Origin of the sequence: Mesorhizobium sp. IMUNJ 23232, from assembly GCF_044326205.1 — a bacterium.
Taxonomy (GTDB): Bacteria; Pseudomonadota; Alphaproteobacteria; order Rhizobiales; family Rhizobiaceae; genus Kumtagia.
The window spans coordinates 113,723-226,336 of the sequence record NZ_JBIRCY010000004.1 but is presented as its reverse complement, the minus strand read 5'-3'; the positions used below and the strand labels follow the sequence as shown (position 1 = coordinate 226,336).

The window sequence follows — 112,614 nt, the reverse complement described above, 5'->3', positions numbered from 1 at the left end:
CCGCCAGCGGCAAATTCCGTGCCGTGAGTTCCAACGCCGCGCTCGACCGGCCGGAAGTCATCATCGTGCCGAACCTCGTGCGCATGGCCGAGCTTGGCATCTCGACGGCCGCCCTTTCCGAGACGCTGCGCGTCGCCACCATCGGCGATATCGACGCCAATCTGGCGAAGTTCACGGTTGGCGACCGCCAGATTCCGATCCGCGTACAGTTGAACGAGCGGGCCAAGGACGATTTGTCGGTGGTCAGCACGCTGCCGGTGCCGACGCCGGGCGGCGCCACGGTGCCGCTGTCGTCCGTCGCTAGCGTCAAGTTCGGCCAGGGCCCGTCGTCGATCAACCGCTTCAACCGCGAGCGCCGCGTGGTCATCGGCGCCGACATGGCGCAGGGCGCCGAGCTCAGCGAAGGACTTGGCACCGTCTGGGCGCTGCCGGAGGTGAAAAACATGCCGGCCGGCGTGCGCATCCAGGAGACCGGCGACGCGGAAGTCATGGGCGAGGTGTTTTCCGGCTTCGCCACCGCCATGACGACTGGCCTGATGCTGGTGCTGGTGGTGCTGATCCTGCTGTTCGGCTCGGTGTTCCACTCCTTCACCATCCTCGGCTCGCTGCCCCTGGCGATCGGCGGCGTGGTGGCCGCCCTTTGGGCGACCAATTCGGCCGTCTCCATGCCGGTAGTCATCGGTATCCTCATGCTGATGGGCATCGTCACCAAGAACGCCATCATGCTGGTCGATTTCGCGGTCGAGGAGGTCAAGCACGGCATCTCGCGCAAGGAGGCGATCATCGACGCCGGCCGCAAGCGGGCGCGGCCGATCGTTATGACCACCATCGCCATGTCGGCGGGCATGGTGCCTGCGGCGATGGGGCTGGGCGACGGCGGCGAGTTCCGCGCGCCGATGGCGATCGCGGTGATCGGCGGCCTGCTGGTGTCGACGCTGCTGTCGCTGGTGTTCGTGCCGTCCTTCTACACGATCATGGACGACGCGGCGATCTGGACGGCGAAGGCGTTCCGCTGGATTGTGCGGCCGAATTCGGCCGACGAGCCGGATGCGGCGCCGGCTCACGGGCACGGGCTGCATGTCGTGCCGAAGCCGAGCGAGGTTTATCCGGTGGCGGCGGAGTAAGGTGCGGGCCGTCCATTTGGCGCTCCGTCCAACACCCCTCATCCGACCTCGCTTCGCTCGGCCACCTTCTCCCACAAGGGGAGAAGGGAGAGCGTTGCGCTGGCCCCATTGCCAATCACAAACGTTGGAGATTTGCGGAGACGAAAATGCAATGCTCCGACCTTCTCCCCTTGTGGGAGAAGGTGGCCGAGCGAAGCGAGGTCGGATGAGGGGTGTTCCAGCTTGGCGACCGTCTCAGCGATATTCAAGCAGATTTTCCCGTCACACGAATCCCACGCAGCCGTGCCATTCCTGCGTAAGCGTCACGAAAATTTGCCGTGTGGCAAGGATTTCTGCGCTATAGGGAATGCGGCAGCGCCTGCCGGCCGGCGAGCGCACCCTTAACGTTGCGGAGACCGTGCGTTTGACCAGGCACGAATCCCGAAAGATGCCGACCGAGCCGCGCCTGATGGGTCCGGCGACGCCGACGCGCATCGCCGTGGTGCCGCCCCTGTCTGCGGCGCGCTGGCTGCTGCTTCTGGTGATCGCCGCCGGCATCTATTTCTTCCATGGTTTTGTCGTGCCTGTGCTGGCCGCATTGGTGATCGCCTTCGCCAGTTGGCCGCTCTACCGCCGCCTGCTTGTTCTGGTGGACGGCAGCCGAACCGTGGCGGCGGCGATTGCCATCATGGCGATCCTGATCTTCCTGGTGGTTCCGATCGCCATTGCCGGCAGCTATGCCGTACACGAGGTGCGGGAATGGATCGGCTGGGCCTTCGAGACCAACCGCAACGGCGCGCCGACGCCGGAATGGATTGCCGCGCTGCCCTGGGTCGGCGAGTGGCTGAACGAGCGCTGGGCGCAATATGTCGGGCATCCCGGCGCCATCGGCGAGCTGATCCAGATCACCAGCGGCGCCAATATCGGCAATATCTACCGCGCCGTGCTGGCGGCCGGCGGCGGCGCCTTCAGCCTGCTTCTGACGCTGCTGTTCATGCTGATCGCGCTGTTCTTTGTCTATCGCGACGGCGAGCATTTTGCCGCCCAGGTCGATCGTGTCGGCGAACGCATCGTGCCGACCCGCTGGGAGCGCATCTCGCGCGTCGTGCCGGCGACGATCAGCTCGACCGTCACCGGCATGACGCTGATCGCCATCGGCGAGGGCGTGGTTCTCGGCGTCGCCTACTGGATCGCCGGTGTGCCGTCGCCGGTGACGCTGGGCGTGCTGACCGGCATCATGGCGCTGATCCCCGGCGGCGCGCCGCTGTCCTTCACGCTGGTCTCCATCTATCTCGTCTCCAGCGGCTCGCACATTGCCGGGCTGGCACTGTTCATCTGGGGCTCGGTGGAACTCTTCATCGTCGACAAGACGCTGAGGCCCAAACTGGTCGGCGGGCCGATAAAGCTGCCGTTCCTGCCGACCTTCTTCGGGCTGATCGGCGGCGTGAAGACCATGGGATTCCTCGGCCTGTTCATTGGCCCGGTGCTGATGGCGCTGCTGGTGGCGATCTGGCGCGAATGGCTGCGCGAGGTGGAACTGACCGACGAGGCGGCCAAAGCCGTGCCGGTCGAGCCGCCGCAGCTTCCGCTGGCGCTGGACCAGGACGCCGGAAAGCGGCAGGCGGGGTAAAACCTCAGATCGGCAGCACGGCGCTGCGCTTGTGCTGGCGAAGCGCGAAGTTGGACGAGGCGGTGGCGACGCCTGGGTGGCCGAGTACCTCGCGCATCAGAAAACTCTCGAATTCCTCCACCGAGCGGGTGCGCACGATCAGCGTGTAGTCATGCGCGCCGGTGACCGAATAGCAGTCGACGATTTCCGGCGCGTTCTGCGCGAAAGCCTCGAAGGCGCCGCGGATTTCGGTGCTGTGGGCGACCATGTTGACATGCACGAACACGCACACGCTCAAGCCGACCGCCAGCGGGTCGACCAGCGTGGCGCGGCCGAGGATGACGCCGGACTGCTCCATCTCCTGGATACGCCGCCAGATGGTCGATTGCGACATGGCAAGCCGGTCCGACAACTGCTTGAGCGTCAGCGTCGCGTCGCGCTGCAATTCACGCAGGATTTTGCGGTCGTTTTCTTCCGTTCTCATCAGATGAAAAATCCTTTCGGAACTTTGGCTCGATTGGAGGATATCACCACAATTGGCCTGTCGTCACGCAAGATAGGCAAGATTTTTCAGCGCATCGGGTTCACAATCTCCTCATCGAACCGGCGGGCCATGCCGATCGGGCGAAAGGCCCGCTCCGTCATATCGAGGCAATGCCTCGAGCCGAGGAGGAAGACATGGCGACGAATGCTGCCGTACGGGCCGACGAGCCCGCGAAGAACCGCTACGAAAACGCCCCGAAGAATCCCGACTTCACCATCGACCAGGACTGGAATTCCTATTCGCCCGACGAGCACGGCCGCTGGGACCGGCTGTTCGCGCGCTCGCAAAAAGTGCTGCAAGGGCGCGCCTGCAACGACTTTCTGGAGGCAGTCAAGGCGTTAAGACTGTCGGAAAGCGGCGTGCCCGACATGCGGCGCTTGAGCGACCGGCTGGAAAAAATCACCGGCTGGCGCGTCGTGCCGGTGGCCGGCCTGGTGCCAGACGACGTGTTCTTCGACCACCTCGCCAACAAGCGCTTTCCCACCGGCGCGTTCATCCGCTCCGAGAAGGAGATGGAGTACCTGGAGCAACCGGACATTTTCCACGACATATTCGGCCATGTGCCGTTGCTGGCCAATCCGGTCTATTCCGATTTTATCCAGGCCTACGGCCAGGGCGGCCAGCGCGCGCTGAAGCTCGGGCGGCTGGCGAATCTGGCGCGGCTCTACTGGTACACGGTGGAGTTCGGCCTGATCCGCGAGGCGGGAAGCGTGCGCATCTTCGGCGCCGGCATCATGTCGTCGACCGCCGAGAGCCTGTTCGCGCTCGACGATCATTCGCCGCACCGCGTCGCCTTCGATTTGGAGCGGGTGATGCGCACCAGCTACATCATCGACGATTTTCAAAAAATCTATTTCGTCATCGACAGTTTCGAGCAATTGCTGAAGGATTGCTACGAGGATTTCGGCCCGCTCTACGAACGGCTGGCTGATGCCTCGACCATCGAGCCGCACGAACTTGTCGCCGGCGACGAGGTTTTGCATCGCGGCACGCTGGAATATTTCAGGCGCAAGCAACCGAAGGCGGCAAACAATGGCTGAAAAAATCGTCCTGATCACCGGCGCCACCGGCAATCTCGGCAAGGCAACGGCAGCCGCCTTCGAAGCAGAAGGCGCGCGTCTGGTGCTGATCGGTTCGCGGCCCGAAAGCCTTGAGCGCGCCTATCCGGACATCGCCCCGCACCATCTGAAACTCGCCGCCGACCTGACGGATGCCGAGGCCGCCGCTGGTGCGGTAGCCGAGGCCGAGCGCGTATGCGGGCGCATCGACGCTGTCTGCGCGATTGCCGGTGCCTTCGACATGGGTGGCGCGGTTTACGAGGCACCGCCGGAACTTGCCGAGCGCATGATGCGGCTCAACGTCGCCACCATGGTCAACGTGGTGCGGGCAGCCGTGCCCGGCATGATCGCGCGGAAGTCTGGAAAAATAGTCACGATAGGTTCCACCGCCGCGCTGAAGGGCGCTGCCGGCATGGGCGCCTACACGGCGTCGAAAAGCGCGGTGATGCGGCTGACCGAATCGATGGCCGCCGAACTGCGCGGCCATGGCATCAACGTCAACTGCGTGCTGCCCTCCGTCATCGACACCCCTGAAAACCGCGCCGCCATGCCCAAGGCCGATTTTTCGAAATGGGTGAAGCCGGCCGAGCTCGCCGCCGTCATCGCCTTCCTGTGCTCGGACGGCGCTTCGGCCATGCATGGCGCGCTGGTGCCGGTGGTGGGGCTGGTGTAGCGGCCCGGCGGTTGCCGGGCGACGGGGTTGGCCAGGGCTGTCCTTCCGGAAGCCATCACACCTGGTGGACGGCGCTCGTCACGCGCCTTCGCCCATAGGTGAGCTGCCACAGCGAATGCGCCACGAGCGCGCCGATCAGGATCGTGCCGCCGATCAGACTGTTGCGGGTTGGCGCCTCGGCAAAGATCACCCATACCCAGATCGGCGCCAGCACGGTCTCGAGCAGATAGAACATCGCGACCTCGGGGCCGGACAGGTATTTCGGGCCGTTGGCGAGGCAGAAGAAGGCGACGGGCATGATCACCGCGCCGTTGAAGATGATCCACCAGGGCGCTTCGGCGCGGAAGCCGGTTTGCCGCACCATGACGACGGCGATGATGAGCGGCACCACGACCGCGATCAGCGCCGTAAACCCCATGTCCTTGCCGCTGGCACGGCTGACCGTGATCGCCGAGGCGATAAGCAGCGCCGTGGTCAGCGCCATCAGGTCGCCGAAGAGATGGCCGCTGCCGATGGAGTCGCCGACGATGATGAACACACCTCCGGCCATGCAGAACATGGCGAGCAGCGTCGAGAGCGCAGGCCGCTCGCCGAGGAACAGCCAGGAGAGCAGGGCGGCGAACATGGTGTTGAAAGCGAGGATGAACACCAGATTGGCCGTCGACGTGTAGAAGACGCCGGTGATGAAGGTCACGGACGACAGGCCGTAGAGCACGGCGACCAGCAGCCCGCTGCGGCCCGGCACCAGTTGCGGCGCTTGCGGCCGCAAGGCGCGCCAGGCAAGCCAGATCGCCAGCGTCGCAACCAGCGTCGTGCTGCTGCGCAGCAGCAGGATCGACCAGTGGTCGCCGTCGGCAAGCCGGATCAGCGGCACGTCGACCGTCAGCGTCAGGCCGCCGATGCCGGTGATGAGCAGGCCCTTGCGGTGATTGATGTCAGGGGTGGCCAAGGCGGATCCGTGCGGATGGACGGAGCGGGCCGGCCGGTCGTCAACTGTCTTTTGGAAACCGCTCCCAGCCGCGCGGGCCGAGATGTTCCTGTGGCGTGAAGCGCACCTTATAGTTCATCTTGCGCGAGCCGTTGACCCAATAGCCGAGATAGACATGGGGCAGGCCCTCGGCGCGGGCTCGGGCGATGTGGTCGAGGATCATGAAGGTGCCGAGCGAGCGGTCCTCATGCGCCGGGTTGAAGTAGGAATAGACCATGGACAGGCCGTCGGCCATCTTGTCGGACAGCGCGACCGCGATCAGCTCGCCTTCGCCGCGCCCGGTGATGAAACTGTCCCGCCCGCGCCGGCGGTATTCGATCACCTTGGTGTCGACATGCGTGTCCTCCACCATCATCGCGTAGTCGAGCACGGTCATTTCCGACATGCCGCCCTTGCGGTGGCGCGCGTCGAGATAGGTGCGGAACAGCGAATATTGCTCGGTGGAGGGCTCGGCGTCGTGCATGGCGCCGATCAGGTCGGCATTGCGGGCGATGACGCGGCGCATATTGCGGGTGGGCTGGAACTCGCCGGCGAGGATGCGCACCGACACGCAGGATCGGCAGGACTCGCAGGCCGGGCGGTAGGCGATGTTCTGCGACCGGCGGAACCCGCCTTGCGTCAGCAGGTCGTTCATCTCCGGCGCCTTGTCGCCCACCAGGTGCGTAAACACCTTCCGCTCGAACTGGCCGTCAATATAGGGGCAGGGGGACGGCGCGGTCAGGAAGAACTGGGGCGACTGGGTCGGATGGTGAGTCATCAGAGTCCGAAGGAGTCCATGAATCGCTCTACCTTGGCTGCAATGGCGAAAAATTCAACAGGAGAATGACGGTGGAGTTATAGCGCATGATCACAATGGTGCGCGAGAGCTTTGGCCGGGCGATCTACCCGAGTGTCCGAGCCACGACCAGAACGGCGAAATAGGCCAGCCCGAGAGCGCAGCCAAGGTTGAGAATGATCCACGTGCGCGGGCCGATAAACTGTCGCGTCCATGCTATTACCCCGGCGCAGAAAAAGCACCACAGGACCGAGGACGCCATAAAGCCCGCAAGGAACACCGTGAACGCCGTCCAGCCGGGATCGGCGACGCCAAGCGCCGTGACCGTTCCACCGAGACCAGCCCAATAGGTGATGTTCTGCGGATTTGAGAGCGACAGTGCGCCCCCTGCTTTCATCGCGGAGCGCCCGACATCGGCATTCGCAGCGGGATCGTAGGTCGGCATGGGCGACAAGCCGTCGCGCAGCGCCTGCCACGCAGTCCAGGCCAACAGGAAGGCACCGGCTATCGCGAGCGGCGTTTCGATATATGGGAGCGTGAAAAGCGCAGCCGCGCCCAGTAGCCCGAGAACGGCCCAGGCGAAATCGCCTGAAAGCGAACCTATCTGGACGGCAAGGGCGGGATTGAAACCGCCGCGCAGTCCCCGGCGAAGGCTCTCCGCCAGAATAGCGCCCGGCGTCGCGTTGAAGAGAAGCCCAAGAACAAAGGCATAGGCGAAGAGGTCGGACATTCTGGCGCTCGATGGAACCGGTCGAGCACCTAGCCAATTTATCCGGCCGGTTGCGAGCGCAAACGGCTAGGCCAGCCTTGGTTTAAGGATACCTCACCGGTCCGAGCGCGTTACCACCGTGCCGAGCAGCAGGTCGTGCAGCGTGCGCTTGCGGTCGGAAAACAGCGTCACCAGCAGGATCAGCGGCGTCAGGATGACATTGCCAGCCCAGAACAGCACGGAGTGCACGACCGCCAGCAGCCCGTCGACCGGCTTTCCGTCGAGGCGGTCGAGGCGGATGCCGAAGGCCCGCATGCCGAGCGTCGCCTGGTTGCGGCCGCCCAGCGTGTTCCAGACATAGATGATGGCGACCAGCGGCGCGAGAACGCCGAACAGGCCCCATCCAAGCCCGAAGGTGAGCAGGCCGAGCATGAAGACGACGATGCCGAAAGGAATGAGCAGCAGCAATACGATCACGTAATCGAGCAGGAACGCAAAGATGCGGCGCGTTCGCACGCCGTCATAAGCGCGCACATCGTCCAGCCGCGACCCAAGAATCTCGCCGTGAAGCACCTGTTCGTTCATTTCGCCTTCGCCTCGCCACGGGCCGGGATTTGTCATCGGCCGGCTCTCTGACTCAAATGGTGCGTGGCATGTGGGATTCAAGTTTTCCGGCAGTCCACGAGTGACGCTGCTGGCAAGCCGAACCACCGTTTTCTCGCAGTTAAAACGATTTGAGTTGCGCCTGAAATTGTCGTTTATTTGCAGTGCAGCAATGATAGGTCGCGTTAGTTTGACCGGATTGGCGCCACCCATCTGCGGGGACACTCGATGGACACCTACGACATGATTGTCATCGGAAGTGGGCCGTCGGGCCGGCGCGCGGCGGTCCAGGCGGCAAAACTCGGGCGCTCGGTGCTGGTGGTCGACAAGGGCAGGCGGCTGGGCGGCGTGTCCGTCCACACCGGCACCATCCCGTCGAAGACTCTTCGCGAGACAGTGCTCAACCTGTCGGGCTGGCGCGAGCGCGGTTTTTACGGCCGCGGCTACCGGGTCAAGCAGGACATCGTCATGGCCGACCTGATCGCCCGGCTGCACAAGACGCTCGACCACGAGGTCGAGGTGCTGCAGCACCAGTTCATGCGCAATGCGGTGCGCTCGACCAAGGCGACGGCGAAATTCGTCGATGCCAATACGGTGGCGCTGACCACCGACGCCGGCGTCCACAGCGAGGTCGGCTTCACCAATGCGCTGGTATCGGTGGGCACGCGGCCGTTCCGCCCCAACACCGTGCCGTTCGACGGCAAGCGCGTGTTCGATAGCGATGACATCCTCGAGCTGACGACGCTGCCGCGCACTCTGACCGTGGTTGGCGGCGGGGTGATCGGCGTCGAATATGCCACCATCTTTTCCGCCCTCGACGTGCCGGTGACGCTGATCGAATCCCGCCAGACCATTCTGGATTTCGTCGATCGCGAACTGGTCGACGATTTCATGCACCAGTTGCGCGACCGCGGCGTCACGCTGCGGCTCGGCGCGGCGGTGAAAGAAGTAAAGGTTGGGCCGACCGGCGTCGAGACGTTGCTGGCCGACGGCCGCGTGGTGCGCACCGACATTCTTCTCTACGCAGCGGGCCGCAGCGGCAATGTCGGCAGTCTCGGGCTCGACGCCATCGGCATCAAGGCGGATTCGCGCGGCCGCATCGAGGTCGACCCGCAGACGTTTCAGACCTCCATCCCGAATATCTATGCCACCGGCGACGTCATCGGCTTCCCCAGCCTCGCCTCGACCTCGATGGAACAGGGCAGGGTGGCCGCCTGCCACGCCTTCGGCGTGCCGCTTCCCCCGCCGCCCGCCACCTTTCCCTACGGCATCTACGCCGTGCCGGAGATTTCTACCGTCGGCCAGTCGGAGGAAGAAGTGCGCAAGAGTGGAGAGCCCTACGAATGCGGCGTAGCGCGCTTCCGCGAGACCTCGCGCGGCCACATCATGGGCGTCGATTCCGGCTTCCTGAAGCTGATCTTCTCGCTGGACACCCGCCGCCTGCTTGGGGCGCATATCGTCGGCGAGGGCGCCACCGAACTGATCCACATCGGTCAGGCGGTGATCAACCTCGGCGGCACGGTGGATTTTTTCGTCAACAACACGTTCAACTATCCGACGCTGGCCGAAGCCTACAAGATCGCCGGGCTCGATGCGTGGAACAGGATGGGTGTGGGTTAGGCGGGCGGCGCGGTCTCCCGTTCAAGGGGAGTCAGGTCTGCATTACGCCGTTTCCTGCCACACCCAAACCGCAAGCGTTCCGGCACGGCCGCGCAGGGCGGTGCGCGTCGGACCGCTGAGCCGGCCATTGGTAAACGGCGCCCGGCCGGATGATTTCAGCAGCGCGTCGCTGACCGCCACCGGTTTCCGGCTGCTCGCAGCCACCTCCATCAGGCGGTTGGCGACATTGACGGTGTCGCCCGTCACCGCGATCTGCTGGCTGTCGCCGCGACCCAGCCGCGAGGCGACGACCACGCCGAAATGCGCGCCGATCTTGAAGCCGAGCCGCGAGGCGACCGGAGCCGGCAGGGTGGCGATCCACCTGCCCACGCGGCGCGACAGGGATACGCAGCAGCGGGCGGCATTGGCCGCGTCCACCGGTTCCGGTTGCGGCAGGCCGAACAGAATCATCGCGCCGTCGCCCATGAAGCTGGTGACCACGCCGCTGCTGGCCGCCGCCTCGTCGGCGACCATGTCGTAGAACACGTCGAGCAGTTCGCGCGTGGCGCCAGGGCCGAGTGTTTCGCTCAACCCGGTGAAGCCGGAAAGGTCGACGAACACCACGGCGGCGTCCTGGCGCACCGGCTCGGCGAGGAAATCCGGGTCGCGCGCGAGCCATTGCCCCATGCCCGGCGCCTGGATGCGCTGCAGCAGCGCGCTCTGCGTAGCGAAATGCTGGGCGCGCCGCCGCCCCAGCCAGATCTGCGCGCCGCCGAACAGCAGCGCCGGCGGCGCGGCGGCGGCGACCGGCAGCGCCGCGTTCAGCCAAATGCCTTGCCGGAACAGAAGCATGTTGACGGCAAGCACCAGCGCCAGCACGGCGGCGGCGGCGATCAGGCCGGCTGCATTGCGGCGCCAGGCAAGCAGTCCGATCATGACAATGGGCAGCACCACCGCGATGCCTGCATCGGCGAGGCGGGTGGTTCGGTCGCGCACCAGGCTGTCGCCCGTGATCAGATGCGAAATGGCGGTGGCGACGACCTCGACGCCGGGCAGCACCGGATCGAAAGGCGTCGGAAACACGTCGCCGCCACCGGTGACGGTCGCGCCGATGACCACGATCCGGCCTTCGACTAGGCCGCGGTCGATCTGGCCGGCCAGCACATCGGCTGCGCTGACGGTGTGGATCGTGCCGCGCGGGCCGTAGAAGGAAAGCGGCAGCGCCTGGCCGATATCGGTGCGAATATTCTTGTCGCCGACCTGGATACGTCCGGGCTCGATCACTGGATCGGTCCCGGTTGCGATCGAGGCGGCACGCAGCGGCAGCGACGTCTCCACCCGGCCGCCGCTGCGGAAAAGCATCGGCACGAAGCGCGGCGTGCCGGTCTGGTCGGTTGCGACGTTGACGACGCCGATGGCGGCTGCGTCCGAAAACATCTTCTGCGGCAGCAGCAGGCGTTCGGCCATCGGCACGCCCTCGATCGGCCCGCTGCCCGGCGCGGCCTGCCGGTCCTCGGGGAAGACGGCGGCCGCCGCGATTGCCGAGGGTGCGACCTTCAGCGCCTCGGCCAGCAGCGCGTCACCGTCCCCCGGCCCCGGATCGACGAGCAACAGGTCGATAGCGATCGCTTTCGGCTGCATCCGGGCGATCTCGCCGACGAGGCGGGCGAGGACGGCGCGCGGCAGCGGATAGCCGCCGGCCTGCTGCGCCGTCTCGTCGTCGATCGCCACGATGGTGACGAGGCCGGGCGCCGGCTTTGGCCCGCGCAGGGTCAGGCGCAGATCCGCCATCGTCGCCTCGACCCGGTCGAGGAACCAGATGCCGCCGTTGAGATGCGCGAAGCCTAGTGCCGCACCCCACAGGCCGGCCAGCACGACCGCGATCAGCACCGGCAGGATCTTTGGGTGCATGCGAAAACTATTGACCGAAGCGCGCCATCATCGCCGCGACGCGAGCCGCTGGCCATTGGCGCACCGTCAGCGGTCCCGAGCCGGCCCCGACATCGACGCCGTCGCCCGGCGCAAGCGTCACACCTTGCTCGCCGTCGGTGCGGGTAACGGCGACGCTGCCGCGCCGGACGAAGACCGAGGTCTGCCCGGCCTCGGCGTCCACCATCCATATGGTGCCGCGCACCGCGGCGATGGCTTGCGGCGTGATCACCTCGAAACCGGCCGGGGCGCCGCCGTCCGGAAATTCCAACATCAGCGCCTTGCCGTCGAGCTTTACGGCGTCCGTCTGGCCGTTGCTGTCGCGGTCGAGCAAATTGTATTGCGCGCCGGCCTCGGCGATGATCGACAGGCCGCTATCACAGCGCACGATGTGGCGCTCCGTGCCGCCGACCTGCTCCAGCGCGCAGCCGCCGGTGTTCGACTGGGCAGAAGCTGGCATCGCTGCTGGCCAAACCGCGCCGGCCACGAAAAATCCGGCGGCAGCCGTCCGATACATCGATCTCATCGCCGAACACTCCCGTTTGAGCAGGCGCTGAACAAGGGGTCGTCTTCTACCTAGCACGAAGCGGTAAGGGAATGGGATGCCATCGTAAAAGCATCACGGAATTGACCGGCGTCGCAGAAATCGCGGTTTCGATATCCGCTTCTCAGCCCGGCGGCGCCGTCGAGCCGCGCGCCAGAAACTCGATATCGAGCACTTCGCGCCGGATCGTGCCATCGAAGCCGAGGATGGTCTGCACAGCCCGCCGACCCATCTCGACCATCGGCTGCGCGATGGTGGTGAGCGGCGGGTCGGACACAAGACCTTCCGGCACGCCGTCGAAGCCGACGATCGACACGTCGCGCGGCACAGCGATGCCGCGCGCCTTGAACCAGTCCAGCGCATGCAGCGCCACCTTGTCGGACATCGCTAGGATCGCCGTCGGCGGCTCGGGCCGCGCGAAGATGTGATCGAGCCCGGCGGCGGTGGTCGCCCAGTCATTGTCGGTCTCGTAGAGCGGCACATCCTCTATGGCGATGCCGGCGGCCGCAAATTCCTCGGCATAACCGCGCAGCCGGTCGCGCGTCCCCGCATAGAGCGCGGTTTCCGCCTGGTCCCACGAAATGGCGCCGGCAGTGGTGTCGGCCAGCGCCAGCGACAGCACCGCGAAGCGCCGGTGGCCGAGCCCGATCAGGTGCCGCGCCGCCATCCGGGCGCCCTCGACGTCGTCGACCCCGATGGTGGAGATCGATTCGTCGTCAATACCGTAGTCGAGCGCCACGAATGGAAGCCGGCGCTCGCGCGCGAGATCGACCAGCCGCGAGCCGCCCTCGAGGCAGAAGACGATGAAACCGTCGACCACGGCGCTCTGGATGTTCCAGGCGAGTTGCTCCTGGTTGACGGCCGAGACCAGGGAGATGCCGGCGCCCGTGGCGTCGCAGGCCTCCGTGATGCCCGACATGACGGCGCGGGCAAACGGATCGGCGAAGAAATAGGCGAGGGGTTCGGCGGTGGCGACGCCGATGGCGTTGACTTTTCCGGCGCGCAGCAGCCGACCGCGTGGATCGGGGCCGGCATAGCCGAGTTTTTGTGCCGCGGCGAACACCCGCTCGCGCACCTCGTCGCGCACGATTTCGGGGCGGCTGAACACGTTGGAGGCGGTGCCACGCGAAACCCCGGCTTCCTCGGCTACATCGGCCAGTCTGATCGGTCTCTTCGGCAAGTTGTCTCCTTTTCGCCGAGGCATCATACACCCCGATTTGTCAGGAGACATATAGCACGCGCCTTGGATCGATTCAAATTTCCTTGACATCGGCACCGGAATGCCTATCTTTGAATCGATCCAAGAGAAATTCCGACTTCTGGATTGGATCGATGCAAATTCTTAAGGAGGCCGCTATGCATCCGCTTAGCTACGTGTTCGAGGACATTTACCGTAACCATTGGGGCATCCCGCGCAGCGACCGCGACGCCGCCCGTAAGGAGATCATCGGCTGGCGCCGGAGGTCCGCTTCGCGGGCAGGGGGCCTTTTAACGGATCTGTCTTTGGATCGATTCAAGAACTAGGATTATGATCATGCACCCCGTAAAATTCTTGTTCGAGGAAATCTATCGCGAGCACTGGGGCATTCCGCGGTCCCGCAAGGAGCGTGTCCGCAGGGCCGGCGAGGCGCCGGGCTGGCTGCGGTCGCGGTTCGTGCGTCGCGACAAGGATCGCGACTGAGATTCACGCCGCGTTGATTCTGAGGCTCCCCTCGGCCACAAGACATGCCGGAGGGGAGCCGGACGTCGCGAGTACCGGTCGTCAGCGGCGGTAGCTCCCAGGTGGCCCGATGCTGACATATGGCGACCACTCGAGCGGGGCTTCGTTCGAAAATCACCGCTATAACAGAATTGCTTTCCGGCGAAGTAAGTCCAGCGGCTGCGCCTGTCCTACAGCCAAGAGCTCGTATCGAATTTAGCCGCCTGTGCCCCGCTGTGCACAGGTGCATTTCACGGTTTCGCCCGCGCCCCCGCATGCTCCCCGAAGTACTTCGCGAATCTCCTTTCATTCCAGATCATCAAACCGTTAAGAAGTCGTCATCCGGGCAGTTCACGAACGCTTGATCCGCCGTGAGTGATCGCCTGTAATCCCTTAGGAAACACACCCTTAGCCTTGGGAGGCGCTCCCGGACACTTTAAGTTTACGCCCGTTTCTTAGGCGGCTTCAGACATTTCGGTTTGAAAAACGCCAAAAAGTGTTACGATTCCAAAAAAAAGGGCATGGGGTGGAATCCTTGATTCGGACGTGGGTCCTAGGACCTGCGCCACGTCTGTTCCGCACGTGGCGCAAAGACAAGGCTCAGCCGCCGCCGCTGACGCCGGTTTCAGGTATGCGCGGCTTTTGGGGCCTGATGCGGGCCTATTGGCTCTCCGAGCGGTGGCGGGAGGCCTGGCTCCTGACGGTGGCCATAGCTTTGCTGACCGCGGCGGGCAGCAAGGTCGGCGTCTGGATCACCGAGTCGACCGGCGGCCTTCTGGGTTCGATAGCGCTGTTCCACTGGGAGGGCAACGAAGCGCCGGCTTCGTCTATTCTGACCGCCGCGGCCTCCCTGGTTCTTTGCGTCGTCCTCGTGGAAGCCCTGATGGGTGTGCGCAATCTGGTGTCGACGACATTGCACCGGAAATGGCGCGGCTGGCTGAACGGCCGCTTCAACGACGCGCTGCTCGACGCCAACCACACGCATTTCCATGTTCAGCACGGCGGCAGTGAAGAGAAGAGTTCTTCATTGCCGGCGCCGGACAATATCGACCAGCGCGTGCAGGAATCGATCAAGGACATGGCCGGCGGCGCAATTGGCCTGGCCATGGGGGTCATGAGCGTCCTCACCGCCGTGTTCTTTTACGGCCAGAAGCTGATCGAGAATTCGACGGAAGTGAGGGGCCTCGAGTTCCTGGGCGGCTATGGCACCGCCTTTCTCGCCTTCGCCGCTGTCGCCCTCTACGTGCCGCTGAACACCTGGCTTGCGCTCAAGCTCGGACGCGTGCTGGAGCGGCTGACCGTGGCGATCCAGAAGACGGAAGGCAGCTATCGCGCGGAACTGACCACTTTCCTGCGCCGCAGCTTCCACGTTGCCGCCTCGCGCAGCGAGGCCGTGCAGAAGGAGACGAACCTCCGCCTCTATGACGACATCGACCGCGTCTGGTCGCAGCAGAACTGGTTCAATTCGGGCTACGTCGCCTATCAGAAAATCTATGATTTCTTCGCTTTCCGCATTGTCTCCTACGCCCCGGGCCTGATGTCCTATGTGGACAACAAGATCAGCTTCCAGGGTTATGTCACCGGCTCCGAGCAGGTGAACCGGCTTATCCAGGAATGCTCGTGGTTCATCCACGTCATGCCGGCGATCGCCTCCCTGAAGGCCAATGCCCGAAGGGTGACCGAACTCGCCGACGCGATCGAGCGTGTGCAAAATCCGGACGATTTCTATCGCTCGACCGGACGCAGCGACTTCCATTTCGCTCGTCAGCACGCGGTGTTCGGTCTGACCGTGCGCGATCTCGAACTCATGCATGCCGGCGAGGACGCGGTGCCGTTCGTCTCCGCGCCGCTGCTGCTCTTCCGGCGCGGCGAATGGACCTTCATCCAGGGTGAATCCGGCAGCGGCAAGTCGAGCCTGATCAAGGCGATCAACGGCCTTTGGGCGCATGGCGGCGGTTCGGTAACCTTCCCGGAAGGTGTCGCGACCTTCTACGCGGCGCAGGACGTGCGGTTGCCGCCGGTGTCGCTTAAGCAATTGATCTGCCTGCCTCACGACGAGCGCGACCACGCCGACCCGGCCGTTGCAGCCGCCATGCACAGGGCGGGGCTCGGCGAATTCATCGAATGGCTGGCGGACGCCAGCCGCGACGGCAAGGGGTGGGACGAGACGCTGTCTGGTGGCCAGAAACAGAAGCTGGTGCTGGCCCGCATCCTCTTGCACAAGCCCGGCCTGCTTTTCCTTGACGAGGCGACCGGCGCGCTGGACGTCCAGGCCAAGGTCGCCTTCCACCAGGCGATCAAGGACAATTGCCCGGTCATCACCGTGATCAGCGTCATGCACGAGGCCAAGCCACCAAAATCGGCGGAGGGTGTCGATTTCTACGACAGCGTGTTGACGATCGCCGACGGCATGGCCGTCAAGTCGCCGCTACGCGACCGGCGGCCGGCCGAGGTCCCGGAACTCACCAGGATCCTCACGCGTCCGCTGAGGGAAGCCCGCCTCAAGCCGGTGCAGGCGCGTCAGAGGCAGAGGCAGGAATAGCCTCCAGCACGGATGGTGCTCGCAGGTCCGGCTTGTCGGCTCGAAATCCCATCCTCAGTCTCGTCAACACGGCGTTTCGCGGACGATATGTCATGCTTCCGAAGGGGTGTGGTCATGCTTATGGCGCCGGAATCGTCTTGCGGGCCGGCTATCTCGTTGATCTATTTGTGTTTCCCAAGCATGATCTGAATGTGTTCGCTAGCCCACAGGGTCGCGGCTAGAGCTATAACCTTTTGATTTCGCTTTACATTGTGTTGGTTAGGCACTTCGCCGCTGCGTCGAACACCAGGCCCGCTGAAATCCCGGCATTTGAGCGCTTATTCAGAAGACAGGCTTCCGGCCGTTTTCGTTTTCGTCTAAAAGCTCCGAAAACGAAACCGGGAGGAAGAGCAATGTATCTGTCGCCGCGCCATTCCGAGATCATGCAGATGGCGAAGGATCACGGCCGCGTCCTGGTTGACGACCTCGCTGCCCATTTCAGTGTGACTCCGCAGACGATCCGCAAGGATCTCAATGACTTGTGCGACCAGCGGTTGCTTTCGCGCATCCATGGCGGCGCGCTTTTCCCCTCCGGCATCGCCAATGTCGAATACGAGGCGCGACGCAAGATCGCGGCATCCGAGAAGGAAGCGATCGGCCGCGCGGCGGCGCGGATCATCCCGGACAACGCCTCGCTGTTCATCAATATCGGCACCACCACCGAGGAGGTCAGCAAGGCGCTGCTGGACCATGCAGGCTTGATGGTTATCACCAATAACATCAATGTTGCCAACAGGATGCGGGTCTATCCCGGCATCGAGGTGGTGATTGCCGGCGGCGTCGTGCGTGGCTCCGACGGAGGAGTCGTCGGCGAAGCGGCGGTGGACTTCATAAAGCAGTTCAAGGTCGACTACGCCGTCATCGGCGCCTCGGCGATCGACCATGACGGCGCGCTGCTCGACTACGACTTTCGCGAGGTGAAGGTCGCGCAAGCCATCATCGCCAATGCCCGCCACGTGATTCTGGTTTCGGACGCGACCAAATTCGAACGCACCGCGCCGGTTCGCATCGGCCATCTGTCTCAGGTCAACACCTTCATCACCGACACTTGCGACCTGCCGGCGATTCGCCGCATCTGCGAGGAAAACGAGGTGGAACTGGTCGAGACCGACCGGCTGCCGGCCGACGCTTGAGAGACAAAAAGCACTGTCTGTCGTTTTCGTTTGACATTCGTTATATTTTCGAAATAATCCCTCCGAGCTTTCGATAAGGGCAAAAATGCTGCACTGCGAAAGCAAACGGGGAGGTATTTTTGGACGCAAGTGCGATCCATGACGTGTTCGTCATTGGCGGCGGCATCAACGGATGCGGTATCGCACGTGACGCCGTCGGCCGCGGCTATTCGGTTTTTCTCTGCGAAATGAACGACTTGGCGAGCGGCACGTCGTCCGGCTCGACAAAACTGATCCATGGCGGCTTGCGTTATCTCGAGCACTACGAGTTCCGCCTCGTTCGCGAGGCATTGATGGAGCGCGAGGTGCTATGGAAGATGGCGCCGCACATCATCTGGCCGATGCGTTTCGTGCTGCCCTACGCCGAGGGGCTGCGTCCGGCCTGGCTGCTACGCCTCGGCCTTTTCCTTTACGACCATATCGGCGGGCGCAAGCTGCTGCCGGCGACGAAAACGCTCGACATGGTCAGCGATCCCGCCGGCAAACCTTTGAAACCACTATTTAAAAAGGCGTTCGAATATTCCGACGGCTGGGTCAACGACGCGCGCCTCGTCGTACTCAACGCGCGCGACGCCGCCGACCGCGGCGCCGTCATCCGCACCCGCACCAGGGTCGTCGAGGCGCGGCGGGACAACGGGCTCTGGTCGATCACCATCGAGGACATGCAGAGCCGTGTGACCGAATTGGTCAAGGCGAAGCTCATCGTCAATGCCGCCGGCCCTTGGGTCGACCGCGTGCTCGCTGGCGCCGTCGGCCAGAACGACGTGCACAATGTTCGCCTCGTCGGCGGCAGCCACATCGTCATCCGAAAGAAATTCGAAGATCCGCGCGCCTATTTCTTCCAGAACCGCGACGGCCGCATCATCTTCGCCATCCCCTACGAGGAAGATTTTACCCTCATCGGCACCACCGACCAGGATTTCACAGGCGATCCGAAGGACGCGCGCATCAGCGAAATCGAAACCGATTATCTCTGCGCCGCGGCAAGCGAATATTTTACCGAACCGGTGCGCCGCGCCGACATCGTCTGGACTTATTCCGCGGTGCGCCCGCTCTACGACGACGGCGCCTCCAAGGCGCAGGAGGCGACGCGCGACTATGTGCTGAAGGCCGAAGGCGGCAACGGCCAGGCTGCGATCGTCAATGTTTTCGGCGGAAAAATAACCACTTACCGGCGTCTTGCTGAATCGATGCTTGAGAAGATCGAGGAGCATCTTGGCAAGCGCGGCAAGCCGTGGACGGCGGGCGCGACGCTGCCGGGCGGCGATTTTCCGGTCAACGGCTTCGACGCGGAGGCTGCGAAACTGAAGGCTTCCTATGCCTTCCTCGACCTGCCTCACGCCCGCCGCCTGACTCGTTTGTACGGCACCCGCGCCCGTACTTTGCTGGGGCTGGCGCGCTCGCAGGCCGATCTCGGCCGCAATTTCGGCGCCGACCTTTTCGAGGCCGAAGTGCGCTACCTCATGCAGCACGAATGGGCGGTGACGGCCGAGGACGTGCTGTGGCGCAGGACCAAGCGCGGCCTGCGGCTGAGCAAGGATCAGGCTGCAGCGCTCGACCAGTATATGAGCGCAGCACTTGGGGATCGGGCCGCGGCCGAATAGTCCGGAAGTAAATGGCCTGGGAGGAGGCGGAATGCTCGAACTGAGAAACGTGACGAAGACGGTAGCGGGCGCGGATCACATCCGCGACGTTTCGCTGGCGCTTCGCCACGGCTCGCTGAACGTCCTGCTCGGCCCGACGCTGTCCGGCAAGACCAGCCTGATGCGGCTGATGGCCGGCCTCGACCGTCCGACCACAGGCAGCATCTGGTTCGACGGCAAGGACGTCACCGGCGTCGCCGTGCAAAAGCGAAACGTCGCAATGGTTTACCAGCAATTCATCAACTACCCGGCGATGACGGTCTACGAGAATATCGCCTCGCCGCTGCGTGTCGCCGGCGCCGAGAGCGGCAAGATCGACCGCGAGGTGAAGCGCGCGGCGGAGTTGATGAAGCTGACGCCCTATCTTGATCGCACACCACTTAATCTTTCCGGCGGCCAGCAGCAGCGCACGGCACTTGCCCGCGCCATCGTCAAGAATGCCAGCCTCGTGCTGCTCGACGAGCCGCTCGCCAATCTCGACTACAAGCTGCGCGAGGAACTGCGCGCCGAACTGCCGAAACTGTTCGCCGAGGCCGGCACCATCTTCGTCTATGCCACCACCGAGCCGCACGAGGCGCTGCTGCTCGGCGGCAACACGGCGACGCTGTCGGAAGGCCGCGTCACTCAGTTCGGGCCGACCATCGACGTCTTCCGCCAGCCCGTTGATCTGATTACCGCCAAAACCTTTTCCGACCCGCCGCTGAATACCATCGTCATGCGCAAGCAGGGCGCGAGTTTCATGCTGGACGGTGGCGTCAGCCTGCCTGTGCCGGCCGGTCTCGCCGGGATCGCCGACGGCGCCTACACGGTCGGCTTCCAGCCGCATCATCTCGCGCTGTCGAAGCCGGCCGAAGGCGCGGTTTCCGTGCCGGCGAAAGTCACGGTCACTGAAATCACCGGTTCGGAAAGTTTTGTGCACCTGCAATTCGCGGATGCGAAATGGGTGATGCTGGCACCCGGCATAAAGGTGTTCCAGGCCGATGAGACCGTCGATGTCTTCATCGACCCGCGCCACATCATGGCCTTCGACGCCGCCGGCCGCTCGGCCGCGCCGCGCCAGAAGCTCGCAGCTTGAGGAGGGCGAGATGGCGCGCATCGAACTCGACCATATCGGCCATTCCTACCTGCCGCACCCCAAGGCGCCGAAGGACTATGCGCTGAAGCAGGTCGACCACATTTTCGAGGATGGCGGCGCCTATGCGCTGCTTGGCCCCTCCGGTTGCGGCAAGACCACGCTGCTCAACATCATTTCGGGCCTGCTGCACGCCTCGCACGGGCGCTTGCTGTTCAACGGCCGCGACGTCAGCCACGCGTCCACGCAGGAGCGCAACATCGCGCAGGTGTTCCAGTTCCCGGTCATCTACGACACCATGACGGTCTACGACAATCTGGCCTTCCCGCTGCGCAACCGCGGCGTGCCGGAACAGGAAGTCGACCGCAAGGTGCGCGAGACGCTCGACATGATCGATCTCGCCGACTGGGCAAAGCGCCGGGCGAGGGGGCTGACCGCCGACCAGAAGCAGAAGATTTCGCTTGGGCGCGGCTTGGTGCGCTCCGACGTCAACGCCATCCTCTTCGACGAGCCGCTGACCGTCATCGACCCGCACATGAAATGGGTGCTGCGCTCGCAGTTGAAGCAGCTTCACAAGCGCTTCCGCTACACCATGGTTTACGTCACCCACGACCAGACCGAGGCGCTGACCTTCGCCGAGAAGGTGGTGGTGATGTATGACGGCGAGATCGTGCAGATCGGCACGCCGGCCGAACTGTTCGAGCGGCCCAGACACACTTTCGTCGGCTATTTCATCGGCTCGCCGGGCATGAACGTCATGCCGGTGGAAATCGCTGGAAACAACGCCCGGCTAGGTGGCCACACGATCGAGCTGCCCGGCGCGCCGGCGGGTGCGAGCGGCACGGTCGAGCTCGGCATACGCCCGGAATATGTGCGGCTGGGCCGCGCCGGCATGCCGGTTGCGATCACCAAGGTCGAGGACATCGGACGTCACAAGGTGGTGCGCGCCACGCTGGAGGGGCGCGAGATTGCCGCGATCCTCGGCGAGGACGAGGAGGTGCCGGCCGAGCCGCACATCGCCTTCGATCCTGCCGGCATCAACCTCTACGCCGATTCCTGGCGGGTCGAGACGGGAGGCGCGCGATGAACAAGACCTGGAACAACCGGGCCTGGTTCATGGTCCTGCCGGTGCTGCTCCTGGTGGCATTCTCGGCGGTCATCCCGCTGATGACGGTGGTCAACTATTCGGTGCAGGACACGTTCGGTAACAACGAGTTCTTCTGGGCCGGAACCGAATGGTTCCAGGAGATGCTGGGTTCCGACCGCTTCTGGGAAGCGATGGGCCGAAACCTGATCTTCTCCTTCGTCATCCTGGCGATCCAGATCCCGCTCGGCATCTTCATCGCGCTCAACATGCCGAAATCCGGCTGGGGCGTACCGGTGTGCCTGGTGCTGATGGCGCTGCCGCTGCTGATCCCGTGGAACGTGGTCGGCACCATCTGGCAGGTGTTCGGCCGCGTCGACATCGGCCTGCTCGGCCATTCGCTGGCAGCGATCGGCATCGATTACAATTACGTCAACGATCCGTTCGATGCCTGGGTGACGGTGATCGTCATGGACGTCTGGCACTGGACCAGCCTGGTCGTGCTGCTCTGCTATGCCGGCCTCGTGTCGATCCCCGACGCCTACTACCAGGCCGCCAAGATCGACGGGGCGTCGCGCTGGTCGATCTTCCGCTACATCCAGCTTCCGAAGATGAACCGCGTGCTTTTGATCGCCGTGCTGCTGCGCTTCATGGACAGTTTCATGATCTACACCGAGCCCTTCGTGGTCACCGGCGGCGGGCCGGGAAACTCGACGACCTTCCTGTCGATCGACTTGGTCAAGATGGCGGTCGGGCAGTTCGACCTCGGCCCGGCGGCGGCGATGTCGATCATCTACTTCCTGATCATCCTGCTCCTGTCATGGGTGTTCTACACCGTCATGACCAACTACGACGCGGAGCGCTGAGATGGCGGATGTGAAAACCACCGCAGCATCCGCCCGCGCCGGAGATCTCGGCGCCGCGCCGCCCGCGTCCGTCGCGGCAGGGCAGGATGCGGTTTCCCGCGCCATGCGCCGGCGCGGCGACGAGAGCCGGTTCTGGTGGCTGGTGCCGACGCTCTACATCATCTTCCTGATGCTGCCGATCTACTGGCTGGTCAACATGAGCTTCAAGACCAACCAGGAGATCCTCGGCGGCTTCTCGCTCTGGCCGCAAAACCCGACGATCGCCAACTACATGGTGATCTTCACCGACCCCTCTTGGTACAAGGGCTACATCAACTCCATCATCTATGTGGTGATGAACACGGTGATTTCGGTCGTCGTAGCGCTGCCCGCCGCCTACGCCTTCTCGCGCTATCGCTTCCTCGGCGACAAGCACCTGTTCTTCTGGCTCTTGACCAACCGCATGGCGCCGCCCGCCGTGTTCGCGCTGCCGTTTTTCCAGCTCTATTCGGCCTTCGGCCTGATCGACACCCATATCGCCGTGGCGCTGGCGCACTGCCTGTTCAACGTGCCGCTGGCGGTTTGGATTCTCGAAGGTTTCATGTCGGGCGTGCCGAAGGAAATCGACGAGACCGCCTATATCGACGGCTACTCGTTCCCGAAATTCTTCGTGAAAATCTTCATGCCGCTGATCGCGTCTGGCGTCGGCGTCGCGGCCTTCTTCTGCTTCATGTTCTCCTGGGTGGAACTGCTGATCGCCCGCACGCTGACGACGACGGATGCAAAGCCGATCGCTGCGATCATGACCCGCACCGTCTCGGCCTCCGGCCTCGACTGGGGCGTCTTGGCGGCCGCCGGCGTGCTCACCATCATCCCGGGCGCGCTCGTCATCTGGTTCGTGCGTAATTACATCGCCAAGGGCTTTGCCCTGGGGAGGGTGTGATGAGCACTGAACGGATATCAATTCGCGAAATCAGCCGATTGGCGCAAGGCGTCTTCGAGTCTCTGGAGCAGGCTGGGATCGAAGAAGTCGATGTCGATGGCGATCGGTATTGGTGTGTTTTCCCGACAGACTCGCTTGCGTCCCAAACACCTGATTTGATGGTTGGCGAGGTAGCAGACGACCTCAAGGACCTCAGGTCGGAGGTCGATGACCCCGAGAGCCCGCTCAAAATGGGTTTGCCGTGGCACGCGCTGCATCATCTGCATGGAATTGTTGGCTATCTCGCTGCCAAGGCAATTGCATATGAACTGCCCGACCAGAGGAGCACGGGATGAAGCGCATAGCCTCCCTGCTCGCCGTCCCCCTCATCTTCGCTGCGGGACAGGCTGTCGCCGATCAAGGCGCAATTGAGAGATCTTGCGGCGCTGAATGGGGGACATCAGCGCCGCTCGTTGAAAGCTGCATCGGATCGCAACAGGCGGCTGCACAGCAATTGGATAGGCTGCTTTCCGACGCCACTGCCCTTGGTTGGCGTGAAGAAGTCGAACGCCAGTGTGGGTTTGGACAAGACACGGACTACGTGGAGGCAGGACAATGCGTGGCCGCCGCGATCAAAGGGCGCATGTGGGAGCAGCGCGATCAGGAATTGGCCCGTGCCGATGCGTGGCAAAGGCCGAGCGGGGTCCCTCAGCAGGTCTCTCTTCGGATTGAGGCGCAATGCGTCGATGATTTCGGCCTCAAATACAGCAATGTCGAGATTTGCATCGACCACAGTTCTCGCGAGTTCAGACAATGATGAGGGCGGCTGAACTCTTGGCGGTCATCATGCCGTTCGGCGCTATCCTCGCCGGCCTCACCGCACCCGCCATGGCGGACTATGTCGGCGACAACCATACGTGGATTCTGACCTGCAACGCCTCAGGCTACGAACTCACGTCAAAATATCCGGTATCCCGCTTCATCGAGGGTGGCGCGAATTCAAGTTCCACCGAGGAAATCGAAAAACTCTACCTCGGGCGAAGCTGCGACGCCGAGCACAAGGTTTTCGGCAAGGGCAAGTGGTGCTGGGCCAATGGCGGGTTCAAAGCCGAGTTCGAGAATGGCGCATCGATCGGCTTCCCCCGCCAGGAATTGTCCTGTCCCGACGCGAAGAACGAAATAGACGAATGCGAGTGCTGACATGAGTTTTTCGCGTTCTCGATCGATCCGGCCTGATGGCACCCTTAGCGGACGGTGCGAGGTCGTGCGGCGCGGCACCTCAAATTGCGTCGGGAGGACGGCACAATGACTGCATCCCGAAACTGGGTTGTGCCGCTTGTCGCCGTGCTTCTCGCTTATCTCGCCGCCGCCGGGCTTCTGATAGCGACGCTGCCAAGGGAAGACGGCGCAATCGACTGGTTCGCGCCGCTGGTGCCCGGCGGCTGGATGGCTTGGTCGTTCCCCAGCGCCCTGTTCTTCCTGACCATCCTTTTGCTGCTTTGCCTGATGGCGGTGTGGGAATACGCCTCGCCGGGCGGCAATCCGCGGGTCGGCATTTTGCGTTTCGAGACGACGCGCGGCGACCGTCTCTTCGTTTCGCTGCTTGGCAGCGCCTTCATCCATCTCGCTTGGCTGGGTCTGATCGGACCCAACCTGTGGTGGGCTCTCGCTCTCTCCGTGGTCTACGCCATCGGCGTATTTCGCTACGTATAGAGGGGGAAACTAGTTGAGGCGGCCGCGTGCCGGCGACCGCCTCGATCGCACTTTAACCTTAAAGGGAGGAATCTCATGCGACGGCATATTTTAGCATCTACCAGCGTCATTGCACTCATACTGGGCAGCAGCCACGCCTTTGCCGGCATGGATGAAGCCAAGGCGTTCCTGGACGCCGAGATCAAGGACCTGTCGACGCTCGACCGCGCCGGCCAGGAAGCCGAGATGCAGTGGTTCATCGACGCGGCGAAGCCGTTCGCCGGCATGGACATCAAGGTCGTGTCGGAAACCATCACCACGCATGAATATGAATCGAAGGTGCTGGCGCCGGCCTTCACGGCGATCACCGGCATCAAGATCACCCACGACCTGATCGGCGAAGGCGACGTGATCGAGAAGCTGCAGACGCAGATGCAGTCGAAGGAGAACATCTACGACGCCTACGTCAACGACTCCGACCTGATCGGTACCCACTGGCGCTACCAGCAGGCGCGCAGCCTGACCGACTGGATGGCCAACGAGGGCAAGGACGTCACCAACCCTGGCCTCGATCTGGCCGACTTCATCGGCACGTCGTTCACAACCGCTCCGGACGGCAAGCTCTACCAGCTTCCCGACCAGCAGTTCGCCAACCTCTACTGGTTCCGCTACGACTGGTTCAACGACGAGAAGAACAAGGCCGATTTCAAGGCGAAGTACGGCTACGATCTCGGCGTGCCGGTCAACTGGTCGGCCTATGAGGACATCGCCGAGTTCTTCACCGGCCGCGAGATCGACGGCAAGAAGGTCTACGGCCACATGGACTACGGCAAGAAGGACCCGTCGCTCGGCTGGCGCTTCACCGACGCATGGCTGTCGATGGCCGGCAACGGCGACAAGGGCATCCCGAACGGCAAGCCGGTCGACGAATGGGGCATCAAGGTTGACGAGAACTCCCGTCCGGTCGGCTCGTGCGTCGCCCGTGGCGGCGACACCAACGGCCCGGCTTCCGTCTATTCGATCGAGAAGTACCTGCAGTGGCTGAAGGCCTACGCGCCGGCCGCCGCGCAGGGCATGACCTTCTCCGAGTCCGGCCCGGTTCCGTCGCAGGGCGAGGTCGCCCAGCAGATGTTTACCTACACTGCCTTCACCGCCGACTTCGTGAAACCGGGCCTGCCGGTAGTGAATGAGGACGGCACGCCGAAGTGGCGCTTTGCTCCGTCGCCGCACGGCGTCTACTGGAAGGACGGCATGAAGCTCGGCTACCAGGACGTGGGTTCCTGGACGATCCTGAAGTCGACGCCGGACGACCGCGCCAAGGCCGCCTGGCTCTATGCGCAGTTTGTCACCTCCAAGACCGTGGACGTCAAGAAGAGCCATGTCGGCCTGACGCTCATCCGCGAAAGCTCGATCCAGCACAAGTCCTTTACTGAGCGCGCGCCCAAGCTCGGCGGCCTGATCGAGTTCTACCGCTCGCCGGCCCGCGTGCAGTGGTCGCCGACTGGCACGAACATCCCGGACTATCCGAAGCTGGCCCAGCTCTGGTGGCAGGCGATCGGCGATGCCTCGTCGGGCGCAAAGACCGCGCAGGAGGCAATGGACTCGCTCTGCGCCGAGCAGGAGAAGGTGCTGGAACGCCTCGAGCGCGCCGGCGTGCAGGGCGACATCGGACCGAAGCTGGCCGAGGAGCACGACCTCGCCTACTGGAACGCCGATGCGGTCAAGAAGGGCAATCTCGCGCCGCAGCTGAAGATCGAGCCCGAGAAGGACAAGCCGATTACCATCAACTACGACGAACTGGTGAAGAGCTGGCAGAAGTAGGCTTGCTGCATTCAGGTTGCCGGGGCATCTTGCCCCGGCAATTTTTGCGGGTGCCGGCGTGAGGCTCTGGGGCTGGTGGAAAGACGATCATTGGAAGCCCGCGACCAGAGACGGCGAAGGGCGTGAGCTTTTCACGGAACGGGTGGTTATCCAGCTTTGCTTGGCACAGCTAGCGGAGCTTGGTCACGAATGTGTCACCGAAAAGCGTGACCTCGCTCTGGAGAACGTGCGCGAGATTATGGGCATGCCGGACTTGCGGCTTGGATATGAGCTGGTGGCGGAGATCGTTGCCGAGCGCCTGCTGACCAGCATTTCGGCTCCCAAGGCTCATAAGTACTTCCTTTCCGATATGAAGGGACACACCCATTCGTTCGATCTTGCAGAGCATCCTGTCTACGCGCCCGTTCACGCGATTATCGAACATGGGATGATTTCTGGGAACGCAATACGCGAACTCGGACGTTCGGCCGCCTATACCGACGTAGTTTCGAAAGCGCTGAATGCGGGCGAGAAGCTGGACAATCTAACGATTTATTGCGCCCCGGTCGGGCTCATCATCAACAGCGGCAAACTCGAGATCAAACCGGGTTGTGAAATTGAATAAGAACATCCTCGCCATCGACCAGGGCACTACCTCCTCGCGCGCCATCGTCTTCGACGGCGCGATGAAACCGGTCGGCAGCGGCCAGAAGGAATTCACCCAGATCTATCCCGCCTCGGGCTGGGTCGAGCACGATCCGGAGGAGATCTGGCACTCGGTTCTGTGGTCGGTGAAGGAAGCGCTGAAGAAGGCGGATGTGGCCGCCGCGGAAATCGCTGCGATCGGCATCACCAACCAGCGCGAGACGGTGGTGATCTGGGACAAGGCGACGGGAAAGCCGATCCACAACGCCATCGTCTGGCAGGACCGCCGCACCGCGCCGCTTTGCGCAAAACTGCGCAAGCAGGGACTTGAGCAGATATTCTCGAGGAAGACCGGCCTGCTGCTCGATCCCTATTTCTCCGGCACCAAGATCGCTTGGCTGCTGGACAAGGTCAAAGGCGCGCGCAGGCGGGCCGAGAAGGGCGAACTGCTCGCAGGCACCATTGACACGTTCCTGATCTGGCGGCTCACACGCGGCAAGGTTCATGCCACCGACGCGACCAACGCCTCGCGCACGCTGGTCTACAACATCGAGAAGAACATTTGGGACGAGGAGTTGCTGGACATTCTCGGCATCCCGGCTGCCTTGTTGCCCGAAGTGAAGGACTGCGCCGACGATTTTGGAATCACGGAGAAATCCCTGTTTGGAGCCGAGATAAAAATCCTCGGCGTTGCCGGCGACCAGCATGCCGCGACCATCGGCCAGGCCTGTTTCGAACCGGGCATGATGAAGTCGACCTACGGCACCGGCTGCTTCGCCGTGCTTAATACGGGTAGCGACCTCGTACGGTCAAAAAACCGGCTGCTGACCACCATCGCCTACCGGTTGAACGGCAGGACCACATACGCCTTGGAGGGCTCGATCTTCATCGCCGGCGCCGCCGTGCAATGGTTGCGCGACGGGGCGAAGATGATTTCGAAAGCCGCCGACAGTGGCGATCTGGCGGCCAAAGCCGATCCAGCACAGGAGGTCTACCTCGTGCCGGCCTTCGTCGGTCTCGGCGCGCCGCACTGGGACGCCGAGGCGCGCGGTGCGATCTTCGGCCTGACCCGCAATTCCGGGCCAGCGGAGTTTGCCCGCGCCGCGCTGGAATCCGTCGCGTTCCAGACCCGCGATCTGCTGGACGCGATGAAGAAAGACTGGAAGGGCGGCGCGTCCAGCACGGTGCTCAGGGTCGACGGCGGCATGGTGGCGTCCGACTGGACGATGCAGCGTCTGGCCGACATTCTGGACGCTCCCGTCGACCGGCCGACCGTGCTGGAGACGACGGCGCTCGGCGCTGCCTGGCTTGCCGGGTCGAAAGCAGGGGTCTGGCCTGACGCGCGCGCCTTCGCGAAATCCTGGGCGCTCGACCAGCGCTTCGACCCGGCGATGGACGACGCTACCCGCACGGCGAAGCTGAAAGGCTGGCGCGACGCGGTGCGCCGCACGCTCAGTTCCACATAAAAAACCCGCGCCAAGGTTGGCGCGGGTCGGGATTTGGTAGTTCAGCCGCCTGTCAATAGGGCGAGATGCACTCGCGGCGCGGGCCGTAGTTCGGCTGGAAAGTGTTGTCGTAAGCGCGATACGACCGGTAGCGGTTGTAGCACCACTGGGTGTGGGAGTTGCCCTCGTTAACCACGACACCCGGTTGCGAGGCGATTGCGCTGCCGATGATCGCGCCGGCTACGAAAGCGCCCGCCGGATACCAGAAGCCATCATCATAACGGCGGTATCCTGGACGGTAGTAGTCGTAGCCGCGATATCCGCGATAGTAGCCGCGGCGGTGATCCCGGCGCGCCTCACGCCGCCATTCGCGGCGGTCCCAACGGTCGCGGCGGTTGTCGCGGCGCCATTCCCGTCGATCCCGGCGGTTGTCGCGCCGCCATTCCCTGCGATCCCGACGCCCCTCGCGACGCCACTTGCGCCGTTCGCTGTTCGACTGGACCTGGATCACGTCGCCCTGGGCCTTCGCGACGGTCTGCGGGACGTAGACGGGAGCCGCTTCCGCCGGCACCAGGCCGACCACGGTGACCGAGAAGGCCAACGCCGTAGCGCACAGGCCTGACAAGAATTTCTTCATCGCAATTTCCTCTTGGCGGATTTCTGTCCCTATGCGGCGGCAAACGAGCGGAAAGATGGTTTTGTTCCCGCATTACAGAAGTTTAACATTTGTAGTGAAATGCGCTCGGATTTTTTTCCGTCCGTTTCGACGCCGGGTGAGGCCAGGAATCGGTTTTTATCGAAGCGGCCAGGCCGCTCCAACAAGCAGACTTGATACGATCACTGCGATCATCAATGCAAGCGGTTGAACGGCGGCACGTTCCCGCGTATCCGCGCATCTGAAAAGCTGGAGATTTCCGTGCAGGATCGCATTCGGATCAATTCGGTCGTTGTGTTGTCGGACAATTGGGGTGTCTTGAAAAAGACGACGTTCGACTACCGGAATTCGAAGGGCGTGTGGGAGCCGCAGATCCGCGAGACCTACGATCGCGGCCACGGCGCGACCGTGCTGCCCTTCGATCCCGAACGCGGCACGGTGCTGCTGGTGCGCCAGTTCCGCTACCCCGCCTATGTCGAGGGACACGAGGAGCCGCTGCTGGAGGCCTGTGCCGGGCTGCTCGATGCCGACGATCCCGAGACCTGCGCGCGCCGCGAGGCGGAGGAGGAACTGGGGTACCGCCTGCGCGACCTGAAGCTTGTCATGATGCCGTTCATGAGCCCCGGCAGCGTCACCGAAAAGCTCGCTTTCTTCACCGCGCATTATTCCGCGGCCGATCGTGTGTCCGACGGCGGCGGCCATGTCGACGAGGGCGAGGACATCGAGGTGGTCGAGATGCTGCTGAGGCACGCCTACGACGCCTGCCTCGACGGACGCATCATCGACGCCAAGACGATCATTCTCGTGCAGCACCTCATGCTGACGGAAGCCTCCGTCCGGAAGTAGCCACGATTTCGGCGGGATCGGATGGTCACTGCGCAGCCGGCGAACCCGGCGTGAGGAAAAGAGGGCTGTGAATTTCGGCGCGAAGGCGGGTCTGGCGGCCCGCATCCTGCTCTCCGGTTTTGGCCTGTTCGCCCTCAGCGACACGGCGGATGCCGACCTGATCGAACGGGCGGAATTGGTCCGCTCAGCGGGCGCCGCCACGGGCGATGTACCTGCTGTCGCTGCGCTGCCTCGCGTCTATCTCGACGGTGACAGCCGCGCCGATCTCGCCTCGAACACGGGACGCACCACGACCCAGGGCTGGCTGTGGTGGCTGCAATTGATGACCGGCGCGCGTTTCGATTTCCAGCCCGGCTACAATTTCGCCAAGAGCGGAATGGACAGCGAGGAGGTTCGCGACGGCGCGGCCGACTTGCGTGGCAAGCCGCCAGGTTATGTCGTCGCGGTCGTCGACACCAATGACAGGACCGCCGGCTGGCGGGCTTCGCGCACCATCGAGGCGCTGGCCGACTATCAGGCCGGGATCTTGTCTTACGGCCATAAATTGATCTGGATCGCCGGCAGCCCACGCGGCGACACCACGCCGGACGGCATCCGCCGCACGCTTTCGGACGTCGAACTGGCTGATGCGCTGCAGGTCCGATCCTGGTTCCTGGCGCAGGCCGCCGTCAGGAACGTCTATGTCGCCGATCCGTGGCCGCTGATGCTCGATCCCGCCAGTCCGGAAGGCCGCGCCCGCGACGGTATCCTGCGCGACGGCATACATTGGGGGCCGGCCGGCGCGCGGCTGGTGGCGCAGGCGCTGGCGCCGATCTTCGACACGCTGTTCTTGCCGCGCCAGCGCCTCGTCACCTCCAACGACGACCTCTACTCGGAGACCGATCCCGGCGGTTCGCTCAACTACAACCCCTTGCTCGAAGGCACTGGCGGCGTGCTCGGGGACGGCTGTACCGGCGACCTGGCGGAGGGCTGGTCGGCTGAAGCCGGGCAGGGGCTGTCCGCCAGTTTCAGCAAGGTGATGGTCGACGGCGAGGAGTGGCAGCAGGTCGTCGTCTCCGGTGTTCCCGCTGGCGTGAACGTCGGAGCAAACCCTGTCGACCCGACGCCGATGTCGGTGGTGATATCAGCCGATATCGACCCGTCTGATCTCGTAGCAGGCGAGCATTTCGAGGCGCTGGGAGCCATCGACATCGGGGCGGGCTCTTCGGGACTGCGCGGCGTCGCCCTTTACACCTCCTACACCACGCCCGAGGGAACGGTGACGCAAGCGGCCGGCGAGCCCATGCTTGCCCGCTCCCAGCCCAATCTCGAATTGCCGCCGGATGCCGTTTCCGGTGTCGCGGTGGTGCCGCGCACGGCCCCTCTTCCGGAAGGCATCAGCGACGCCTCGGTCAGCATCGTCATCACCGGCGTGCCGCACAATGCAAAGCTGCCCGACGTGCCGATCTCAGCCACCATTCGTTTCCGCGCCGTCAGTGCGCACAAGACAATCCGGATGCAGGTCCGATAGCTGACCGGATGTTTGATTCGCCAGGCCGATCGTCGTGATCCTGGGGTAAGACGCGGCAAACTGACATGCAGCACCGCGAATCTGCGGCTTCCGGGCGTCGTCCGAATGGTACTTTAGGATGAATTTTCCCTGTACCATCGGATTTTGAGAAGAGGATTATTGGAATCCCAACCAATATACCCCCATATATGATGCATCATCCGGCGGTTCTCCTCCCATTGTCGCCGGGTGGTGTTCCCCTCTGGAGGTTTTGAACCTTCAATTTGGCCGGGCCGTTTTCGAGCCCGGCCTTTTTTCTAGTGACTCGTTGATTGCCCTCGTGCCGCTCCGTGCGCGGCTGCCAAGCGGGGAGAGCCGGCCGTGCGCTATCAGGTCGAATGGCTTGTCGGTGGCCTTCTCGTTACTGTCCCGGCAGGGCCAAACACCTGGCTTCCATATGGACCACTCCGCTTTCGCCCTCTGTCCAGTAGACGTCCGCTTCCGTATTCGCGCCGCGCCTGACAAAAATGTCGGTTCCGGCAATCGCCGGCGACAGACCACGATACTCGAATTTTGGCGGCGCCGCGCCGATCTCCGACGCTGCCATGTTGAACAGCAGCGTCGCCTGGATCGGGCCGTGGACGACAAGGCCGGGATAGCCCTCGACCCCGGTCGCGTAGGGCAGGTCGTAGTGGATGCGGTGGCCGTTGAAGGTGATCGCGGAGTAGCGGAGCAGCAGCACCGGGGAGGTGGCCACGGCGACCGACCGTTGGAACGCCCGTCCGGCCGGCTGGCTCTGCGGTCCCGCCGGCTTGGCCGTGGCCGGCCTAGCGGCCTCGCGATAGACGATGTTGTGCCGTTCCTTGATCGCGGTGGCGCGCTCGGTCGAATAGACATGGTCGACCGCCACGAACCAGAGTTCTCCAGACTTGCCTTCTTTTCGCGTCACGTCGGCGATGGTGGAAACCCGGCGGACGCGGTCGCCGATCCGCAATTCCTCAAAAGTCTCGATCGAGCCGCCAGCCCACATGCGGCGCGGCTGTGGCACCGGCGGCAGGTCGCGGTTCTTGGCCGGGTGGCCGTCAGGCCCGAGTTCAGCCATTCCGGCGATCGACGGCGACAGGCACCAGTGGATGCCGAGCGGCGCCGCACCTGCGGCGACCGGCGCCAGATTCGGCTCGAAGATGGCGCGAAAACTGGCGGCCAGCCGTTCGGTTACGACGTCCTCATTTTCGGACGTCCTGCCGATCCAGTCGACGAATGGTTTTTCGCTGGCGTCCGCCATGACAGGCTCCCTGGTTGTCGTCCATCCGCTCCCTGTCGCAGCTCAATAAGAGCGCGGCATGCCGAGCACGTGTTCGGAAAGGTATGACAGGATGAGATTGGTCGAGATCGGCGCCACCTGATAGAGCCGCGTCTCCCGGAATTTTCGCTCCACGTCATATTCCTCGGCGAAGCCGAAGCCGCCATGCGTCTGGATGCAGGCGTTGGCGGCGTCGTTGGAAGCATCGGCTGCAAGCATCTTCGCCATGTTGGCCTCCGCGCCGCAGTCGCGCCCGGCTTCGTAAAGGCGCGCAGCTTCCTTCACCATCAGTTCGGCGGCGCGCATGTTGGCGTAGGCCCGCGCGATCGGAAACTGCACGCCCTGGTTGGCCCCGATCGGCCGGCCGAAGACGTTGCGGTCCTTGGCATAGCTGGTTGCCTTCTCGATCAGCCACTTGGCGTCGCCGACGCATTCGGCCGCGATCAGGATACGCTCGGCATTCATGCCCGACAGGATGTAGCGAAAGCCTTTGCCCTCCTCGCCGACGAGGTTTTCGGCGGGTACCCGGACGTTGTCGAAGAACACCTCCGTGGTCGAGTGGTTCATCATCGTGCGGATCGGCCGGATGCTGAGGCCGTTTCCAAGCGCCTGGCGCATGTCGAGGATGAAAACCGAAAGCCCGTCCGTCCGTTTGGCGACTTCGTCACGCGGCGCGGTGCGGGCGAGCAGCAGCATGAGGTCGGAATGTTCCGCCCGGCTGGTCCAGATCTTCTGGCCGTTGACGACATAATAGTCGCCGTCGCGGCGGGCGAAGGTGCGGATGGAGGTCGTGTCCGTGCCGCTGGTCGGTTCGGTGACGCCGAAGGCCTGTAGCCGCAATTCTCCCGTGGCGATGCGCGGCAGGTAGCGTGCCTTCTGCTTGGCATTGCCGTGGCGCAGCACTGTGCCCATGATGTACATCTGCGCGTGGCAGGCAGCGCCGTTGCAGCCGGCGCGCTGGATTTCCTCCAGCACCGCCGCGGCTGCCGACAGCGTCAGACCGGCGCCGCCATACTCTTCCGGAATGAGCGTCGCCAGGTATCCGGCCTCGGTCAGCGCCAAGACGAATTCGGCGGGGTAGGCGCGGGCCGCGTCGAGCTTGCGCCAGTATTCGCCGGGAAACCGCTCGCACAGTTTTCGCACGGCCTCGCGGATCTCCGGATGGTCTTCTGCTTCGAACGCCATGCCAACTACCTTGCATTTTCGGATACGGTTTCGCGGGGCGCGAATTCCGCGCGCAGCATCGCATCGTGCTCGCCCAGCGCCGGCACGGGACGCAGCGCCGGCCGCTGGCCGTCGACGATGTTCGGCGGGGCGAGCAAAGTTACCTTGCCCTCTGGAGTCTCGACCTCGGCGAAAGCCGCACTCCGATGCCGCATCAGGTCGTCGACTGTGGAAAGCCGGCCATAGGCGATGCGCACCGCGTCGAGGAGTTTGCAGACCTCGTCGATGGACATGCCTCCAATCGCCTGCTGCACTTTGGCATCCAGGCTGGCACGGTTCTTCACGCGGTCGGTGTTGCGGCTGTAGAGCGGATCGGCGGCAATCGCGGCATCACGCAGCACTCCCTCGCAAAAAATCTTCCACTCGCGCTCGTTCTGGATCGAGATCAGGATTTCGGCGTCGCTGGTGCGGAACACGCCGTAGGGCGCGATCGACGGATGCGCGAGGCCGGGACGGCGCGGCTCCTTGCCGCCGTAGCGCCGCGTCAGATAGGGCACGTTCATGAACTCGGCGATCGTGTCGAACAGCGAAAGCTGGATGTGGCTGCCCTGGCCGGTGCGCTCGCGCCTGAACAGCGCCTCCAATATGGCGGCATAGGCGGCCTGGCCGGTGGCGATGTCGCAGATCGAGATGCCGACGCGGCTCGGACCCGATTCGTCCGAGCCGGTGATCCCGGCGAGGCCGGCCTCGGCCTGCACCAGCAGGTCGTAGGCCTTGCGCTGATGGTCGGGCGTGCCTTCGGCGTAGCCGCCAATGTCGCAGACGATCAGCCTCGGAAACCGGGCGCGCAGGGAGGCGCTGCCGATGCCCAGCCGGTCGGTGGCGCCTGCCGCCAGATTCTGGACGAACACGTCGGCCCGCTCGAGCATCGACAGCAGCAGTTCGAGATCCTCGGCCGTCTTCAGGTCGACCGTGCAGGATTCCTTGCCGCGGTTGTTCCAGACGAAGTAGCTCGACTGGCCGAGCACATAATCGTCATAGCCACGTGCAAAATCGCCCTCGGGCCTTTCCAGCTTGATGACGCGGGCGCCGGCATCCGCCAGCCGCGAGGTCGCGAGCGGGGCGGCCACCGCCTGCTCCAGTGCGACGACGATCAGTCCTTCCAGTCCGCCGGTCATGTATGGCCCTGTTGTGTGACGGGCCAGACCTTGTGCCGTAGCGACGCCAAGTCAAATAGGATTTAGCAATGAGGGGTATATCGAAATACGTAGGCCAAGCGTGGCATCCAGAACGATTTTATATAGGCCCGACTGTCGGTGACGCGCCCCATGCCTGATTGAAGGATGGGCCGAGCGCTCAGGAGAACAGATTGGGGTTCTGGCTTTCGTCGGAGAGGTCGGCCGTCCAGGCGGCATCGCGAACCAGTTGCCGCAAGATGTCCCACGCCAACTGGCCGACGGCGCGCGGCGCGTTGAGCAGCGGGCGTTCGGTCGAATAGGCAAGATAGACTTTTCGCGTGATCTTCGGCTCCTCGATCCGCCAGACCCGGAAGATCCCGGCCTCGGCCTCGCGCTGGACGGCCATGCGCGGAAGGATGCCGTAGCCTAGTCCGCGCTGCGCCAACTTCTTGATCTGGCTGTAGGAATCGATCTCGACCGCCGGCGTGATGGGGACGCGAACGGTCTGCGCCGCTTCCTCGATCAGTTCGCGCAGCCCATGTCCCGGGCCGGGCACCAGCAGGGGCAGGAGCGCGGCCTCTTCCAGCCGCACCGCGGCGCCCTCGATGTCGTCCTTGCCGCCGAAGGAAGGGCGGGCGAACAGGCAAATCTCCTCGGACAACCCGTGATGGACCGCGAGGCCCCTCGGGCTCGATGTATTGTAGATCATCGCCAGATCCACGTCGCCGCGCCTCAGCCACTCCAATATGTAGCCGCTCATCGCCTCGACCACGCGGATGCGCACTTCCGGATAGCGGTCACGCGCCGCCTCGATCAGGGGTGCTGCCAGCAATTCGCTGACCGTGCCGGGCAGACCGAAGCGGACCTCGCCGCGCGGTGCGATCGCCTCGCCGCGCACACTGTCCGGAATCTCGGCGAATTCCGCCAGGATGCGCTTGGCGTGGCGCAAGAGCCGGTCGCCGGCCTCGGTCGGCGACACGCCATGCGTGCCACGATGCAGCAGCGACACGCCCAGTTCTTCTTCCATATGGCGGACATGCTGGCTCAATGCCGGCTGGGCGACATGCAGATGCGTGGCAGCCTTCGAAAACGACCCGCTTTCCACAACCTGCGCGAAATAACGCAGTTGCCGCATGTCCATCACGTCGCCTCTCCCCCGCGTCGCAACGCGCTGCCGGACCGGGCAGCGCGATGGCATACCGACAAATTATGCGGACTAGTATGAATTTATCTTAGGCAACCTAACCCATGCCATGCCTGGGACATAGTGCGATTTCCCATTTGGTCGGGAGAATTCGCGGTGGCCGCACGTTGCCTTGGTCAGGAAGTTGCTGCCTGGGTTCGCCTGAACCCTGTTGGGATAATTCCGTCGACAATGGTTGCTAGTCGTGCGACAATTGCCGTGTCACATCGTTCAAAAGCGCGAAGATCGTGCCTTCAGCGAGGACAATAACCATGAAAATGTTTCCAAGGATATTGACCGCGACAGGTCTCGCGATGGCTGTTTCGGTGGCCGGGTTGCTTCAGTCACACGCCGCTGCGCCGTTCCCGGTTGAAAAGACCAGCAATGTTCAATCGAACGTTGTTTACGTTCGCGATGGCGTCAGATGGCGCAACGGCGGTTATCGTGGATACAGACACTATGGACGTGGATATCGCTACGGTGGCTACAGAGGCTACGGCGGCTACTACGGGCCGGGATACCGTTACAACAACTACTGGGCGGCCCCAGCAGGTGCATTCATAGCCGGCGCTCTCATTGGTGGCGCAATCGCAAACGGCGGCTATTACGGCGGAGGCTACTACGGCGGAAGCTACTACGGTGACGGGTACTACGGCGGGTACTACCCGAGTGGCTACTATGCCGGTGATGCCTATCGACGCCGGGTTTACTATGCCCCCAGGCCATCCTATCGGCGGGGTTATTCCGACGGCTATCGAGCCGGGTACAATGACCGCATCTACGGCGGTGGTCTCTCCTGCACGCCGAGGCTGGCAGACGCCGGCAGGTGCTAAGCGAGTAGGAAGTTTGCGGCTATGCTTCCGCGGCCTTACGCCTGGCCCGCCGCCATTATCGGAATGAGATCGACGCCGGCCGCCACAAGGGGCGGCGGATTCAGTCAAATCGGCAGATGGCTTGGGCCGGGTCCAGCGCGATGCAGACGGCCGCGGGCCGCAAAACACATCGAGGCTGCGATGGCGGCGAGATAGTCACTCACTCACCGGCGTCACCATGTCATCAATGGCGTTTCCCGGCCGGTGGCTTCGTTGAAAGCCAGCGCCGCGCCGCCATTGGTTCCTCCGATTCCCGCTGCGACAATTCCACGGACCTCCGAAAAGTGAAAGCCGCGCATTCCCGGAACCCTATCGGAACCCAGGGGCGCATTCAGCGCAGAACGGAAAGGAGGCTGGCCAAAAAGACGTTGATCTCATTGAGGTTTTTGGTGAGCGCAATGGGATTCGAACCCATGACCTACTGATTAAAAGTCAGTTGCTCTACCGGCTGAGCTATGCGCTCCCGCGAGGCGGCGTCACCGCCTCCGAAGTGCGGCGGACCATAGGGATAGCGCCCTCGCGGGTCAATCGCAAAAAAACACTTGGGTTCGATGCCGCAGGGTCCGGCATGCGCGGCTTGCGGGATCATCGGCGGATCGATGGGGTGATACGAGCGCCGTGCGTCGATGCGACTGGCCGGCCAAACCCTTCGGCAGGCTCAACTGGGCTGCGTACCGCAGCCCACGGTGGGCGGTGCAGCCGCGCATATCAACCGGCGGGCCGCTGACCCGAGAGGGCAAATGCCGCCGGTCTAATTGCTCGATCTCAACCGTCACACGATGCTGACGAGGTTGGGCGTCCGCCCCTTGAGTTCGCCGTCGACCACCAGATCGACGATCCTGTCCTCGTAGACGTCGTAGATCAGCTTCAGATGTTCCGGACGCCAGTCGGCGTCGAGCCACAGCTTGCCGTGGCTTTTCTGGACTTTTCCCGCAGGCAGGCTGGGCATCGCCAGAACCTTCTTGAAAACGTCGGGCAGGCCGGTCGCATATTCCTTCACCGCCCGGCCGGCCAGATCATGCAGGCCGTCACCCTTCTGCATCGAGGCGGCGGTCTGATGGATGATGCCGCCGCCGTCGAGGTCGACGGTGGTCTCGTGCAGCGTCATGCCGGTCATCTGCGGCTCGAGGCAGTAGCTCGGCCAGAAATGCGTCGCGACACCCCGGTATTGCGGCGAGAGGCCGCCATGCGTGTTCCAGAACGTCGTCCCCGAGGTGGTGATCGTCTCGTCGGACAGCTTGTTGCAGCCATAGGAAAGCGCGACACGCGGCGCGCGCGCCCGGATGAAGTCGCGGGTGGCCGCGTCGTTCAGCGTCTCGGCGGTCACCTGCAGGATCGGAACGCCGAATGCGTCGAGGTCGGTCGGCTCGCCGAAGAACCGGTGTTCGGCCTCGGCGCGCCTGTCGAAATGCAGCACGAACAGTTCGCGCAGGCGCCCGGTGCAGTCGGCGGGCGGTGCCGGAACGAACGCCTTGCGCCTCTGCACGATCCAGCCGGCGAGGATGTCGGCCTCAGCCAGTTGGCTGACCAGGAAATAATGCCGAGGGTGATCTCCGGTGATGGCGACGATCGACATCAGGCGCGCGCTCCGCGTTGCACGAGGTCATGGGATTCAAGCTGCAGGGCCACCGGAACGAGCTGCGTCACCGGCGCCTTGACGATCTCGGCAATGCCGCGCAGGTCGCGGTTGCCGTCCGAATAGGACAGGATCTGCAGGATCTGGTTGAGCGTCTGGCGCGCGTCGAACACGGTGTCGCTGGAAAGCCGCCAGGTCAGCGGGCTGTTGGTGCTGGGGTAGAGGCCGCGCTTGCCGAGGTTGGGCTCGCCGTTCGGCGACAAATTGTGCAGGGTCTGGCCCTCGAAATCGAACGCCATGAAGAACTGATTGATCCTCACGGCCGCGTCCTCGACGCGCTCGATCCTCATGAATTCCTTGGTGTCGAGCGAGGTGTGATACTCGTCGTACTGGCCGTAGACGGTACGCGCGATCTGCACCATCGGCAGGTTGAAGCCGGGCGAACAGAACTGCCGCTCGTCCGATCCCGATGTCGGCGTGAACTGCCGCACCTTCCACCCCTGCGGATCGACGTCGGCGAGGTGGCGGGCGAGATGATCGACGGAATAGGGCTGGTCGAGCACGTCGGCGCGGGTCAGCTTGAAGTTCAGGATCTTGCTGTGGCCGCCGAGGCAGGTCAGCACCGCGCCGCCCTTGAGCCGCTGGCGCAATTCCTCGCCATGCGCGGCGAGATAGCAGATCGAGCCGATCGTTTCCGGAATGAGCAGGAACCGGTAGGTATACCGGCGCTTCGGCCACTGCGCGATCTTGTGGTAGAGCGAAAGCAGGCCGAGCGGGCCGGAAAGCTCGTTGTTGGCCAGGCTGGGATGGCAGACATAGCTGGTGATCAGCACCAGTTCGTCGGTCTCGCCCTTCAGTTCGGCGACACCGTAGGTCAGGTGCCCCTTGAATTTTCTGGAATCGATCTTGGCGTGGTAGGTGCCGGGCTTCAGCGTCTTGCGCTGGCGGTCGGTCAGGCAAAACCCCCATTTCGGCGCATAATAGGACGTGACATAGGGTATCGCGTCGGGCATCGCCGGCAGGGAATGCAGGTGCTTCTGCAATTCTCCCAATTCGATCTTTTCATCGACCGGCTCGGAATAGTTCAGCACATGCAGGTTGTGATCGGCGAAATCGACCACGGTCTTGCCGTCCGGGCCGGTCAAGGTGGCGCTTTCGATCTCCCATTGGGGAGGCACGGTCCAGTCGAATACCTGCGTGCCGCTTTCCACCTCGACGATTTCGAGGGGCATGTGACGGCCGATGATTTCCAGGGAACGTCTCGTGCCGGACCCAGTTATACTGCGGCAGAGCGGGTACAATTCGTCAAATATAGCCGACAAATCTAGGGTGTCACTCACGTTTGCCCGGCTATCCATTCTTTGCTCCAGCTAATAACATTCTTGATCGAACCCAGAAATAGGGTTGCCCCTATATCCGAACGGCCCGGCGAGAGCAAACCCATTTCAGTCTCCGGTTCGCCCTGACACCTTCAGTTGCGCGAAAAGTCGCGTTTGTTCAATCGACTATCACTGAGGCCGATCGAGTGCCTTTTGCGGAAGGCACGCGCCTCCCGTCGCTTGTCCTCCGGGTTGGATGATGCCTGCGGCCGTCACGCCGTCGCGGAGCGACGATCGGCCACGGCAAGGTGATTGGAGATGGCCGGCCGCGCGGTCTATATGCGGCCGGTTCGCAAACGGATTCACAGCAGGCACGATGGCGATCGAGGTAGGATATCTGACGGCGGTCGGGGCGGGAGCGTTGTCGTTCCTGTCGCCCTGCGTGCTGCCGCTGGTGCCGCCCTACCTCTGCTACATGGCCGGCGTCACGGTCGATGATTTTCGCGGCGGCCAGGCGGTCGCCGCGCCGGTGCCGGCGCGGCGCCTGCTGGCGATCACCTCGTTGGCTTTCGTGCTCGGTTTCACCACCGTCTTCGTGGCGCTCGGCGCCGGAGCCTCCACAGTCGGCCGGGTGCTGAGAGCCTGGGAAGAGCCGCTGGGGTTCGCCGCCGGCATCGTCATCATCCTGATGGGGCTCAATTTTCTCGGCATCGTGAAAATCCCCTTCCTGTCGCGCGAGGCCCGCTTCCAGGCGCGTGGCGAGCCGGCGAGCGTGCTTGCCGCCTACGTCATGGGCCTGGCTTTCGCCTTCGGCTGGACGCCTTGCATTGGCCCCGTGCTCGGACCGATCCTGACGCTGGCCGGCGGCAGCGCCACGGTGGGCGAGGGGGCCTTGCTGCTCGCCGCCTATTCGCTGGGCCTCGGCATTCCCTTCCTCGTCGCCGCGCTGTTCTCCGGCGCGTTCATGCGGTTCCTGTCGCGCTTCCGGGTTCATCTCGGCCGCGTCGAGAAGGTTATCGGCGCATTGCTGGTTGCCGCCGGCGTGCTGTTCATGACCGGCGGCCTGCAATCGAGCGCCTATTGGTTGCAGGAAATGTTTCCGATCCTCACGCGCCTCGGCTGATTCGCGTCCGACACGGTTGCCGGCTTATGCCGGCCCGAAATCCGGGGACGGTTTGCTCAATTCCGGGTAGTGGGTCGGTTTGAAATCTGCGGCCATAGGTAGCAAGCGCACTAGGCCGCAAACCGGGGCGCTTCTAACCGTTGGGTCCGGTCGGCATTTGCTCGCTCACCTGCGCTCATTCGCTACCTGCATCCGTCAGGTAATCAGCGTATGGTGGACGGATAGGATTAAGGGAGAGCCCAATGAACCGCCTTCTCCAATCGGCCGTCATCCTGGCGCTTGTCAGCTTGTGCGCCCCGGCGCTTGCCCAAACACTGCATGGCACGCTCTACAAGGATCAGAATTGCCCGTGCTGCGAAGGCCACGCGAAATATCTCATGCGTAGAGGGATCGACGTGGAAATTAAGCCGGTCGAGGACATCGCCGCAATCAGCAAAGGCGCCGGCATTCCGGGCGACTACCAAGGGTGCCATACGCTCATGTTGGAGGGCTACGCGATTGAGGGACATGTCACCGTTGAAATCATTCATAAGCTTTTGAAGGAACGGCCCGCCGACGTTGTAGGGATTTCGCTTCCCGGTATGCCGACCGGTGTTCCCGGCATGAGCGGGCCGTATCAAGGCCCGTACGAGGTATACGCCATCAAGAAAGATGGAACAGCAAGCGTCTTTGCCTCTCAATAGATTTCAAATCTGACCCACTACCCAATTCCGGGGTCAAGCCCTGCCGCGACGGCAGCGTGGCAACCGGAATTGAGCAAACTGTCCGCCGGGATTTCCATGATCGTCCCGATCGCCGCCTTGTCGGCCTTGCCGGCCCCTTGGTCATGCTTGTGATGCAGCAGTCCACGCAGCTTGCCTCCAACCATCTGTTTCTGCTTGGCTTTATAAGCATGACATTGTTTTCGAACGGCGTCGCACCCAGGCCGGGAAGGCCCTGATGCAGGCCGCCGAATTCCGAAAGATCAAGCCTTTTCAATGTGTTGCGTGAGCGGTGTGAAGCCAGCCTCGCGGTGTCGCCATTGTCAAGGATTGTTTTCCCAAGACTATTGTAATTGTTCCCTATATGTTCCATATTGCATGCCGGCCTTGTCCAGAGGAGGCGGCTGTGGAGGTAATGGACGGGAGTTTGGCGATCGAGAAGAACCGGGAGGCGCTGAAGCGTATCCTCCTGATGCTCGTCGGCATGGCCGAGATGGCGTTTGGTGCAGGGGGACAGTTTACTTTGTTTCCGCAGAAGGGCGCGGCGTTACAGAAAGAGGCGCTGGCGGAAAAAAGTAAACTGTCCCCGGCACTTACCCTCCCTCGCCACCTCTACCGCGCCATATTGCGGCTGTTGCGCCCGGCCGAATCCGCCGCGCGGCGGCTGATCATCGCCTCGGCGCGCGGCATCGTGGTCAACCTGCCACCGCTGCGCCCGCGAAAACCCAAGCCCGTGGACACGGCTGCCGCCATGCGCCGCCTCGGCCTCGCCGTCACCGTATCGAATGACGATCTCAGGCGCGCCGCCGCGGCGAAGAAAGCCGCAGCGCTGCGCGCCGCCAGGCCCCGCACCATCAGCCTGCCGCTGTTCGATCCCCAAAAGTATCCGTTCCGCGTCCGCCGCCGCCATGTGCCGGGGCGCGGCGTGCCGCGCATCTGGGTTCCCGGCTTCAGCGAGCGAGTTCCGCTGCCGCCGCCGCCATCGCTCGACGACCCGATCGATGCGGCGCGGCTCGGCTTACGGCTTCAGGCGCTGGGCGCAGCGCTGGACGACCTGCCAAAACAGGCAAGGCGCTTCGCCCGCTGGAAGGCGCGCTGCGACGCGGCGGTTGCGGAAATGAGGCAAATCGGCAGCGCCGTGGTCGTGCGCGGCAGGACGGCGCGCGGCACGGTGCGGTTCCAGCGGACACGGCCGCTGTGGCTTGGCCGGCCGCCGGGCGGCCGGCTGTCGCCCTACGACCCGGACCCCTGGCGCCGCAAGAACATCCGCGAGGTCGACGAGATTCTGGCGCATGCCCATGCTCTGGCCTTGGACGCGCTGAACCCGCCGCGCCCCGACACGTCATGACGGCGGCGCGCCTGGGACGCCACAGAGCGGAAGATCGGGGTCAGCGCGGATTGTTCCGCAGCCAGGCGGCGATGGATGCTGTCTTCGAGGAACCGTTGCTAAATCTGTTGGCGAAGCCGGCCATACCCGGTTAGAAGGGCGCCGATTCAAGGCGGTTATCCGGAAAGCGAACATGAGAACCTGTCTGTCGATCATTCTCGCGGCCGGCGAAGGCACGCGCATGAAAAGCGCGCTGCCGAAGGTGCTGCACAAGATAGCGGGTCTTCCGATGGTGGCGCATGTCGCGCGTTCGGCGGAGGCGGCTGGCGCCGGCGATCTGGCCCTGGTCATCGGCCATGGCGCGGACGAGATGCGCAAGGCGGCCACAAAATTCGCCCCCCGCGCCGAATTCTTCGTCCAGAACAAGCGGCTCGGCACTGCGCACGCCGTGCTGGCCGCGCGCGAGGCCATTGCAAAGGGTTATGACGATGTCCTCGTGCTGTTCGGCGACACGCCGCTGATCCAGGCGCAGGCCCTGGTAGCAGCCCGCGAAAAGCTGGCGCAAGGCGCCGCGGTCGCCGTGCTCGGTTTCCGCACGCCGAACCCGACCGGTTACGGGCGGCTGATCGAGGCGGACGGCAGGCTGGTGGCTATCCGCGAGGAGAAGGACTGCTCGGAAACCGAGCGGCGGATCGATTTCTGCAATTCCGGGCTGATGGCGATCGACGGCAAGCATGCACTGCGGCTGCTCGATGCTGTCGGCAACCAGAACGCCAAGGGTGAATTTTATCTTACCGACATCGTCGGCATCGCCGCAGCCGAGGGTCTCGACGCGGTCGCGACCGAGGCGAGCTTCGACAATGCGCTCGGCATCAACAACCGCGCCGAACTCGCCGACGGCGAGGCGATCTGGCAAAAACGCCGCCGCCGTGAAGCCATGCTGGCCGGGGTCACTCTGGTGGCGCCGGAGACGGTGTTTTTCGCCTATGACACGGAACTCGCGCCGGACGTTTTTGTCGAGCCGAATGTGTTTTTCGGTCCGGGCGTCAAGGTCGAGGCTGGCGCCGTCATCCACGCCTTCAGCCACATCGAGGGCGCGCATGTCGGACCGCGCGCCGAAGTCGGCCCGTTCGCGCGGCTGCGGCCCGGCGCCGATCTCGCAGAGCGCGCCAAGGTCGGCAATTTCTGCGAGATCAAGCAGGCGAAGGTCGAGGCGGGCGCCAAGATCAACCACTTGTCCTATGTCGGCGACGCCCGCGTCGGGGCGAATGCCAATGTCGGGGCGGGCGTGATCACCGTCAACTATGATGGTTTCCGAAAATTCCAGACCGATATCGGCCAGGGCGCATTCGTCGGGTCGAATTCGGCTCTGGTGGCGCCGGTCAAGGTGGGCGACGGCAGCACGGTCGCGGCGGGCAGCGTCATCACCGAGGACGTGCCGGCCGATGCGCTGGCCTTCGGGCGGGCGCGGCAGAAGACCTTGCCGGAGCGTGGCCGGATGCTGCGCGAGCGTCTCGCTTCCGCCAAAAAGGCCGCAGAATAGACGCTAACGGATTAGAAGGTCTCGCCCGATAGAATTATACGGACGAGTGCTTGTCATGGACTGACACCGAAATTGATTATCGCCAGCCCGATAGCTTCTTCTACAAAGCTGCCGGATTCTTTGCAGAATGAGATGAGGGATTTGCTTTATGTGTGGCATTGTCGGGATCGTGGGCCAGTCGCCGGTAGCGCCGCTCATTGTCGATGCGCTGAAGCGGCTTGAATACCGCGGTTATGATTCGGCCGGCGTCGCCACCATCGCGGCCGGAACGCTCGACCGCCGCCGCTCGCAGGGCAAGCTGATCAATCTCGAGCGCCGGCTCGGCGAGGAGCCGCTGGGCGGCACGATCGGCATCGGCCATACCCGCTGGGCGACACACGGCGTGCCGAACGAGACCAACGCGCATCCGCATTTCTCCAACGACGTGGCCATCGTCCACAACGGCATCATCGAGAATTTCGCCGAACTGCGCGACGAGCTGAAGGCCGACGGCTATGAATTCGCCTCGCAGACCGACACGGAAGTCGTGGCGCACCTGATTGCGCGCGAGATCAAGCGAGGAGCGCGCCCGGTGGATGCCGCGCACCGTGCGCTGAAGCGTCTCGAAGGGGCGTTCGCGCTTGCCATCATGTTCCGCGGCGACGAAGATCTGATCATCGGCGCCCGCAATGGCCCACCGCTCGCGGTCGGCCATGGCGACGGCGAGATGTATCTCGGCTCCGACGCCATTGCGCTGGCGCCCTTCACCAGCTCGATAACCTATCTCGAGGACGGCGACTGGGCTGTGGTGCGCCGCAGCCATGCGCAGATTTACGACATGGCCGGCGAACCGGTCGAGCGCAAACGCCAGCAGTCGGTCGGCACCAGCTTCCTGGTGGACAAGGGCAACCACCGGCATTTCATGGAAAAGGAAATCCATGAGCAGCCGGAGGTCATCTCCCACACGCTGGCGCATTATGTCGACTTCGTCTCGGGCACGACCCGCAAGCTCGACCTGCCGTTCGACTTCAAGTCGCTCGACCGCCTCGCCATCTCGGCCTGCGGCACGGCTTATCTCAGCGGTCTTGTCGGCAAATACTGGTTCGAGCGGTTTGCACGCCTGCCGGTCGACATCGATATCGCGTCGGAATTCCGCTACCGCGAGATGCCGCTGTCGAAGAACAGCGCGGCGCTGTTCATCTCGCAGTCGGGCGAGACCGCCGACACGCTGGCCTCGCTGCGGTATTGCCGGCAGGAAGGCATTCCGATCGGCGCGGTCGTCAACGTGCGCGGCTCGACCATCGCGCGCGAATCGGATGTGACCTTGCCGACGCTGGCCGGACCGGAGATCGGTGTCGCCTCGACCAAAGCCTTCACCTGCCAGCTATCCGTGCTGGCTTCGCTGGCGGTGCGCGCCGGCGTGGAGCGCGGCACGATCTCGCCGGAAAAAGAGAAGGCGCTGGTGCGCGAACTCGCGGAAGCGCCGCGCTTCGCCAGCCAGGTGCTGAAGCTCGACCGCCAGATCGACAGGGTGGCGCACGAACTCGCACACTACCGCCATGTCCTCTATCTCGGCCGCGACACCAGCTACCCGCTCGCCATGGAAGGCGCGCTGAAGCTCAAGGAGATCTCCTATATCCACGCCGAGGGTTATGCCGCCGGCGAATTGAAGCATGGGCCGATCGCGCTGATCGACGAGAAGATGCCGGTGATCGTGATCGCACCGCACGACCGCATCTTCGACAAGACGGTGTCCAACATGCAGGAAGTGGCGGCGCGCGGCGGCAAGATCATCCTGATCACCGACCGCAAGGGCGCCGAGCGCGCCGGCATCGCCACGCTGGAGACGATCGTGCTGCCTGATGTGCCGGAGATCATCGCGCCGATCATCTACGCGCTGCCCATCCAGATGCTCGCCTATTTCACCGCCGTTGTGATGGGCACCGACGTCGACCAGCCGCGCAACCTCGCCAAGTCCGTCACCGTCGAATAGCCGGCGCGACGCTTCGGAACCGTCCGCCGCGTTTGTGGATTGTGTCTGCGTATGAGGAATGGTCTATTCCGGCGTGCGGCGCACAATAATTCTGGCGGGCGATGAGCGACCTTCCTATCAAGATGTCGGGCATGACACGGCTGAGGAATTATTTCCTCACCGGTGTTGTCGTCATAGCGCCGCTGGCCATCACCGCCTATATCGCCTGGACCTTCATCCACTGGGTCGATTCCTGGGTAAAACCGTACATCCCGTCGGCCTACAATCCCGACAACTACCTGCCTTTCGCCGTGCCCGGTTTCGGCCTGCTGGTGGCGCTGTTCATGATCACCATGATCGGCTTCCTGACGGCCAATTTCATCGGCCGTTCGATCGTCCGCTTCGGCGAGGGGCTGCTCGGCCGCATGCCGCTGGTGCGCGGCGTCTACAAGGCATTGAAGCAGATTTTCGAGACGGTGCTTTCCCACAAGAGCGACATGTTCAGCACCGTCGGGATGGTGGAGTATCCCCGCAAAGGAGTCTGGTCGCTGGTCTTCGTTGCCGGCGAAAAGGACACCGAGATCAACGCCAGGCTGGACAAGCCCGGCGATCCGCTCATCGCGGTGTTCATGCCCTGCACGCCCAACCCGACCACCGGCTTCCTGATGTATGTCTATCGCTCCGAGATCGTGCTGCTCGACATGAGCATCGAGGACGGCGCCAAGCTGATCGTCTCGGCCGGTCTCGTCGCGCCGCAATACAAGCGCACGGCGCTTCCCGGGCAGGGTGAGCCGATAGACATCTCGCTCGCCGAGCAACTGGTGGCCGACCGCCGGCGCGGGGTCAACTGAGGCAGTTCCGACGGGCGCGTAGACGGCTGACCGGTGCCGCCTCGCGCTGCGCTCCGATCCGTCACCCGGCGCGCAGCAAGCGCACCGCCTCGTCTCGCCCGAACAGATAGAGTAACACGCGGATCGCTTCGCCGCGTTCGGATTCCAGGGCGGGATCTCGCGTGAGCAGCAGCCTCGCGTCGCTGCGCGCGATTTCGAGCAGGTCGGCATGGAACTCCAGCCGCGCGATCTGAAAACCGGGCGTTCCCGACTGGCGCGTGCCGAGCAACTCGCCTTCGCCGCGCAGCTTCAGATCTTCCTCAGCGATGCGGAACCCGTCTTCGCTTTCGCGCAGCACCGAAAGCCGCGCCGTGGCCGTCTCGCCGAGCGGCGGCTTGTAGAGCAGCACGCAGGTCGACGCCTTCGAGCCGCGCCCGACGCGGCCGCGCAACTGGTGGAGTTGCGCCAGGCCGAAGCGTTCGGCATGTTCGATGACGATGATGGTTGCGTCCGGCACGTCGACGCCGACCTCGACGACGGTCGTGGCGACCAGCACGCGCGTCTTGCCTTCCTTGAAGGCGCGCATTGCCTCGTCCTTGTCGCGGCCCGACATACGGCCATGCACCAGCCCGACCCGCAATCCGAATTCCTGCCGCAAGGCTGCGTGCCGTTCCTCCGCAGAGGTCAGCTTGACCTCCTCGGATTCTTCGACCAACGGACAGATCCAGTAGATCTTCTGGCCTTCGGCCAGCGCGTCGGAAATCCGCCCCACCAACTCATCATAGCGCTCGAAGGGCAAGGTGACCGTGCGGATCGGCTGGCGCCCGGCCGGCTTCTCGGTCAGCCGCGACACGTCCATGTCGCCGAAGGCCGTCAGCACCAGCGTGCGCGGGATCGGCGTCGCCGTCATCACCAGCATGTCCGGCGCCTCACCCTTGGCGGTGATCGCCAGGCGCTGGTGCACGCCGAAGCGGTGCTGCTCGTCGACGACGGCGAAAGCCAGGTCGCGAAAACGTACCGCCTCCTGGAACAGGGCGTGGGTGCCGATGACGATATCGATCGAGCCGTTTTCCAACCCGTCGAGGATGCCGGTCCGTTCTCGGCCCTTTTCGCGGCCGGTAAGCACGGCGACGTTAAGTCCGGCCTTCTGTGCCAGCGGGCCGATGGTCGAAAAATGCTGCCGCGCCAGGATTTCCGTCGGTGCCATCAGCGCGGCCTGGCCACCGGCTTCGACGGCGCGCGCCATGGCGAGCAGCGCCACCACGGTCTTGCCCGAGCCGACATCGCCTTGCAGCAGCCTCAGCATCCGGTCGGGCTTTGCCATGTCTGCATCGATCTCGGTGAGAGCCTGCTCCTGCGAACTGGTCAATCTGTAGGGCAGGGTGTCACGCAGCGCCTTGATGCGGACGCCGTCCCCTTGCAGCGCTCGGCCAACGTGCTTGCGGACATTGGCGCGCACCAGGGCGAGCGACACCTGCCCCGCAAGAATCTCGTCATAGGCGAGCCGCCGCCAAGCCGCCGACTCCGGCGAGACATCGATCGGATCGGCCGGATTGTGGATGCGTCGCAGCGCGTCGGCGAAGCTTGGAAACGTCTGGCGGCGCATCAGTTCCGCGTCTTGCCATTCCGGCAGCCCCGGCAGGCGGGCCAGCGCCTGGCCGATGGCGCGGCGCAGCACTTTTGCATGCAGCCCGGCGGTTAGCGGATAGACCGGCTCGACCAGCGGCAGCCCCTCGGCCTTGTCGGCGAACGCGATATGGTCGGGATGGACCATGGAGGGCCGGCCGTTGAACCACTCCATGCGGCCGCTGACCACGACATGCTCGCCGATCGGCAGGGTGCGCTCCAGCCAGGTTGCATTGGCATGGAAGAAAGTCAGCGCCATCTCGCCGGTGTCGTCGTGCACGAACACCCGGTAGGGCACGGAGCGGTTGCCGCGCGGCGGCGGCTGGTGGCGGTCGACGCGCACGTCGAGCGTCACGATCGCGCCTTCGGCCGAAAGCGCGATCCCCGGCCGGTTGCGGCGATCGATGATGCTGCTGGGCAGCGTGAACAACAGGTCGCCGGCGCGCGCCTCACGCGCCGTGAGGTCGGCCGGCACCACTTTTTCGATGAGCGTCGCGACTTTCGGGCCGACGCCGTCGAGCGAGGTGACCGGTACGAACAGCGGATCGAGAAGGGAAGGGCGCATTTTACCCTCCCCCTTGTGGGGAGGGTCGATCCGCAAAGCGGATCGAGGTGGGGGTGTGAGCAGCAGGTTCCTGTCGACCCCCACCCCGGACCTGCGGTCCGACCTTCCCCACAAGGGGCAGGGTAACGCAGTGGCGGCGTTGCGGCCAATCTCCCCCTTCGCGAGGGAAATGTTCGCCAGGACAAAGGGGGGTGCGGAGGGGCGATGCGATCACCCCACCGATGCTAGTCATCACTGCTGACAGCGCAAGGCTGACACCCGCCTCTATCCACGCTATATGCGCCGCGCGGTGAGAGAGGCCCCATGACCGGAACCACACGATCGAGCGAAGGGCTGGATATCAGGCGGCGAAAACTGCTGTTCCGCTCCTGGCATCGCGGCATGCGCGAAATGGACCTGATCCTCGGCTCCTTCGCCGATGCCCGAATCGCCGACTTGACCCACGCCGAACTAGACCAATATGAGAGGCTTCTCGACATTTCCGACACGGTGCTCCTGCCCTGGGCGACCGGCGAACAGCCGATCCCGGAAGGAAACGGCAGCGAAATCCTCAATAAAATCGCCGCCTTCCGGCAGGCGATGACTTTCCAAAGCTGATTCCATGCCCCTGATCAAATCCCTCGGCCTGCGCAAACAGAGCACGGGCGCCGTCCTTGTCGATGGTGTCGCCGAAGGTTTCGAGGCCTTCGCGCTTGCCGCGCTGTCGGCCGAGGCGGCCCCCGAAGGGCCGATCGTGTTCGTGGCGCGCGGCGGCGAGCGCCTGCCGGCGATTGCCGATGCATTGGCTTTCGCCGCGCCAGACCTGCCAGTGCTGGAATTCCCGGCCTGGGACTGTTTGCCCTACGACCGCGTCTCGCCGGGAGCAGACGCCACCGCGCGGCGTGTCGAGGCAATGACCGCCATGGCCGCGCTGGCCAGGAAGCCGCATCGAGCAGTGGTGCTCACCACCGCCAATGCCCTGGTGCAGCGCCTGCCGCCGCGCGCGGCCGTGGAGGCGCAGACGTTCCGGGCAAAAACCGGCAACCAAGTCGACATGAAGGCGCTGATTTCGCGGTTGGAGAATTCCGGCTTCGACCGGGTGGCGACCGTGCGCGAGGTCGGCGAGTTCGCGGTGCGCGGCGGCATTCTGGACCTGTTCGCGCCCGGCGCTGCCGAGGCGCTGCGGCTCGATTTCTTCGGCGACACGCTGGATTCGATCCGCGCCTTCGACGTCGCCAGCCAGCGCACCACCGGCCAGCGCACCGAGATCGTGTTGCAGGCGATGAGCGAAGTGGCGCTGACGGCGGAAACCATAAGCCGCTTCCGCCGCAGTTACATCGAAGCCTTCGGCGCGCCGAATCGGGACGACGCGCTCTATGCCGCGGTCAGTGAAGGCCGGCGCTTTGCCGGCATGGAGCACTGGCTGCCCTTCTTCTACGATGGGCTGGAGACGCTGTTCGATTACCTGCCGGACGCACCTTTCGTCTTCGACCATCTGGCGCGCGAGGCGATCGGCGAGCGCTACAAGCTGATCGAGGATTATTACCAGGCGCGCCGCCAGCAGATTGATGGCGCCATGAAGGATGCCGTGCCGTATCGCCCGGTGCCGCCCGGAAAAATGTATCTGTCGCCGGACGATGTCTCGGCGGCGCTGCCGGACCTTCTGTCGGCGGAGTTCACGCCCTTCGCTGCGCCCGACGCCGGCGGCAGAAAAGTGTTGCATGCCGGTTCGCGCCAGGGCCGCAGTTTCGAGCGTGAGCGGGCCGATCCCAACGCCAATGTTTTCCAGGCCGCGGTCGATCACATCTCGGAATTGCGGGCGCAGAAACGCAAGGTCGTGGTCGCCGGCTGGACCGACGGTTCGCTCGACCGCCTCGGTCAGATTCTGGGCGAGCACGGTTTGGGCAATCTGAAGCCGGTCTCGACGCTCGCCGATGTCGAAAAGATGTCCTCCGGTCAGGCGGCCCTGACCGTGCTGCCGCTGGAATCCGGCTTCGAGACCGATGCCTTCGTCGTTGTCGCCGAACAGGACATTCTGGGCGACCGCCTGGTGCGCCGCTCCAAGCGCCGCAAGGCGGCGGACTTCATCGCCGAGGCGTCCTCGCTGTCGGCTGGCGATATCGTCGTCCACACCGATCACGGCATCGGCCGCTTCATCGGCCTGAAGACCATCGAGGCGCTCGGCGCCCCGCATGACTGCCTGGAAATCCACTATGCCGGTGACGATCGGCTGTTCCTGCCAGTCGAGAACATCGAGTTGCTATCACGCTACGGCTCGGACTCGGCCGAGGCGACACTCGACAAGCTCGGCGGCGGTTCCTGGCAGGCGCGCAAGGCCCGGCTGAAGAAACGCCTGCTCGACATGGCCGGCGGCCTGATCCGGCTTGCGGCCGAGCGGCAGATGCGCGGCGCGCCGGTCTTCAGCCCGCCGGAAGGCGTCTATGGTGAGTTCGCCGCGCGGTTCCCCTATGAGGAGACCGACGACCAGCAGCGCGCAATCGATTCGGTCATGGACGATCTTTCCGCCGGCAAGCCGATGGACCGACTGATCTGCGGCGATGTCGGCTTCGGCAAGACCGAGGTGGCGCTGCGCGCCGCTTTCCTCGCTGCGATGGAAGGGTTCCAGGTCGCGGTCGTCGTGCCGACCACGCTGCTCTCGCGCCAGCACTACAAGACCTTCACCCAGCGCTTCTCCGGCCTGCCGCTGATCGTGCGCCAGGCGTCGCGTATGGTGCCGGCCAAGGAACTGGCCGAGACCAGGAAGAACATAGCCGAAGGCAAGGTCGACATCGTTGTCGGCACCCACGCGCTTCTCGGCGCGTCGATCTCCTTCAAGCGGCTCGGCCTGCTGATCATCGACGAGGAGCAGCACTTTGGCGTCAAGCATAAGGAACGGCTGAAGGAGCTGAAGAGCGACGTGCATGTGCTGACGCTGTCGGCCACGCCGATCCCGCGCACCTTGCAACTGGCGCTCACCGGCGTGCGCGAGCTGTCGCTGATCGCCACGCCGCCGGTCGACCGGCTGGCGGTGCGCACCTTCATCTCGCCGCACGATCCGCTGGTGATCCGCGAGACGCTGCTGCGCGAGCGCTATCGCGGCGGCCAGAGCTTTTATGTCGTCCCGCGCATCTCCGACCTCGCCGAGGTTCGGGAATTCCTGCACGCCTCGGTGCCGGAGCTGAAGGTCGGCACGGCCCACGGCCAGATGCCGCCGGGCGAGCTCGACGACATCATGAACGCCTTCTACGACGGCCAGTATGACGTGCTGCTGTCGACCACCATCGTTGAATCCGGCCTCGACATCCCGACGGCGAACACGCTGATCGTGCACCGCGCCGACATGTTCGGCCTCGCGCAGCTCTACCAGTTGCGCGGCCGCGTGGGTCGCTCGAAGACCCGCGCCTACGCGCTGTTCACGCTGCCGGCAAATCGGAAACTCACCGACACCGCCGACCGCCGGCTGAAAGTGCTGCAGTCGCTCGATACACTCGGCGCCGGATTCCAGTTGGCCAGCCACGACCTCGACATACGCGGCGCCGGCAATCTCTTGGGCGAGGAACAGTCCGGCCATATCAAGGAGGTCGGCTTCGAACTCTACCAGCAGATGCTGGAGGAAGCGGTGGCCGAGATCCGCGGTTCCGGCGAAGTCCTGGACGGCGACTGGTCGCCGCAGATCGCCATTGGCACGGCAGTGATGATCCCGGAGACTTACGTTCCCGACTTGCAACTGCGGCTCGCGCTCTACCGCCGGCTGGCCGATCTCGACACGCCGGAGGAGATCGACGCCTTCGCCGCCGAACTGATCGACCGCTTTGGTCCGCTGCCGCAGGAGGTCGAGCATCTCTTGAAGATTGTGTTCATCAAGGGCCTGTGCCGAAGGGCCAATGTCGAGAAGCTGGATGCCGGGCCGAAGGGTGTGGTCATCCACTTCCGCAAGCGCGAATTCGCCGACCCCGCCGGGCTGGTGCGCTATATCGGCGAACAGGGCTCGATGGCGAAGATCCGGCCGGACCAGAGTGTAGTGTTCATCCGCGACTGGCCGAACCCGGAGAAGCGGTTGTCGGGTTCGGCCGTGGTGATGACGCAACTGGCGCGGCTGGCGACGAAGGCGGCTTGACGCCAACTTCCTTCCCACACTCGTGGGAAATGAAGGTAGCTGCCGTTCAGAGCCCGTACTTTGCCCAGATGGCGCGTACTTCCGCGTCGCTGGCGAACTCACGCCGATCGGCTTGAGCCAGCGACTCGGCAAAGGATTCTTCTTCTTCGTCTGCGAGCTGAACCGCCGGCTGCTCGTCGCCGGCAAGTTCGAGAACAAGGCGAGCGATCTCGTCCTGCACTGATGCAGGAAGGTTGCGGGCTGCCTCCACTGCGCGGTCGAAAAGCTGTGTCATGGATGCATTATGACGCGACGGATTGGTTGGGGGAAGCCTTCGCCTTCTCCGCCGCCACCTGGCGGATCGCGTCAGCCAGCGTTTCGGTATCTTGCGCGCCCATCACCGCGTAACGGTTTTCCAAGAGGAAGCAGGGGACGCCGGTGATGCCCATCCGTGAGGCGGTCGCCACCTCGGTTTCGACGGCCTCACGGTCGGCGTCGGTCGCCAGCATGGTTTCGACCACGGCGGCGTCCATGCCGGCGTCGCGCGCGGCGGAGGTTAGCACCGCGGGGTCGCCGATGTTCCGGCCTTCCTCGAAATAGAGCGAAAACAGCCGCTTCACCACGGCATTCTGCACGCCAGGCTCGGCACTGGCAGCCCAACGGATGACGCGGTGCGCGTCGATCGTGTTGGGCGAGACTTTTATGGCGTCGAAGGCGAAGTCGATGCCTTCGGCCTCGCCCAGCGGCTCGATGCGGGCATGGATCTCGCGGATGCGTTCTTCGCTGCCGAACTTCGCCATCATGTATTGCTTGCGGTCGCGGCCGCCGGGCGGGATCGTCGGATCGAGCTGGAACGGGCGCCAACTTATCATGACATCTATGTCGGACAGGCTCGCGGCAGCCTTCTCCAGCCGCTTCTGGCCGAGATAACACCAGGGGCAGACGACATCCGATACCACGTCGACACTGGCCGTCTGCCTTTCGTTCATCGAAATCTCCTGCATCAGGCTCGGGACATCTCAGCGCCCTTCGTCATATGGCGCGCAACCCACGCCTTAGTTAGGTTTGCGCCACCACACCGGCAACTGGTAGCCGTAAAGCGAGGTCTCGGCAGGGTGGTCCAGATAGGTCCAGTAGGCAAGATACTGCTTAGGATTGTACTGCATAGGCACCATGTAGGCGCCGGCGATCAGCAGCCGGTCCAGCGCTCGCACGGCGGCGACGAAATCGTCCTTGTCGCGGGCGTTCAGCATCGCCTCGATGACGGTGTCGATCGCCGGGCTGGCGACACCGGCGAGATTGAACGAACCCTCGACATTCGCCGATTCCGATCCCCACCGGAACGTCTGCTCGATGCCCGGGGACAGGGTGCCGGTGAAGCCGGTGACGCCGATCAGAGCTTCGAAATCGAAACGCTGCTTGCGCGACTGGATCTGGTCCGCCTCCAGCGCGCGGATGCTCACGCCGATGCCGATCTTGGCCAGCGTCCGCTGGTAGACGGCCGCCAGCCGCTGCTCGCTGTCCGACGCCGTCAGGATTTCGAACGAAAACGGCAGGCCGTTGGGATCGAGCAGCGCTCCGCCGTTGAGCGAATAGCCGGCCGATTTGAGCAGGTCGAGCGCGGCCTTCAACGCGGCACGGTCGCGGCCCGAGCCATCCGTGACAGGGGGCCGCCAGGTGCCGTCCATGATGTCGGCCCGCACGGCGTCGGGGAAGGGCGCGAGCAGCGCCTTCTCCTTGTCGCTGGCCGGATGGCCGAGCGCCGACAGTTCCGAATCCTGCCAGTAGCTGGCGGTCCTCTCGAACTGCCCGTCGAACATGTTCCGGTTGACCCATTCGAAATCGTAGAGCATGCCGAGTGCTCGGCGCACGCGAGCGTCGGAGAATTTCGGCAGCCTCGTATTGAACAGGAAGCCGGTGACAACGGGCGGGATGCCCATCTTGAACTCGCCGATGGACACGCGCCCGTCCTTCAGCGCGGGAAAGTCGAAGTCGCGCTTGAGTTTGACCGGGTCGGCCTCGGCATAGACCGAGCAGATGCCCTTCTTGAAGGCCTCGAACTGGGCGTTGTCGTTCAGGAAATACTCGATGTCGACGCGGTCGAAATTGTCGAAGCCGCGCTTGGACGGCAGGTCGCGCGCCCAATAATCCGGGTTGCGCTTGTAGATGATGCGCTCGCCCGGCACGACCTTGTCGATCGTGTAGGGGCCGCTGCCGATCAGCGGCTTCAGCGTGGTCTGGTCGAACGTGTCCTTGTTGAAGGCGTGTTTCGGCAGGATCGGCGTCATCGCGATGATCAGCGGAAACTCGCGGTCGGCCTTGTCGTTGAAGGTGAAGCGTACGGACAGCGGCCCGGTCTTCTCCAGCTTCTCGATCCGCTTCATGCGATCGCTGTAGGGCGGCCGGCCCTTGTCCGTATAGACCTCGTATGTGAACAGCACGTCTTCGGGCGTCACCGGCTGGCCATCCGACCATTTCGCCTTGGGATTGAGATTGAAGGTGGCGACGCGTCTGTCCTCGCTGATGTCGATCGATTCCGCCAGCAGCCCGTAGAGCGAAAACGGCTCGGCGGCGTTGCGCTGCATCAGCGGTTCGAACACCAGATTGCCGTAGATCGTGTCGATGATGCCTCGCGCCGTGGTGCGCAGGCTCTTGATGATGAACGGGTTGAGATTGTCGAAGCTGCCGATGACGCAGTAGGTGACGTCGCCGCCCTTCGGCGCTTCGGGATTCGCATAGGGGAAATGCGTGAAATCGGCCGGCAGCGCCGGCTCGCCCTGCATGGCGATGGCGTGCCGGGGCTCGGCCATTGCGGCTTCAGGCGCGACAATTGCGGCAAGGGCGCAGAGCGCGAGGATTGTGCGGCGCATGTGCGGGGTTCCGGCGGGATCGCTATGATTCGTCTTTCACCCTATCATGATGTCGCCAATATGGGCGTGCCGCGCGTCGACAGTTTCCCGCGGACGGGCTGGATTTACGGCCGCGACCGATGTAACACGCGTGCCCGAGTCATGCTGTTGCCGTATTTGGGCAACAGGTAGCGGCAATACACGGCGAAAACTGCCGTTTTCCGGATTGTTTGAGAGGAAAAGGACAAGATGACGAGCTCGAAGACCGACCGCTTCCGTCTTTCGGTGCTGTCAGCAGGCGTCGCCGGTATGCTCGCCGCGGGCCTCGCGCCCGCCTCGGCGCAGCAGCAGCAGGTTCCGCAGGGCTGGTTCAAGGCATGCACGAAGCAGGAGGAGGTCGATATCTGCAACGTGCAGAACATGGTGACCGCTTCCAATGGCCAACTGGTGACTGGCCTGAGCCTCATCGAGATCAAGGGCAAGGTTAACCGCAAGGTCTTCCAGGTAACGGTGCCGACCGGACGCCTTGTGCCTCCGGGCATCGGCTTGCAGGTCAATGGCGGCAAGGCGCAGAAGCTCGACTATGTCATCTGTTTCCCCGATCGCTGCGTCGCCGAAATCCAGCTTTCGGACGGGCTGGTCAATTCCTTCAAGAAGGGCAACGACCTGACGCTGACCTCCATCAATTTCCAGAACCAGCCGAACCCCGTGAAGGTTTCGCTCCAGGGGTTCACCGGCGCCTATGACGGCCCGCCGATGCAGCAGTCGGACCTTGCCGACCGCCAGAAGAAGCTTCAGGACTTCGTTTCCAAGAACAACGAGGATTTCGCCAAGAAGCTCAAGGAAGAGCAGGAAAAGGCCAAGGCCGCGAACTGATTGTCGCTTCGGCGGACCGGGTGGGCGCAAATCCATTCGGCCGAGAGCGAAGCTTGATGCCGATTTTTGTCGATCCAGGCCCGCTGTGCCCCCGGCGGGCCTTTTCATTTCCGGCTTGTGCCAAAGCAGGGCAGGATATGCCGCAAAGAGTGTAGCGGTCGGCGTTCGACTATAGTAATTGGCCGCACATCCTTACCGTCTTTCGCGCTGCCGCGCCCTTCGAGGATTTGCCCATCATGGCCACCGCCTCCGCCGCCTCAAACCACCTCGACACCTTCTTCTCGACATCGCTCGCCGACGCCGATCCGGAAATCTTCGGGTCGATCCGCTCGGAGCTTGGCCGCCAGCGCCACGAGATCGAGCTGATCGCCTCGGAAAATATCGTGTCGCGCGCCGTTCTCGAGGCGCAGGGCTCGATCATGACCAACAAATACGCCGAGGGTTATCCGGGCAAGCGCTACTACGGTGGCTGCCAGTTCGTCGACGTCGCCGAGCAACTGGCGATCGACCGCGCCAAAAAACTTTTCGGCTGCAATTTCGCCAACGTCCAGCCGAATTCCGGCAGCCAGATGAACCAGGCGGTGTTTTTGGCGCTGCTGCAGCCTGGCGATACCTTCATGGGCCTCGATTTGAATTCGGGCGGGCACCTGACCCACGGCTCGCCGGTCAACATGAGCGGAAAATGGTTCAAGGTCGTGTCCTACGGCGTGCGCAAGGACGACCACCTGCTCGACATGGACGAGATCGAGAGACAAGCGCACGAAACCAAGCCAAAACTGATCCTGGCCGGCGGCACCGCCTATTCGCGCGTCTGGGACTGGAAGCGGTTCCGCGAGATCACGGATGCGGTCGGCGCGTATCTGATGGTCGATATGGCGCATATCGCTGGCCTCGTCGCCGGCGGCGCGCATCCCTCGCCGCTGCCGCACGCCCATGTCGTGACGACCACCACGCACAAGTCCCTGCGCGGCCCCCGTGGCGGCATGATCCTCTGCAACGACGAGGAGATTGCCAAGAAGATGAATTCGGCGGTGTTCCCTGGCCTGCAAGGCGGTCCGCTGATGCACGTCATCGCCGCCAAGGCGGTGGCTTTCGGCGAGGCGCTCAAGCCCGAATTCAAGACCTATGCCCACAATGTCGTGGCCAATGCCAGGGCGCTGGCCGACAGCCTGAAGTCCTCCGGACTGGACATCGTCTCGAACGGCACGGACAACCATTTGATGCTGGTCGATCTCCGGCCGAAGAACGCGACCGGCAAGCGCGCCGAGGCAGCACTCGGCCGCGCCAACATCACCTGCAACAAGAACGGCATCCCCTTCGATCCCGAAAAACCCTTTGTCACCTCCGGCGTGCGCCTCGGCACCCCTGCCGGCACGACGCGCGGCTTCGGTCCGGCCGAGTTCCGCGAGATCGGCAATCTGATCACCGAGGTGCTCGACGGGCTGAAGGTCGCCAATTCGGACGAGGGCAACGCCGGTGTCGAGGCGGCGGTGAAGCAGAAGGTCGTGGCGCTGACCGAGCGGTTTCCGCTTTATCCGTATCTGGGGTGAAGAACCGGGCTTGGCGATATTGATTTTGGCGCAGGCCGGGGTCACATCATCGGTCGGCGCGGCAGGCTTTGCTTTGGTTGGCGAAAGCTTCTAAGCGTCCGATTGACGCAATCAAATCGCCAGGTCCCTTATGCGCTGCCCCTATTGCCAGTCCGAAGACACGCAGGTGAAGGATTCGCGGCCGGCCGAGGACGGCGCGGCGATCCGGCGCCGGCGTGTCTGCCCGGATTGCGGCGGCCGCTTCACGACGTTCGAGCGCGTGCAGCTTCGCGACCTGGTCGTCGTCAAGAAGTCCGGCCGCAAGGTGCCGTTCAGCCGTGACAAGCTGCTGCGTTCCGTTGAGATCGCGCTGCGCAAGCGCAATGTCGATCCCGACCGCATCGACCGGGCGGTGACGGGCATCGTCCGACAGCTTGAAAGCAGCGGCGAGACGGAAATTCCCTCCGGCGAGATCGGCCGCCTCGTCATGGAGGCGCTGAAGTCGCTCGACGACGTCGCTTACGTTCGTTTCGCTTCGGTCTACCGCAATTTCCGCGAGGCCAAGGATTTTCACGACGTGCTCGGCGAACTCAAGGCCGATGAGGACGCCGGCTGAACGATGCCCGCCTTTGCCGAATCCGCTTCACCGGCTGCGGAAGCCGATCGCCGTTTCATGGCCGCGGCAATCCGGCTGTCGCTCTGGCATCAGGGGCTGACGGGTGAAAACCCGTCCGTCGGTGCGCTGGTGGTGCGGCCGCAGGCGGAAGGCGGTGCCATCGTCGGCCGCGGCGTCACGGCGCTGGGGGGGCGGCCGCATGCCGAGTTGCAGGCGCTGCACGAGGCAGGCGACGCGGCACGCGGCGCGACCGTCTACGCGACGCTGGAGCCGTGTTCGCATATCGGCAAGGCGCCGCCTTGCGCCGATGCGCTGGTCGCAGCCGGCGTGGCGCGTGTCGTCATCGCGACGCTCGATCCCGACAAGCGCGTCGCGGGTCGCGGCGTTTCGATCCTGGAAAAGGCCGGCATAGAGGTGGTGACCGGCTGCCTGGAGGCCGAGGCGCGCCGGGCGATGGCGGGTTTCCTGTCGCTGAAGGGCAGGGGACGGCCGTATCTTACGCTGAAGCTCGCGGTTTCCGCGGACGGCATGATCGGCCGAAGGGGCGCGGGCCAGGTTTCGATCACCGGCGACATCGCGCGGCGCGCCGTGCAGATGATGCGGGTCGAGCATGAGGCGATCATGGTTGGCGTCAACACGGTCGTCGAGGACGATCCGCTTCTGACGGTGCGTCTCGCCGGCCTGGAGCAGCGCTCGCCGGCGCGCATCGTCCTCGACCCGTTCGCGCGGACGCCCCCCAGGGCTCGGTTGTTTGCGGAAGCCGCTCGCCGTCCCGTGCTCATCCTTGCAAGCGAGAAGGCGCAGCGCCGTCGGGCCGATGCGCTGCGCGATAGCGGCGCTGTCGTTCAGACGGTGGCATCCGACTATCGTGGCCGGTTCGACCCACGCGAGATTCTCCGCGTGCTTGGCATCATCGGACTGAAGAGCGTGTTACTTGAAGGCGGGGCGGAAACCGCCCGGCGTTTCGTCGATGCCGGGCTGGTCGATCGCATTTCGCTTTTTATCGGCGCGTCCGCCGTCGGAGAGAACGGCGTCGCGTCTCCGGTCACTGAAACCGCCGTTCCGGCCGGCTTCGAGATCGTCGGAACCGGCCGATACGGCGACGACCGGCTGATCGAATATGAAAGGATCGACTGATGTTCACCGGCATCGTCACCGACATCGGCACCATCGAGGCTGCAAGGCCGTTGCCCAAGGGCGTGCGCCTGCGTGTGCGCACCGACTACGATCCCGCGACGATCGCCATCGGCGCATCGATCTCGACCGGCGGGGTGTGCCTCAGTGTGGTCGAACTGCCGGAGCAGGGCGCGAACGGTCGCTGGTTCGAGGTCGAGGCCTGGGAGGAGGCGCTGCGGCTGACGACAGCGTCGGCCTGGAAGGAAGGCACGCGGGTCAACCTGGAGCGCGCGCTGAAGATCGGCGACGAACTCGGTGGCCATATCGTTTCCGGCCATGTCGACGGCATGGCCGAGATCGTTGTGCGCGAGGATGAAGGCGATGCGGTGCGTTTCACGCTGGAAGCGCCGGCGGAACTGGCGAAGTTCATCGCGCCGAAGGGATCGGTCGCGCTGGACGGCACCTCGCTGACTGTCAACAAGGTGGAGGGGCGCCGTTTCGACGTGCTATTGATCCATCATTCGCTTGCGGTCACGACATGGGGCGAACGCAAGGCCGGCGACCGCGTCAACCTGGAGGTCGACACCATGGCGCGTTATGCGGCGCGGTTGGCGGAGGCCGCGAAGGAAGGACTCTGACACCCGTTTACCGGGAGATGGGATAGCCCGCCATCTCGACAAACCGGGGGGATTTCGCGCTATCGTTGCCGCATTGTCTGCGGAGCCGATCACGATGCCAATGCGCATCATCTCGCTGAATGCATGGGGCGGCCGGCTTCACGGGCCGCTGATGCGCTTTCTCGCCGATGCCGACCCGGATGTGCTTTGCCTGCAGGAAGTCATGCGGACGCATGGGGCGCAGTCGGAATGGCTGATTTACCGGGACGGTACGCTCGAACTTCCGCAAAGGGCCAATCTGTTCGACGAGATATGTGAGGCACTGCCTGGGCATGAGGCCATCTTCTGCCCTGTCGCGGGAGGCGATCTCTTCGACGGCGACACGGCGGTCCCGTCGGAGTTCGGTCTCGCCACCTTCGTCCGCAAATCGTTTCCGGTTATCGGCCAGGCCCAGGATTTCGTTCATCGCGACTTCTCTGCCGACGGCTGGGGCGAGCATCCGCGGGCGCGCAATGCCCATTGCGTCCGTCTCTTCGATCCCGATCATCGGTCGGCCTTGACCGTGGCTCACATGCATGGGCTGCGCGATCTGGCAGGGAAGGCCGACACGCCGGAACGTGAAAAACAGGCGAAGGCGCTGGCGCGGCTGATTGGCCGAATTGCGCGGGCGGGCGAACGCCTGATCGTCTGCGGCGACTTCAACGTGCTGCCCGGAAGTTCGACATTCGAAATTCTCGGCGGCCTAGGGCTGGTCGATCTGGTCGTGACGCAGGGCCATACCGACACCAGGACCTCCTATTACGACAAGGCCGTCCGCTTCGCCGACTACATGCTGGTGACGCCGGACATGGAGGTGCTGGAATTCGACGTGGTCGATGAACCGGAAGTCTCGGATCACCGGGCGCTGCTGCTGGAGATCGCCTGACTGCGTCTCGTCCTAACGGTCAAGCGGAAATCGCCTCGTGGCTGCTTGCGGCGAACTGCCGTTCGGCCTAAGTCAGCCGCGACTTGGAGACCGACATGGCTGGCATTTCTGAACACGGCAAGGCTTTCATCCAACCGGAGAAAGCCCACGTCCTGATCATCGAGGCGCGATATCACGATGCGCTGGCCGACGCGCTGCTCGACGGAGCGAAGGCTGCCCTCGATGAAGCCGGCGCGACCTATGACGTCGTGACGGTGCCCGGCGCGCTGGAGATTCCGGCGATCGTCTCCTTCGCGCTCGACGGCGCCGACGAGGGCGGCACCGCCTATGACGGTTATGTCGCGCTGGGCGTGATCATCCGCGGCGACACCTATCATTTCGACGTCGTCGCCAACGAGTCCTCACGTGCCCTCATGGACCTCTCGGTCGATGAATCGCTGGCCATCGGCAACGGCATCCTCACCACCGAGAATGAGGAGCAGGCCTGGGTTCGCGCCCGCCGCAGCGAGGGCGACAAGGGTGGTTTCGCGGCGCGTGCGGCGCTGACCATGATCGCATTGCGCGAACGGCTGGGAGCCCGCTGAATCGTGTCCAATCCTGCAGAACGCGACGCCCCTCCCGCCCGCCAGGCCAACAAGCGTGGTGCAGCGAGGCTCGCCGCCGTGCAGGCGCTGTACCAGATGGATGTCGCTGGCGCAGGCTTGCTTGAAATCGCAGCCGAATACGAGGCCTTCCGGCTCGGCAAGGAGGTCGACGGCGCAACCTACCGCGAGGCTGACGCGCAGTGGTTCCGGGCGATCCTGTCGGGCGTCGTAGAGAACCAGAAGACCATCGACCCGGTCATCCGCCAGGCGCTGACCGAGGACTGGCCGCTGTCGCGGCTCGACTCGACGTTGCGTGCCATCCTGCGCGCCGGCGTGTTTGAACTGATGGAACGCAAGGACGTGCCGGTCGCCGTCATCGTCTCCGAATATGTCGACATCGCCAAGGCCTTCTACGAGGAAGAAGAGCCCAAGCTGGTCAATGCCGTGCTCGATCGCGTGGCGCGCCGGGTGCGCGGCGAGGGCCGGGGGAGGGACGCCTAGTGAGTGAAGCGACTCGCCAGCGCGAGGCGCGGCGCACGGCGATCATCTTCGCATCGGCCCAGGCGATTGTCGGCTCGGCAGCGCCCATTGCGATCTCGCTGGGAGGTTTGGCCGGCCTGTATCTGCTCGGCACGGACAAGTCGCTCGCCACCGCACCAATCACCGGCTTCAATGTCGGCGTGGCGCTGGGCGCGCTGCCGGCAGCCGCATTGATCAAGGCGGTCGGCCAGAAGAACGGTTTTCAGCTCGGCACGGTCATTACTGCGCTCGGCGGCCTGGTGGCGACCTTCGCGCTGTTCCAGGCCTCCTTCTGGCTGTTCGCCATCGGACTGCTGATCATCGGGCTCGGCGGTGCCTTCGTGCAGCAGTTCCGCTTTGCCGCGGCCGACGACGCACCGCCCGAGTTCAAGGCACGCGCTATTTCCTTCGTTCTGGCCGGCGGCATCATCACTGCCATACTCGGGCCACAGATCGTCATTTTTACGCATGATCTGTTCGCGCCTGTGATGTTCGCAGGATCCTTCGCGACGATCCTCATCCTCGCTGCGGTCGGTGCGGTCATCCTGTCCTTCCTGCGTGTCAGGCCGCACGCAACTGCCGCCGTCGGCACGAGCGAGGCTCCGGCGCGTCCGCTGACCGAGATCGTCGGCCAGCCGCGCTTTATCGTTGGCCTGGGCTGCGCCGTCGGCTCCTATGCGCTGATGAGCTTCGTGATGACCGGCGCACCGCTGGCGATGGTCGGCTGCGGCTTTTCGCCGGACGACGCGACGCTCGGCATCTCCTGGCATGTCATGGCGATGTTCGGGCCGAGCTTCTTCACCGGTCGCCTCATCCATCGTTTCGGCGTCGAGCGCATCGTCGCCTTCGGCTTGCTGCTGCTGATCCTCTGCGGCGTCGTCGCGCTGTCCGGCATCGCGCTCTGGCAGTTCTGGTCGGCGCTGATCCTGCTCGGGCTGGGCTGGAATTTCGGTTTCATCGGCGCCACCGCCATGGTTGCGGGAACCTACAGGCCGTCGGAAAAGGGCAAGGTGCAGGGCCTCCACGATTTCATTCTGTTCGGCTCGGTCGCCCTCGCTTCGCTGATGTCCGGCGCGGTCTACAATGCGTGGGGCTGGGAGGTGCTGAACTGGGTGATATTTCCTGTCGCCGGGTTCTGCATGCTTGCCCTGATCTCGCATCGTATCCTGGCTTCCCGCACAGCAAGCTGCTAATGCGGAACCTCACACGGAGGCTGGTTGCTCGTGCTCGGGGCAATTGGCGTCGATCCACCCGGCGATCTCCGCTATTTGCTCATCCGACATGAACGGACCACCGGCTGGCATCCGTCGAAACCGGCCTCCCGCGGCAAAGATGCCTTCCCCCTTGAGCGAATGGATCAGTTGTGATTGCGACGCGTCGCCCACAATCAGAATCTTGACCGGCTGTCCGCCAATGCCCGGCACGTTGCCGTTGATGAACTCGTCGTAGCTTAGGTTGGACCAGAATTCCTCGTGTGGCGCGAACTCCGCGTCTGCTCCAAGGTCGGTCATTACCTGCGCGATGAAAGCCTTCAACTGGTCGAAGGAAGAGATTGCCATGATCGATCCCCGTTCAGTTCGAGTCGTGCGCGGACTGCAGCAGTTCCCTCAATTCGAGGAACTCGTTCAGTTGGGCGTTTGGTAGTTCCAATGGCGTCAAGGGTACGGCGGACTCGGTGAACAATTTCGGGTCCACCTTTTGCGCGAAGAGGGTTCCCGGCGAGGGTGGTTGCGAATTGACAATGGCGAGCAGGGATGGCCAGGACCGCGTCGACAACGTCCACAGGAAGTCGGAGCTTCCTTGCACCGTGTTGTGACAGTTCATGCAGCCCGTCACGATCTTCTTCTGTTCGAAGGTTTCCAGCGTCGTATTGGCGAAGCTCGTGGTGTCGGTCCCCTTGCCTGGGAATGTGTTGGGCGGCTTTCCGTCGATCTCGGGAGCGTTCGGCGTCAGGGGCCATTGAGTCATCACGAGCTTGTAGTTCTGCCAGACCGATCCACCTGCCGCCAGCGCCTCGCGGTATCGGGCGTTCGTCGCTTCGGTCTGGCTGTGTATCGGCTTGATCCGTTCGACGTTGAAGGGGGCCGGAGCCTGGGGCGATGGCGGGAAATTGAACGGGTTGCTGTCTGGCATCTTGACCCCGTCGCCCGCGTTGAAACTGGCGCCGTGGCCGGTGCCGCCGCTCTCAGGCACGTTGTCCGCATGCTCGAAGGTCGACCAGATCCATTGTGGGCGAGATGGCGTCTTGTGCACGATATGAAGTCCGACAAGGCCCACAAGCCGGTCCTCGCATTTGTCCGTTTCCAGGTTCATGACGAATGCATGGCGGGTGTAGAAGCGCTCCGGGTTTGCCACCCCGTCCATCAGGATCCAAGATGCCTTGAGGTCGACCGCGCCGTTTTCGAACACGACGTTTGAGACATTCTCGCGGCGATAGAGCTTGCGGTCGACGATATGGTCGAATTCGACCTGGTTGAATGCGGTCTGGAACCGGACATAAGTCTTGTTCTGGCCGACCAGCGGACCGACCAGGTCGCCGGCTGCTCCGGCCTGGCCGACATTGGCGAACTTCGAGAAGGCCGCGAGAACCAGGTCCTTCGAAGTCAGCCCCGCCATCGCGCAAGGGTTTTCAGATCCTATCTCGTTCCAGCCGGCAGGCACAGCGCCGTCTCGCTGGAAAATTTCCCATTCGGACTTGAATGTTTCGAAGACCAGAGGCGAACCGGCTTTTCCGATTGGTGCGGAAAGATCCGGTTTGCCTCGCTCACCGTCCTTTGCCGGCCAGACGAGCGCCAGGAAAGCCCGCCACGAGTAGTCATCAAAGAAGTCGATCGGGTTGCTTGGAAATGCTTCCGGTATGCAAACGTCGTTGAGCATTTCTCCCGAAACTGTCGTGGCGGGAACATCGGGAATCGTCAACGGACAGCTCACGATCTGCTGTGCATGGGCCTGTTTCTGCGTTCCAGGAAAATATGCAGTGAGACACAAGGAAAAGGCTGTAGGAAGGATTATTCCGATATGATTGCGCATAGTGCCATCAACCCGATTTAAGATAAAATCGGCCCCCCGCAGATGAGTATAATTTGAATGTACATCCAATCCGCTAGAACAACAAGTATTTATATTTGCGTTATTTGGGATGGAAGCCGTCGCCGTCCGCGCCACTGCGCTCGCCCTTGCTTGCTCCCTCCCGTCCGCCAAGCCATCTCGGAATGGGTGGCGCCGAAGCTTCAGCGCTTTCAAGCAATGAGGTCGCCCTTCCCATTCCGGACCCGGGCAACGAAGTGGCGATTTCAATCGGTTAGCACGAAAACATCAAGGCGAAAGCCGGGCAAAGTCCGATCGGTATCTTGACGCTCGCAAGCCGGTTTCGCATAAGCCGCTACGGAAGATCGGATTTGTCATATGGCTGCCGGTCTCATCTCAACGGTCCGGGGAGGGGTTCTTCCGGGCCAGCCATCAGGGAAAATCGGCAATGACCATGCTCTACGTCGTCATCGCCTGCGGCCTGCTTTCCGTGCTTTACGCCTTCTGGGCGACGCAGTCGGTGCTTGCATCCGACCAGGGAAATCAGCGCATGCAGGAAATCGCCGGCGCCATCCGCGAGGGTGCGCAGGCCTATCTCGCCCGCCAGTACACGACGATCGCGATCGTCGGCGTGGTCGTCTTCCTGCTCGCCTGGTGGCTGCTGTCGGGCACGGCGGCGATCGGCTTCCTGATCGGCGCCGTGCTGTCGGGCGCCGCCGGCTTCATCGGCATGCACGTCTCGGTCCGCGCCAATGTGCGCACCGCGCAGGCGGCGTCCAATAGCCTGGCCGCCGGCCTCGACATCGCCTTCAAGTCCGGCGCCATCACCGGCATGCTGGTGGCCGGCCTCGCGCTGCTCGGCGTCTCCGTCTACTATTTCATTCTCATCGGCCCGCTGGGCTACGCTCCGGCCGACCGCGTCGTAATCGACTCGCTGGTGGCGCTCGGCTTCGGCGCCTCGCTAATCTCGATCTTCGCCCGTCTCGGCGGCGGCATCTTCACCAAGGGCGCCGACGTCGGCGGCGATCTGGTCGGCAAGGTGGAAGCCGGTATCCCCGAGGATGATCCGCGGAACCCGGCGACCATCGCCGACAATGTCGGCGACAATGTCGGCGACTGCGCCGGAATGGCGGCCGACCTGTTCGAGACCTATGCGGTGACCGTCGTCGCCACCATGGTGCTCGGCGCGATCTTCTTCGGCGCCGCCGCCAATCTCGGCGAGGTCATGCTCTATCCGCTCGCCATCTGCGGCGCCTGCATCATCACCTCGATCGTCGGCACCTTCTTCGTAAAACTCGGCGCCAACGGCTCGATCATGGGCGCCCTCTACAAGGGCCTGATCGTCACCGGCATCCTGTCCGTCGTCGGCCTGGGCGCTGCGACCTCGCTGACCGTCGGCTGGGGCGACATCGGCACCGCCAACGGCATGGCGATCACCGGCACCAATCTGTTCACCTGCGGCCTGATCGGTCTTCTGGTCACCGCGCTGATCGTGGTGATCACCGAATATTATACAGGCACCGGCAAGCGCCCGGTGGTCTCGATCGCCCAGGCGTCGGTCACCGGCCACGGCACCAACGTCATCCAGGGTCTTGCGGTCTCACTGGAATCGACGGCATTGCCGGCCATCGTCATCGTCGGCGGCATCATCGCGACGTTCCAGCTTGCCGGCCTGTTCGGCACGGCGATCGCGGTCACCACTATGCTCGGCCTAGCCGGCATGATCGTGGCGCTCGACGCCTTCGGCCCAGTTACCGACAACGCCGGCGGCATCGCAGAAATGTCCGGCCTGCCCAAGGAAGTGCGCCAGTCGACCGACGCGCTCGACGCGGTCGGCAACACCACCAAGGCCGTCACCAAGGGTTACGCAATCGGCTCAGCCGGTCTCGGCGCGCTGGTGCTGTTCGCGGCCTACAGCTACGACTTGCAATATTTCGCGGCCAAGGCGAACGAGGCGGGTTCGACGCTGTTTCCTTATTTCAAGGATATGGGCGCGGTGTCGTTCGACCTGTCGAACCCCTATGTCGTGGCCGGCTTGATCTTCGGCGGCCTGATCCCGTACCTGTTCGGTGGCATCGCGATGACTGCGGTCGGTCGCGCGGCGGGTTCGATCGTCGAGGAAGTGCGCCGCCAGTTCCGCGAGGATCCGGGCATCATGAAGGGCACGTCCAAGCCCAATTACGCCCGCGCCGTCGACCTGCTGACCAAGGCGGCGATCAAGGAGATGATCATCCCGTCGCTGCTGCCGGTGCTGGCGCCGCTCGTCGTCTATTTCGGCGTGCTGCTTATCTCCGGCTCCAAGGCTTCGGCCTTCGCGGCGCTTGGCGCCTCGCTGCTCGGCGTCATCGTCAACGGCCTGTTCGTGGCGATCTCGATGACTTCCGGCGGTGGCGCGTGGGACAATGCCAAGAAGTCGTTCGAGGATGGTTTTGTCGACAAGGACGGCACCAAGCATCTCAAGGGCTCGGAGGCGCACAAGGCCTCGGTGACCGGCGACACGGTCGGAGACCCCTACAAGGATACAGCCGGCCCGGCGGTAAACCCGGCGATCAAGATCACCAACATCGTGGCGCTGCTGCTGTTGGCCGTGCTCGCGCACGGCTGATCCCGGCAACCGCCGACGTCAAGCAAAAGCCCGCGGGAGCGATCCCGCGGGCCTTTTTGATTCATCGAATTTGAAATTGACGCTGCCCGATCGATATCAGCCACGCAGGCCTGAAACCTTCGCTACCATGCCGGCGCCACTTGCGAAAGCAGGCAGCGCCGGTCGCGGTCGATTATGGGGTCGGGCTCGCGCCCGGCAGCGACAGCGGCGCGCCGGTGGCGCCCGCAAGGATCTGGCCAATGAAGTTCTGGTCCTTGCCGGCGGTTGGGGTCGTGCGCGAGATGAAGTCGAATACCTTGCCGTCCTGAATGCCGTAATTGGCGATGTTGGTGACGCGGCCGTCCTCGCCGAAATAGACGGCAAGCACGCGCTGCTCGATCAGCTTCGGCTTGGCGAAGGCCGCCGCCCGATAGCGTTTCTGCGAGATGTAATAAAAGACCTCGTTGTCGAAGGTGGCCGTGGTCGACGGGCTGCCCAGCGCCAGCAGCACCTGCTCGCGGCTGGAGCCGACCGGAACCGAATCGATCTGCTGCTGGTCGATGACGTAACCTTGGGTCAGCGTCTCGCCGGGTGACATGTTGCCCAAGGACTGTGTGTTGCAGGCTGAAAGAGCCGCGGCTGCGCCGAGCACGCCGGCAATTCCAATATGGCGCAAGGTCGGCCCCCTCTTGAATTCCATCGGCTTCAACAACAACTCCATCCTGCCTGCGCCCCCCTGGCTGCGCCTTGCGCGGCACCGCAGATGCGGTAAACCAGCTTGCGCGACGATGCAACAACACCAGCCCGCCAAGGGGCGCGCCGGGGAGTAGAGAATATGTTCCAACGTCTGTTCGGTGGCGAACGTGTCCGCAACCGCCAGATCGTCAGCGCGCTCTATGAGAAAATCGTGGCGGCGGCGCGGCGCGAGTTATTTTTTTCCGACTGGGACGTGCCGGACACGCCGCTCGGCCGATTCGAGATGATCGGGCTGCACATGTTCCTTTTCCAGCACCGCTTGCGCGGAGAAACCGGCATGGCGCGCGACATCGCGCAGGAACTGATCGACGATTTTTTCACCGACGTGGAGCATTCGCTGCGTGAACTCGGCATTGGCGACATGGGCGTGCCGAAGCGCATGAAAAAACTCGCCCGCATGTTCTATGGCCGCACCGCTTCCTACGAGGCGGCGCTCGAAGCCGGAAATCGCGGCGAGCTCGCCGCCGCACTCGCCCGCAACATAAGGCCGGACGCCGCTGGGTGGCCGCACGCGGCAGATCTGGCCGACTATGTCTTTGCCGCGCGCGATCTGCTTGCCGGCCAGGGCGTCGGGACCCTATGCGCCGGAACGATCGAGTTTCCGCGCCCTCAAGCGACCACAGTCCATTGATCCGATGAAACAGTCCGTAGAAAAGAGCCCGATCAGCTTCGAGGTCAATGTCGCCCGCCTGCCGAAGAAGGGCATGCCGGTGACGATCGAGGCGACCGAAGCCCAGCGCGAGGCGCTCGCAAAAGTCCACGGACTGATCTCGGTCGAACGGCTTCGCGCCGATCTCGTCGTCACGTCGTGGAAGCGCAACGGCATCCAGGTCAGGGGCCGGGTCGAGGCCGACATCGTCCAGTCCTGCGTGGTGACGCTCGATCCGATCGAAGCTAGGGTCGACGAGCAGGTGTCGGCCGTGTTCCTGCCCGAGGATTCGAAGCTCGGCCGCGAATCGTTCGGCCTCGGCGGTGAGATCATGATCGACGTCGACGGCCCCGACAGTCCCGAGACCTTTTCCGGTGACCGCATCGATGTCGGCGCGCTGGCGGAGGAGTTCTTTGGCCTGGGCATCGACCCTTATCCCCGCAAGCAGGGCGCGCAGTCGCCGTCTCCGGAACCCTCCGGCGCGGACGAAGCCGAGGAAGGCGAGTTGCAGAAAAAGCTCAGGAAACTCTTCCCGGATTCCTGAATTCGCGGGTGGTCATCCTCGAATTCCGTTGTATGACGACACAAAACCGCTATTTTCCCACGGCATCCGGCCGGGTGATTTGCCGGGCGATCTGCCACGAAAGCGAGACGAACACCGCGTGATCAGGATTTCCATCGATGCCATGGGCGGCGACCACGGGCCATCGGTGGTCATTCCGGCCCTTGCCAAGGTTGCCAAGCGGCGGCCCGACGTGAACTTCCTGATCTACGGCCGCACCGACGTGGTGCGTGCCGAACTCGACAAGTTCCCGGCGCTCGCCCCCGTCACCCAGTTCATCCACTGCGATGTCGCCGTGCGCATGGACGACAAGCCCAGCCAGGCGCTGCGCCACGGCCGCTGGAAGTCGTCGATGTGGCGGGCCATCGAGGCGGTGAAGAGCGGCGATTCGGATGCCTGCGTTTCGGCTGGCAACACCGGCGCGCTGATGGCCATGTCGAAATTCTGCCTGCGTACCATGGCCAATATCGAGCGACCGGCGATTGCCGCGATCTGGCCGAACCTGCGTGCCGAGAGCGTCGTGCTCGATGTCGGCGCCACCATCGGCGCCGATTCGCACCAGTTGATAGATTTCAGCATTCTCGGCGCGGCGATGGCGCGCGCCGTGTTCGGTATCGAGCGCCCGAGCGTCGGCCTGCTGAATGTCGGCGTCGAGGAGATCAAGGGCCAGGAAGAGGTCAAGGAGGCGGGCAGGCTACTGCGCGACGCCAACCTTTCCTCGATGAAGTATCACGGTTTTGTCGAGGGCGACGACATCGGCAAGGGCACGGTCGACGTGGTCGTCACCGAGGGCTTTTCGGGCAATATCGCGCTGAAGACGGCGGAAGGCACGGCACGGCAGATATCCGGCTATCTGCGCGCGGCGATGAGCCGGACGCTGATGGCCAAGATCGGTTATTTCTTCGCCAAGGGCGCCTTCGACCGGCTGCGCGAGAAGATGGATGTGCGCAAGGCCAATGGCGGCGTGTTCCTCGGTCTCAACGGCATTGTCGTGAAGAGCCATGGCGGCGCCGACGAAGAAGGATTCGCCTCGGCGATCGAACTGGCATACGACATGATCCGCAACCGGCTGCTCGACCGGATCGAGGCGGATCTCGATCTCTTCCATGCGCGGCATCCGCAATCGGCGCCACGTGCGCCGGCGCCTGCGCCGGAAGAGACCAGGTAACAGGACACCATATGATCAGATCCGTCGTGCGCGGGGTCGGTTCCGCACTCCCGCGCCGTATCATGAAGAACAGCGAATTCGCCGCGACGCTCGACACGTCCGACGAATGGATCGTGCAGCGCACCGGCATCCGCCAGCGCTACATCGCGGGCGAGGGGGAGACCACGGCCTCGCTGGGCGAGGCGGCGGCGCGCGCCGCCCTTGCCGACGGCGGATTGACGCCTGATGACATCGACCTGATCGTGCTCGCCACCTCGACCCCGAACAACACCTTTCCGGCGACGGCTGTCGAGGTCCAGAATCGCCTTGGCATGCGCCACGGCTTCGCCTTCGACCTGCAGGCCGTTTGCAGTGGCTTCGTCTATGCGGTTGCCACCGCCGACGGCCATATCCGCAACGGGCTGGCCAAACGCGCGCTGGTGATCGGCGCTGAAACCTTTTCGCGCATCCTCGACTGGAGCGACCGCTCGACCTGCGTGCTGTTCGGCGACGGCGCCGGCGCGCTGGTGCTGGAAGCCCATGAAGGCGAGGGCAGCGTCGCCGACCGCGGCGTGCTGGCGGCAAGCCTGCGCTCCGACGGCACCCACAAGGACAAGCTTTACGTCGACGGCGGCCCGTCGACGACGGGAACGGTCGGCCACCTGCGCATGGAGGGCAGGGAGGTCTTCAAGCACGCCGCCGGCATGATCACCGACGTGATTGAGGCGACGTTCGCGCAGGCCGGCATCACCGCCGAAGACCTCACCTGGTTCGTGCCGCACCAGGCCAACAAGCGCATCATCGACGCATCGGCGAAAAAGCTCGGCATCGCCGAAGAGAAGGTCGTGACCACCGTCGACCTGCACGGCAACACCTCCGCCGCCTCCGTGCCGCTGGCGCTCGACGTTGCCGTCAAGGACGGCCGCATCCGCAAGGGCGACCTGGTGATGCTGGAAGCGATGGGCGGCGGCTTCACCTGGGGCGCCGTTCTGGTTCGCTGGTAGGCTCTTGTTCAGCCGGGCGCCGACGCTGAACCGGCGAGTGCAATCTTCCTGATCGTCGTCGGCGCCTGAATCCGGATTCGGTATCATAAGATCGGTAAATGATTGAACCGATTTGAATTCATTTGCGCGAACCGGCCGGTTCGGTTCTTGACCTCATCTAGCCAATTTCCTAACGTCCAGCGGCTCCGGAGATAGCGGATGGAGGAGGCCGGAAAGTCATGGCGGGAAAGACACTTACGCGTGCCGATCTATCTGAGGCCGTCTACCGGAAGGTAGGGCTGTCCCGCACCGAATCCGCCGAACTGGTGGAGACCGTGCTGGATGAGATCTGCGAGGCGATCGTGCGCGGCGAGACGGTGAAACTGTCGTCCTTCGCGACGTTCCATGTGCGGGGGAAGAACGAGCGCATCGGCCGCAATCCCAAGACCGGCGAGGAGGTACCGATCCTTCCCCGGCGCGTCATGACCTTCAAGGCGTCGAACGTCCTGAAGAGCCGCATCCTGCGCTCCCATCAGCAGAAGTCCCGGTCCGGAAAGTAGCCTGTCGGCGCGATAGCGGTTGACGGCCGGCCGCGCGATTCCAGCGGGTCTTGAAATCACGTCCATAAAGGACTGAAATGAATCGCGAATCGGTTCGGCTAGCCGGACGCCGCCGACGCGCTCCGGAAAACCGTCCTCACGGCAGACCGGATGGTGACCATGGACAAGAGCCCCGACGCATTCCGCACGATTTCCGAGGTGGCCGAGGATCTCGACCTGCCGCAGCATGTGCTGCGCTTCTGGGAGACGCGTTTCAACCAGATCAAACCGATGAAGCGCGGCGGCGGCCGGCGCTACTACCGGCCGCAGGACGTCGACCTGATCAAGGGCATCAGGCATATGCTCTACGACCAGGGTTATACGATCAAGGGCGTGCAAAAGCTGCTGCGCGAAAACGGCAACCAGTTCCTGGTGTCTGTGGGCAACGGCGACATGGCGGCGATCGAGGCGATAACCCAGCGCAAGCAGGCGGCCTTGATCCCGCTGACGCCGGCAGCCCAACCGCGCGGCGACGACGAATTGCTGGTGGGCGAACCGAAGGCAAAACCCAGCCGGCGGTTCTTCGGCCTCGGCAAGGCGGAGGAAGAAGGGCCTGTTTCGCCGGATTCTGGAAAACTGTCGCGCGACAACCGGGCGCTTCTGCAAGAAGCGCTGTTTGACCTGCTGGAATGCAAGCGCCTGCTCGACCAGGTACGGTGAAAGTCTGAGCTTGATGGTGCGTGAGGCCGACCACCAACGGCGGGAGGCCATCAGCCGTCTGGACAGGCAGGGCGAAGTTGCCTTACTGGCTATGCGGTAAGGCAGGCGCGGGTTCCGCCAGAATCCCGGCCTCCCGTGCCGCCTCGCGGAAGCGAATCTCGGCTTCCACGGTCGAACGATGGCCGTCGATCACCTTGAGGCTGGTCTCCAGCGCATCGCGGTGACGCGGGCCGCGTTTGCCCGGCCATCGTTCGATGAGCACGTCCCGGGCATGGGCGGCGTCATCGACGACGATCTGTTTGCCGTCGATCCCGACCGTGACCGGGTGGTCGAACTTCAATTTTTGTCCTCGACTTCCGTGCCGGGACGATCGCCGCCGCTGGCCAGTTCCTCGTGCCATTGGCCTGCCGCGTCCTGGAATTCGATGCCCTCCGTCCTGCCGCCAACCTGCTGCTCGGAGGCGGCAATCCGCGCCGCGGCCAGGGCGTCGGCGTGTGTCGGAAAAGTCTCGGAAAACACGTCGCCGACCTTGTAGGCCCAGCCGCCATCATGCTCGACCACCCGATAGATCACCTGCGTCATGAGTGCTCTCCTTTGCTGGCCGCAGAACGGCGAAGACAGGCGCAGGGTTCCCGCCCAGCGTCGCCTTGCACCACGTTATCACGTGAAGGCGCGTTCGTTGTCGACCGCAATTTGCGAATTGAGGAAAATTGGTCGGAGTGGCGGGATTCGAACCCACGACCCCTTGACCCCCAGTCAAGTGCGCTACCGGGCTGCGCTACACTCCGGACCGTGCGGAGCCATAGCCAACCGGCGCCGCCCGCGCAAGGTCAAATCGGCGTTTGGGCCAGGCGTGCGCTCCGGCACGCCCGAAAAGAACGAGGCGAAAGCGCCAGCGCCTTGCACACCATTCCCTCTATGCCTTGCGCGTTGTAATGTTGCGGAGCAGCCTGCCGGCTTCAGTCGGGTGAGTGCCGCGGGAGGACACCATGGGGAGTTCAGGCTGGGAAACGGACTACATCGTGCCGGGTGGGCTCGAGGTGCGGCTTACCCTGTTCTGGGGCGACAATTATTTCGGCGCCATCCACAAGGACTGCATCGCGACGATGCGCAAGATGCTGGCAGAGCACGGCATGAAGCTCAGTCTGATCCCGGCGAACGGCGAGATGACCGATCAGTTTGCGGTGAAGGTTCCCGTCAAGGAGGACGGGCTTCTGCATCCGGACGGCTACAACGAATTGCGCAACCGCTGCGCCGCAAAATTCGACGACCAGGCGGTCGAGCCGCACAAGCAGCGGCTGCCGGTGATCTTCTGCAACTTCAAATACACCGCCAATGGCCTGACGGTCGACGCTGGCCCCTGGCTGCCCTGGTGCATGGTCGGCCCCACCAGCGATTCGGTGACGATGCTGCATGAGACCGGCCACGCGTCGGGCCTCGGCCATCTCACCACCAGTTCCCAGGCAGGCGCCAAGCAGAATTTCATGTTCGACGGCGGCGGCGACCGCTCGCTGATGCACAAGGCGCAGTTGCAGAAATTCGCGCAGGCTTACTTCATCAAATAGGGACGCCGCGGGGCAAGCGCATATTGATGCCGCGCTTCCAGCGCCATCGCCCCCCAGATCAGCCCGAGCAGCAGGTAGAAATGCCGCCAGTGGTCGGTGTCGATCACAGTGCCGAGCCCGATATGGCCGATCAGCGTGACATAGGCGCAGAGCAGGTAGGGCTGCCACGGCCGGTCGCGGAACAGGATGCGGAAACCTCCGGCCAGCGTCCAGACGATCAGGATCAGGTAGGAGGCGAAGCCCAGCCAGCCATAGTCGAGGAGCGCCTTCAGCCAGATGTCATGCGTGTCCTCGCCATAGATCAGGCCGAACGCCAGCGGCCCGATGCCGAGCGGATGCTCCATCGCCATTTCGAAACCCAGGAGGTGGCGGGCGAAGCGACCGAGACGTGCCGAATCATAGTCCTGGACGAGCTGCGCGCGGGTGGTGAACAGCTCCGACACGCTGGGAATCTGCAGGATGATCAGCAATGCCAGGATAAGCAGCGCGATGACCGCGGTGGTCATGACGACGATCCGCAGCCGGAACAAACCGTTGCTGGTCTGCAGAAAGAGCCCGGCGACCAGCAGGATCGACGAGATCGCGAACAGGCCCCACGCGCCGCGCGAGAACGAGAAGAAGATGCCGGCGACGATCACCAGCAGCGGCATGGCATAAATCGGCATCTTCGCCACGCTGCCGGTCATCAGCCGGTGCAGCAGCCAGATGCCGGGCAGTGTCAGGAACGGGCCGAACACGTTCGGGTCCTGGAAGGCACCGGCGGCGCGCTCGTATTTGGTAAAGATCTCCGCGCCTGGGAAGGCGCCGAAATAGCCGAGCACGCCGAGGATCGACGTTCCGACGGCGGCGATCACGTAGGACACGAAGATCACCCGGTAAAGCCCTGGCTGTGCTTCGGTGACCGCCGCGAAGAACACCGCGGTGAAGGCCAGGAACAGCGAGACGGCGATATAGAGCGGCGTCGATGCCAGATCGTCCATCTGCGTCATCGAGATCATGCCGCCAATGTTGAAGGTGATCAGCAGCACCAGCAGCGGCGCGACGGTGCGTGAAATGCGCAGGCCGAACAGCGCCCACACCGCGATCAATCCGGCCATATAGATTTCGTACGGCGCCGGCTCGTTGATAACGAAACCGGAGAGCAGGATGCCGAGCGCCACCGCGCCGGCCGAGATGAGCTGGATCAGCTTGGCATTGACCGCACCGGGCGAAGCCGGCTGGACGATCGTGCTCAATAGGCGTTTTCCGTATTGAGCAGCCGGACAGGCGTCAGCACGAGAATCTTCAGATCGAGCCAGAGCGACCAGTTCTCGATGTAAAAGAGGTCGTATTCGGTGCGCATCTTGATCTTCTCGTCGGTGTCCATCTCGCCGCGCCAGCCGTTGATCTGCGCCCAGCCGGTGACGCCCGGCTTGACGCGGTGGCGGGCGAAATAGCCGTCGACGACCTCGGTGTAGAGCAGGTTGTGCGACTGCGCGGCGACGGCATGCGGACGCGGGCCGACTAGCGACAGGCTGCCGAACAGCGCGTTGAAGAACTGCGGTAGCTCGTCGATCGAGGTCTTTCGGATGAAACGTCCGACGCGGGTGACGCGCGGATCGTTCTTGGTCACGGTCTTCTTGGCCGTCGGGTCGGACTGCTCGGCATACATCGAGCGGAACTTGAAGACCTCGACCTCCTCATTGTTGAAGCCGTGGCGCTTCTGCTTGAAGATCACCGGCCCCTTGCTGTCGAGTTTTATGGCGATGGCCGTCGCCAGCATGACCGGCGAGAACACGATGATGCCGATGATCGAGAAGACGATGTCGAACGCCCGCTTGGCGACCGAATCCCAGTCGTTGATCGGCTTGTCGAATATGTCGAGCAGCGGCACCGAGCCGATGAAGGAATAGGAGCGCGGCCGGAACTGCAACTGGTTGTTGTGGGCGGACAAGCGGATGTCGACCGGCAGCACCCACAGCTTCTTCAACAGCGACAGCACCCGGCTTTCGGCGGTGAGCGGCAGCGACACGATCAGCATGTCGATGCGGGCGATGCGCGCGAACTCGATCAGTTCGGCGATGTTGCCGAGTTTCGGGTAGCCGGCGACGATCGGCGGTGAGCGCTTGTCGTCGCGGTCGTCGAAGATGCCGCAGATGCGGATGTCGTTGTAGGGCTGCTGCTCGATCGAGCGGATCAGGCCCTCGGCGGCCTTGCCGCCGCCGACGATCACCGCGCGGCGCTCCATGCGCCCGTTGCGAGCCCAGCGCCGGATCATCCGCGCCATGATCATCCGCACCACCACCAGGAGGCCAAGCCCGGCGACGAACCACAGGCCGAACAGCAAACGTGAAAAATCCTCGGAGATCTTGAACAGGAAACCGGTGGTGGCAACGACCGCGAAGGCGCCGGCCCATACCAGAGCCATGCGGCCGACATAGCGGCTCGGCCGCATCAACGCCGGCACCTGATAGCAGTCGAAGAACTCCAGACCGACGACGGTGGCCAGCGAGACACCGGCGATGATCAGCGGATAATGCCAGTAGAGCGGGGTGGAAAAGCCGACATAATAGGCGAAGATCGTCATGCCGGAGATGAAGAGGATCGCGAACTCGACCAACCGCAGCACGCCGGCGACCATGACCGGCGACATGGTATCGCGCCGGTACTGCGCGGCCACCTGCTGCGCGATCTTGCCGAGTTTCACATTGGCCGGCTTCTTCTCGCCGCCGTCAGCCTTACGTACGGCGTCCGGCGAGAAGCGCTCGGCGGGATCCATCTTTGCCATTGCAATGTCCGCGAGGATTTGCCCGACCTTAGCGGTCCGGACCTAACAATCCCTTGAAGTCGCTCCGACAGTTTGAGCAACCGCAACGCGAATGGCAATGGCGATCATGCACAGGACTTACGCGGCGAGCGTCTCGCGATAGGCTTGTTCTATACGCGCCGCCATCACGTCGGCGCCAAAGCGGGCGCGCAATTCTTCTCCAGAGGGCATCAGCGCGGCGAAGGCTTCGGGCTCAGTCAGCGCCTGCACCATTTTTCCGGCGATCTCGGCCGCGTCGGGAGCGACGAGCGCCGGCGAATCGGGGCCGAATATCTCCGGAATGCCGCCCACCGCCGTCGCCACCATCGGCTTGCCGGCGGCCAGCGCTTCGAGCACGATGTAGGGCATCGCCTCGGCGCGCGACGGCACGACGATGGTCCGCGCCAGCGAAAAAGCCTCGCGGGCCGTCATCGGCGGATGGAAGCGGACGCGCTCCGACAGTCCCAGCCGCGCCACCTGCTCGCGATATTTCGGCAGATCGTCGCCGTCGCCGACCATCTCGGCCGTCACCGTCCGCCCGGTGCGCATCTCGACCTGGGCGAGCGCGTCGATGAAGAGATCGGGGCCTTTCAGGTCGCGCATCATGCCGATGTAGAGGAAATCGGCGGCATTGTCCGCGGCGGCAACCGGGATGAATTCCGGGGCGCGCAAACCGTTATAGACCAGCGTGTTGGGGATCGGCGGCTCGCCGACCTTCTTGCGATAGGCGCGCCTCTCATAGTCCGAGACGAACAGCAGATGGTCGGTGAAACTCCCCATCAGCCGCTCCAGCAGGAAGAACACCTTTCCCGTCGCCGTGTTCTCGTCGTAATGCAGGCTGCCGCCATGCGGTGAGTAGAGGCGGGCTACGCGAGACCTGGAAACCCGCAACAGTGAGCCGAACAGTCGGGCATAGACGCCACCCTTGGCGCCGTGGCCGTGTATGACGTTCGGCTGCAATTCCTTGATGATCGTGAATGTTCTCCACGCCCCGGCGACGTCGCCGGGGCCGATATGCCGCTGTATCGGGGTTCGATGAATGCCGAGTGCCAACTGGTCCATCATCCCGGCGAACAGTTTTTCCTCGAATTCGCCGCCGGTCTTGGAATCGCACACGATGCCGACCTTGTGCCCCGCGGCAACCTGCGCCTCGGTCAGGTCCCGGACATGCCGGAAGATTCCGCCGACCGGTGACCGGAAACAGTGGACGATCCGTAGGGGTGGGGTCACGGGGCCGCGTCGCTCGGTCAGAACAGGCGTTCACGCACATAGACCGTGTCGCCCGGCATCAGCGGATCCGAGGTGATGACGCGTCCGGTCATGACTTTTCCATTGATGTCGCGGGTGATGTCGACGGTACCCTGATTGGCGCGGGGCGTGAAACCGCCTGCCATTGCCACGGCCTTCTGGACGGTGAGGCCGGGAACGTAGGAATATTGGCCGGCGGCGCCCACCTCGCCCATGACGAAGACCGGGCGGTACTGGTCGACCTCCACCGACACGTCGGGGTCGCGGAGGAATCCCTCGCGCAGCTTGGCGGCGAGCGCGCCTTCCAGTTCCTCCACCGAACGCCCGCGCGCCGGCACCGGGCCTACCAGCGGAAAGGCAATGTAGCCAGCGGAGTTGACGCTGTAAGTGTTGGTCAGGCTGTCCTGTTCGAAGACGGTGACGCGGACACGGTCGCCCGCGCCCAGCCGGTACGGCTGGTTCAACACGGCATAAAAGCCCGACGGGGTAGGGCGGTAGCCCGAGCAGCCGCCGATGGCCAGTGCCAGCGCCAACACGGAGATGATGGAGGTCTTCATGGCCACACGAACTACCCTCGGTCAGCGCCTTAACCTTCAGGCGCATTCGGATGTCAGCCGTTATCGAATGGTTAGGGTTAACACGGCGTAAAGGCGGTCCATGAAGACCAAGCCGGGCGGGGCATTTTGCGTATGCGAGGAGCCCCGGACAGGCGGTGGCCAACGCGCCATCCATCCCATATCTTAACGGCTGAGTTACCATACTTCTTTACGGTCGTTTCCTGACGCGGAGTCGGAGTGGACGTATGTCAGCCGTGAATTCGAGCGCCAGGGATGTCGATGTCGACCTCGGTAGGCTTTTTGCCAGCATGGCGAAGGCCTGGAAGCGCATCCTGCTGGTCGCCATCGTGGTCTCGGCCGTGGCGTTCGTGCTCGCCTCGCTCGCCACGCCTTATTACAAGGCGGAGACAAGGTTGCTGATCGAGACCCGCGAATCGGTGTTCACCCGCCCCGACGGGCAGGATGCCGGCAGCGGGCAGATGCTCGATCAGGAGGGTGTACTCAGCCAGGTCGAGGTGATCACCTCGACCGACCTGCTGGCGCAGGTCGCGAAGAAGTTCAACTTCGCCAGCCTGCCGGAGTTCGACGCCGCGGCGGGGCAGTCCATGTTTACGCGGCTACTGGTGCTTGCCGGCCTGAAGAGCGATCCCGGCGAGATCCCGGCCGAAGAGCGGGTGCTGGAAGCTTTTCGCGAGAAGCTGAAGGTCTACCGCGTCGAGAATTCGCGCGTCATCGCGATCGAGTTTTCCTCGGAAGACCCGAAACTCGCCGCCGCCGTCCCGAACGCCATCGCCGATGCCTATCTGCAGTTCAGCCGCGATGCAAAACTTCAGTCCAACACTGCCGCGACCGAGTGGCTGGAGCCGGAAATCCAGGCGCTGACGGCGCGGGTCAAGGAAGCAGAGGCGCGGGTCGCCGCCTATCGCTCGCAGTCCGACCTTCTGATCGGCCAGAACAACTCCGCGCTCGCCACCCAGCAACTCGCCGAACTGTCGACGGAGCTGTCGCGCACGCGCGCCAACCGCGCGGCCGCCGAGGCCAATGCCGAAAGCGTGCGCCTCGCGCTGCGCAACGGCGTGTCGCTCGATTCGTTTCCGGACGTGATCTCGTCCGACCTGATCCAGCGCCTGCGCGAGCGGCAGGTGCAGTTGCGGGCGGATATTGCCGATCTCTCGACCACGCTTCTGGACAACCACCCGCGCATCCGCGCGATGCGGTCGCAGCTTGCGGACCTCGATCGTCAGGTTACCGCCGAAGCGGAGAAGATTCTCCGGGGCTTGTCGAACACCGCCGAGGCCGCCAAGTTGCGCGAAGAGCAACTGGTCGCCGATCTGAACCGGCTCAAGGCCGAATCGTCGCGTGTCGGCGAGAAGGAGGTCGAATTGCGGGCGCTGGAGCGCGAGGCGGCAGCGCAGCGCGAATTGCTCGAATCCTACCTGACCCGCTACCGCGAGGCGGCGTCGCGGCGCGATGGCGATTATCTGCCGGCCGATGCGCGCATCTTCTCGCGCGCCGTTGTACCGGTCGATCCCTATTTCCCGAAGATCGTGCCGATCGTCGGCGCAGCTTTCGCCGCCTCGATCTTGCTGATGGCCATCGGCATCCTGCTGCGCGAGCTGTTTTCCGGGCGCGCCATGCGGCCGGCCGAAGGTGCGTATTTCGAACCCGTCGAACAGATTCACATGCCGGAGCCGGCGCCGGCCGAGATGCCGGCCGCGGAATTGGAGAGCGACGGGGTCGACGAAGGGCCGCGCCATGGCGAGTTGTCGGCGCATGAGGCGGCCGAGATGCTGATCGCCGGCGGCGCCTCCCGCGCACTGTTCGTCTCGCCGGAAGGCGACGAGGCGGCGGCCAGCGCCGTCATGGTGGCGCGCGACGTCGCGGACGCCGGGCTGCGGGTGCTGCTGGTCGACCTGACCGCGATGGGCGCGGCGTCGCGTCCGATGCTGGGCGACGAAGAGCTTTCCGGCATCACCGATCTCCTGGCAGGTGATGCAAAGTTTGTCGACGTCATCCATTCCGACCTTTATTCCGATTGCCATGTGATCCCTGTCGGCACCGCCGACCAGCACAAGGCCATGCGCTCGGTGGACCGGCTGCCGGCGATCATGGATACGCTGTCAGCCGCCTATGACGTGGTCATCGTCGAATGCGGCCCGGCGGGCGCGGAAAGCATCCGCCGGCTGGTCTCGGAAGGCACCGAGGTTCTGGTAAGCGTCATCGACCCGGCTGAAAGCGTGCTCGCCGCTCGTGACGACCTTGCCGCCAAGGGGTACGAGGGACTGACGCTGGTTACGCCGGCGGACTACGCCAATCCGCACGAGCCGGACCGCACGGCCGCTTGACGGTCAATCGTCGTCGGAAACAAGACCGGCGGGTTTCTTGCCGATCGTGCGCCTGCGCAGCGCCTTGGTGACCCGCCAGATTGTCGGGTTGTGCTTGATGTACGCCTTCAACCCGGCGGTCAGCCGCATCGAGCCGGCAAGCAGCCGCCCCTTGACGGTCAGCGGCGCCAGCACGTCGAGATGCTGGATTTCGATGTCGCACCAGAGCCGCTTGTAGAGTTCGTCGCCGACGCTGAAATCGTAGATCGTGAGACCTTGCTCGCAGGCCTCCCGGATGTTCTCAAAGAACAGGAACTCTCCGGGGCTGGCGACCATCATCTCGTCGTCCGCGATGGAGCCGAATTCGCAGATCAGCCGTTGCCCCGAAAGGCTGGACCCGGTGACGGCACGCAGCTTGCCGCCGACTTCCAGCCCATGCAGGGCGAATGGTTTTGGGACGAGCGGCAGCGCGTCGCGAAACAGTTTTCGGAAGAATTTTTGCACCTCCCCCTCAGCGAAAACATTGATAATGCCGGCTTTTCGGAAGCGCGCGGCCTTCATGGCGAAGAAGGCGTCGAGCAGCCGGTCGACCTCTTCGGGCGACCGCGCCTCGATGCGGCGGAAACCGCCGGCGGTCTCGTATTTGCGCGCCTGGGTGCGGTGTTTCTTGCGTTTCCGCTTGCCGCTCGGTCCCGCGACCAGCTTGGAGAAGCCGCCTTCGAGATCGACCGCAAGCGAGATGTTCGGGCTGTTGATGTGCGGAAGGCCGAGCAAGGGGTTGGCGAGGCCGTTACTATCCGGCAGCAGGCGCTCCAGCACGAGTACGTCGATGTCCGGCCGGGCACGGCCAATCGACGCCACGAGCGCATTGATCTCGGTTGGCCTTTCGCCGGACAGCCAGCCGGGCGAAGCGAGCGCGAAATTGCCGTTGGCGTGGGTGCCGCCCATGAAGCGGGCGATGCGGCACGGACCCTTGCGGACCACTTCCAGGGCCAGCGATAAGACGGGCTCGCCCGCTTCTACGATGGTCGCAAAGACACAATCCGGAGCGGCCGTGGCGATCCAGGCGCTGACCCAGGCAAAGGATTGGGCCGGCGCGCAAATGCCCTTGGAAGCAAGCGTTTCGTGTTGCGCCAGCGCGTCGGCTGAAGCGCTGGAAATCCGGATGTCGGCCGCAGGCGCGCTGCTGCGCGTCGCCAAAAGCGAGGCGCCTGGCGGAACCTGTGCCGCCATCACGGCGTCAGCCATCCTTCGATCCTTCGCGCGCAAGCATGGCAAGATTGGCTCCGCGTCGTGGCGCTCCACGACCGCCAGATCCTAGACGGAAAAGGTGAAGGAATGCTCGACGCCGGGATTTCGTTGATCAGGAGCATGCGGGCGGGACATGTTGTCCGACGGCTCAAACGAAGGACAGCGTGAAAACGACCCGCCGTCAGGGTTTCGGCGGCAGCATCATCCATTTGATGATGCCCATGGCGGGCAGGATCCACACCAGCCCGCCGATCAGGAAGAAGGCGAGATGCACCAGAGGTCCGGATTCGGAAAGCTGCGCCACCGCGATCATCGTGGCGACCAGCGCGTAGACGATGACGAGGGCGACCAGCAGGATCGCACCGATGAGTTTTTTGAGACGGATCGGCATGTCGGCTCCTTGTGCTTTCCGATAGGCCGGCAGGCAGCCGGACGCAACAGAAGGCTGATGCCGGACCGCGCACGCGACCGCGTGTCGCGTGAAGCCGGCTTGCATGCCACGGCCCGCTGGTCCACCAATCCAGCGAAAAATCGAGGCCGGATCTTCCGCCGATGACCGCAATTCCTCTTACTGACACCCCCGCCATCGACCGCGCCCGGCTGCTGCGCAACCGCGCTCTTGTGCGTGGCTGGCTCTACGTGGCGCTGGTGGTGATTTTCGCCGTTATCGTGGTCGGCGGCGCCACTAGGCTCACCGAGTCCGGCCTGTCGATCACCGAGTGGAAGCCGATCCACGGCGTCATCCCGCCGCTCAGCGAGGCGGAATGGCAGGATGAGTTCCTGAAGTATCAGCAGATCCCGCAGTTCAAGGAACTGAACGCCGACATGGATCTTGTGGGCTTCAAGCGCATCTTCTGGTGGGAGTGGGCGCACCGGCTGCTGGCGCGCTGGGCCGGTGTGATCTTTTTCGCGCTGCCTTTCGCCTTTTTCTGGGTGACGCGGCGGCTGGAGCGTGGGCTGCCGCCGAAACTCATCGGAATCTTCCTGCTCGGCGGCCTTCAGGGCGTCATCGGCTGGCTGATGGTCGCCTCGGGGCTGACCGGCCGCACGAGCGTCAACCCGGCCTGGCTCGCCGTACACTTGACCGTCGCCTCGATGATCTTCACCGCGACCATGCTGGTGGCGCGCGGGCTGGCGCCGCATTCGGCCCCGCCCGCCGACCGGGCGACGCGGCGTTTTGCCGGCATTCTGGTGCTTTTGGTGCTGTTCCAGATATTTCTTGGCGGACTGGTCGCCGGGCTCGATGCGGGATTGAGCTACAACACCTGGCCGCTGATGGATGGCAGCATCATCCCGGGCGACCTGTTCATCATCGAACCGATCTGCCGCAACCTCGTCGAAAACCCCAAGACCGTGCAGTTTATCCACCGGCTCGGCGCCTATGTCGTGCTTGCCGCGGCGCTGTGGCACATGATCGCCACACGACGGGCGCTGCCCAGGACCACGCATGCCCGCCGGGCATTGGTGCTTTTCCATCTGGTCCTGCTGCAGGCGGCGGTAGGCGTCGCCACGCTGCTGACGCAGGTCAATCTGCACGCCGCGCTGACGCATCAGGGCCTTGCGCTGATCGTGCTCGGCTTCGCCGCAGCCCATTGGCGCGGGACGAAGGGCGCGTATCCGCTGCCGGTGGAAGGCGTCAGAGGCCAAGCCTGACGGATCGTATGGCGCGAGCCACCGAAAGCTCGCGCTCCTCGTCGACCACATTGTTGTCTCCCGCATGCCAGGCGGCGGAGAGGCAGCCATAGGCGAAGGCGTGGTCGAGGATGTGTCGCTCGTCCAGCCCGAGCGTCTTGGCAAAGGTCGTGGCCATGAAGGCGATGCGGTTTTCGTCGAGGCAGAGATCGTCGCGGTCGAGCGGATTGTAGAAGAGATTGGCGGCGTCGAAGCCGGGGTCTCCGAGCACGCCCTTCGGATCGATGGCCAGCCAGCCGCGCGGCGACAGCAAAATGTTGTCGTGGTGCAGGTCGCCATGCAGCGGGCGGACGTCCTTCGGGTCCGATAGAAGGCGTTCGGCCGTCGCGGCAGCCTCGGCGTAGAGGCGGGACTTCTCCACACTTGTCTCCGACGCTACCTCGGCGTTGTCGGTCTTCGCCTTGTCGAACAGCGCGACGAAGCGCTCGCGCAGCGGCTGGAGTTCAGCCGGCGGCGGTTCCCGTGACGGCGCGTGCAGTTTTGCCATGACCTCGGCGGCGATTTCGGTGGCGGCATTGTCGTCGTCCTCGGCGATGTCGGCTGAAAGATGCCGCTCGCCGGCATATTCGATCAGCATCTGCGAGCCCTCGAAGCCGAACAGTTTCACCGCGCCATGTCCGTCGCACCATTTGAGCAGGTGCGCCCCGCGCAATTCGTCCTCAACATCGTCGAAGGGTTTCAGCGCCTTGACGATCGCCGGCGTGCCGTCCTCGCGAAAAACCTTCCAGATGCGGCTGGAAAAGGTTTCGGCGATGAAGACGGGGTCGGAGAGGCGCCAGGAGAGAGGGAAGGAGGCTACATCCAAAGGCGACTCGCCTATGCCCCGATCATCAGATCGAGATTCTGCACCGCGGCACCCGACGCACCCTTGCCGAGATTGTCGTACACGGCGAGCAGCACGGCTTGCGCCTTGGCGTCGTTGGCGAAGACGTAGAGCTTCATCGTGTTGGTGTCGTTGTAGCGCTCCGGATCGATCTCCGGCAGGCGCTCTGTGGCCGCGAAGGGCGCTACCTCGACATCGCCACCGGAAAGGCCGGCATAGTGGTCGGCGATGGCCGCGTGCAGATCGGCGCCCTTCGGCACGCGGTCGAGCGTACCAAGCTGCAGTGGCACCATGGTGATCATGCCTTGCGCGAAATTGCCAACCACCGGCTGCATCAGCGGGTCGCGCGAAAGCCCAGCATATTTCTTGAGTTCCGGCACGTGCTTGTGCTGGAAGGTGAGGCCGTAAGGGAAGAACTCCGGCGCGTCCTCGCCCTGCTTCTCATAGTCCTCGATCATCGTACGACCGCCGCCGGAATAGCCGGAAATGCCGTTCATCGAGACCGCAAGATCGGCGGGTAGCAGGCCAGCCTTGACCAGCGGGCGCAGCGTCGCGATCGGCCCCTGCGGCCAGCAGCCGGGATTGGCGATGCGCTTGCCGGTGGCGATGGCTTTTGCCTGCTCCCTGTCCATCTCGGCGAAACCGTAGGTCCAGCCCTCGGCCACGCGATGCGCGGTCGAGGCGTCGATGACACGCGTGGTGTCGTTCTTAATCAGCGACACGCTTTCTTTTGCCGCGTCGTCGGGCAGGCAGAGGATGGCGACGTCGGCTGCGTTCAGGAATTCGGCGCGGGCGGAAATATCCTTGCGGCGCTCGACCGGGACCGAAATGACTTCAAGGTCGCCGCGTCCGGCCAGCCGCGTCCGGATCTGCAGGCCGGTGGTGCCGTGTTCGCCGTCGATGAAGATTTTCGGTTTCATGCCTGTCGTTCCGTTCGAAATTGCCTGAGAATCCAGGCCTATATGCCGGTTCCGTGATTCAGTCCGGCAGCGCCGTTGCCGTTCATGTCGGCGAGCCTCGCCTTCCGCTCGGCCAGAAGGCCGAGATAGTGCTGCGCCACCGTCGATCCGGCGATGGCCGTAATATCGGCATGGTCGTAGGCCGGCGCAACCTCGACCACGTCGGCGCCGACGATGTCGAGCTGGCCGAGCTGGCGCAGCACCGACAGCATTTTTGCCGAGGACGGTCCGCCCGCCACCGGCGTGCCGGTTCCCGGCGCGAAAGCGGGATCGAGGCAGTCGATGTCGAAGGTGACGTAGACTTTGTGGCCGCCGGTGCGCTCGACGATGGCGTAGGCGATGTCGGAGGCGCGCATCTCCTCGACCTCGTGGCCGTAAAGGATCTTTATGCCGAAATCGTCCGGTGCGTGGGTGCGGATACCGATCTGGATCGAGCGGTCGGGATCGATGATGCCGGCACGCACGGCGCGCGCCACGAACGAGCCGTGGTCGATGCGCCTGTCCTCGTCGAACCAGGTGTCCTGGTGCGCGTCGAACTGCACGAGTGCCATCGGCCCGTGGATGGCGGCATGCGCCTTGAGCAGCGGCCAGGTGACGTAGTGGTCGCCGCCGAGCGTCAGCAGGAACGCGCCGGACTTGAGGATTTTTGCCGCCTCTCGCTCGATGGTCGCCGGCGTCTTCTGGTGGTTGCCGTAGTCGAGGCGGCAGTCGCCATAGTCGATCACCGCCAGATGCTCGAACAGGTCGCGGTGGAAGGGGTATTGCGGGTCGTTGTCCATGATCGCCGAGGCGCGGCGGATCGCCTGCGGCCCGAAACGGGCACCCGGCCGGTTGCTGACGGCGGCGTCGAACGGAATGCCCCAGACCACGGCGTCGGCGTCCTTCAGGTTTTTTGTGTAGTGCCGCCGCATGAAGGAGAGCGCCCCCGCATAGGTCGGGTCGGTTGCGCGGCCGGTGTTGGAGCGGGCGGTGAAGGCGTGATCGATGCCGGATCCCGTCATGCTTTCAAATCTCCCTCGTGTTTCGCGCTGCAAGGTATTGGCGGAATAAGACGGCGGTGCAACCGAAAAATTGCTGCGCCGCATCGGCGATACTGCGCCGGCTGCATTCACCGGCCTGTCACGCCTGCCCGCTATCTGGCCGCAACCGTGTGAACCGGGAGCGAGTCGTATGCGCCGCCCTTTCATCGCCACCCTGGCCTTAGGGCTACTCGCCGCCGCCATGGAGATGCCGGCTTTTGCCCAGGAAGGGCGGGTGCAGCAAATCCTCGACCGCTTCGAGAATGCCAACCGCTGGCGCGACCATGTGATGATCGTCGCGCATCGCGGTGGCTGGAAGGAGAACGGCGTCATCCGCTGGGCCGAGAACTCGCGAGCCGGCGTGCGCCATTCGATCGGGCTCGGCGTCGAGATTGTCGAACTCGACGCCAGGATGTCCGGCGATGGCGAATTTGTCGTGATGCACGACAGCGGGCTGGAGCGCACCACCGACTGCAAGGGCGAGGTGGCGGCCCGCACGCTGGCCGAGCTTAGGACGTGCCATCTGGTGGTCGAGGGCAGCGGCGAGGTCACCGACGAAGTGGTGCCGACGCTGGCCGAGATGCTGACGGTCTCGAAAGGCAACGTGCTGGTCAACATCGACAACAAGCTCGGCCCCGACCATATCGCCGGCATGGTGGCGGTGGCGCGCGGGCTCGGCATGGAAGGCAAGGTCATCCTCAAGGAGAACATCTTTTCGGCCGCGCGGCTGGCGGCGGTGAAGGCGGCCGTGGCGGATGCAGGGCCCGGTTTCCGCTTCATGCCGATCATCGCCGATGACGCTGTCGAGGATCCGTACTTCGTCGAGACGGTGACGCGGGCCTTTGCCGCCGACATGGTGGAGATGGTGACTTGGCGCGGCGAAAGAAGAATGCTGCCCGACGACGGCGGCGCGCTGTTTTCGGCGCGCATGCGCGCGGTGGCGGCGCGCGGCGACTGGCATCTGTGGGTGAATACCTATCCGATCGTCAACCTGCCGAGCGGTTTTACGGGACGCGGGCGCGGTGACGAACTGGCCGTGCAGGCGGGTTTCCCGGAGGAGGTTTTCGGCTTCTGGGCGGGGCAGGGCGCGACCGTCATCCAGACCGACGAGCCGAAGGCGGCGATCGAGTGGCTGGAGCAGAACGGATTTCGCAGGCCGTATGGGCTGACGAACTGAGGCCGTTGCGTGCGATCCGTGCAGTCTGATTGAGGCGCTGTCCCGCCGGCCTGGCAGCTTACGGCGGGCAACTCCTGAGCCTCAAAACCCGCTCGATACCTTGTAGGGCTGGGGCAGCACGTGCGCATTGTTCAGTGCCAGCGCCAGTTCGGTGATATGCAGCGCCCGACGGCCGGAGAAGAACGGCTGCTCGCCGGCTTCGATGGCTATTGCCTGCGCGGCGATGCCCCGGCAAAAATCGATCTGCGAGGGGAAGTTCGGCAAGGTCTCGCGCGTGGCCGCCGGATAGGCGATGCGCCGGCCGGGAGTCGGCTTCCACGGGATGAAGCGGCCGAGCTTTGCCTCCAGCCGGTTGACAACGCGGGTGGACAGCCTGCGCGGCGCGGCGGTTTCCTCGACAAACACCGCCGAGCGGTTATCCCACAGGTCGCGCACGGTGATCGAGCCCTTGTCGCCCAAAATGGTCAGCGAGCGGTCCTTCGGCGCGGCCAGCCCCGAGGTGAGGCGCGCGACGAGGCCGGAACGGAAATTCAGGCAGCCGACGGAAAAGTCCGGCGCCATGGTAATATTTTCGGTGCCCGGTCCCTTGTTGGGGAAGGTCACCGCCGAATACGCCGTCAGGCTGTCGACCGCGCCGAACAGCGACACCAGCCACGACAGCGCATAGCCGGAATGTTCCAGCGTGCAGCCGATCTCGAATTCGTGCAGGCCCGGCCACGGCGCGCCGGAGCGCGAGCGCCAGCTCGGCCACTTGTCGCGGAACACCGGGCCGTCTTCCATCTCGGCATAGACGAGGCGCGGCGTGCCGATGCGGCCCTCGGCCAGTGCCGCCGCCGCCAGGCCGTGGGCCTCGCTCAGCGCATTGGCCGGCGCGGTGGCGACCGTCAGGTTTTTTGCCTCGGCAAGGTCGACGATGCGCGCGGCGTCGGACAAATCCATGGCGAGCGGCTTTTCGCAATAGACGTGCTTTCCCGCCTCGAGCGTTGCGCGCGACACCTCGAAATGGCTCTCCGGCGTCGTTAGATTGACGACGATCTTCACCAGCGGGTCGGCCATGACGGCGGCCAGCGAGTCGTATTTTCGGAGCTTGTGGAAGGCGGCGAACTGGTCCAGCCGCGCCGCCGAACGGTCGAACACGCCGGCGAGCCGCAGGCCGGGATAGTTGCCCAGCGTCGTCATATAATAGTCGGCGACGAAACCCGTCCCGACGATCGCGATGTTCATTGCCGGTCACCGAGCAAGGCTGTTCCCGCTGCCGCTGTAATCCCAAACATTTACGAAAGCATTTTTTTGAGGCTGCGGCGCTGCGTATGCGGGCGGACCTAGCCGGGTACTTTCGACGCCACGCCCAGCCGGGCGGCTTCCTTCCCGCGCCGGTCGGTCCTGGCGTTCATCCACAAAAGCATCGGCTTCTCGACCGTGAAGTAGAGCACGATGCCGCCGATCGCCGACGAGACAAGGATAAGCGCCACGAAAGCGATGCCCTGCCAGCCGTCACCGCCGAGCCCGGCATAAGTCCACAACTTGAGCAACACCGCCAGCCCGATGCCATGCGACAGGTAGATCGAGTAGGACGCATCGCCGATCAACAGCAGCGGCTTGAACGGGCGCACCTTCAGCAGGTTTTCAGCGAACACCGCGCCGGCAACGATCATCGTCGCCGGGAGGCCGAGGCTGACGATGCGCGGCAGCGTCGAACCGGCGCCGAGATAAAGCAGCGCGAAACCGGCAATGACCAGCAGCAGCGACAGGCCGGGCGCGAGCTTCACCCCGCGTTGCCACAGCCAGGCGAGCAGCGCTCCGGCCGCGAATTCCAGGACCAGCGTGTCGGTGTAGAAGGCGGCCGCGCCGCCCTGCGGGACGAACGGACCCATGGCGGCAAGCAGCGCCAGCGAGCTGAGCAGCGAGGCGAGCCGCCAGCGTTTCGGCAAGAACAGGCAGAGCGCGAAGATCACGTAGAAGGCCATCTCGTAGTTAAGCGTCCAGCCGGGGATGAGCAGCGGCACGGCGGCGCCGAGTTTCGGATGCGGCCACGGGATGAACAGCATGGAGGCGACGAAATGCGCCGGGTCGAACACGGCGGTCGACAGCAGATCCGGCTTCGCCACCGCGACCGCCGCCAGGAACAAAGTGAGCGCCCAGTAGAGCGGCACGATGCGGATCACCCGCTTGCGGATGAACTCGCCCGGCGACGGATAGGCCTTCTCGGCCATGATCCACATGATGAAGCCGCTGATGACGAAAAAAATGTCGACGCCGGCCAGCCCGACCAGGAACTGTTCGTCATGGCCGTCCGTGCTCATGCGCGACAGCACGTCGACGGCGTGGAAGGCCACCACCATCATCGCCGCGATGCCGCGCAGATATTGAAGCGATAGGATCATCGCTTATTCCTTTGGTAAACCACGTCGCGTCTGTCCCGGATCGGGACAATCGCTTGTCGACAGGGTATTCAGCAAGAACCACGCCAAACGCCCAGTTTCCGCTTGTGGCCATGAAGGATCATGGACGGGCGTTAAAGACCCGATAATTTTTGCCGCAATGCGCTGATGGCCGCTTCCAGTTGCGGATCGGCGCCGGCCGCATAAGGAAGCGGATTTTCGACCTCGATGTCGGGAGAGACGCCGACGCCCTCCAGCCGTTTGCCGTCAACGAGGATGTCGGCAACCGCCAAGAGGAGAAGACTATCGTCCGACAATATATAAGACTTTCCTGACAATACCGCGCCCGCAGTGGTTTTTCCGACCAACAAGGCGCCCTCCTTCTTCATGGAATAGGCTAATATCTCCATCGCGCTTCTGGTGCCCTCGTCGACAATGCCGACGATCGGCTTGTTCCAAACCACTTTGCCACGGAACGTATCGCCACCCCGCTTCACCAACTCGACGTCGATGCCGTCGCCGAGCAGTTCGTGTACCTTTCCCAAGCGGCCACCCAAGCGACCGCGCAAATCCACGACAAGTCCATCGGCATCTTTCAACCGCCCCTTGCTGATCTCGTGGCGAAGGAGATCTTCTATCTGCGGCGTCGATAGCGACCAAAGACGAATGTAGCCGATCGTCCGGCCGCCATCCTGCATCGTGTGGACACTCGACGAGACAGCCGAGACGAAAGCCTCATTCGGCCAGATTGTGGCGACGGTGACAGGGATGTCGAAGGGCGCTTCGTCTTCGCTTCGCCTGACGGTGACTGGGAGCGTCTTGCCGATCTCTCCCGCGAACGAAGTTATTTCTTCATAAGGTTTGCCATCAACCGCAATAATCTCATCGCCAAACCTTATTCCGGCCTTGGCGGCTGGGCTCCCGTCGTAGACGTCGGTCGCAAAGCGTTTGCCGCCGACGATTTGCGTGATCATCCCGATCCCCGCATAGACAACCGAGCCGTCTGTGGCGAACAGGCGTGTTGGCGGGTCGACAAGCCCATCTTTCGAGGTGTCGAGGATCTCATAATAAACGATCTGGTCGGGTTGGAAGCGGTGCGTGTGCGATGCTCCAAGCCCCGCGAGCGCTTCGTCGATCGCCGCCGAGCTCAGACTCGGGGTTTCGAGCGTTGGGGATGAGACCGGTCGATAAAAGTTCTTGTCTACGATTTCCTTGATCGCCCGCCCAACGGCCACAGGATTTTTCACGACCGGATCGCAAAGGGCAGGAGACAACCAGAGCGCCAAGGTGAGCACCCCGGCAAAGAGTCCTGAAAGAAACCGCATCAAACCTCCCGACGCTTGCGATTACATAGGTCGAGGAGGAGCGCTCGTCCGTCAATATGGAGCGCACAGCAAAAAGGGCCGCCGATGAGGGCGACCCTTTCAACTTTTCGACAGCCGGAGCGGAGAGCCCCGGCGAAAGATCAGCGCTTCGAGAACTGGAAGCTGCGGCGGGCCTTTGCCTTGCCGTACTTCTTGCGCTCGACGGTGCGGCTGTCGCGGGTCAGGAAGCCGCCCTTCTTGAGCACGCCGCGCAGGCCGGGCTCGTAATAGGTCAGCGCCTTGGAGATGCCGTGGCGCACGGCGCCGGCCTGGCCGGAGAGGCCGCCGCCGGTGACGGTGGCGACGACGTCGAACTGGCCGCCGCGGTTGGTGGCGACGATCGGCTGCTGCAGGATCATCTGCAGCACGGGACGCGCGAAATAGGCCGCGAATTCCTTGTCGTTGACGATGATCTTGCCGGAGCCCGGCTTGACCCAGACGCGGGCGATGGCGTCCTTGCGCTTGCCGGTGGCATAGGCGCGGCCCTGCTTGTCCAGCTTCTGGACATAGGCGGGGGCGGAGGGCTGCGCTGTGGCGGCAACCGTGCCGAGGTCTGCGAGCGAGTTGAGCTCAGCCATGATCAGGAAACCTTCTTGTTCTTGCTGTTCAGCGCACCGACGTCAAGGGTGACGGGCTGCTGTGCTGCGTGCGGATGCTCGGCGCCGCTATAGACGCGGAGGTTCTTCATCTGCTGGCGGCCGAGCGGTCCGCGCGGGATCATGCGCTCGATCGCCTTTTCCAGGACGCGCTCGGGGAAGCGGCCTTCCAGAAGCTGGCGCGCGGTGCGCTCCTTGACGCCGCCGGGGTGGCCGGTGTGCCAGTAATAGACCTTGTCGGTGAACTTCTTGCCGGTCAGGACGACCTTGTCGGCGTTGACGATGATGACGTTGTCGCCGTCATCGACATGGGGGGTGAAAGTGGGCTTGTGCTTGCCGCGCAGGCGGTTGGCGACGATAGAGGCGAGGCGGCCGACGACGAGACCTTCGGCGTCGATCAGCACCCACTTCTTCACCACTTCCGCGGGCTTCTGCGAAAAGGTTTTCATGGAGGCTCTTTCTTTCGGACCTTCGTAAAAAGGCGTTTCTTGTTGCTTAATTTGGTGAGCCGGCTGGGCCGGCCGCCAAAAATAAAACGGCGGCCGGAGGGCCGCTGCTTTCGATGCGGTCTATAGGCGAGGAGATTTGCCGCGTCAAGCGGCGGAGATTTGTCGTCATGTGAAAATATAAAGGAAAATCAAATAGATAGTAATGAGGTACTATTTTACCGTATCGGGTGATGATTTGCTGTCGTCCTGAACGCCTCCTTCGCCGCCGTCGATGACTTCCGCCACCTCGACGAGAGCCACTTCATCGGCCGTCTCCACCGCGACGATCTCTTCGACGATTTCGACGGGTTTCGGATCGCTGGAGACCAGCCATTCGGCGAAGCTGAACTGCGACCACCCTCCTGGCAGGTCGGGCGCTTTGAGCGGGCGCAGCGGCGCAACTGGTTTTGCGGGGCGCACCGGGCTGACGGCGCGCACGACGTTGACCGGCCTCAGCGGCCTGCCGGAGCCGCGTAGCGGCGCGGAAGGGTTCCATGCAACTGGGCGGCCATCGACGTCGAACACATGCGAGGCGACGACAGGGCCGATCCAGCGGCCGGAGCGCGCCGACCAGGCGTGGCCGTTGGTAACGAAGGCGACGTAACCCATGTCGGTGTCGAACAGGAATTTTTGCGGCTGCATCCAGCCGACCAGTTCGCAGTTTTGGGAAAAGAGGGGTGTGAGCATGGGATGTTCGGTCGCGGTGTCGGTCGCCCGGTTTTAACGGATGCCGGTGGGGCTGTTCAATGGATTGCGTCGAGATGCCCGGTTTCTGCCTCGGCGTAGCGGTGAAGAATGCAGTGGCGAACCGCGAATACGAAATCTGGAATTGTCCCGCGCAGGCAACGGCTTGAAGAATTCGACACGCGCATCCAATTTTGCGCTATGAGCTTGCGGCTCTGCGGCCGGCGCATCGTCGGGATCGCCGCGCGACGGGAACAGGAAAATGCCTTCGACCGAAATCCTCATCGCCTTCCTGGCGACCACGGCAATCTTCGCCTTTATTCCCGGCCCGGCGATGCTTTATGCGGCGGCGCGCACGCTGGCGGGCGGGCGCTGGTCGGGTCTTATGGCGTCACTCGGCATCCATATCGGCGGCTACGCGCATGTCTTCGCGGCGGCGGCTGGCCTGTCCGTGCTCTTCCATGCCGTGCCGACGCTCTACATGGCGGTCAAGCTGGCGGGCGCGGTCTATCTGATCTGGCTGGGCATCTCGCTGTTCCGCGCCAAGGTGCAGGGCGAGGCCGACATGCCGGGCGCCGCGCCGAAATCAGCCCGCCGCGCCTTCCTTCAGAGCGTGACCGTCGAGGTGCTCAATCCGAAGACCGCGATCTTCTTCATGGCGTTCCTGCCGCAGTTCATCGACGCTTCGGGCGCACCGGTATGGATCCAGTTCGTGGTGCTCGGCACCATTGTCAACCTGATGTTCTCCTTCGCCGACATCGTCAGCGTCCTGCTGGCCAGCGCCGTGATGGCGAAGATGCGGCAATCCAGCCGCGCGCAAAAACTGATGCAGCGGGCCGGCGGCGCGATTCTGGTCGGACTAGGCACCCATCTGGCCTTGCAACGGAGCTGACAGTCAGCGCTTCGGCGGAATGGAGTAGGTTCCGGTGGCGTGGGCGACGGTCTCGCCGTCGGCGACGATGTCGATGTCGAAAACCATCAGGCTTTTGCCCAGCTTGAGGATGCGGCAATGGCCGTCGATTTGTCCGGCCGGCGCCTTGCGCATGAAATTTATGTTCAGGTTCGTGGTCACCGACAGCGCGTCCGGCCCGGCGTGGGAGAGCACGCAGACATAACCGCCTATGTCGGCCAGCGTGAACAGAGATGGCCCGGAAACCGTATTGCCGGGGCGCAGATGCCGCGCGTCGGCGTTCAGCCTGACCGTGCAGCCGCCCGGGAAAACCTCGACCGCCTCGTAGAAGCGAAGCCCTTCGTTGAGCTGCGGATAGACTTTTACGAGCAGATCGTTGATTTCGGCGGCTGTCATCACCGGGGTGAGCGCTGTCTGTGCCGGCATGTCGCCTCCATTGGTGGGCCATGGGTTCGCTGCGGGTAGGCAAGGCTGACAGCGAAGGGCGCCAGAAAATACTGGACGGCCCTGTCAATCAATGCGTCGGGTCGCTATTTTCGCATGGGACAGGAGCCAGCCACGGAGACCGACATGGCCGAGATCGTCGCGATCAGACAGACCGGCGCCGAGGGGCCGGTAACGGCGGAGTTCGACGCCGGGGTGCTCCGGGTCACGCTCGCCAATCCGCCCGCCAACCCGCTGTCGCTTGCGACCATGGCGGCACTTCAGGCACAGATCGACCGCGCCCGCGACGATGCTTTCGTCCGCGTCGTGGTGATCGCTGCTGCCGGAAAGGTGTTTTCGGCCGGACATGACCTCAAGGAACTGACGGCGCACCGGGCCGATGCCGACCGGGGCAGGGCGTTCTTCGAGCAGACGATGACCGCTTGCGCCACGCTGATGCAGTCGATCGTGCGCTGCCCCAAGCCGGTGATCGCCGAAGTGGACGGCATCGCAACGGCGGCGGGCTGCCAGTTGGTCGCCTCCTGCGACCTGGCGATTGTCAGCGACCAGGCGAAATTCGCCACGCCGGGCGTGAACATTGGCCTGTTCTGCTCGACGCCGATGGTGGCGCTGTCGCGCAACGTATCGCGAAAACATGCGATGGAGATGCTGTTGACCGGCGAGACCATCGATGCGGCGACGGCGCGCGAGTTCGGGCTGGTGAACCGCGTCGTGCCGCGCGAATACCTGACTCAGGTCGTGAGCAAATACGCGCAAACCATTGTTTCCAAATCACCCCTGACGTTGAAGATCGGCAAGGAAGCATTCTACGCGCAGGCCGAGATGGGACTGGCGGAAGCCTATGACCACACGACGCGTGTGATGGTGGAGAACATGCTGGCCCGCGACGCCGAGGAAGGCATTAGCGCCTTCATCGGCAAGCGCGACCCGAAATGGACGGGGGAGTGAACTTTCCGGCACGTCCCGGCGTACCAGCCTGATTGCCGCCGCTACTTCAATGCACACAGCGCGGCGCAATCCTCGCCGCTCATGGCGTTCATGAACGCGTTGATCGGCTCGACGGTTTCGGGCGGCGTGTTGAGCATGCTCTGCATGGCGGTCTGCGAAAAATTCTTGCGGTCGGCGGGTGGCAGGATGGCTGCGAAATAGGGCGCGGCCTCGGCGAGCGCGCCGGCCAGGATGATCTTGTTCTCCTTGCTGTAGCGTGGATTGTCCAGCAGCGCGATGACGCCGGAAAACATCTGGCTGAGCCCGAGCCGCATCTTGGCCAGCCCCGCCTTGCGGTCCTCCGGCACGGCCGGCGTAGTGTTGACGTAGTCGGTGAGCGCTTCGGAAATCGCGCCGCCGCCGACCACCATCTCCTCGGCCAGCCGCGTCAGTTCGTCCTGATAGGTGAATTCGTTGTCGGCGGTGGACGCCGTTCCGCTTGTGCCCGTGAAGCCGAGATAGACTTTCGAGAGGTTGAAATAGCCGCTGAACATCCACAGCAGCGGCTCGACGTCGGCCGCCTTGTAGGGATGTTCGCCCAAAAGTTTCGAGCGGTCGAACAGCGCATCGAAGGCCGGCTTCGCCTGCGCGTCGGTGAGCCTGGGAGGCGAGGCTTTCGCAGCGTCGTCCTTGAGCAGCGTCTCGAATCGGCCGAGCGCCTCGGTCATCGACGCCTGCGCGCCTTGGGCAAGGCCGGCAGAGGCCGGCGGAGATGACATGGCGACGAAAAACGCAAGCGGCAACGCGTATTGCAACAGTTTCCTGTGCATGTAGTTTCTCCCGGAATGCGGTGCCGGCGCGATGTGACCGCATTCGGCGGATAATTGCAACCGGCGTCGCCATTGGCATTTCGGTGGGCATCGGCCGGGAGGACAAGCTCATGGAACCACGCATTTCGATCGTCACGCTGGGCGTCGACGATCTCGAACGCGCCGTGCGTTTCTACCAGTCGATGGGTCTGAAACGGAACGAGAGGGTCACCGACGGCGTCGCCTTCTTCCAGATGGGCGGTTTGATCCTCGCACTATGGACGCGAAAAGACCTTGCCGTCGATGCCGGCATGGACGGCCTGCCGCCGTCGAATGTCGGCAGCGCCCGCCCGGCCTCGGCGCTTGCCTACAACACCCGCTCCGACGAGGAGGTGAACGCAGTGATCGACGCTGCCGCGGCGGCCGGCGGCACGGTGCTCAAGCCGGCGCAGAAGGCCTTCTGGGGCGGCTGGTACGGTTATTTCGCCGATACGGAGGGCAATGTTTGGGAAGTCGCCCACAATCCCGACTTCCCGATCGACGCGGAAGGTCGTATTTCGTTGCCCGCATGAACCACGATTCCTATTCCAACGACTACATCGCGGAAATCCTGAACACGGTGAAGAGCGTCGCCATCGTCGGCGCTTCGGCCAATGACGTGCGGCCGAGTTTCTTCGTCACCAAATACCTGATCGACAAGGGTTTTACGGTGTTTCCGATCAACCCGGGCCAAGCCGGCAAGGAAATTCTTGGCCGCATGACCTATGCGAAGCTGACGGATGTGCCGGAAGCGATCGACATGGTCGACATTTTTCGCGCCTCCGCCGCCGTGCCGCCCATCGTCGACGAGGCGCTGGCGCTCAACCCGCTGCCGAAAGTCATCTGGATGCAATTGACCGTGCGTCACGACGAGGCGGCGGCGAAGGCTGAAGCCGCGGGCATCAAGGTCGTGATGAACCGTTGCCCGAAGATCGAATATGGCCGGCTTTCCGGCGAGATCGGCTGGAACGGCGTAAACAGCCGCGTGCTCTCATCGAAGAAGCCGATCATGCGCCAGGGTTTTCAGAGTTTTGGCGTGCGCCAGAAATAGGTAAGCCGCAAGAGATTTGCCGGGAAGCGTGAGAAATTGGCTGGCTTAACGGCTATCCATTGACGTCAGCGGAATTTTCTTCTTTGCATTCGCCCCGACGGGTCGACCAAGATAGTTCGGTTTTTCACGAAAGCATCATCTGGAGGAAACATGTCCCAGCGCACACCCGGGTTCAACACGCTCGCCGTCCATGCCGGCGCAAAACCCGATCCGGCGACCGGCGCGCGCGCCACGCCGATCTACCAGACCACCTCCTTCGTGTTCGACGACGCCGACCACGCCGCCTCTCTGTTCGGCCTGAAGGCGTTCGGCAACATCTACACCCGCATCATGAACCCGACCCAGGCGGTTCTGGAGGAGCGCGTCGCAGCCCTGGAGGGTGGCACCGCGGCGCTGGCGGTAGCGTCGGGTCATGCCGCGCAGATGCTGGTGTTCCACACCATCATGCGCCCGGGCGACAATTTCGTTGCGGCGCGCCGGCTCTATGGCGGCTCGATCAACCAGTTCGGCCACGCCTTCAAGAATTTCGGCTGGGAGGTGCGCTGGGCCGATCCGCGCGACGTGCCAAGTTTTGAAAAAGAGATTGACGGCAAGACGCGCGCGATCTTCGTCGAAAGCCTGGCCAACCCGAATGGCGAGTTCGTCGACCTGGAAGCCATCGGCAACATCGCGCGCAAGCACGGCATACCGCTGATCGTCGACAACACGCTGGCGACGCCCTATCTCGTTCGGCCCATCGAGCACGGCGCCGACATCGTCGTGCATTCGCTGACCAAATTCATCGGCGGCCATGGCAATTCGATCGGCGGCGTGCTGGTCGACGGCGGCACCTTCGACTGGTCGAAGTCGGGCAACTATCCGATGCTGTCCGAGCCCCGCCCCGAATATGGCGGCATGGTGCTGCACGAAACCTTCGGCAATTTTGCCTTCGCGATTGCGGCGCGTGTGCTCGGGCTGCGCGACATGGGGCCGGCGATCTCGCCCTTCAACGCCTTCCTGATCCTCACCGGCCTGGAGACGCTGCCGCTCCGCATGCAGCGCCACTGCGACAACGCGCAAAAGGTCGCCGAACATCTGTCGAAACACGCCAAGGTGGCATGGGTCTCCTATCCTGGCCTGCCGAACGACCCGAACGCGGCGCTGGCGACGAAATACTCGCCGAGCGGCGCCGGCGCAGTCTTCACCTTCGGCCTGAAGGGCGGCTACGAGTCCGGCGTGAAATTCGTCGAGGCACTGGAGCTTTTCTCGCATCTGGCCAATGTCGGCGACACCAAGTCTTTGGTGATCCACCCGGCCTCGACCACGCACCGCCAGCTTTCGGACGAGCAGAAGGTCGCCGCCGGCGCCGGGCCGGACACGGTGCGGCTGTCTGTCGGCATCGAGGACGTAGCCGACATCCTCGCCGACCTCGACCAGGCGCTGGCAAAAGCCTGAAATTCATGGCGGCCGGGGCGGGATTCCGCTCTGGCCACGCATGCCGCCTGTTGTCCGACATCGTCTAATCCTGCGTGGCAGGCGATCCGGGGCGATCGCCGGGACGGTGTTGCGGTCGCGGGCGCCAGCACCGATAGTGCTCGTCCGGTCGCCAGCGAGGTCAGCGTATGTCAGCAAGGTTTCGTTCCATCTCGTTAAACAGCGTGCAGCCCGAAGACGGTGGGCCAGCGCCCGACCGTGTCATCTCAGGTGATCCGCAGTTCCGCTCGTGGAATATCGACGAGCAGCCGAACGGGCTCTATGCTGGCATCTGGGAAGCGACGCCGGGAAAATGGCGGATTGATTACGACGAATGGGAGTTCTGCCACATCCTGTCCGGCGTCTCGATCATCGCCGAGGAGGGTGGCGCGGCCCGTACCGTGACAGCCGGCGACAGTTTTGTCCTGCAGCCGGGCTTCAAGGGCACGTGGGAGGTGGTCGAGACCACGCGAAAGGAATATGTGATCCGGCTCTGACCGCCTCCTGGCCACTGTCCGGCTGGCGACGATCGGTCCCCGCGCCTAGGCTCGTTTGATCGCCAGCAGGTGCAGCCAGTCGGCCGGAAGATTGTAGTAGCCGCTGCCGGCTTCCACTGCCATGTCGATGGATGCCCAGCCCTCGGGCCGAAGCGCCGCGCGCAGAAAATCGGCATCCGGATAGTTGTAGTAGCGCCCGAACCTGTCGCGGCCCTCGGCGGCGCCGGTCTTGAAGCTTGCATAGAAGGTCCCACCGGGCTTCAGTGCCGCATGGATGCGGCCGATTATGGCGGCAAGCTCGGCCCGCGGGACATGCAGCAGACAGGCATTGGCCCAGATGCCGTCGAACGCTTCCACTTCGACGGTCTCGTCGAAGAGCAGCACCTTGACCGGCCGGCCCAGCCGTCTCTCCGCTGCCTGCGCAATCTCGGGCGTGCCGTCGGTGGGCGTGACGTCAAAGCCGGCTGCAAGCATCGCCTCGCTGTCTTGTCCTGCACCGCAGCCGAGTTCGAGCACCGAGCCACGCGCCGGCAGCGTCGCCATGAATCTCTGTAGGTGTCGATGCTCAGCCCCCGTGCCGCGCGTCGTGTAGGCTTCTGCCTCCCGCGCATAGAAGGCGATGGTGTCGTCGTCCCTGGCTTTCGTGCGCATTCCTGGAAGCACGCGATCGATGTCGCTTTCGGAAAAGCCATAGCGCGCCATCAGGTCGCGATGCCACCGGCTGCCGAGAATGTCACCGAGGCAGGCGTCGATCGCTTCCCGTAGTGCGGCATCGGTTTTGCGGAGTGCGAAGGCGCCGAACGCCGGCTGCTTCTCGGGCGATGGGACATCGACGACCGCCAGAGGCGCTTCGGGTATTCGCGCCAGATAGCCGCGATGCGCCATGGCGACACTGGCATAGGCATGCAAATGGCCTGCGGCCACCGCTTCGGCGGCTTCGGATTGGGTAGAAAATAACCGGATCCGCTCGGGAGGAACGCCATTTTCCGCAGCGGTGCGACCCTGCACCTGATCGGTGATGACGCCGAGCAGCGCACCACTGTCCACCGCGATCGAGCGATAGCCGGCGAGGCCGCGAGGATTGCCTTCGGCGGTCAGCAGGCCATCGGCCAATGCCCAGATCGGTCGGCTGAAGTCGACCAGCTTCTTGCGCTCATCCGAGACGAACAGGCCGGTGGTCATCGTCCAGCGCCCCTCCGCCAGCCCGGGCAAAAGCTCGGCGAATTCGGTCTCCACCGGTTGGAAGTCCAAGCCAAGCCGCTCGCACACGGCGCGAGCAAGCTCGACGTCGCAGCCGGAGATAGCGCCGGAGGATTCCGTGAAGCAGAAGGGCGGTTCTTCGAGGAAGGCGAAGATCATTTCAAAGCCTTGCTGCAGGCTGCGCCGCCTGCCGATCGAACTGAACGGCGAGCCTTTCCAGCCCGTGGAAATGGTAGATGTCCCGGTAGGCCGGCTCTTCCGCCAGCCGCAAGTCTGGCAGCCGGTCGAACAGCGTCTTCAGCGAGACCTGCAGTTCGAGCCGCGCCAGCGGTGCGCCGATGCAGAAATGGATGCCCGCTCCGAAGGAGACGTTTTTCTGGTCCGGGCGGCCGGGCCGGAATTCGTCCGGAGCGGAGAAGGCGAGGGGATCGCGGTTCGCGGCGCCGAGCAGCAGGCCGATCTGGCCGCCGGCCCTCACCGTCACGCCGTCCGCGAATTCGATGTTCTCATAGGCATAGCGGGTGAACATGTGGAGCGGCGCGTCGAAGCGCAGGCATTCCTCGACCGTCGTGGCTGTCGCCTCGGGCGTTGCAAAGAAACGACGAGGATCGCCGCCCTGCGCCAGGATCGTGCGGACGGCGTTGCCGGTCTGGTGCACGGTCGCCTCGTGGCCGGCATTGAGCAGCAGGATCGCCGAGGAGACCAATTCGTCCTCTGTCAGCTTCTGGCCGTCCTCATGGGCGGCGGTCAGCAGGCTGAGCAGGTCGTCGCCAGGGTGCTTTCGCTTCCCGGTGGCGTGGTGGCGGATGAAATCGGCGAAGGCACGCGCCGAAGCGTTGGCGCGTTCGGCCTCAGTGCGGTCGGGCTTGTGCATGTACATGCGCACCATGTGATTGGACCAGGCAACGAGCTGCAGCCCGCTCTCGGCCGGCAGGCCCATCATCTCGGCGATGACGGCGGCGGGGAGCGGCGTCGCGAAGTCGCGGATCAGCTCGGCACGGCCCCTGTCCTCAAAGCCGTCGATCAGTCGGTGTGCCAGCGCTTCGATCTTCGGTCTGAGCCTCTCGACCTGCCGGGATACGAAGGCGCGGTTGACCAGCGTGCGAAGCCGGGTATGCGCCGGCGGCTCCAGCTCGAGCAGCGATCCGGCCTCGACCGAGTCGAAATCGGCGAGATGGCCGCGCTCCCCGGTCGCCCCCACGGCGGCGCGGTAGCCGCCGGGCCGCTCCCGCCCGAAGCGCTTGTCGCGGAACAGGCGGTTGACGTCGTCATAGCCGGAAAGGCACCAGAAGCCGAAATTTTCCCAGAAAACGCAGCGCGCATTGGCATGCATCCAGCGATAGGCAACGTAGGGGTCTTGCACGAAGACCGGCTCGTGCGGATCGAGCCGCATATGGCGGGTGGCGAGGTCGAAGGCGAGGTGGGGAGGCTTCGCGGGTTCCATTGGTCGTTGTCTATCCCGATCCGCGAAGGTGGGAAAGCGTCGGAGATGGCGGACTTGCAGTGCCACGCAGGCAAGCGCTATCTCCAATCAGCATGGAGAAAAGCATGAACATCATCGTCGTCGGCGGCGGCATTGCCGGCCTTTCCACCGCTTGGTCGCTGGTCAAGGCGGAGCATAGCGTCACCCTCGTCGAGCAGGGACCGATCCCCAATCCACTTGCCGCCTCGGGCGACCATCATCGCATCATCCGTCGCGCCTACGGCAAGGCGACGGGATACGGCCGGCTGATCACCGAGGCGTATGAGGCCTGGGACGAGATGTGGACCGATCTCGGCGAAAACCACCTCGATCCACGGGGTTTTCTGTGCATTTCCCGCGAGGAAGGCGACGAAGCAGAGATCTACCGCGAGGGGCTGGAGGCGGGCGGGTATCCTTTCCAGCTTTTCCAACCGGAACAGGCGGTGGAAATATGGCCGTTCCTTGAGGCGGGAACATTCCGCTACGCCTATTTTTCGACGGAAGGCGGCGCGCTGCATTGCCGGAAAATCGCGGCCGGCCTGGCGAAATGGCTGCGCGCCAACGGCGCCAACGTTTACGAGAACAGCAAGGTCGTTTCGGTCGGGGACGAGCGCGGCTCGGTCGGCCTGGAGGATGGCAGCGAGATCGCCGGCGATCGTGTGGTGGTAACGGCGGGTGCCTGGGTGCTGAAACTGTTCCCGGAACTAGGCGGCACGCTGAAGACCTATCGGACGGCGCTGGCCTATGTGGAACCGCCGGCCGACCTGCGGGCGGCGTGGGAAGCCGCGCCGGTGATCCTCGACGTAGGCGGCAAGACCGACGGCTACATGATTCCGCCCTCCGGCGGCGCCGGCATGAAGTTCGGTTCGGGCCTGCACAAGGTGCCGACCAGCGATGCCGATTGGAACCGCGATCCGGTGGCAGGTGAGGGCGAGGCGATCCGCAACCTGTTCTCGCCGCCCATCGCCCGCATCGAGGAATACAGGGTGACCGAGGTGGTGACCTGCGCCTACACTTTCACCAAAGATGAGCGATTTTTCGCGACCGAAAAAGGCAAGGCGCTGGTCGTCTCTGCTTGCTCCGGCCACGGCTACAAGTTCGGCGCGGCGGTCGGACGCCGTGTCGCCGCGGCGATTGGCGACGATGATGTGGATGGACTGAAGCGCTGGTTGCGGGCCGAGGTCTAGGTGCTTGCCGCCCGTCGGCAATCACCCACAATGTCTGCGGATTTTCACGCGCTTCCAGCCGGTTGTGCCTTCGCTCACCAGCACCTGCCGAGCAACGGTCCGGTAGGTCGCCGGCACGTCGACGACGCGGCGCTGCTCAGGCTGGATCATCACCTGCTCGACCTCGTAGTCGTAGACGGCCGGAATGATGACGCGGCGCTGGTATTCCGGCTGCACGACGACGGTTTCCGCCACCTGCTCGTAGCGTGCCTTGCGCTTGATCTTGCACAGAACCTTGCGGCCATTGATCCAGCGCCATTCCCACGAATGGCCGCCATCGGCAACCTTCACCGTGCGATAGCGCGTCTGCACCACCGCCGGCACCACTTCATAACTTATCTGCTCGGGCCGCATGAGCACGGCGCGCTTGCGCGTGCCGTAGATCGCCGGCGTGGTCTCGACATACTGGCTCGCCGGATTTACCTGCACGTTCTCATAGACGGTGTCGTATACCGGAGCCGTTCGGTATTGTTCGTAGCATTCGACAGCCTTGCCGCCGGCGAAAGAGTCTGAAACGGCGGCCAACATCATCGAACCCGCGACCGCTGCGCAAAAAACCGGCTTGAAAGCCATCACCCACCCCTGACACGCCATACCGCAACCGATTGTTACATTAGAGAAGGCTGCGTCGCGGGAAAGTGGAATTTTAAGGTTTCGTTAACGGGCAGGGTTACTTTTTCGCGTTCGATGGTCGGCCTTGCGCAAGGCGGAGGCGGCATCCTATTTACGGAACAACGAAACAACGCACGATTCCGCCTGGGAAGGCCGATTCGGCCAGATAACGGACGCCCGATGAAGAACCCCGTCGAAACCTACATGAATCTCGTCCCCATGGTGGTCGAGCAGACCAACCGCGGCGAGCGCGCCTATGACATCTTCTCGCGGCTGCTCAAGGAACGCATCATCTTCATCACCGGTCCGGTCGAGGACGGCATGGCGACGCTGGTCTGCGCGCAGCTGCTGTTCCTGGAAGCCGAGAACCCGAAGAAGGAGATCAACCTCTACATCAACTCGCCTGGCGGCGTGGTGACCTCCGGCATGGCGATCTACGACACCATGCAGTTCATCAAGCCGGCGGTGTCGACGCTGTGCATCGGCCAAGCGGCCTCGATGGGCTCGCTGCTCTTGACCGCTGGCGCTAAGGACATGCGCTTCGCAACGCCGAACGCCCGCATCATGGTGCACCAGCCTTCAGGTGGCTTCCAGGGCCAGGCCTCCGACATCGAGCGCCACGCCCAGGACATCATCAAGCTGAAGCGTCGCCTCAACGAGGTGTATGTCAAGCACACCGGCAAGCCTTATGAGGAAATCGAGAAGACGCTCGACCGCGATCACTTCATGACCGCCGACGAGGCCAGGGATTTCGGCCTGATCGACAAGGTCATTTCCAGCCGCGAAGCGGCAGAGGCGCTCCAGCAGGGATAATGTCGACAAATCCGACGCTTGCGGCCAATGACACTTTTTTGACGCGAGCTGCGGCAATTCGGACACATTTTGCTGTTCCCTCGACGGGAGGCGCGACCTACGTTAAGCCTATGTTGAGTTTCGACGGCTTAGCTTCGCATGGGATTAGCGGGACGGCAGCCGCGCCTTCTGGGATGAGTTTCTTGCGGAAGCCGCGTATGCGCCAAACCGCTGGCGTTGGGGCGTTTCCGCGGCTAATACTCGATGCTGACGCTTGGCTGCTTCGCCGGCGAGGCGGCACTAAAAGGACTTGGATATTATGAGCAAGGTCAGTTCCGGCGGCGGCGACTCCAAGAACACGCTGTACTGCTCGTTCTGCGGCAAAAGCCAGCACGAGGTGCGCAAGCTGATCGCCGGCCCGACGGTCTTCATATGCGACGAATGCGTCGAACTCTGCATGGACATCATCCGCGAGGAGAACAAGACCTCGATGGTGAAGTCGCGCGAGGGCGTGCCTACACCGCAGGAGATATTGAAGGTTCTTGACGATTATGTGATCGGCCAGCCCTACGCTAAGCGCGTGCTGTCGGTCGCCGTCCACAACCACTACAAGCGGCTGGCGCATGCCACCAAGAACAATGACGTCGAATTGGCGAAGTCGAACATCCTTCTGATCGGCCCGACCGGCTGCGGCAAGACGCTGCTCGCCCAGACGCTGGCCCGCATCATCGACGTGCCCTTCACCATGGCCGATGCCACGACGCTGACCGAAGCTGGCTATGTCGGCGAGGATGTCGAGAACATCATCCTCAAGCTGCTGCAGTCGGCCGACTACAATGTCGAGCGGGCGCAGCGCGGCATTGTCTACATCGACGAGATCGACAAGATTTCGCGCAAGTCCGACAACCCGTCGATCACCCGCGACGTGTCGGGCGAGGGCGTGCAGCAGGCGCTGCTGAAGATCATGGAAGGCACAGTCGCTTCGGTTCCTCCCCAGGGTGGCAGGAAGCATCCGCAGCAGGAGTTCCTGCAAGTCGACACCGCCAACATCCTGTTCATCTGCGGCGGCGCCTTTGCAGGCCTCGACAAGATCATCTCGGATCGCGGCCGGAAAACCTCGATCGGCTTCAGCGCAACGGTCGCTTCGCCGGAAGACCGGCGCACGGGCGCGGTGTTCCGCCTGGTCGAGCCGGAAGACCTGCTGAAATTCGGCCTGATCCCGGAATTCGTCGGCCGCCTGCCGGTGCTGGCAACGCTCGAAGACCTGGACGAGCCTGCGCTCATCCAGATCCTGACCGAGCCGAAGAATGCACTGGTCAAGCAGTACCAGCGGCTGTTCGAGATGGAGAATGTCGAACTGACGTTCCACGAGAACGCACTGTCGGCAATCGCGAAGCGCGCCATCGAGCGCAAGACCGGTGCGCGCGGTCTGCGTTCCATCATGGAAGCGATCCTGCTCGACACGATGTTCGAGCTTCCGGCGCTGGAAGGCGTGCAGGAAGTGGTGATTTCGGAAGAAGTGGTGACCGGCAGCGCCCGGCCGCTCTACATCTATTCCGAGCAGAAGGAAAAGAAGGGCGCCACCGCCTGACGGACTGGAGCTTTCCGAATTTTTGACGGCGCCTTCGGGCGCCGTTTTGCTTTGGAGTGCCTGCTGCCTTGCGGATGCGGCTTATATGCCGCAACACTTTGCCGCCGCGAAGTCCGCCCGGCAGCACTTCTTCGAAGCCGACAGAGGCCCGCGGCAAATCGGCCCCGGTTCGGTGACATTCGCCTGACGCGTCGCCATCGTCTCGATACAATTGCCGTGCAAGTTTGCAATACTGTGTGACCGACCTTCCAATTTTGTGTCGGAGTTTTGCAGAAACCACGTATCGGGCCGCGACAGCGTGGTCTCGTCCAATCTAAGCCGGAGGAAAACCATGCCGACCGTCAACCAGATCGCTGATTCCGATGTCCTCGGGCTTGGCGGCATGTTGAGCTTTCAACTTACCCAGGCTGCGCAGAAGGAAGCGGGCAGCAACATCCTGTTCAAGACCGCGACCGGCTTCGTCTGGGGCCGCGCCGACGCGACCGGCTCGCCCGGTGAATTCGACATCCGCCCCGGCGGCATAGTCGTCAAGGGCACCAACATTACCTACGGCGCCGATGGATTGCCGAACGGCGGCACGATCACGTCGGTCAGCGTCATCCTAGACGGGACAGCCCAGGGGAATGTCGTCACCTCCTCGTCGCTGTTCGACATCACCGGCCTTGCCATTGATGGCATCACCTTCCGCAATTCGTTCATCACCGCCTTCCTGACCGGCAATTCGGTGCCGATCGAGAACATCTTTTTCGTGCTGCCCTGGACCTATAACGGCAGCGCCAACGGCGACTTCTTCCACGGCAAGAACCTGGCCGACACCATCTTTGGCAATGACGGCAACGATGAACTGTTCGGCGCGGGCGGTAACAACAAGCTGTTCGGCGGCGCCGGCGACGATTTCCTGCGCGGAGGCGGTTCTGGTGCCGACTATCTGAGCGGTGGTTTCGGCATCGACGTGGCGGACTATTCGGATTCGGGAACCGACGTCACCGTCAGCCTGACCGATCCAACGCTCAACACCGGCAATGCCGCCGGCGACACTTACAATTCGATCGAGAATCTGCGCGGCTCGACCCTGAACGACACGCTCTTCGGCAATGCCGGGGCGAACCGGATCGATGGCAATCTCGGTTCCGACACGTTGAAAGGTCTTGCCGGCAACGACCGCCTCGCCGGCGGTTCGGGCGATGACGTGTTGATCGGCGGGACCGGCGCCGATGAGCTGGACGGCAGCGACGGCAATGACACCGCCTCCTATGCCGAGGCGACCGCTGGTGTCGGCGCCAGTCTGGCCAATCCGTCCGCCAACCTCGGCGAGGCGAAGGGCGACACCTATTTCGGGGTGGAGAACCTGACGGGCAGCAACTTTGCCGACCAGCTTTTCGGCGACAACAGCGTAAATGTCATAGCCGGGGGAGGGGGCAACGACATGATCAAGGGCTATGGCGGCAAGGATGTGGTAAGCGGCGGCGCCGGGCAGGACATCTTCATCTTCAACTCGAAGCTGAACGCCACCACAAATGTCGACGCCATCACCGACTATAATGTCGCGGACGACACCATACACGTCGACAATCAGTTCTTCACCGCGCTGACGACGCTCGGCACGCTGTCAGCTTCGGCCTTCAAGAACATGGATGCCGCGGCGATCGATGCGAACGACCGCATCATCTACAAGCAGAGCACCGGCAACCTCTACTACGACGCCGACGGCTCCGGCACGGGCTTCGCGGCGATCAAGCTTGCCACGATCACCAACAACGCGATCCTGACCAACGCAGATTTCGTTGTGATCTGAGAGCCGGCTACGCCGATGTGATGTGGCTGTGGCCGAAGAACATCGGATAGCGGCAGAGTTCTCGCACCAGCCGGTGCGAGCCGCGCTCGAACACGAACATGTTCTCCCAATGACCGGTGACGGCATAGTGTGCGCCGTCCGGCAGCAGCGTGATTCCGCAGGGATAGCGCATGCCGAAGGTGCGGGTGTCGAGGCGCTCTATGATGTTGCCGGTGGCGCCGTCGAAGACCATGAGCTGATGGGTGCTGGGATAACTCGCCAGTACCTGGTCATGGCGTTCGTCGTAGCGGATGGACAGCCCGTGGCGCATCAGCCTGTTGGCGGCGCGGTCGCCCATCTTACCGAGCGTCTTGCGGGAGGCGTCATATTTCAGCGTCGCCACCGGCATGTAGTTCTGGCCGGGTTCGGTCGTCATGTCGGCCTCATAGGCGACGTTGTCTTCCGCGTGGATGCGCGCATCTTCCCGGTCGCTGCCGTACAGTGCCTGGATCGCGAAGATGCGGTCGAGGTTGCCAACGGCAAGGTGACGCAATTCGACCTTGCCGCGCCCGGTCTTGCGCTTGTCGACCAGCTTGCCGCTCGACAGTTCGACGACCGTGATCGATGCCTCGACGACGGTGCGTGGCACTGTATGGGCGCCCGTCTTGGCCGAAACAGTGGAACCGTAGTTGGCCGCGACAATGTATTTCCCGTCCGTGGTCAGTCTTATGTCATGCGGGTCGATGCCATGGGTCGAATAGCTCTCGGCGATCTTGAGCGTCCTGGGGTCGCGGATGCTCAGGCGTCCGTAGTGCGCCTCGGGCTTGCCGCGATAGACAGCAGTGGGCGCCCGTTCGGACATCACCACCGTCCTGCCGCCGTCGAGGAAGACGGCATGGCCGCCGCCGTTCCAGCCGTCTTTGAACGACGGCGCAAGGGCAGCCATCTCCAGCGTTTCGGGATCGAACGCGGTATGGTTGCGCCCGTCCATCGAGCACAAAACGCCGATCGATCGGTCAGGCGCGACTTCGACATCATGAGCGGCAACCGGCAGAAGCGTTTGCCGTATCGAGCCGTCGAAGCCGATGCGCGTCAGCATCTTCTGCAGGCCGTCCGTATCCGGAAGGTCGCGGTTGAAGCGCTGGTTGCTAGACACCGGCTTTCCGTTGGCGAGCGCATGTTCAGGATAGTAGCCCGGAACATAGACGGCGACATTTTTGAGCCTGCGCGGGACGCCGCCCGGCTTCGGTGCACCCGGCGCGGCCGCCGTCGCCGGCGCAGCAGCGGCGAGGCCGAGCAGGGCGCCGCCAGTCAGCAGTCCACGGCGATCGATTTTCACAGGACGACCGTTTCGGCGCGAGGAACGCAGCGCTCAACACGGGGAAGGAACATGCTCTTGAAACTCTGGATTGCCACCCTCGACGGACTGGAGTGTCGCGGAAGACGCGGTTGCGATCAAGTCGAAAGCTTGTAGGCTTGAGCCGGCCATGATGGCTGCGTGCACGCCCTTGATCTTTTGTCGGCGCAACGCCAACTAACACGGTGAAGCAAGGGGCATCCTTCCGTGCTAACAAGCCCGCACCATTCGGCAATAGGCGGAAAGGCTTGCGCCCGCTAGAATAAGATTCGCGGTTGGCTGAACGCGGCCGCGGAAGAAAGGTTTTAAAATGGCCAAACTACCCCGCACACCCGGCAATGGCGTCTACGCAGTCCTCCCGCTGCGCGACATCGTGGTGTTCCCGCACATGATCGTGCCGCTCTTCGTCGGGCGTGAAAAATCGATCAAGGCGCTGGAAGAGGTGATGGGCGCCGAGAAGCAGATTCTCCTCGCCACCCAGATGAACGCCGCCGACGACGATCCGGAGGCCGATGCGATCTACGACATCGGCACATTGGCCAACGTCCTGCAGTTGCTCAAGCTGCCCGACGGCACCGTCAAGGTGCTGGTCGAAGGCACGTCGCGTGCCAGGATCGCGAGTTTCACGGAGCGCACCGAATTCCACGAGGCACGCGCCAATGTGCTTGAGGAGCCGGCCGAGGAAGAGATCGAGATCGAGGCGCTGTCGCGTTCGGTGATCTCCGACTTCGAGAACTATGTGAAGCTGAACAAGAAGATCTCGCCCGAAGTGGTCGGCGCTGCCAGCCAGATCGACGATTTCTCGAAACTTGCCGACACGGTCGCTTCGCATCTCGCCATCAAGATCCCCGAGAAGCAGGAAATGCTCGCCACCCTCTCCGTCAAGGAGCGGCTGGAGAA

The 112,614-nt window shown here is 63.7% G+C and carries 107 protein-coding genes, 2 tRNA genes and 1 pseudogene (2 of these 110 only partly in view); 62 read left to right on the top strand and 48 right to left on the bottom strand.

The window, feature by feature from the left end; genetic code table 11:
• Positions 1-1,124, top strand: partial view of an efflux RND transporter permease subunit gene (locus ACH196_RS04735; protein ID WP_396645344.1) — the final stretch only. Its footprint begins 2,020 nt before the window's first position; 1,124 of the gene's 3,144 nt are visible here — the last part of the coding sequence; the start codon falls outside the window, past its left edge; the stop codon is at positions 1,122-1,124.
• Positions 1,125-1,551: 427 nt separating this feature from the next.
• Positions 1,552-2,733 (top strand): AI-2E family transporter, encoded by a 1,182-nt coding sequence (locus ACH196_RS04730; RefSeq protein ID WP_396645391.1) that lies wholly within the window; start codon positions 1,552-1,554, stop codon positions 2,731-2,733.
• Positions 2,734-2,737: 4 nt separating this feature from the next.
• Here the strand turns inward: ACH196_RS04730 and ACH196_RS04725 are convergent, their stop codons facing one another.
• Positions 2,738-3,196, bottom strand: a complete 459-nt coding sequence (locus tag ACH196_RS04725) for an Lrp/AsnC family transcriptional regulator (protein WP_396645342.1) — start codon at positions 3,194-3,196, stop codon at positions 2,738-2,740.
• A gap of 194 nt (positions 3,197-3,390) precedes the next feature.
• On the opposite strand from ACH196_RS04725, the gene phhA reads away from it, so the two are divergent.
• Positions 3,391-4,296: a phenylalanine 4-monooxygenase gene (gene phhA / locus ACH196_RS04720; protein WP_396645340.1), complete on the top strand. Its 906-nt coding sequence runs from the start codon at positions 3,391-3,393 to the stop codon at positions 4,294-4,296.
• The gene (locus tag ACH196_RS04715) at positions 4,289-4,987 is read left to right on the top strand and encodes an SDR family NAD(P)-dependent oxidoreductase (RefSeq protein WP_396645338.1); all 699 of its coding nucleotides are present in this window, start codon (positions 4,289-4,291) and stop codon (positions 4,985-4,987) included. Before phhA ends, ACH196_RS04715 begins: the two co-directional genes overlap by 8 nt.
• 55 nt (positions 4,988-5,042) lie before the next feature.
• Here the strand turns inward: ACH196_RS04715 and ACH196_RS04710 are convergent, their stop codons facing one another.
• From ACH196_RS04710 to ACH196_RS04695, 4 genes are all read right to left on the bottom strand, one after another.
• Positions 5,043-5,936 carry a DMT family transporter gene (locus tag ACH196_RS04710; RefSeq protein ID WP_396645337.1) on the bottom strand — a complete coding sequence of 298 codons (894 nt, stop codon included), beginning with the start codon at positions 5,934-5,936 and terminating at the stop codon, positions 5,043-5,045.
• A gap of 40 nt (positions 5,937-5,976) precedes the next feature.
• Complete coding sequence (locus ACH196_RS04705) at positions 5,977-6,732, bottom strand: arginyltransferase (RefSeq protein ID WP_396645336.1); 756 nt, start codon at positions 6,730-6,732, stop codon at positions 5,977-5,979.
• 124 nt (positions 6,733-6,856) lie between these two features.
• Entirely contained in the window at positions 6,857-7,480 is a 624-nt protein-coding gene (locus ACH196_RS04700) for a LysE family transporter (protein ID WP_396645335.1), read from the bottom strand.
• Positions 7,481-7,573: 93 nt separating this feature from the next.
• A complete protein-coding gene (locus ACH196_RS04695; RefSeq protein ID WP_396645334.1) occupies positions 7,574-8,044 on the bottom strand; it encodes an RDD family protein in 471 nt (156 codons plus the stop codon).
• Between the two features lie 246 nt (positions 8,045-8,290).
• Here ACH196_RS04695 and sthA point away from each other — a divergent pair, with 246 nt between their 5' ends.
• The gene (gene sthA, locus ACH196_RS04690; RefSeq protein WP_396645332.1) at positions 8,291-9,682 is read left to right on the top strand and encodes a Si-specific NAD(P)(+) transhydrogenase; all 1,392 of its coding nucleotides are present in this window, start codon (positions 8,291-8,293) and stop codon (positions 9,680-9,682) included.
• Between the two features lie 42 nt (positions 9,683-9,724).
• Here the strand turns inward: sthA and ACH196_RS04685 are convergent, their stop codons facing one another.
• The 3 genes from ACH196_RS04685 to ACH196_RS04675 all read right to left on the bottom strand — a co-directional run bounded on the left by ACH196_RS04685 (position 9,725) and on the right by ACH196_RS04675 (position 13,314).
• Positions 9,725-11,572: a CHASE2 domain-containing protein gene (locus ACH196_RS04685; protein WP_396645331.1), complete on the bottom strand. Its 1,848-nt coding sequence runs from the start codon at positions 11,570-11,572 to the stop codon at positions 9,725-9,727.
• Positions 11,573-11,579: 7 nt separating this feature from the next.
• Positions 11,580-12,050, bottom strand: coding sequence for a FecR domain-containing protein (locus ACH196_RS04680; protein WP_396645329.1), 471 nt, complete (start codon positions 12,048-12,050; stop codon positions 11,580-11,582).
• A gap of 208 nt (positions 12,051-12,258) precedes the next feature.
• The gene (locus ACH196_RS04675) at positions 12,259-13,314 is read right to left on the bottom strand and encodes a LacI family DNA-binding transcriptional regulator (RefSeq protein ID WP_396645327.1); all 1,056 of its coding nucleotides are present in this window, start codon (positions 13,312-13,314) and stop codon (positions 12,259-12,261) included.
• Positions 13,315-13,668: 354 nt separating this feature from the next.
• On the opposite strand from ACH196_RS04675, the gene ACH196_RS04670 reads away from it, so the two are divergent.
• The 15 genes from ACH196_RS04670 (at position 13,669) to glpK (ending at position 28,755) form a co-directional block, all read left to right on the top strand.
• Entirely contained in the window at positions 13,669-13,815 is a 147-nt protein-coding gene (locus ACH196_RS04670; protein ID WP_396645325.1) for a hypothetical protein, read from the top strand.
• Positions 13,816-14,464: 649 nt separating this feature from the next.
• Positions 14,465-16,375, top strand: a complete 1,911-nt coding sequence (locus ACH196_RS04665) for an ABC transporter ATP-binding protein/permease (RefSeq protein WP_396645323.1) — start codon at positions 14,465-14,467, stop codon at positions 16,373-16,375.
• A 392-nt stretch (positions 16,376-16,767) separates the two neighbouring features.
• Positions 16,768-17,547, top strand: coding sequence for a DeoR/GlpR family DNA-binding transcription regulator (locus ACH196_RS04660; protein WP_396645321.1), 780 nt, complete (start codon positions 16,768-16,770; stop codon positions 17,545-17,547).
• Between the two features lie 119 nt (positions 17,548-17,666).
• Complete coding sequence (glpD, locus tag ACH196_RS04655; protein WP_396645319.1) at positions 17,667-19,190, top strand: glycerol-3-phosphate dehydrogenase; 1,524 nt, start codon at positions 17,667-17,669, stop codon at positions 19,188-19,190.
• 31 nt (positions 19,191-19,221) lie between these two features.
• On the top strand, positions 19,222-20,304 hold the full coding sequence (locus tag ACH196_RS04650; protein ID WP_396645317.1) for an ABC transporter ATP-binding protein: 1,083 nt from the start codon (positions 19,222-19,224) through the stop codon (positions 20,302-20,304).
• Positions 20,305-20,314: 10 nt separating this feature from the next.
• Positions 20,315-21,388 (top strand): ABC transporter ATP-binding protein, encoded by a 1,074-nt coding sequence (locus ACH196_RS04645; RefSeq protein ID WP_396645315.1) that lies wholly within the window; start codon positions 20,315-20,317, stop codon positions 21,386-21,388.
• Entirely contained in the window at positions 21,385-22,251 is an 867-nt protein-coding gene (locus ACH196_RS04640; protein WP_396645313.1) for a carbohydrate ABC transporter permease, read from the top strand. Before ACH196_RS04645 ends, ACH196_RS04640 begins: the two co-directional genes overlap by 4 nt.
• 103 nt (positions 22,252-22,354) lie before the next feature.
• Positions 22,355-23,173 carry a carbohydrate ABC transporter permease gene (locus tag ACH196_RS04635; protein WP_396645389.1) on the top strand — a complete coding sequence of 273 codons (819 nt, stop codon included), beginning with the start codon at positions 22,355-22,357 and terminating at the stop codon, positions 23,171-23,173.
• Positions 23,173-23,508 (top strand): hypothetical protein, encoded by a 336-nt coding sequence (locus ACH196_RS04630; protein ID WP_396645311.1) that lies wholly within the window; start codon positions 23,173-23,175, stop codon positions 23,506-23,508. The genes ACH196_RS04635 and ACH196_RS04630 overlap by 1 nt, the downstream gene beginning before the upstream one ends.
• A complete protein-coding gene (locus ACH196_RS04625; protein WP_396645310.1) occupies positions 23,505-23,969 on the top strand; it encodes a hypothetical protein in 465 nt (154 codons plus the stop codon). The genes ACH196_RS04630 and ACH196_RS04625 overlap by 4 nt, the downstream gene beginning before the upstream one ends.
• Complete coding sequence (locus ACH196_RS04620; protein ID WP_396645308.1) at positions 23,966-24,352, top strand: hypothetical protein; 387 nt, start codon at positions 23,966-23,968, stop codon at positions 24,350-24,352. The genes ACH196_RS04625 and ACH196_RS04620 overlap by 4 nt, the downstream gene beginning before the upstream one ends.
• Before the next feature lie 105 nt (positions 24,353-24,457).
• The gene (locus ACH196_RS04615) at positions 24,458-24,865 is read left to right on the top strand and encodes a DUF2160 domain-containing protein (RefSeq protein ID WP_396645306.1); all 408 of its coding nucleotides are present in this window, start codon (positions 24,458-24,460) and stop codon (positions 24,863-24,865) included.
• Between the two features lie 75 nt (positions 24,866-24,940).
• On the top strand, positions 24,941-26,665 hold the full coding sequence (locus tag ACH196_RS04610; protein ID WP_396645304.1) for a carbohydrate ABC transporter substrate-binding protein: 1,725 nt from the start codon (positions 24,941-24,943) through the stop codon (positions 26,663-26,665).
• A 58-nt stretch (positions 26,666-26,723) separates the two neighbouring features.
• Positions 26,724-27,269 carry a hypothetical protein gene (locus ACH196_RS04605; protein ID WP_396645302.1) on the top strand — a complete coding sequence of 182 codons (546 nt, stop codon included), beginning with the start codon at positions 26,724-26,726 and terminating at the stop codon, positions 27,267-27,269.
• Positions 27,262-28,755 (top strand): glycerol kinase GlpK, encoded by a 1,494-nt coding sequence (glpK, locus tag ACH196_RS04600; RefSeq protein ID WP_396645300.1) that lies wholly within the window; start codon positions 27,262-27,264, stop codon positions 28,753-28,755. Before ACH196_RS04605 ends, glpK begins: the two co-directional genes overlap by 8 nt.
• A 52-nt stretch (positions 28,756-28,807) precedes the next feature.
• Here glpK and ACH196_RS04595 read toward each other — a convergent pair whose 3' ends face one another.
• Positions 28,808-29,371 (bottom strand): BA14K family protein, encoded by a 564-nt coding sequence (locus ACH196_RS04595; RefSeq protein WP_396645298.1) that lies wholly within the window; start codon positions 29,369-29,371, stop codon positions 28,808-28,810.
• Between the two features lie 279 nt (positions 29,372-29,650).
• Between ACH196_RS04595 and ACH196_RS04590 the strand changes: the two genes are divergently transcribed.
• Together ACH196_RS04590 and ACH196_RS04585 are read left to right on the top strand one after the other, a co-directional pair.
• Positions 29,651-30,235 carry an NUDIX domain-containing protein gene (locus tag ACH196_RS04590; RefSeq protein WP_396645296.1) on the top strand — a complete coding sequence of 195 codons (585 nt, stop codon included), beginning with the start codon at positions 29,651-29,653 and terminating at the stop codon, positions 30,233-30,235.
• Positions 30,236-30,302: 67 nt separating this feature from the next.
• A complete protein-coding gene (locus ACH196_RS04585) occupies positions 30,303-31,745 on the top strand; it encodes an SGNH/GDSL hydrolase family protein (protein ID WP_396645294.1) in 1,443 nt (480 codons plus the stop codon).
• A gap of 400 nt (positions 31,746-32,145) precedes the next feature.
• Here ACH196_RS04585 and ACH196_RS04580 read toward each other — a convergent pair whose 3' ends face one another.
• The 4 genes from ACH196_RS04580 to ACH196_RS04565 all read right to left on the bottom strand — a co-directional run bounded on the left by ACH196_RS04580 (position 32,146) and on the right by ACH196_RS04565 (position 36,510).
• A complete protein-coding gene (locus ACH196_RS04580; RefSeq protein ID WP_396645292.1) occupies positions 32,146-33,009 on the bottom strand; it encodes a MaoC family dehydratase N-terminal domain-containing protein in 864 nt (287 codons plus the stop codon).
• A 42-nt stretch (positions 33,010-33,051) separates the two neighbouring features.
• Positions 33,052-34,212, bottom strand: coding sequence for an acyl-CoA dehydrogenase family protein (locus ACH196_RS04575; RefSeq protein WP_396645290.1), 1,161 nt, complete (start codon positions 34,210-34,212; stop codon positions 33,052-33,054).
• Between the two features lie 5 nt (positions 34,213-34,217).
• Positions 34,218-35,369, bottom strand: a complete 1,152-nt coding sequence (locus tag ACH196_RS04570) for a CaiB/BaiF CoA transferase family protein (RefSeq protein ID WP_396645288.1) — start codon at positions 35,367-35,369, stop codon at positions 34,218-34,220.
• A gap of 178 nt (positions 35,370-35,547) precedes the next feature.
• Positions 35,548-36,510 carry a LysR family transcriptional regulator gene (locus tag ACH196_RS04565; RefSeq protein WP_396645387.1) on the bottom strand — a complete coding sequence of 321 codons (963 nt, stop codon included), beginning with the start codon at positions 36,508-36,510 and terminating at the stop codon, positions 35,548-35,550.
• Between the two features lie 314 nt (positions 36,511-36,824).
• Between ACH196_RS04565 and ACH196_RS04560 the strand changes: the two genes are divergently transcribed.
• A complete protein-coding gene (locus ACH196_RS04560; RefSeq protein ID WP_396645286.1) occupies positions 36,825-37,385 on the top strand; it encodes a hypothetical protein in 561 nt (186 codons plus the stop codon).
• Between the two features lie 426 nt (positions 37,386-37,811).
• Here the strand turns inward: ACH196_RS04560 and ACH196_RS04555 are convergent.
• The 3 genes from ACH196_RS04555 to ACH196_RS04545 form a co-directional block, all read right to left on the bottom strand.
• A tRNA-Lys gene (locus ACH196_RS04555) sits at positions 37,812-37,887 on the bottom strand.
• A gap of 309 nt (positions 37,888-38,196) precedes the next feature.
• A complete protein-coding gene (locus ACH196_RS04550) occupies positions 38,197-39,000 on the bottom strand; it encodes a formyltransferase family protein (RefSeq protein WP_396645284.1) in 804 nt (267 codons plus the stop codon).
• The gene (locus tag ACH196_RS04545) at positions 39,000-40,358 is read right to left on the bottom strand and encodes a DUF4910 domain-containing protein (RefSeq protein WP_396645282.1); all 1,359 of its coding nucleotides are present in this window, start codon (positions 40,356-40,358) and stop codon (positions 39,000-39,002) included. Before ACH196_RS04545 ends, ACH196_RS04550 begins: the two co-directional genes overlap by 1 nt.
• A gap of 337 nt (positions 40,359-40,695) precedes the next feature.
• On the opposite strand from ACH196_RS04545, the gene ACH196_RS04540 reads away from it, so the two are divergent.
• From ACH196_RS04540 to ACH196_RS04515, 6 genes are all read left to right on the top strand, one after another.
• Positions 40,696-41,442: a cytochrome c biogenesis CcdA family protein gene (locus ACH196_RS04540; RefSeq protein ID WP_396645280.1), complete on the top strand. Its 747-nt coding sequence runs from the start codon at positions 40,696-40,698 to the stop codon at positions 41,440-41,442.
• Between the two features lie 242 nt (positions 41,443-41,684).
• Complete coding sequence (locus tag ACH196_RS04535) at positions 41,685-42,125, top strand: DUF411 domain-containing protein (protein WP_396645278.1); 441 nt, start codon at positions 41,685-41,687, stop codon at positions 42,123-42,125.
• Between the two features lie 433 nt (positions 42,126-42,558).
• Entirely contained in the window at positions 42,559-43,491 is a 933-nt protein-coding gene (locus ACH196_RS04530) for a hypothetical protein (RefSeq protein WP_396645277.1), read from the top strand.
• Between the two features lie 172 nt (positions 43,492-43,663).
• Complete coding sequence (gene glmU, locus ACH196_RS04525; protein WP_396645276.1) at positions 43,664-45,013, top strand: bifunctional UDP-N-acetylglucosamine diphosphorylase/glucosamine-1-phosphate N-acetyltransferase GlmU; 1,350 nt, start codon at positions 43,664-43,666, stop codon at positions 45,011-45,013.
• A gap of 148 nt (positions 45,014-45,161) precedes the next feature.
• Positions 45,162-46,985, top strand: a complete 1,824-nt coding sequence (gene glmS, locus ACH196_RS04520; protein ID WP_396645274.1) for a glutamine--fructose-6-phosphate transaminase (isomerizing) — start codon at positions 45,162-45,164, stop codon at positions 46,983-46,985.
• A 101-nt stretch (positions 46,986-47,086) separates the two neighbouring features.
• Positions 47,087-47,815 (top strand): DUF502 domain-containing protein, encoded by a 729-nt coding sequence (locus ACH196_RS04515; protein WP_396645273.1) that lies wholly within the window; start codon positions 47,087-47,089, stop codon positions 47,813-47,815.
• 61 nt (positions 47,816-47,876) lie between these two features.
• Here ACH196_RS04515 and recG read toward each other — a convergent pair whose 3' ends face one another.
• The gene (gene recG, locus ACH196_RS04510) at positions 47,877-49,985 is read right to left on the bottom strand and encodes an ATP-dependent DNA helicase RecG (RefSeq protein WP_396645272.1); all 2,109 of its coding nucleotides are present in this window, start codon (positions 49,983-49,985) and stop codon (positions 47,877-47,879) included.
• 303 nt (positions 49,986-50,288) lie between these two features.
• Here recG and ACH196_RS04505 point away from each other — a divergent pair, with 303 nt between their 5' ends.
• Complete coding sequence (locus tag ACH196_RS04505) at positions 50,289-50,582, top strand: succinate dehydrogenase assembly factor 2 (RefSeq protein ID WP_396645271.1); 294 nt, start codon at positions 50,289-50,291, stop codon at positions 50,580-50,582.
• A 4-nt stretch (positions 50,583-50,586) separates the two neighbouring features.
• The gene (mfd, locus tag ACH196_RS04500; RefSeq protein WP_396645270.1) at positions 50,587-54,081 is read left to right on the top strand and encodes a transcription-repair coupling factor; all 3,495 of its coding nucleotides are present in this window, start codon (positions 50,587-50,589) and stop codon (positions 54,079-54,081) included.
• A 46-nt stretch (positions 54,082-54,127) separates the two neighbouring features.
• Here the strand turns inward: mfd and ACH196_RS04495 are convergent, their stop codons facing one another.
• The 3 genes from ACH196_RS04495 to ACH196_RS04485 form a co-directional block, all read right to left on the bottom strand.
• The gene (locus ACH196_RS04495; RefSeq protein ID WP_396645269.1) at positions 54,128-54,355 is read right to left on the bottom strand and encodes a hypothetical protein; all 228 of its coding nucleotides are present in this window, start codon (positions 54,353-54,355) and stop codon (positions 54,128-54,130) included.
• 7 nt (positions 54,356-54,362) lie between these two features.
• Positions 54,363-55,049 (bottom strand): DsbA family oxidoreductase, encoded by a 687-nt coding sequence (locus tag ACH196_RS04490; protein ID WP_396645267.1) that lies wholly within the window; start codon positions 55,047-55,049, stop codon positions 54,363-54,365.
• A 66-nt stretch (positions 55,050-55,115) separates the two neighbouring features.
• Positions 55,116-56,930, bottom strand: coding sequence for an extracellular solute-binding protein (locus tag ACH196_RS04485; RefSeq protein ID WP_396645265.1), 1,815 nt, complete (start codon positions 56,928-56,930; stop codon positions 55,116-55,118).
• Positions 56,931-57,158: 228 nt separating this feature from the next.
• Between ACH196_RS04485 and ACH196_RS04480 the strand changes: the two genes are divergently transcribed.
• From ACH196_RS04480 to ACH196_RS04440, 9 genes are all read left to right on the top strand, one after another.
• Positions 57,159-57,785: an invasion associated locus B family protein gene (locus ACH196_RS04480; RefSeq protein WP_396645263.1), complete on the top strand. Its 627-nt coding sequence runs from the start codon at positions 57,159-57,161 to the stop codon at positions 57,783-57,785.
• 236 nt (positions 57,786-58,021) lie between these two features.
• Positions 58,022-59,335, top strand: coding sequence for a serine hydroxymethyltransferase (gene glyA, locus ACH196_RS04475; RefSeq protein ID WP_396645261.1), 1,314 nt, complete (start codon positions 58,022-58,024; stop codon positions 59,333-59,335).
• Between the two features lie 130 nt (positions 59,336-59,465).
• A complete protein-coding gene (nrdR, locus tag ACH196_RS04470) occupies positions 59,466-59,930 on the top strand; it encodes a transcriptional regulator NrdR (RefSeq protein WP_396645260.1) in 465 nt (154 codons plus the stop codon).
• Positions 59,931-59,933: 3 nt separating this feature from the next.
• Positions 59,934-61,067: a bifunctional diaminohydroxyphosphoribosylaminopyrimidine deaminase/5-amino-6-(5-phosphoribosylamino)uracil reductase RibD gene (ribD, locus tag ACH196_RS04465; protein WP_396645259.1), complete on the top strand. Its 1,134-nt coding sequence runs from the start codon at positions 59,934-59,936 to the stop codon at positions 61,065-61,067.
• Entirely contained in the window at positions 61,067-61,684 is a 618-nt protein-coding gene (locus ACH196_RS04460; protein ID WP_396645257.1) for a riboflavin synthase, read from the top strand. The genes ribD and ACH196_RS04460 overlap by 1 nt, the downstream gene beginning before the upstream one ends.
• A gap of 100 nt (positions 61,685-61,784) precedes the next feature.
• Positions 61,785-62,588 (top strand): endonuclease/exonuclease/phosphatase family protein, encoded by an 804-nt coding sequence (locus ACH196_RS04455; protein WP_396645385.1) that lies wholly within the window; start codon positions 61,785-61,787, stop codon positions 62,586-62,588.
• Between the two features lie 95 nt (positions 62,589-62,683).
• A complete protein-coding gene (ribH, locus tag ACH196_RS04450) occupies positions 62,684-63,172 on the top strand; it encodes a 6,7-dimethyl-8-ribityllumazine synthase (RefSeq protein ID WP_396645255.1) in 489 nt (162 codons plus the stop codon).
• A gap of 3 nt (positions 63,173-63,175) precedes the next feature.
• On the top strand, positions 63,176-63,673 hold the full coding sequence (gene nusB / locus ACH196_RS04445) for a transcription antitermination factor NusB (protein ID WP_396645253.1): 498 nt from the start codon (positions 63,176-63,178) through the stop codon (positions 63,671-63,673).
• Positions 63,673-64,884, top strand: coding sequence for an MFS transporter (locus tag ACH196_RS04440; RefSeq protein WP_396645251.1), 1,212 nt, complete (start codon positions 63,673-63,675; stop codon positions 64,882-64,884). Before nusB ends, ACH196_RS04440 begins: the two co-directional genes overlap by 1 nt.
• Positions 64,885-64,893: 9 nt before the next feature.
• Here the strand turns inward: ACH196_RS04440 and ACH196_RS04435 are convergent, their stop codons facing one another.
• Both ACH196_RS04435 and ACH196_RS04430 read right to left on the bottom strand, forming a co-directional pair.
• On the bottom strand, positions 64,894-65,250 hold the full coding sequence (locus tag ACH196_RS04435; RefSeq protein ID WP_396645249.1) for a hypothetical protein: 357 nt from the start codon (positions 65,248-65,250) through the stop codon (positions 64,894-64,896).
• 13 nt (positions 65,251-65,263) lie between these two features.
• On the bottom strand, positions 65,264-66,721 hold the full coding sequence (locus ACH196_RS04430; RefSeq protein ID WP_396645247.1) for a hypothetical protein: 1,458 nt from the start codon (positions 66,719-66,721) through the stop codon (positions 65,264-65,266).
• Between the two features lie 445 nt (positions 66,722-67,166).
• Between ACH196_RS04430 and ACH196_RS04425 the strand changes: the two genes are divergently transcribed.
• Positions 67,167-69,323, top strand: coding sequence for a sodium-translocating pyrophosphatase (locus tag ACH196_RS04425; RefSeq protein WP_396645246.1), 2,157 nt, complete (start codon positions 67,167-67,169; stop codon positions 69,321-69,323).
• A gap of 172 nt (positions 69,324-69,495) precedes the next feature.
• On the opposite strand, the gene ACH196_RS04420 is transcribed toward ACH196_RS04425, so the two are convergent.
• Entirely contained in the window at positions 69,496-70,002 is a 507-nt protein-coding gene (locus tag ACH196_RS04420) for an outer membrane protein assembly factor BamE (protein WP_396645244.1), read from the bottom strand.
• Positions 70,003-70,137: 135 nt separating this feature from the next.
• Here ACH196_RS04420 and ACH196_RS04415 point away from each other — a divergent pair, with 135 nt between their 5' ends.
• From ACH196_RS04415 to ACH196_RS04390, 6 genes are all read left to right on the top strand, one after another.
• Positions 70,138-70,689, top strand: a complete 552-nt coding sequence (locus ACH196_RS04415) for a ubiquinol-cytochrome C chaperone family protein (protein WP_396645243.1) — start codon at positions 70,138-70,140, stop codon at positions 70,687-70,689.
• A gap of 4 nt (positions 70,690-70,693) precedes the next feature.
• Positions 70,694-71,251, top strand: coding sequence for a YceD family protein (locus ACH196_RS04410; protein ID WP_396645242.1), 558 nt, complete (start codon positions 70,694-70,696; stop codon positions 71,249-71,251).
• Positions 71,252-71,369: 118 nt separating this feature from the next.
• The gene (gene plsX, locus ACH196_RS04405; protein WP_396645240.1) at positions 71,370-72,437 is read left to right on the top strand and encodes a phosphate acyltransferase PlsX; all 1,068 of its coding nucleotides are present in this window, start codon (positions 71,370-71,372) and stop codon (positions 72,435-72,437) included.
• Positions 72,438-72,448: 11 nt separating this feature from the next.
• Positions 72,449-73,420 carry a beta-ketoacyl-ACP synthase III gene (locus ACH196_RS04400; RefSeq protein ID WP_396645239.1) on the top strand — a complete coding sequence of 324 codons (972 nt, stop codon included), beginning with the start codon at positions 72,449-72,451 and terminating at the stop codon, positions 73,418-73,420.
• A 218-nt stretch (positions 73,421-73,638) separates the two neighbouring features.
• Entirely contained in the window at positions 73,639-73,959 is a 321-nt protein-coding gene (locus ACH196_RS04395) for an integration host factor subunit alpha (protein ID WP_396645237.1), read from the top strand.
• A 159-nt stretch (positions 73,960-74,118) separates the two neighbouring features.
• Entirely contained in the window at positions 74,119-74,658 is a 540-nt protein-coding gene (locus ACH196_RS04390; protein ID WP_396645235.1) for a MerR family transcriptional regulator, read from the top strand.
• Positions 74,659-74,740: 82 nt separating this feature from the next.
• On the opposite strand, the gene ACH196_RS04385 is transcribed toward ACH196_RS04390, so the two are convergent.
• The 3 genes from ACH196_RS04385 to ACH196_RS04375 all read right to left on the bottom strand — a co-directional run bounded on the left by ACH196_RS04385 (position 74,741) and on the right by ACH196_RS04375 (position 75,446).
• Positions 74,741-74,998, bottom strand: a complete 258-nt coding sequence (locus tag ACH196_RS04385; protein ID WP_396645233.1) for a DUF982 domain-containing protein — start codon at positions 74,996-74,998, stop codon at positions 74,741-74,743.
• Positions 74,995-75,240 carry a DUF2188 domain-containing protein gene (locus tag ACH196_RS04380; protein WP_396645231.1) on the bottom strand — a complete coding sequence of 82 codons (246 nt, stop codon included), beginning with the start codon at positions 75,238-75,240 and terminating at the stop codon, positions 74,995-74,997. The genes ACH196_RS04385 and ACH196_RS04380 overlap by 4 nt, the downstream gene beginning before the upstream one ends.
• Positions 75,241-75,369: 129 nt before the next feature.
• Positions 75,370-75,446 (bottom strand) — tRNA-Pro (locus ACH196_RS04375).
• 201 nt (positions 75,447-75,647) lie between these two features.
• On the opposite strand from ACH196_RS04375, the gene ACH196_RS04370 reads away from it, so the two are divergent.
• Positions 75,648-76,223, top strand: coding sequence for a hypothetical protein (locus tag ACH196_RS04370; RefSeq protein ID WP_396645229.1), 576 nt, complete (start codon positions 75,648-75,650; stop codon positions 76,221-76,223).
• Here ACH196_RS04370 and ACH196_RS04365 read toward each other — a convergent pair.
• The 4 genes from ACH196_RS04365 to ACH196_RS04350 form a co-directional block, all read right to left on the bottom strand.
• Positions 76,208-77,458 carry an O-antigen ligase family protein gene (locus ACH196_RS04365; RefSeq protein WP_396645228.1) on the bottom strand — a complete coding sequence of 417 codons (1,251 nt, stop codon included), beginning with the start codon at positions 77,456-77,458 and terminating at the stop codon, positions 76,208-76,210. The two genes, ACH196_RS04370 and ACH196_RS04365, sit on opposite strands and share 16 nt — an antisense overlap.
• The gene (locus tag ACH196_RS04360) at positions 77,455-78,990 is read right to left on the bottom strand and encodes an undecaprenyl-phosphate glucose phosphotransferase (protein ID WP_396645226.1); all 1,536 of its coding nucleotides are present in this window, start codon (positions 78,988-78,990) and stop codon (positions 77,455-77,457) included. The genes ACH196_RS04365 and ACH196_RS04360 overlap by 4 nt, the downstream gene beginning before the upstream one ends.
• A 117-nt stretch (positions 78,991-79,107) precedes the next feature.
• Positions 79,108-80,238, bottom strand: coding sequence for a glycosyltransferase family 4 protein (locus ACH196_RS04355; RefSeq protein WP_396645224.1), 1,131 nt, complete (start codon positions 80,236-80,238; stop codon positions 79,108-79,110).
• A gap of 17 nt (positions 80,239-80,255) precedes the next feature.
• Complete coding sequence (locus ACH196_RS04350; RefSeq protein ID WP_396645384.1) at positions 80,256-80,813, bottom strand: polysaccharide biosynthesis/export family protein; 558 nt, start codon at positions 80,811-80,813, stop codon at positions 80,256-80,258.
• A 245-nt stretch (positions 80,814-81,058) separates the two neighbouring features.
• Between ACH196_RS04350 and ACH196_RS04345 the strand changes: the two genes are divergently transcribed.
• Positions 81,059-83,158: a GumC family protein gene (locus tag ACH196_RS04345; protein ID WP_396645222.1), complete on the top strand. Its 2,100-nt coding sequence runs from the start codon at positions 81,059-81,061 to the stop codon at positions 83,156-83,158.
• A gap of 3 nt (positions 83,159-83,161) precedes the next feature.
• Here ACH196_RS04345 and ACH196_RS04340 read toward each other — a convergent pair whose 3' ends face one another.
• Together ACH196_RS04340 and ACH196_RS04335 are read right to left on the bottom strand one after the other, a co-directional pair.
• Entirely contained in the window at positions 83,162-84,385 is a 1,224-nt protein-coding gene (locus ACH196_RS04340; protein WP_396645220.1) for a GNAT family N-acetyltransferase, read from the bottom strand.
• Positions 84,386-84,569: 184 nt separating this feature from the next.
• Positions 84,570-84,779, bottom strand: coding sequence for a DUF2842 domain-containing protein (locus tag ACH196_RS04335; RefSeq protein WP_396645218.1), 210 nt, complete (start codon positions 84,777-84,779; stop codon positions 84,570-84,572).
• A gap of 161 nt (positions 84,780-84,940) precedes the next feature.
• Between ACH196_RS04335 and ACH196_RS04330 the strand changes: the two genes are divergently transcribed.
• On the top strand, positions 84,941-86,041 hold the full coding sequence (locus tag ACH196_RS04330) for a COX15/CtaA family protein (RefSeq protein ID WP_396645216.1): 1,101 nt from the start codon (positions 84,941-84,943) through the stop codon (positions 86,039-86,041).
• Here the strand turns inward: ACH196_RS04330 and ACH196_RS04325 are convergent.
• The 3 genes from ACH196_RS04325 to speB are packed head-to-tail and all read right to left on the bottom strand — an operon-like array spanning position 86,025 to position 88,863.
• Complete coding sequence (locus ACH196_RS04325) at positions 86,025-86,885, bottom strand: aminoglycoside phosphotransferase family protein (protein ID WP_396645214.1); 861 nt, start codon at positions 86,883-86,885, stop codon at positions 86,025-86,027. The two genes, ACH196_RS04330 and ACH196_RS04325, sit on opposite strands and share 17 nt — an antisense overlap.
• Positions 86,886-86,896: 11 nt before the next feature.
• Positions 86,897-87,823, bottom strand: a complete 927-nt coding sequence (gene argC / locus ACH196_RS04320; RefSeq protein ID WP_396645212.1) for an N-acetyl-gamma-glutamyl-phosphate reductase — start codon at positions 87,821-87,823, stop codon at positions 86,897-86,899.
• Positions 87,824-87,861: 38 nt separating this feature from the next.
• Positions 87,862-88,863, bottom strand: coding sequence for an agmatinase (gene speB, locus ACH196_RS04315; protein ID WP_396645210.1), 1,002 nt, complete (start codon positions 88,861-88,863; stop codon positions 87,862-87,864).
• Positions 88,864-89,032: 169 nt separating this feature from the next.
• On the opposite strand from speB, the gene ACH196_RS04310 reads away from it, so the two are divergent.
• On the top strand, positions 89,033-90,058 hold the full coding sequence (locus tag ACH196_RS04310) for a glycerophosphodiester phosphodiesterase family protein (protein ID WP_396645208.1): 1,026 nt from the start codon (positions 89,033-89,035) through the stop codon (positions 90,056-90,058).
• Positions 90,059-90,139: 81 nt separating this feature from the next.
• Here ACH196_RS04310 and ACH196_RS04305 read toward each other — a convergent pair whose 3' ends face one another.
• The 6 genes from ACH196_RS04305 to ACH196_RS04280 form a co-directional block, all read right to left on the bottom strand.
• On the bottom strand, positions 90,140-91,282 hold the full coding sequence (locus tag ACH196_RS04305; protein ID WP_396645207.1) for a Gfo/Idh/MocA family protein: 1,143 nt from the start codon (positions 91,280-91,282) through the stop codon (positions 90,140-90,142).
• 98 nt (positions 91,283-91,380) lie between these two features.
• A complete protein-coding gene (locus tag ACH196_RS04300; protein ID WP_396645206.1) occupies positions 91,381-92,442 on the bottom strand; it encodes an acyltransferase family protein in 1,062 nt (353 codons plus the stop codon).
• Between the two features lie 131 nt (positions 92,443-92,573).
• The gene (locus ACH196_RS04295) at positions 92,574-93,764 is read right to left on the bottom strand and encodes a S41 family peptidase (RefSeq protein WP_396645205.1); all 1,191 of its coding nucleotides are present in this window, start codon (positions 93,762-93,764) and stop codon (positions 92,574-92,576) included.
• A 140-nt stretch (positions 93,765-93,904) separates the two neighbouring features.
• Positions 93,905-94,381, bottom strand: coding sequence for a 30S ribosomal protein S9 (rpsI, locus tag ACH196_RS04290; protein ID WP_396645204.1), 477 nt, complete (start codon positions 94,379-94,381; stop codon positions 93,905-93,907).
• A 2-nt stretch (positions 94,382-94,383) separates the two neighbouring features.
• Positions 94,384-94,848 carry a 50S ribosomal protein L13 gene (gene rplM / locus ACH196_RS04285; protein ID WP_396645203.1) on the bottom strand — a complete coding sequence of 155 codons (465 nt, stop codon included), beginning with the start codon at positions 94,846-94,848 and terminating at the stop codon, positions 94,384-94,386.
• Positions 94,849-95,058: 210 nt separating this feature from the next.
• On the bottom strand, positions 95,059-95,574 hold the full coding sequence (locus ACH196_RS04280; RefSeq protein WP_396645201.1) for a 4-fold beta flower protein: 516 nt from the start codon (positions 95,572-95,574) through the stop codon (positions 95,059-95,061).
• Between the two features lie 259 nt (positions 95,575-95,833).
• On the opposite strand from ACH196_RS04280, the gene ACH196_RS04275 reads away from it, so the two are divergent.
• Positions 95,834-96,463, top strand: coding sequence for a LysE family translocator (locus tag ACH196_RS04275; protein ID WP_396645200.1), 630 nt, complete (start codon positions 95,834-95,836; stop codon positions 96,461-96,463).
• A gap of 3 nt (positions 96,464-96,466) precedes the next feature.
• Here ACH196_RS04275 and ACH196_RS04270 read toward each other — a convergent pair whose 3' ends face one another.
• On the bottom strand, positions 96,467-96,907 hold the full coding sequence (locus tag ACH196_RS04270; RefSeq protein ID WP_396645198.1) for a PaaI family thioesterase: 441 nt from the start codon (positions 96,905-96,907) through the stop codon (positions 96,467-96,469).
• A gap of 144 nt (positions 96,908-97,051) precedes the next feature.
• Between ACH196_RS04270 and ACH196_RS04265 the strand changes: the two genes are divergently transcribed.
• Complete coding sequence (locus ACH196_RS04265; protein WP_396645196.1) at positions 97,052-97,873, top strand: enoyl-CoA hydratase; 822 nt, start codon at positions 97,052-97,054, stop codon at positions 97,871-97,873.
• A gap of 41 nt (positions 97,874-97,914) precedes the next feature.
• Here the strand turns inward: ACH196_RS04265 and ACH196_RS04260 are convergent, their stop codons facing one another.
• A complete protein-coding gene (locus ACH196_RS04260; RefSeq protein WP_396645194.1) occupies positions 97,915-98,682 on the bottom strand; it encodes a hypothetical protein in 768 nt (255 codons plus the stop codon).
• Positions 98,683-98,792: 110 nt separating this feature from the next.
• Here ACH196_RS04260 and ACH196_RS04255 point away from each other — a divergent pair, with 110 nt between their 5' ends.
• From ACH196_RS04255 to ACH196_RS04240, 4 genes are all read left to right on the top strand, one after another.
• A complete protein-coding gene (locus ACH196_RS04255; protein WP_396645192.1) occupies positions 98,793-99,233 on the top strand; it encodes a VOC family protein in 441 nt (146 codons plus the stop codon).
• On the top strand, positions 99,230-99,751 hold the full coding sequence (locus tag ACH196_RS04250; RefSeq protein ID WP_396645190.1) for a CoA-binding protein: 522 nt from the start codon (positions 99,230-99,232) through the stop codon (positions 99,749-99,751). Before ACH196_RS04255 ends, ACH196_RS04250 begins: the two co-directional genes overlap by 4 nt.
• Positions 99,752-99,901: 150 nt before the next feature.
• Entirely contained in the window at positions 99,902-101,185 is a 1,284-nt protein-coding gene (locus ACH196_RS04245; RefSeq protein ID WP_396645188.1) for an O-acetylhomoserine aminocarboxypropyltransferase, read from the top strand.
• Between the two features lie 167 nt (positions 101,186-101,352).
• Entirely contained in the window at positions 101,353-101,700 is a 348-nt protein-coding gene (locus ACH196_RS04240; protein ID WP_396645186.1) for a cupin domain-containing protein, read from the top strand.
• A 45-nt stretch (positions 101,701-101,745) separates the two neighbouring features.
• On the opposite strand, the gene ACH196_RS04235 is transcribed toward ACH196_RS04240, so the two are convergent.
• From ACH196_RS04235 to ACH196_RS04225, 3 genes and pseudogenes are all read right to left on the bottom strand, one after another.
• On the bottom strand, positions 101,746-102,351 hold the full coding sequence (locus tag ACH196_RS04235; protein ID WP_396645382.1) for a class I SAM-dependent methyltransferase: 606 nt from the start codon (positions 102,349-102,351) through the stop codon (positions 101,746-101,748).
• Positions 102,352-102,402: 51 nt separating this feature from the next.
• Positions 102,403-103,059 (bottom strand): annotated as a pseudogene (locus tag ACH196_RS04230) (transporter substrate-binding domain-containing protein); the annotation flags it as partial.
• A 1-nt stretch (position 103,060) separates the two neighbouring features.
• Positions 103,061-104,344: a cytochrome P450 gene (locus ACH196_RS04225; protein WP_396645184.1), complete on the bottom strand. Its 1,284-nt coding sequence runs from the start codon at positions 104,342-104,344 to the stop codon at positions 103,061-103,063.
• A 104-nt stretch (positions 104,345-104,448) separates the two neighbouring features.
• Between ACH196_RS04225 and ACH196_RS04220 the strand changes: the two genes are divergently transcribed.
• Positions 104,449-105,549 carry an NAD(P)/FAD-dependent oxidoreductase gene (locus ACH196_RS04220; RefSeq protein WP_396645182.1) on the top strand — a complete coding sequence of 367 codons (1,101 nt, stop codon included), beginning with the start codon at positions 104,449-104,451 and terminating at the stop codon, positions 105,547-105,549.
• A 21-nt stretch (positions 105,550-105,570) separates the two neighbouring features.
• Here the strand turns inward: ACH196_RS04220 and ACH196_RS04215 are convergent, their stop codons facing one another.
• Positions 105,571-106,161, bottom strand: coding sequence for a hypothetical protein (locus tag ACH196_RS04215; protein WP_396645181.1), 591 nt, complete (start codon positions 106,159-106,161; stop codon positions 105,571-105,573).
• A gap of 219 nt (positions 106,162-106,380) precedes the next feature.
• Here ACH196_RS04215 and clpP point away from each other — a divergent pair, with 219 nt between their 5' ends.
• The 3 genes from clpP to ACH196_RS04200 all read left to right on the top strand — a co-directional run bounded on the left by clpP (position 106,381) and on the right by ACH196_RS04200 (position 110,378).
• A complete protein-coding gene (clpP, locus tag ACH196_RS04210; protein ID WP_396645179.1) occupies positions 106,381-107,013 on the top strand; it encodes an ATP-dependent Clp endopeptidase proteolytic subunit ClpP in 633 nt (210 codons plus the stop codon).
• A 298-nt stretch (positions 107,014-107,311) separates the two neighbouring features.
• Positions 107,312-108,583, top strand: coding sequence for an ATP-dependent Clp protease ATP-binding subunit ClpX (clpX, locus tag ACH196_RS04205; RefSeq protein ID WP_396645178.1), 1,272 nt, complete (start codon positions 107,312-107,314; stop codon positions 108,581-108,583).
• A gap of 331 nt (positions 108,584-108,914) precedes the next feature.
• Positions 108,915-110,378, top strand: coding sequence for a calcium-binding protein (locus ACH196_RS04200; RefSeq protein ID WP_396645177.1), 1,464 nt, complete (start codon positions 108,915-108,917; stop codon positions 110,376-110,378).
• 7 nt (positions 110,379-110,385) lie between these two features.
• Here the strand turns inward: ACH196_RS04200 and ACH196_RS04195 are convergent, their stop codons facing one another.
• Positions 110,386-111,696 (bottom strand): DUF1513 domain-containing protein, encoded by a 1,311-nt coding sequence (locus ACH196_RS04195; RefSeq protein WP_396645176.1) that lies wholly within the window; start codon positions 111,694-111,696, stop codon positions 110,386-110,388.
• A gap of 328 nt (positions 111,697-112,024) precedes the next feature.
• On the opposite strand from ACH196_RS04195, the gene lon reads away from it, so the two are divergent.
• Positions 112,025-112,614: the beginning of an endopeptidase La gene (gene lon, locus ACH196_RS04190; RefSeq protein ID WP_396645175.1), read on the top strand. Its footprint extends 1,825 nt past the window's final position; only the first 590 of its 2,415 coding nucleotides appear in the window; it begins with the start codon at positions 112,025-112,027; its stop codon lies beyond the right edge, outside the window.

What these genes read in the sequence shown, in the direction of transcription:
- ACH196_RS04410 (WP_396645242.1), top strand. Translation starts at nt 70,694, where the DNA reads ATGAAACAGTCCGTAGAAAAGAGCCCGATCAGCTTCGAGGTCAATGTC.
- sthA (WP_396645332.1), top strand. Translation starts at nt 8,291, where the DNA reads ATGGACACCTACGACATGATTGTCATCGGAAGTGGGCCGTCGGGCCGG.
- ACH196_RS04560 (WP_396645286.1), top strand. Translation starts at nt 36,825, where the DNA reads ATGAAAATGTTTCCAAGGATATTGACCGCGACAGGTCTCGCGATGGCT.
- argC (WP_396645212.1), bottom strand. Translation starts at nt 87,823, where the DNA reads ATGAAACCGAAAATCTTCATCGACGGCGAACACGGCACCACCGGCCTG.
- ACH196_RS04350 (WP_396645384.1), bottom strand. Translation starts at nt 80,813, where the DNA reads ATGAAGACCTCCATCATCTCCGTGTTGGCGCTGGCACTGGCCATCGGC.
- ACH196_RS04400 (WP_396645239.1), top strand. Translation starts at nt 72,449, where the DNA reads ATGATCAGATCCGTCGTGCGCGGGGTCGGTTCCGCACTCCCGCGCCGT.
- ACH196_RS04685 (WP_396645331.1), bottom strand. Translation starts at nt 11,572, where the DNA reads ATGCACCCAAAGATCCTGCCGGTGCTGATCGCGGTCGTGCTGGCCGGC.
- ACH196_RS04665 (WP_396645323.1), top strand. Translation starts at nt 14,465, where the DNA reads ATGCGCGGCTTTTGGGGCCTGATGCGGGCCTATTGGCTCTCCGAGCGG.
- ACH196_RS04615 (WP_396645306.1), top strand. Translation starts at nt 24,458, where the DNA reads ATGACTGCATCCCGAAACTGGGTTGTGCCGCTTGTCGCCGTGCTTCTC.
- ribH (WP_396645255.1), top strand. Translation starts at nt 62,684, where the DNA reads ATGGCTGGCATTTCTGAACACGGCAAGGCTTTCATCCAACCGGAGAAA.
- phhA (WP_396645340.1), top strand. Translation starts at nt 3,391, where the DNA reads ATGGCGACGAATGCTGCCGTACGGGCCGACGAGCCCGCGAAGAACCGC.
- ACH196_RS04715 (WP_396645338.1), top strand. Translation starts at nt 4,289, where the DNA reads ATGGCTGAAAAAATCGTCCTGATCACCGGCGCCACCGGCAATCTCGGC.
- ACH196_RS04340 (WP_396645220.1), bottom strand. Translation starts at nt 84,385, where the DNA reads ATGGCTGACGCCGTGATGGCGGCACAGGTTCCGCCAGGCGCCTCGCTT.
- recG (WP_396645272.1), bottom strand. Translation starts at nt 49,985, where the DNA reads ATGCGCCCTTCCCTTCTCGATCCGCTGTTCGTACCGGTCACCTCGCTC.
- ACH196_RS04260 (WP_396645194.1), bottom strand. Translation starts at nt 98,682, where the DNA reads ATGCACAGGAAACTGTTGCAATACGCGTTGCCGCTTGCGTTTTTCGTC.
- rplM (WP_396645203.1), bottom strand. Translation starts at nt 94,848, where the DNA reads ATGAAAACCTTTTCGCAGAAGCCCGCGGAAGTGGTGAAGAAGTGGGTG.
- ACH196_RS04225 (WP_396645184.1), bottom strand. Translation starts at nt 104,344, where the DNA reads ATGGAACCCGCGAAGCCTCCCCACCTCGCCTTCGACCTCGCCACCCGC.
- ACH196_RS04240 (WP_396645186.1), top strand. Translation starts at nt 101,353, where the DNA reads ATGTCAGCAAGGTTTCGTTCCATCTCGTTAAACAGCGTGCAGCCCGAA.
- ACH196_RS04460 (WP_396645257.1), top strand. Translation starts at nt 61,067, where the DNA reads ATGTTCACCGGCATCGTCACCGACATCGGCACCATCGAGGCTGCAAGG.
- clpP (WP_396645179.1), top strand. Translation starts at nt 106,381, where the DNA reads ATGAAGAACCCCGTCGAAACCTACATGAATCTCGTCCCCATGGTGGTC.
- ribD (WP_396645259.1), top strand. Translation starts at nt 59,934, where the DNA reads ATGCCCGCCTTTGCCGAATCCGCTTCACCGGCTGCGGAAGCCGATCGC.
- ACH196_RS04335 (WP_396645218.1), bottom strand. Translation starts at nt 84,779, where the DNA reads ATGCCGATCCGTCTCAAAAAACTCATCGGTGCGATCCTGCTGGTCGCC.
- ACH196_RS04530 (WP_396645277.1), top strand. Translation starts at nt 42,559, where the DNA reads ATGGACGGGAGTTTGGCGATCGAGAAGAACCGGGAGGCGCTGAAGCGT.
- ACH196_RS04725 (WP_396645342.1), bottom strand. Translation starts at nt 3,196, where the DNA reads ATGAGAACGGAAGAAAACGACCGCAAAATCCTGCGTGAATTGCAGCGC.
- ACH196_RS04490 (WP_396645267.1), bottom strand. Translation starts at nt 55,049, where the DNA reads ATGAACGAAAGGCAGACGGCCAGTGTCGACGTGGTATCGGATGTCGTC.
- ACH196_RS04455 (WP_396645385.1), top strand. Translation starts at nt 61,785, where the DNA reads ATGCGCATCATCTCGCTGAATGCATGGGGCGGCCGGCTTCACGGGCCG.
- nrdR (WP_396645260.1), top strand. Translation starts at nt 59,466, where the DNA reads ATGCGCTGCCCCTATTGCCAGTCCGAAGACACGCAGGTGAAGGATTCG.
- ACH196_RS04360 (WP_396645226.1), bottom strand. Translation starts at nt 78,990, where the DNA reads ATGGCAAAGATGGATCCCGCCGAGCGCTTCTCGCCGGACGCCGTACGT.
- ACH196_RS04505 (WP_396645271.1), top strand. Translation starts at nt 50,289, where the DNA reads ATGACCGGAACCACACGATCGAGCGAAGGGCTGGATATCAGGCGGCGA.
- ACH196_RS04540 (WP_396645280.1), top strand. Translation starts at nt 40,696, where the DNA reads ATGGCGATCGAGGTAGGATATCTGACGGCGGTCGGGGCGGGAGCGTTG.
- ACH196_RS04415 (WP_396645243.1), top strand. Translation starts at nt 70,138, where the DNA reads ATGTTCCAACGTCTGTTCGGTGGCGAACGTGTCCGCAACCGCCAGATC.
- ACH196_RS04420 (WP_396645244.1), bottom strand. Translation starts at nt 70,002, where the DNA reads ATGGAATTCAAGAGGGGGCCGACCTTGCGCCATATTGGAATTGCCGGC.
- ACH196_RS04550 (WP_396645284.1), bottom strand. Translation starts at nt 39,000, where the DNA reads ATGTCGATCGTCGCCATCACCGGAGATCACCCTCGGCATTATTTCCTG.
- ACH196_RS04545 (WP_396645282.1), bottom strand. Translation starts at nt 40,358, where the DNA reads ATGGATAGCCGGGCAAACGTGAGTGACACCCTAGATTTGTCGGCTATA.
- speB (WP_396645210.1), bottom strand. Translation starts at nt 88,863, where the DNA reads ATGACGGGATCCGGCATCGATCACGCCTTCACCGCCCGCTCCAACACC.
- ACH196_RS04310 (WP_396645208.1), top strand. Translation starts at nt 89,033, where the DNA reads ATGCGCCGCCCTTTCATCGCCACCCTGGCCTTAGGGCTACTCGCCGCC.
- ACH196_RS04270 (WP_396645198.1), bottom strand. Translation starts at nt 96,907, where the DNA reads ATGCCGGCACAGACAGCGCTCACCCCGGTGATGACAGCCGCCGAAATC.
- ACH196_RS04700 (WP_396645335.1), bottom strand. Translation starts at nt 7,480, where the DNA reads ATGTCCGACCTCTTCGCCTATGCCTTTGTTCTTGGGCTTCTCTTCAAC.
- ACH196_RS04645 (WP_396645315.1), top strand. Translation starts at nt 20,315, where the DNA reads ATGGCGCGCATCGAACTCGACCATATCGGCCATTCCTACCTGCCGCAC.
- ACH196_RS04680 (WP_396645329.1), bottom strand. Translation starts at nt 12,050, where the DNA reads ATGCCAGCTTCTGCCCAGTCGAACACCGGCGGCTGCGCGCTGGAGCAG.
- ACH196_RS04220 (WP_396645182.1), top strand. Translation starts at nt 104,449, where the DNA reads ATGAACATCATCGTCGTCGGCGGCGGCATTGCCGGCCTTTCCACCGCT.
- ACH196_RS04215 (WP_396645181.1), bottom strand. Translation starts at nt 106,161, where the DNA reads ATGGCTTTCAAGCCGGTTTTTTGCGCAGCGGTCGCGGGTTCGATGATG.
- ACH196_RS04435 (WP_396645249.1), bottom strand. Translation starts at nt 65,250, where the DNA reads ATGGCAATCTCTTCCTTCGACCAGTTGAAGGCTTTCATCGCGCAGGTA.
- ACH196_RS04235 (WP_396645382.1), bottom strand. Translation starts at nt 102,351, where the DNA reads ATGCGCACGAAAGCCAGGGACGACGACACCATCGCCTTCTATGCGCGG.
- ACH196_RS04575 (WP_396645290.1), bottom strand. Translation starts at nt 34,212, where the DNA reads ATGGCGTTCGAAGCAGAAGACCATCCGGAGATCCGCGAGGCCGTGCGA.
- ACH196_RS04565 (WP_396645387.1), bottom strand. Translation starts at nt 36,510, where the DNA reads ATGGACATGCGGCAACTGCGTTATTTCGCGCAGGTTGTGGAAAGCGGG.
- ACH196_RS04635 (WP_396645389.1), top strand. Translation starts at nt 22,355, where the DNA reads ATGCGCCGGCGCGGCGACGAGAGCCGGTTCTGGTGGCTGGTGCCGACG.
- ACH196_RS04390 (WP_396645235.1), top strand. Translation starts at nt 74,119, where the DNA reads ATGGACAAGAGCCCCGACGCATTCCGCACGATTTCCGAGGTGGCCGAG.
- ACH196_RS04570 (WP_396645288.1), bottom strand. Translation starts at nt 35,369, where the DNA reads ATGACCGGCGGACTGGAAGGACTGATCGTCGTCGCACTGGAGCAGGCG.
- ACH196_RS04580 (WP_396645292.1), bottom strand. Translation starts at nt 33,009, where the DNA reads ATGGCGGACGCCAGCGAAAAACCATTCGTCGACTGGATCGGCAGGACG.
- ACH196_RS04425 (WP_396645246.1), top strand. Translation starts at nt 67,167, where the DNA reads ATGACCATGCTCTACGTCGTCATCGCCTGCGGCCTGCTTTCCGTGCTT.
- ACH196_RS04370 (WP_396645229.1), top strand. Translation starts at nt 75,648, where the DNA reads ATGGGGAGTTCAGGCTGGGAAACGGACTACATCGTGCCGGGTGGGCTC.
- mfd (WP_396645270.1), top strand. Translation starts at nt 50,587, where the DNA reads ATGCCCCTGATCAAATCCCTCGGCCTGCGCAAACAGAGCACGGGCGCC.
- ACH196_RS04305 (WP_396645207.1), bottom strand. Translation starts at nt 91,282, where the DNA reads ATGAACATCGCGATCGTCGGGACGGGTTTCGTCGCCGACTATTATATG.
- ACH196_RS04380 (WP_396645231.1), bottom strand. Translation starts at nt 75,240, where the DNA reads ATGACGCAGGTGATCTATCGGGTGGTCGAGCATGATGGCGGCTGGGCC.
- ACH196_RS04660 (WP_396645321.1), top strand. Translation starts at nt 16,768, where the DNA reads ATGTATCTGTCGCCGCGCCATTCCGAGATCATGCAGATGGCGAAGGAT.
- ACH196_RS04280 (WP_396645201.1), bottom strand. Translation starts at nt 95,574, where the DNA reads ATGCTCACACCCCTCTTTTCCCAAAACTGCGAACTGGTCGGCTGGATG.
- ACH196_RS04610 (WP_396645304.1), top strand. Translation starts at nt 24,941, where the DNA reads ATGCGACGGCATATTTTAGCATCTACCAGCGTCATTGCACTCATACTG.
- ACH196_RS04630 (WP_396645311.1), top strand. Translation starts at nt 23,173, where the DNA reads ATGAGCACTGAACGGATATCAATTCGCGAAATCAGCCGATTGGCGCAA.
- ACH196_RS04495 (WP_396645269.1), bottom strand. Translation starts at nt 54,355, where the DNA reads ATGACACAGCTTTTCGACCGCGCAGTGGAGGCAGCCCGCAACCTTCCT.
- ACH196_RS04705 (WP_396645336.1), bottom strand. Translation starts at nt 6,732, where the DNA reads ATGACTCACCATCCGACCCAGTCGCCCCAGTTCTTCCTGACCGCGCCG.
- clpX (WP_396645178.1), top strand. Translation starts at nt 107,312, where the DNA reads ATGAGCAAGGTCAGTTCCGGCGGCGGCGACTCCAAGAACACGCTGTAC.
- ACH196_RS04650 (WP_396645317.1), top strand. Translation starts at nt 19,222, where the DNA reads ATGCTCGAACTGAGAAACGTGACGAAGACGGTAGCGGGCGCGGATCAC.
- ACH196_RS04275 (WP_396645200.1), top strand. Translation starts at nt 95,834, where the DNA reads ATGCCTTCGACCGAAATCCTCATCGCCTTCCTGGCGACCACGGCAATC.
- ACH196_RS04345 (WP_396645222.1), top strand. Translation starts at nt 81,059, where the DNA reads ATGTCAGCCGTGAATTCGAGCGCCAGGGATGTCGATGTCGACCTCGGT.
- ACH196_RS04255 (WP_396645192.1), top strand. Translation starts at nt 98,793, where the DNA reads ATGGAACCACGCATTTCGATCGTCACGCTGGGCGTCGACGATCTCGAA.
- ACH196_RS04300 (WP_396645206.1), bottom strand. Translation starts at nt 92,442, where the DNA reads ATGATCCTATCGCTTCAATATCTGCGCGGCATCGCGGCGATGATGGTG.
- ACH196_RS04595 (WP_396645298.1), bottom strand. Translation starts at nt 29,371, where the DNA reads ATGAAGAAATTCTTGTCAGGCCTGTGCGCTACGGCGTTGGCCTTCTCG.
- ACH196_RS04730 (WP_396645391.1), top strand. Translation starts at nt 1,552, where the DNA reads ATGCCGACCGAGCCGCGCCTGATGGGTCCGGCGACGCCGACGCGCATC.
- ACH196_RS04330 (WP_396645216.1), top strand. Translation starts at nt 84,941, where the DNA reads ATGACCGCAATTCCTCTTACTGACACCCCCGCCATCGACCGCGCCCGG.
- glmS (WP_396645274.1), top strand. Translation starts at nt 45,162, where the DNA reads ATGTGTGGCATTGTCGGGATCGTGGGCCAGTCGCCGGTAGCGCCGCTC.
- ACH196_RS04295 (WP_396645205.1), bottom strand. Translation starts at nt 93,764, where the DNA reads ATGCGGTTTCTTTCAGGACTCTTTGCCGGGGTGCTCACCTTGGCGCTC.
- ACH196_RS04265 (WP_396645196.1), top strand. Translation starts at nt 97,052, where the DNA reads ATGGCCGAGATCGTCGCGATCAGACAGACCGGCGCCGAGGGGCCGGTA.
- ACH196_RS04395 (WP_396645237.1), top strand. Translation starts at nt 73,639, where the DNA reads ATGGCGGGAAAGACACTTACGCGTGCCGATCTATCTGAGGCCGTCTAC.
- ACH196_RS04200 (WP_396645177.1), top strand. Translation starts at nt 108,915, where the DNA reads ATGCCGACCGTCAACCAGATCGCTGATTCCGATGTCCTCGGGCTTGGC.
- ACH196_RS04250 (WP_396645190.1), top strand. Translation starts at nt 99,230, where the DNA reads ATGAACCACGATTCCTATTCCAACGACTACATCGCGGAAATCCTGAAC.
- ACH196_RS04625 (WP_396645310.1), top strand. Translation starts at nt 23,505, where the DNA reads ATGAAGCGCATAGCCTCCCTGCTCGCCGTCCCCCTCATCTTCGCTGCG.
- ACH196_RS04430 (WP_396645247.1), bottom strand. Translation starts at nt 66,721, where the DNA reads ATGCGCAATCATATCGGAATAATCCTTCCTACAGCCTTTTCCTTGTGT.
- glyA (WP_396645261.1), top strand. Translation starts at nt 58,022, where the DNA reads ATGGCCACCGCCTCCGCCGCCTCAAACCACCTCGACACCTTCTTCTCG.
- ACH196_RS04485 (WP_396645265.1), bottom strand. Translation starts at nt 56,930, where the DNA reads ATGCGCCGCACAATCCTCGCGCTCTGCGCCCTTGCCGCAATTGTCGCG.
- ACH196_RS04480 (WP_396645263.1), top strand. Translation starts at nt 57,159, where the DNA reads ATGACGAGCTCGAAGACCGACCGCTTCCGTCTTTCGGTGCTGTCAGCA.
- ACH196_RS04535 (WP_396645278.1), top strand. Translation starts at nt 41,685, where the DNA reads ATGAACCGCCTTCTCCAATCGGCCGTCATCCTGGCGCTTGTCAGCTTG.
- rpsI (WP_396645204.1), bottom strand. Translation starts at nt 94,381, where the DNA reads ATGGCTGAGCTCAACTCGCTCGCAGACCTCGGCACGGTTGCCGCCACA.
- ACH196_RS04245 (WP_396645188.1), top strand. Translation starts at nt 99,902, where the DNA reads ATGTCCCAGCGCACACCCGGGTTCAACACGCTCGCCGTCCATGCCGGC.
- ACH196_RS04670 (WP_396645325.1), top strand. Translation starts at nt 13,669, where the DNA reads ATGCACCCCGTAAAATTCTTGTTCGAGGAAATCTATCGCGAGCACTGG.
- ACH196_RS04515 (WP_396645273.1), top strand. Translation starts at nt 47,087, where the DNA reads ATGAGCGACCTTCCTATCAAGATGTCGGGCATGACACGGCTGAGGAAT.
- ACH196_RS04695 (WP_396645334.1), bottom strand. Translation starts at nt 8,044, where the DNA reads ATGAACGAACAGGTGCTTCACGGCGAGATTCTTGGGTCGCGGCTGGAC.
- ACH196_RS04640 (WP_396645313.1), top strand. Translation starts at nt 21,385, where the DNA reads ATGAACAAGACCTGGAACAACCGGGCCTGGTTCATGGTCCTGCCGGTG.
- ACH196_RS04620 (WP_396645308.1), top strand. Translation starts at nt 23,966, where the DNA reads ATGATGAGGGCGGCTGAACTCTTGGCGGTCATCATGCCGTTCGGCGCT.
- glmU (WP_396645276.1), top strand. Translation starts at nt 43,664, where the DNA reads ATGAGAACCTGTCTGTCGATCATTCTCGCGGCCGGCGAAGGCACGCGC.